The organism is Aliihoeflea sp. (assembly GCF_052435475.1).
Classification (GTDB): Bacteria; Pseudomonadota; Alphaproteobacteria; order Rhizobiales; family Rhizobiaceae; genus Aliihoeflea.
Genome location: NZ_JBQVMV010000004.1, coordinates 166,221 through 265,305 on the forward strand (window position 1 = coordinate 166,221; position 99,085 = coordinate 265,305).

General features: G+C 64.7%; 100 protein-coding genes, 2 tRNA genes and 3 pseudogenes. 51 read left to right on the forward strand and 54 right to left on the reverse strand.

Annotated elements, in window-relative coordinates; all coding sequences use genetic code 11:
• The first annotated feature begins 42 nt into the window (after positions 1-42).
• From ACT6QU_RS07725 to ACT6QU_RS07760, 8 genes are all read left to right on the forward strand, one after another.
• Positions 43-1,524 (forward strand): oligosaccharide flippase family protein, encoded by a 1,482-nt coding sequence (locus tag ACT6QU_RS07725; protein WP_444564007.1) that lies wholly within the window; start codon positions 43-45, stop codon positions 1,522-1,524.
• Positions 1,525-1,771: 247 nt separating this feature from the next.
• Positions 1,772-2,563 (forward strand): glycoside hydrolase family 16 protein, encoded by a 792-nt coding sequence (locus ACT6QU_RS07730; RefSeq protein WP_444564006.1) that lies wholly within the window; start codon positions 1,772-1,774, stop codon positions 2,561-2,563.
• Between the two features lie 7 nt (positions 2,564-2,570).
• Complete coding sequence (locus tag ACT6QU_RS07735) at positions 2,571-3,728, forward strand: glycosyl transferase family 1 (RefSeq protein ID WP_444564005.1); 1,158 nt, start codon at positions 2,571-2,573, stop codon at positions 3,726-3,728.
• Positions 3,729-3,754: 26 nt separating this feature from the next.
• The gene (locus ACT6QU_RS07740) at positions 3,755-4,759 is read left to right on the forward strand and encodes a glycosyltransferase family 2 protein (RefSeq protein WP_444564004.1); all 1,005 of its coding nucleotides are present in this window, start codon (positions 3,755-3,757) and stop codon (positions 4,757-4,759) included.
• On the forward strand, positions 4,756-5,700 hold the full coding sequence (locus ACT6QU_RS07745; protein WP_444564003.1) for a glycosyltransferase: 945 nt from the start codon (positions 4,756-4,758) through the stop codon (positions 5,698-5,700). Before ACT6QU_RS07740 ends, ACT6QU_RS07745 begins: the two co-directional genes overlap by 4 nt.
• Entirely contained in the window at positions 5,690-6,649 is a 960-nt protein-coding gene (locus tag ACT6QU_RS07750) for a glycosyltransferase family 2 protein (RefSeq protein ID WP_444564002.1), read from the forward strand. The genes ACT6QU_RS07745 and ACT6QU_RS07750 overlap by 11 nt, the downstream gene beginning before the upstream one ends.
• Before the next feature lie 56 nt (positions 6,650-6,705).
• A complete protein-coding gene (locus tag ACT6QU_RS07755; protein WP_444564001.1) occupies positions 6,706-7,614 on the forward strand; it encodes a UTP--glucose-1-phosphate uridylyltransferase in 909 nt (302 codons plus the stop codon).
• A gap of 41 nt (positions 7,615-7,655) precedes the next feature.
• On the forward strand, positions 7,656-9,956 hold the full coding sequence (locus ACT6QU_RS07760; protein WP_444564000.1) for a polysaccharide biosynthesis tyrosine autokinase: 2,301 nt from the start codon (positions 7,656-7,658) through the stop codon (positions 9,954-9,956).
• Here the strand turns inward: ACT6QU_RS07760 and ACT6QU_RS07765 are convergent.
• Positions 9,953-10,747 (reverse strand): metallophosphoesterase family protein, encoded by a 795-nt coding sequence (locus tag ACT6QU_RS07765; RefSeq protein WP_444563999.1) that lies wholly within the window; start codon positions 10,745-10,747, stop codon positions 9,953-9,955. The two genes, ACT6QU_RS07760 and ACT6QU_RS07765, sit on opposite strands and share 4 nt — an antisense overlap.
• 73 nt (positions 10,748-10,820) lie before the next feature.
• On the opposite strand from ACT6QU_RS07765, the gene ACT6QU_RS07770 reads away from it, so the two are divergent.
• Both ACT6QU_RS07770 and ACT6QU_RS07775 read left to right on the forward strand, forming a co-directional pair.
• Positions 10,821-11,969 carry an acyltransferase family protein gene (locus ACT6QU_RS07770; RefSeq protein WP_444563998.1) on the forward strand — a complete coding sequence of 383 codons (1,149 nt, stop codon included), beginning with the start codon at positions 10,821-10,823 and terminating at the stop codon, positions 11,967-11,969.
• A 25-nt stretch (positions 11,970-11,994) separates the two neighbouring features.
• Positions 11,995-12,357: a hypothetical protein gene (locus ACT6QU_RS07775; RefSeq protein ID WP_444563997.1), complete on the forward strand. Its 363-nt coding sequence runs from the start codon at positions 11,995-11,997 to the stop codon at positions 12,355-12,357.
• Between the two features lie 15 nt (positions 12,358-12,372).
• On the opposite strand, the gene ACT6QU_RS07780 is transcribed toward ACT6QU_RS07775, so the two are convergent.
• Positions 12,373-12,449: transfer RNA gene (locus ACT6QU_RS07780), tRNA-Arg, on the reverse strand.
• Positions 12,450-12,680: 231 nt separating this feature from the next.
• On the opposite strand from ACT6QU_RS07780, the gene ACT6QU_RS07785 reads away from it, so the two are divergent.
• The 7 genes from ACT6QU_RS07785 to rpiB all read left to right on the forward strand — a co-directional run bounded on the left by ACT6QU_RS07785 (position 12,681) and on the right by rpiB (position 18,480).
• On the forward strand, positions 12,681-13,220 hold the full coding sequence (locus ACT6QU_RS07785; RefSeq protein WP_444563996.1) for a cell wall hydrolase: 540 nt from the start codon (positions 12,681-12,683) through the stop codon (positions 13,218-13,220).
• 72 nt (positions 13,221-13,292) lie between these two features.
• Positions 13,293-14,375, forward strand: coding sequence for an FAD-dependent oxidoreductase (locus tag ACT6QU_RS07790; RefSeq protein ID WP_444563995.1), 1,083 nt, complete (start codon positions 13,293-13,295; stop codon positions 14,373-14,375).
• A gap of 75 nt (positions 14,376-14,450) precedes the next feature.
• Positions 14,451-15,203, forward strand: coding sequence for a FadR/GntR family transcriptional regulator (locus ACT6QU_RS07795; RefSeq protein WP_444563994.1), 753 nt, complete (start codon positions 14,451-14,453; stop codon positions 15,201-15,203).
• A 12-nt stretch (positions 15,204-15,215) separates the two neighbouring features.
• Positions 15,216-16,208, forward strand: coding sequence for a TRAP transporter substrate-binding protein (locus ACT6QU_RS07800; protein WP_444563993.1), 993 nt, complete (start codon positions 15,216-15,218; stop codon positions 16,206-16,208).
• Positions 16,209-16,273: 65 nt separating this feature from the next.
• Entirely contained in the window at positions 16,274-16,738 is a 465-nt protein-coding gene (locus ACT6QU_RS07805) for a TRAP transporter small permease (protein WP_444563992.1), read from the forward strand.
• Position 16,739: 1 nt separating this feature from the next.
• On the forward strand, positions 16,740-18,014 hold the full coding sequence (locus tag ACT6QU_RS07810; RefSeq protein WP_444563991.1) for a TRAP transporter large permease: 1,275 nt from the start codon (positions 16,740-16,742) through the stop codon (positions 18,012-18,014).
• 19 nt (positions 18,015-18,033) lie between these two features.
• A complete protein-coding gene (gene rpiB / locus ACT6QU_RS07815; protein WP_444563990.1) occupies positions 18,034-18,480 on the forward strand; it encodes a ribose 5-phosphate isomerase B in 447 nt (148 codons plus the stop codon).
• 94 nt (positions 18,481-18,574) lie between these two features.
• Here rpiB and ACT6QU_RS07820 read toward each other — a convergent pair whose 3' ends face one another.
• On the reverse strand, positions 18,575-19,486 hold the full coding sequence (locus tag ACT6QU_RS07820) for a D-alanyl-D-alanine carboxypeptidase family protein (protein WP_444563989.1): 912 nt from the start codon (positions 19,484-19,486) through the stop codon (positions 18,575-18,577).
• 78 nt (positions 19,487-19,564) lie between these two features.
• Positions 19,565-20,698, reverse strand: a complete 1,134-nt coding sequence (locus ACT6QU_RS07825) for a 5-methyltetrahydropteroyltriglutamate--homocysteine S-methyltransferase (RefSeq protein ID WP_444563988.1) — start codon at positions 20,696-20,698, stop codon at positions 19,565-19,567.
• A gap of 123 nt (positions 20,699-20,821) precedes the next feature.
• Here ACT6QU_RS07825 and ACT6QU_RS07830 point away from each other — a divergent pair, with 123 nt between their 5' ends.
• Positions 20,822-21,850, forward strand: a complete 1,029-nt coding sequence (locus ACT6QU_RS07830; RefSeq protein ID WP_024588006.1) for a TRAP transporter substrate-binding protein — start codon at positions 20,822-20,824, stop codon at positions 21,848-21,850.
• A 49-nt stretch (positions 21,851-21,899) separates the two neighbouring features.
• Here ACT6QU_RS07830 and ACT6QU_RS07835 read toward each other — a convergent pair whose 3' ends face one another.
• The 7 genes from ACT6QU_RS07835 to ureC are packed head-to-tail and all read right to left on the reverse strand — an operon-like array spanning position 21,900 to position 27,125.
• A complete protein-coding gene (locus ACT6QU_RS07835) occupies positions 21,900-22,670 on the reverse strand; it encodes a class II aldolase and adducin N-terminal domain-containing protein (protein ID WP_444563986.1) in 771 nt (256 codons plus the stop codon).
• 60 nt (positions 22,671-22,730) lie between these two features.
• Positions 22,731-23,363 carry an urease accessory protein UreG gene (ureG, locus tag ACT6QU_RS07840; RefSeq protein ID WP_444563985.1) on the reverse strand — a complete coding sequence of 211 codons (633 nt, stop codon included), beginning with the start codon at positions 23,361-23,363 and terminating at the stop codon, positions 22,731-22,733.
• On the reverse strand, positions 23,360-24,043 hold the full coding sequence (locus tag ACT6QU_RS07845; protein WP_444563984.1) for an urease accessory protein UreF: 684 nt from the start codon (positions 24,041-24,043) through the stop codon (positions 23,360-23,362). Before ACT6QU_RS07845 ends, ureG begins: the two co-directional genes overlap by 4 nt.
• Complete coding sequence (locus ACT6QU_RS07850; protein ID WP_444564037.1) at positions 24,000-24,482, reverse strand: urease accessory protein UreE; 483 nt, start codon at positions 24,480-24,482, stop codon at positions 24,000-24,002. The genes ACT6QU_RS07845 and ACT6QU_RS07850 overlap by 44 nt, the downstream gene beginning before the upstream one ends.
• Positions 24,482-25,090: a glutathione S-transferase family protein gene (locus ACT6QU_RS07855; protein WP_444563983.1), complete on the reverse strand. Its 609-nt coding sequence runs from the start codon at positions 25,088-25,090 to the stop codon at positions 24,482-24,484. The genes ACT6QU_RS07850 and ACT6QU_RS07855 overlap by 1 nt, the downstream gene beginning before the upstream one ends.
• Positions 25,090-25,386, reverse strand: a complete 297-nt coding sequence (locus ACT6QU_RS07860; RefSeq protein WP_024588000.1) for a putative quinol monooxygenase — start codon at positions 25,384-25,386, stop codon at positions 25,090-25,092. Before ACT6QU_RS07860 ends, ACT6QU_RS07855 begins: the two co-directional genes overlap by 1 nt.
• 26 nt (positions 25,387-25,412) lie before the next feature.
• On the reverse strand, positions 25,413-27,125 hold the full coding sequence (ureC, locus tag ACT6QU_RS07865; protein ID WP_444563982.1) for an urease subunit alpha: 1,713 nt from the start codon (positions 27,123-27,125) through the stop codon (positions 25,413-25,415).
• A gap of 214 nt (positions 27,126-27,339) precedes the next feature.
• Between ureC and ACT6QU_RS07870 the strand changes: the two genes are divergently transcribed.
• Entirely contained in the window at positions 27,340-27,897 is a 558-nt protein-coding gene (locus ACT6QU_RS07870; RefSeq protein ID WP_444563981.1) for a hypothetical protein, read from the forward strand.
• A 165-nt stretch (positions 27,898-28,062) separates the two neighbouring features.
• A complete protein-coding gene (locus ACT6QU_RS07875) occupies positions 28,063-28,608 on the forward strand; it encodes a hypothetical protein (RefSeq protein WP_444563980.1) in 546 nt (181 codons plus the stop codon).
• A gap of 10 nt (positions 28,609-28,618) precedes the next feature.
• Here ACT6QU_RS07875 and ACT6QU_RS07880 read toward each other — a convergent pair whose 3' ends face one another.
• The 8 genes from ACT6QU_RS07880 to ACT6QU_RS07915 all read right to left on the reverse strand — a co-directional run bounded on the left by ACT6QU_RS07880 (position 28,619) and on the right by ACT6QU_RS07915 (position 35,312).
• Positions 28,619-28,924, reverse strand: a complete 306-nt coding sequence (locus ACT6QU_RS07880) for an urease subunit beta (RefSeq protein ID WP_024587996.1) — start codon at positions 28,922-28,924, stop codon at positions 28,619-28,621.
• A gap of 9 nt (positions 28,925-28,933) precedes the next feature.
• The gene (locus ACT6QU_RS07885) at positions 28,934-29,518 is read right to left on the reverse strand and encodes a HupE/UreJ family protein (RefSeq protein ID WP_444563979.1); all 585 of its coding nucleotides are present in this window, start codon (positions 29,516-29,518) and stop codon (positions 28,934-28,936) included.
• Positions 29,519-29,546: 28 nt separating this feature from the next.
• A complete protein-coding gene (locus tag ACT6QU_RS07890; RefSeq protein WP_444563978.1) occupies positions 29,547-29,849 on the reverse strand; it encodes an urease subunit gamma in 303 nt (100 codons plus the stop codon).
• A gap of 10 nt (positions 29,850-29,859) precedes the next feature.
• The gene (locus tag ACT6QU_RS07895; RefSeq protein WP_444563977.1) at positions 29,860-30,693 is read right to left on the reverse strand and encodes an urease accessory protein UreD; all 834 of its coding nucleotides are present in this window, start codon (positions 30,691-30,693) and stop codon (positions 29,860-29,862) included.
• Positions 30,694-30,761: 68 nt separating this feature from the next.
• Positions 30,762-31,613 (reverse strand): ABC transporter permease, encoded by an 852-nt coding sequence (locus ACT6QU_RS07900; protein WP_444563976.1) that lies wholly within the window; start codon positions 31,611-31,613, stop codon positions 30,762-30,764.
• Between the two features lie 10 nt (positions 31,614-31,623).
• Positions 31,624-32,910 carry an ABC transporter permease gene (locus tag ACT6QU_RS07905; protein ID WP_444563975.1) on the reverse strand — a complete coding sequence of 429 codons (1,287 nt, stop codon included), beginning with the start codon at positions 32,908-32,910 and terminating at the stop codon, positions 31,624-31,626.
• Positions 32,911-32,996: 86 nt separating this feature from the next.
• Positions 32,997-34,103, reverse strand: a complete 1,107-nt coding sequence (locus ACT6QU_RS07910) for an ABC transporter substrate-binding protein (protein ID WP_024587990.1) — start codon at positions 34,101-34,103, stop codon at positions 32,997-32,999.
• Between the two features lie 105 nt (positions 34,104-34,208).
• Positions 34,209-35,312 carry an ABC transporter ATP-binding protein gene (locus ACT6QU_RS07915; protein WP_444563974.1) on the reverse strand — a complete coding sequence of 368 codons (1,104 nt, stop codon included), beginning with the start codon at positions 35,310-35,312 and terminating at the stop codon, positions 34,209-34,211.
• A 244-nt stretch (positions 35,313-35,556) separates the two neighbouring features.
• Here ACT6QU_RS07915 and ACT6QU_RS07920 point away from each other — a divergent pair, with 244 nt between their 5' ends.
• Together ACT6QU_RS07920 and ACT6QU_RS07925 are read left to right on the forward strand one after the other, a co-directional pair.
• The gene (locus ACT6QU_RS07920; RefSeq protein WP_444563973.1) at positions 35,557-36,996 is read left to right on the forward strand and encodes an aldehyde dehydrogenase family protein; all 1,440 of its coding nucleotides are present in this window, start codon (positions 35,557-35,559) and stop codon (positions 36,994-36,996) included.
• Positions 36,997-37,462: 466 nt separating this feature from the next.
• A complete protein-coding gene (locus ACT6QU_RS07925) occupies positions 37,463-38,002 on the forward strand; it encodes a transglutaminase-like cysteine peptidase (RefSeq protein ID WP_444563972.1) in 540 nt (179 codons plus the stop codon).
• A gap of 382 nt (positions 38,003-38,384) precedes the next feature.
• Here the strand turns inward: ACT6QU_RS07925 and ACT6QU_RS07930 are convergent.
• Positions 38,385-39,278 (reverse strand): annotated as a pseudogene (locus tag ACT6QU_RS07930) (YifB family Mg chelatase-like AAA ATPase); the annotation flags it as partial.
• Positions 39,279-39,509: 231 nt separating this feature from the next.
• Positions 39,510-39,815, reverse strand: coding sequence for an iron chaperone (locus ACT6QU_RS07935; RefSeq protein ID WP_444563971.1), 306 nt, complete (start codon positions 39,813-39,815; stop codon positions 39,510-39,512).
• Between the two features lie 525 nt (positions 39,816-40,340).
• Here ACT6QU_RS07935 and ACT6QU_RS07940 point away from each other — a divergent pair.
• Positions 40,341-41,429 carry a TRAP transporter substrate-binding protein gene (locus tag ACT6QU_RS07940; protein ID WP_444836867.1) on the forward strand — a complete coding sequence of 363 codons (1,089 nt, stop codon included), beginning with the start codon at positions 40,341-40,343 and terminating at the stop codon, positions 41,427-41,429.
• Here ACT6QU_RS07940 and ACT6QU_RS07945 read toward each other — a convergent pair.
• Positions 41,388-42,617: a winged helix-turn-helix domain-containing protein gene (locus ACT6QU_RS07945; protein WP_444563969.1), complete on the reverse strand. Its 1,230-nt coding sequence runs from the start codon at positions 42,615-42,617 to the stop codon at positions 41,388-41,390. The two genes, ACT6QU_RS07940 and ACT6QU_RS07945, sit on opposite strands and share 42 nt — an antisense overlap.
• 132 nt (positions 42,618-42,749) lie before the next feature.
• Between ACT6QU_RS07945 and ACT6QU_RS07950 the strand changes: the two genes are divergently transcribed.
• A complete protein-coding gene (locus tag ACT6QU_RS07950; protein WP_444563968.1) occupies positions 42,750-43,253 on the forward strand; it encodes a DUF6647 family protein in 504 nt (167 codons plus the stop codon).
• A gap of 320 nt (positions 43,254-43,573) precedes the next feature.
• Here ACT6QU_RS07950 and ACT6QU_RS07955 read toward each other — a convergent pair whose 3' ends face one another.
• Both ACT6QU_RS07955 and copM read right to left on the reverse strand, forming a co-directional pair.
• Positions 43,574-44,200 carry a class I SAM-dependent methyltransferase gene (locus ACT6QU_RS07955; protein ID WP_444563967.1) on the reverse strand — a complete coding sequence of 209 codons (627 nt, stop codon included), beginning with the start codon at positions 44,198-44,200 and terminating at the stop codon, positions 43,574-43,576.
• Positions 44,201-44,211: 11 nt separating this feature from the next.
• A complete protein-coding gene (gene copM, locus ACT6QU_RS07960) occupies positions 44,212-44,625 on the reverse strand; it encodes a CopM family metallochaperone (RefSeq protein WP_444563966.1) in 414 nt (137 codons plus the stop codon).
• Positions 44,626-44,811: 186 nt separating this feature from the next.
• Here copM and ACT6QU_RS07965 point away from each other — a divergent pair, with 186 nt between their 5' ends.
• From ACT6QU_RS07965 to ACT6QU_RS07980, 4 genes are all read left to right on the forward strand, one after another.
• A complete protein-coding gene (locus tag ACT6QU_RS07965; RefSeq protein WP_444563965.1) occupies positions 44,812-47,301 on the forward strand; it encodes a heavy metal translocating P-type ATPase in 2,490 nt (829 codons plus the stop codon).
• Between the two features lie 21 nt (positions 47,302-47,322).
• Positions 47,323-47,721 carry a Cu(I)-responsive transcriptional regulator gene (gene cueR, locus ACT6QU_RS07970; protein WP_444563964.1) on the forward strand — a complete coding sequence of 133 codons (399 nt, stop codon included), beginning with the start codon at positions 47,323-47,325 and terminating at the stop codon, positions 47,719-47,721.
• A 61-nt stretch (positions 47,722-47,782) separates the two neighbouring features.
• Positions 47,783-48,265 (forward strand): hypothetical protein, encoded by a 483-nt coding sequence (locus tag ACT6QU_RS07975; RefSeq protein ID WP_444563963.1) that lies wholly within the window; start codon positions 47,783-47,785, stop codon positions 48,263-48,265.
• Positions 48,266-48,390: 125 nt separating this feature from the next.
• Positions 48,391-48,846, forward strand: a complete 456-nt coding sequence (locus tag ACT6QU_RS07980; protein ID WP_444563962.1) for a DUF411 domain-containing protein — start codon at positions 48,391-48,393, stop codon at positions 48,844-48,846.
• A 37-nt stretch (positions 48,847-48,883) separates the two neighbouring features.
• Here ACT6QU_RS07980 and ACT6QU_RS07985 read toward each other — a convergent pair whose 3' ends face one another.
• Positions 48,884-49,018, reverse strand: coding sequence for a heavy-metal-associated domain-containing protein (locus tag ACT6QU_RS07985; protein WP_444836578.1), 135 nt, complete (start codon positions 49,016-49,018; stop codon positions 48,884-48,886).
• Between the two features lie 153 nt (positions 49,019-49,171).
• Between ACT6QU_RS07985 and ACT6QU_RS07990 the strand changes: the two genes are divergently transcribed.
• The 3 genes from ACT6QU_RS07990 to ACT6QU_RS08000 all read left to right on the forward strand — a co-directional run bounded on the left by ACT6QU_RS07990 (position 49,172) and on the right by ACT6QU_RS08000 (position 50,693).
• A complete protein-coding gene (locus tag ACT6QU_RS07990) occupies positions 49,172-49,366 on the forward strand; it encodes a heavy-metal-associated domain-containing protein (protein ID WP_444836579.1) in 195 nt (64 codons plus the stop codon).
• 66 nt (positions 49,367-49,432) lie between these two features.
• Positions 49,433-50,194: a glutaredoxin family protein gene (locus ACT6QU_RS07995; RefSeq protein WP_444563959.1), complete on the forward strand. Its 762-nt coding sequence runs from the start codon at positions 49,433-49,435 to the stop codon at positions 50,192-50,194.
• Position 50,195: 1 nt separating this feature from the next.
• The gene (locus tag ACT6QU_RS08000; RefSeq protein ID WP_444563958.1) at positions 50,196-50,693 is read left to right on the forward strand and encodes a DUF305 domain-containing protein; all 498 of its coding nucleotides are present in this window, start codon (positions 50,196-50,198) and stop codon (positions 50,691-50,693) included.
• A 741-nt stretch (positions 50,694-51,434) separates the two neighbouring features.
• On the opposite strand, the pseudogene ACT6QU_RS08005 reads toward ACT6QU_RS08000, so the two are convergent.
• A pseudogene (locus tag ACT6QU_RS08005) lies at positions 51,435-52,076 on the reverse strand (magnesium chelatase domain-containing protein); the annotation flags it as partial.
• 116 nt (positions 52,077-52,192) lie between these two features.
• Positions 52,193-53,134: a glutathione synthase gene (gshB, locus tag ACT6QU_RS08010; protein WP_444563957.1), complete on the reverse strand. Its 942-nt coding sequence runs from the start codon at positions 53,132-53,134 to the stop codon at positions 52,193-52,195.
• Between the two features lie 210 nt (positions 53,135-53,344).
• Here gshB and ACT6QU_RS08015 point away from each other — a divergent pair, with 210 nt between their 5' ends.
• A complete protein-coding gene (locus tag ACT6QU_RS08015; protein ID WP_444563956.1) occupies positions 53,345-54,643 on the forward strand; it encodes a putative bifunctional diguanylate cyclase/phosphodiesterase in 1,299 nt (432 codons plus the stop codon).
• Between the two features lie 9 nt (positions 54,644-54,652).
• Here ACT6QU_RS08015 and ACT6QU_RS08020 read toward each other — a convergent pair whose 3' ends face one another.
• The 3 genes from ACT6QU_RS08020 to ACT6QU_RS08030 form a co-directional block, all read right to left on the reverse strand.
• Positions 54,653-55,012 (reverse strand): septal ring lytic transglycosylase RlpA family protein, encoded by a 360-nt coding sequence (locus ACT6QU_RS08020; protein ID WP_024587983.1) that lies wholly within the window; start codon positions 55,010-55,012, stop codon positions 54,653-54,655.
• Between the two features lie 153 nt (positions 55,013-55,165).
• Positions 55,166-56,563 carry a M20 family metallopeptidase gene (locus tag ACT6QU_RS08025; RefSeq protein WP_444563955.1) on the reverse strand — a complete coding sequence of 466 codons (1,398 nt, stop codon included), beginning with the start codon at positions 56,561-56,563 and terminating at the stop codon, positions 55,166-55,168.
• Between the two features lie 5 nt (positions 56,564-56,568).
• Entirely contained in the window at positions 56,569-57,333 is a 765-nt protein-coding gene (locus ACT6QU_RS08030; protein WP_444563954.1) for an SDR family oxidoreductase, read from the reverse strand.
• An 89-nt stretch (positions 57,334-57,422) separates the two neighbouring features.
• On the opposite strand from ACT6QU_RS08030, the gene ACT6QU_RS08035 reads away from it, so the two are divergent.
• From ACT6QU_RS08035 to ACT6QU_RS08045, 3 genes are all read left to right on the forward strand, one after another.
• Positions 57,423-58,184 carry an HpcH/HpaI aldolase family protein gene (locus tag ACT6QU_RS08035; protein ID WP_444564036.1) on the forward strand — a complete coding sequence of 254 codons (762 nt, stop codon included), beginning with the start codon at positions 57,423-57,425 and terminating at the stop codon, positions 58,182-58,184.
• A 32-nt stretch (positions 58,185-58,216) separates the two neighbouring features.
• On the forward strand, positions 58,217-58,852 hold the full coding sequence (locus tag ACT6QU_RS08040; protein WP_024587980.1) for a glutathione S-transferase family protein: 636 nt from the start codon (positions 58,217-58,219) through the stop codon (positions 58,850-58,852).
• Between the two features lie 70 nt (positions 58,853-58,922).
• Positions 58,923-59,624, forward strand: coding sequence for a FadR/GntR family transcriptional regulator (locus ACT6QU_RS08045; RefSeq protein WP_444563953.1), 702 nt, complete (start codon positions 58,923-58,925; stop codon positions 59,622-59,624).
• On the opposite strand, the gene ACT6QU_RS08050 is transcribed toward ACT6QU_RS08045, so the two are convergent.
• The 7 genes from ACT6QU_RS08050 to ACT6QU_RS08080 all read right to left on the reverse strand — a co-directional run bounded on the left by ACT6QU_RS08050 (position 59,615) and on the right by ACT6QU_RS08080 (position 66,620).
• Positions 59,615-59,950, reverse strand: coding sequence for an NIPSNAP family protein (locus ACT6QU_RS08050; RefSeq protein ID WP_444563952.1), 336 nt, complete (start codon positions 59,948-59,950; stop codon positions 59,615-59,617). The two genes, ACT6QU_RS08045 and ACT6QU_RS08050, sit on opposite strands and share 10 nt — an antisense overlap.
• Entirely contained in the window at positions 59,947-61,914 is a 1,968-nt protein-coding gene (locus tag ACT6QU_RS08055) for a TRAP transporter permease (protein WP_444563951.1), read from the reverse strand. Before ACT6QU_RS08055 ends, ACT6QU_RS08050 begins: the two co-directional genes overlap by 4 nt.
• 90 nt (positions 61,915-62,004) lie before the next feature.
• Positions 62,005-62,949: a TAXI family TRAP transporter solute-binding subunit gene (locus tag ACT6QU_RS08060; protein ID WP_444563950.1), complete on the reverse strand. Its 945-nt coding sequence runs from the start codon at positions 62,947-62,949 to the stop codon at positions 62,005-62,007.
• 55 nt (positions 62,950-63,004) lie between these two features.
• Positions 63,005-64,078, reverse strand: a complete 1,074-nt coding sequence (locus tag ACT6QU_RS08065; protein ID WP_444563949.1) for an Ldh family oxidoreductase — start codon at positions 64,076-64,078, stop codon at positions 63,005-63,007.
• A gap of 137 nt (positions 64,079-64,215) precedes the next feature.
• A complete protein-coding gene (locus ACT6QU_RS08070) occupies positions 64,216-65,130 on the reverse strand; it encodes a dihydrodipicolinate synthase family protein (protein ID WP_444563948.1) in 915 nt (304 codons plus the stop codon).
• Positions 65,131-65,155: 25 nt separating this feature from the next.
• Entirely contained in the window at positions 65,156-65,842 is a 687-nt protein-coding gene (locus ACT6QU_RS08075) for a GntR family transcriptional regulator (RefSeq protein ID WP_444563947.1), read from the reverse strand.
• Between the two features lie 61 nt (positions 65,843-65,903).
• Entirely contained in the window at positions 65,904-66,620 is a 717-nt protein-coding gene (locus tag ACT6QU_RS08080) for a GntR family transcriptional regulator (RefSeq protein WP_444563946.1), read from the reverse strand.
• Between the two features lie 136 nt (positions 66,621-66,756).
• Between ACT6QU_RS08080 and araD the strand changes: the two genes are divergently transcribed.
• Entirely contained in the window at positions 66,757-68,493 is a 1,737-nt protein-coding gene (gene araD, locus ACT6QU_RS08085) for an L-arabinonate dehydratase (RefSeq protein ID WP_444563945.1), read from the forward strand.
• 10 nt (positions 68,494-68,503) lie between these two features.
• The gene (locus ACT6QU_RS08090) at positions 68,504-69,220 is read left to right on the forward strand and encodes a ribonuclease activity regulator RraA (protein ID WP_444563944.1); all 717 of its coding nucleotides are present in this window, start codon (positions 68,504-68,506) and stop codon (positions 69,218-69,220) included.
• Here ACT6QU_RS08090 and ACT6QU_RS08095 read toward each other — a convergent pair.
• The 4 genes from ACT6QU_RS08095 to ACT6QU_RS08110 form a co-directional block, all read right to left on the reverse strand.
• Positions 69,207-70,796, reverse strand: a complete 1,590-nt coding sequence (locus tag ACT6QU_RS08095) for a CRTAC1 family protein (RefSeq protein WP_444563943.1) — start codon at positions 70,794-70,796, stop codon at positions 69,207-69,209. The genes ACT6QU_RS08090 and ACT6QU_RS08095 overlap by 14 nt on opposite strands.
• A gap of 3 nt (positions 70,797-70,799) precedes the next feature.
• Positions 70,800-72,107, reverse strand: a complete 1,308-nt coding sequence (locus ACT6QU_RS08100) for a vanadium-dependent haloperoxidase (protein ID WP_444563942.1) — start codon at positions 72,105-72,107, stop codon at positions 70,800-70,802.
• A 191-nt stretch (positions 72,108-72,298) separates the two neighbouring features.
• Positions 72,299-72,374, reverse strand: a tRNA-Ala gene (locus tag ACT6QU_RS08105).
• A 103-nt stretch (positions 72,375-72,477) separates the two neighbouring features.
• Complete coding sequence (locus ACT6QU_RS08110) at positions 72,478-72,867, reverse strand: TIGR02300 family protein (RefSeq protein ID WP_444564035.1); 390 nt, start codon at positions 72,865-72,867, stop codon at positions 72,478-72,480.
• 251 nt (positions 72,868-73,118) lie between these two features.
• On the opposite strand from ACT6QU_RS08110, the gene aroA reads away from it, so the two are divergent.
• The 3 genes from aroA (at position 73,119) to rpsA (ending at position 76,996) form a co-directional block, all read left to right on the forward strand.
• Complete coding sequence (gene aroA, locus ACT6QU_RS08115) at positions 73,119-74,459, forward strand: 3-phosphoshikimate 1-carboxyvinyltransferase (RefSeq protein ID WP_444563941.1); 1,341 nt, start codon at positions 73,119-73,121, stop codon at positions 74,457-74,459.
• The gene (gene cmk / locus ACT6QU_RS08120) at positions 74,456-75,103 is read left to right on the forward strand and encodes a (d)CMP kinase (RefSeq protein WP_444563940.1); all 648 of its coding nucleotides are present in this window, start codon (positions 74,456-74,458) and stop codon (positions 75,101-75,103) included. Before aroA ends, cmk begins: the two co-directional genes overlap by 4 nt.
• Before the next feature lie 189 nt (positions 75,104-75,292).
• On the forward strand, positions 75,293-76,996 hold the full coding sequence (gene rpsA / locus ACT6QU_RS08125) for a 30S ribosomal protein S1 (RefSeq protein WP_024587963.1): 1,704 nt from the start codon (positions 75,293-75,295) through the stop codon (positions 76,994-76,996).
• A 58-nt stretch (positions 76,997-77,054) separates the two neighbouring features.
• Here rpsA and ACT6QU_RS08130 read toward each other — a convergent pair.
• Both ACT6QU_RS08130 and ACT6QU_RS08135 read right to left on the reverse strand, forming a co-directional pair.
• Positions 77,055-77,327 (reverse strand): annotated as a pseudogene (locus ACT6QU_RS08130) (type II toxin-antitoxin system RelE/ParE family toxin); the annotation flags it as partial.
• A gap of 29 nt (positions 77,328-77,356) precedes the next feature.
• Positions 77,357-77,617 carry a type II toxin-antitoxin system ParD family antitoxin gene (locus ACT6QU_RS08135; RefSeq protein ID WP_444563939.1) on the reverse strand — a complete coding sequence of 87 codons (261 nt, stop codon included), beginning with the start codon at positions 77,615-77,617 and terminating at the stop codon, positions 77,357-77,359.
• 156 nt (positions 77,618-77,773) lie between these two features.
• Between ACT6QU_RS08135 and ACT6QU_RS08140 the strand changes: the two genes are divergently transcribed.
• Together ACT6QU_RS08140 and ACT6QU_RS08145 are read left to right on the forward strand one after the other, a co-directional pair.
• A complete protein-coding gene (locus tag ACT6QU_RS08140; protein WP_024587960.1) occupies positions 77,774-77,971 on the forward strand; it encodes a CsbD family protein in 198 nt (65 codons plus the stop codon).
• Positions 77,972-78,134: 163 nt separating this feature from the next.
• The gene (locus tag ACT6QU_RS08145; protein ID WP_444563938.1) at positions 78,135-79,166 is read left to right on the forward strand and encodes a histone deacetylase family protein; all 1,032 of its coding nucleotides are present in this window, start codon (positions 78,135-78,137) and stop codon (positions 79,164-79,166) included.
• 37 nt (positions 79,167-79,203) lie between these two features.
• Here ACT6QU_RS08145 and ACT6QU_RS08150 read toward each other — a convergent pair whose 3' ends face one another.
• From ACT6QU_RS08150 to ACT6QU_RS08160, 3 genes are all read right to left on the reverse strand, one after another.
• Positions 79,204-80,322: a hypothetical protein gene (locus tag ACT6QU_RS08150; RefSeq protein ID WP_444563937.1), complete on the reverse strand. Its 1,119-nt coding sequence runs from the start codon at positions 80,320-80,322 to the stop codon at positions 79,204-79,206.
• A 46-nt stretch (positions 80,323-80,368) separates the two neighbouring features.
• Complete coding sequence (gene zigA, locus ACT6QU_RS08155) at positions 80,369-81,580, reverse strand: zinc metallochaperone GTPase ZigA (protein ID WP_444563936.1); 1,212 nt, start codon at positions 81,578-81,580, stop codon at positions 80,369-80,371.
• A gap of 84 nt (positions 81,581-81,664) precedes the next feature.
• The gene (locus ACT6QU_RS08160) at positions 81,665-82,762 is read right to left on the reverse strand and encodes a zinc ABC transporter substrate-binding protein (RefSeq protein WP_444563935.1); all 1,098 of its coding nucleotides are present in this window, start codon (positions 82,760-82,762) and stop codon (positions 81,665-81,667) included.
• Positions 82,763-82,867: 105 nt separating this feature from the next.
• Between ACT6QU_RS08160 and ACT6QU_RS08165 the strand changes: the two genes are divergently transcribed.
• From ACT6QU_RS08165 to ACT6QU_RS08175, 3 genes are read left to right on the forward strand one after another with little or no spacing between them, the layout of a single operon-like run.
• Positions 82,868-83,713, forward strand: coding sequence for an ATP-binding cassette domain-containing protein (locus tag ACT6QU_RS08165; protein WP_444563934.1), 846 nt, complete (start codon positions 82,868-82,870; stop codon positions 83,711-83,713).
• Positions 83,706-84,512 (forward strand): zinc ABC transporter permease subunit ZnuB, encoded by an 807-nt coding sequence (gene znuB, locus ACT6QU_RS08170; protein WP_444563933.1) that lies wholly within the window; start codon positions 83,706-83,708, stop codon positions 84,510-84,512. The genes ACT6QU_RS08165 and znuB overlap by 8 nt, the downstream gene beginning before the upstream one ends.
• Positions 84,509-84,904 (forward strand): Fur family transcriptional regulator, encoded by a 396-nt coding sequence (locus ACT6QU_RS08175; RefSeq protein ID WP_444563932.1) that lies wholly within the window; start codon positions 84,509-84,511, stop codon positions 84,902-84,904. The genes znuB and ACT6QU_RS08175 overlap by 4 nt, the downstream gene beginning before the upstream one ends.
• 87 nt (positions 84,905-84,991) lie before the next feature.
• Here the strand turns inward: ACT6QU_RS08175 and ACT6QU_RS08180 are convergent, their stop codons facing one another.
• The gene (locus ACT6QU_RS08180; protein WP_024587953.1) at positions 84,992-85,438 is read right to left on the reverse strand and encodes a Fur family transcriptional regulator; all 447 of its coding nucleotides are present in this window, start codon (positions 85,436-85,438) and stop codon (positions 84,992-84,994) included.
• Between the two features lie 143 nt (positions 85,439-85,581).
• On the opposite strand from ACT6QU_RS08180, the gene ACT6QU_RS08185 reads away from it, so the two are divergent.
• The 4 genes from ACT6QU_RS08185 to ACT6QU_RS08200 are packed head-to-tail and all read left to right on the forward strand — an operon-like array spanning position 85,582 to position 89,049.
• Positions 85,582-86,472 (forward strand): metal ABC transporter substrate-binding protein, encoded by an 891-nt coding sequence (locus tag ACT6QU_RS08185; RefSeq protein ID WP_444563931.1) that lies wholly within the window; start codon positions 85,582-85,584, stop codon positions 86,470-86,472.
• Positions 86,469-87,356, forward strand: coding sequence for a manganese/iron ABC transporter ATP-binding protein (locus tag ACT6QU_RS08190; RefSeq protein ID WP_444563930.1), 888 nt, complete (start codon positions 86,469-86,471; stop codon positions 87,354-87,356). The genes ACT6QU_RS08185 and ACT6QU_RS08190 overlap by 4 nt, the downstream gene beginning before the upstream one ends.
• Complete coding sequence (locus ACT6QU_RS08195; protein ID WP_444563929.1) at positions 87,353-88,213, forward strand: metal ABC transporter permease; 861 nt, start codon at positions 87,353-87,355, stop codon at positions 88,211-88,213. The genes ACT6QU_RS08190 and ACT6QU_RS08195 overlap by 4 nt, the downstream gene beginning before the upstream one ends.
• On the forward strand, positions 88,210-89,049 hold the full coding sequence (locus tag ACT6QU_RS08200; RefSeq protein WP_444563928.1) for a metal ABC transporter permease: 840 nt from the start codon (positions 88,210-88,212) through the stop codon (positions 89,047-89,049). Before ACT6QU_RS08195 ends, ACT6QU_RS08200 begins: the two co-directional genes overlap by 4 nt.
• A 162-nt stretch (positions 89,050-89,211) precedes the next feature.
• On the opposite strand, the gene bglA is transcribed toward ACT6QU_RS08200, so the two are convergent.
• The 4 genes from bglA to coxB form a co-directional block, all read right to left on the reverse strand.
• A complete protein-coding gene (bglA, locus tag ACT6QU_RS08205; RefSeq protein ID WP_444563927.1) occupies positions 89,212-90,891 on the reverse strand; it encodes a beta-galactosidase BglA in 1,680 nt (559 codons plus the stop codon).
• 92 nt (positions 90,892-90,983) lie between these two features.
• A complete protein-coding gene (locus tag ACT6QU_RS08210) occupies positions 90,984-91,349 on the reverse strand; it encodes a hypothetical protein (RefSeq protein WP_444563926.1) in 366 nt (121 codons plus the stop codon).
• Positions 91,346-93,868 (reverse strand): cytochrome c oxidase subunit I, encoded by a 2,523-nt coding sequence (gene ctaD, locus ACT6QU_RS08215; protein WP_444563925.1) that lies wholly within the window; start codon positions 93,866-93,868, stop codon positions 91,346-91,348. Before ctaD ends, ACT6QU_RS08210 begins: the two co-directional genes overlap by 4 nt.
• Positions 93,865-94,527 carry a cytochrome c oxidase subunit II gene (coxB, locus tag ACT6QU_RS08220; protein WP_444563924.1) on the reverse strand — a complete coding sequence of 221 codons (663 nt, stop codon included), beginning with the start codon at positions 94,525-94,527 and terminating at the stop codon, positions 93,865-93,867. The genes ctaD and coxB overlap by 4 nt, the downstream gene beginning before the upstream one ends.
• A 99-nt stretch (positions 94,528-94,626) precedes the next feature.
• On the opposite strand from coxB, the gene ACT6QU_RS08225 reads away from it, so the two are divergent.
• A complete protein-coding gene (locus tag ACT6QU_RS08225) occupies positions 94,627-95,127 on the forward strand; it encodes a DUF2231 domain-containing protein (protein ID WP_024587944.1) in 501 nt (166 codons plus the stop codon).
• On the opposite strand, the gene ACT6QU_RS08230 is transcribed toward ACT6QU_RS08225, so the two are convergent.
• From ACT6QU_RS08230 to ACT6QU_RS08240, 3 genes are all read right to left on the reverse strand, one after another.
• Positions 95,105-95,605 (reverse strand): CopD family protein, encoded by a 501-nt coding sequence (locus ACT6QU_RS08230; RefSeq protein ID WP_029660544.1) that lies wholly within the window; start codon positions 95,603-95,605, stop codon positions 95,105-95,107. The two genes, ACT6QU_RS08225 and ACT6QU_RS08230, sit on opposite strands and share 23 nt — an antisense overlap.
• Positions 95,605-96,354, reverse strand: a complete 750-nt coding sequence (locus tag ACT6QU_RS08235) for a cytochrome c oxidase assembly protein (RefSeq protein WP_444563923.1) — start codon at positions 96,352-96,354, stop codon at positions 95,605-95,607. Before ACT6QU_RS08235 ends, ACT6QU_RS08230 begins: the two co-directional genes overlap by 1 nt.
• Before the next feature lie 64 nt (positions 96,355-96,418).
• Complete coding sequence (locus ACT6QU_RS08240) at positions 96,419-98,887, reverse strand: vitamin K epoxide reductase family protein (RefSeq protein WP_444563922.1); 2,469 nt, start codon at positions 98,885-98,887, stop codon at positions 96,419-96,421.
• Between ACT6QU_RS08240 and ACT6QU_RS08245 the strand changes: the two genes are divergently transcribed.
• On the forward strand, positions 98,871-99,085 hold a 215-nt coding region (locus ACT6QU_RS08245; protein WP_444836868.1), incomplete at its 3' end, for a hypothetical protein. The two genes, ACT6QU_RS08240 and ACT6QU_RS08245, sit on opposite strands and share 17 nt — an antisense overlap.

Sequence of the window (99,085 nt, forward strand, 5' to 3'; positions counted from 1 at the left end):
TGCCTGACTGGTCCCACGACCAGTACGAAAGAGAAATTGCCGATGGCGCCAGTGATCTCGCTGCGAACGGTGACCAACAATGTCGGTTGGAGCATCCTCTCGAAGACCAGCACTTTCGGGCTGAAATTTGTCACGGTCCCGATCCTGGCCCGGCTCTTGAGCCCGGAGGAGTTTGGCATCGTTGCCGTCGCGCAGTTGGTCGTCCTGTTCCTGACCATGGTCGGCGGCGCCGGTCTGGCTGCCGCATTGGTGGTCGAGCGCACCCATGACGAAACGACGGTGCATTCGGTCTTCTGGACCAATTTCGCGATGGCGATTGCCATGGCGTTGGCGCTTTTCGTGTTCGCCGAACCGCTGGCGGCGATGATGGGCGCGCCGGGGGGCGGCGGTGTCGTCCAAATCATGGCGCTGATCATCCCGATCCTGCTTTGCGGCGACGTCGCCTATGCACTGCTCGCCCGTCGCATGGCCTTCGACAAGGATGCGTTCTGGAGCGTCCTGTCCGAATCTGCCGGGGCGCTGTGCGCCGTCGCGCTGGCGCTGGCGGGGTGGGGCATGTGGGCGCTGGTCGCTCAACTGTTCCTGTCGGCGATCCTGCGTCTCGGAGGTCTCTTCTACGCCACCGGCTACCGGCCGCGCCTCATCTTCTCGCTTGCCCGGGTTCGCGCCCTCTGGGGGTACAGTGCCGGCCTGATGGGGTCCGAAATCTTCAACCTCATCACGTTCCAGTCGCCGCTCGTGATCGTGTCGCGCTTTCTGGGCATCGCGGAAGCGGGGGCCTATTCGGCCGCAAACCGCTTTGCGAGCATTCCGAATCAGGTCGTCCTGGCAGCGCTGATGGGCGTGCTCTTCCCGACCTTCAGCCACATCGCCGACGACCGGGAACGGCGCACACGGGCGCTTTTCCTGTCGACGCAGGTCTGCAGCCTCGTCCTCGCGCCGATGATGTTCGGCATCTGGGCGATCGCGGAGCCGGGCATGTATGTGATCTTCGGCCAGCAATGGGCCTGGGCCTGGCCGGTGCTCGGCCTGCTGGCGCTGTCGAAAGGCATACTGGCGCCGTGCAGCACCTACATTCCCTATCTGAAGGGCGTCGGCAAAAGCCATGTGCTCTGGTGGGTCGCCGTCACCCGCGCCGTACTCGTCAGCGCGGCGGTGGCCTATGGTGCGATTTCGGGCGGGCTCGTCCATGCGATGATCTGGCTGTGCATCGCGAATGCCGCAACGCTCGTATTCTATTGCTGGACCGTGTTCCGGACCGACGACGTTCCTTTCCTGCGCAATTTTCTCGTGACATGCCGGCCGATGGCAAGCGCCCTCGTGATGGCCGTCGCTGTTCGGTTCCTCGTCGACCGATTGCGCGAATCGGATTTCGGACCCGTCGTCCAGATCGCGATCGGCGCCGGTGCCGGTGCTATGATCTATGCGGGGCTCATTCTCCTGACGGAACGGGCACTGCTTCGCGATTTATTCGGCATGGTCGCGAAATTCCGCAATCGGGCGCAACCCGACCCGGCATCCTGATTCACGTTACCGGACGCATGTCGCAGTGCAGCATGCAAATGCTGGATTCTCGCCGACAATGCGCGTGGCGGGCAGAGGGCGATACTAACGCGGCCTCACAATTCGTTATCCCGGCCGGCGCTGCTTTTGGGCGTGCAGCCACATTCTCATCCGTTCGCGAAGCTATTCGCATTGCAGCAAACGCTTCATCGGGAGGTTTCCGCAGCGGCCCTTGGGAGGGGGCGGCGAACGAAGAGGTAAAGGACCCATGGCTCACGAACCGACCCGGCTGCGCATCATCGCTGCTTCAACGATCATTTTCGCGCTCGCGTCAGGCACGACCATTGCCCATGCCGTCGAAGGTGGCGCCTCCTTCATCGAGGAATTCGACGATCTCGCCTCCGAACGCTGGTACGTTTCCGATGGCTGGTCGAACGGCGATCATCAGAACTGCACCTGGTCGAAAGATCAAGTTGCGGTGGAAGATGGCGTTCTGCGGCTCGGCTTCGCTGCCGAGCGTTACAAGGATCGCGAGAACGTCTGCGGAGAAGTGCAGACGAATGAACGTTTCGGCTACGGCACCTACGAGGTGCGGATGAAGGCGGTGGAGGGGTCGGGGCTCAATACCGGCTTCTTCACCTATATCGGTCCCATCCACGACCAGCCGCATGACGAGATCGACTTCGAGGTGCTCGGCAAGGACCCGTCGAAGGTTCAGGTGAACCAGTATGTCGACGGCGAGAATGTCGGCGACGAGAAACTGGTCGAAGTGACCGGCGGCGCGGCCGACGACTTCAACGACTACGCCTTCGTCTGGGAGGAAGGCCGCATCGCCTGGTACGTCAATGGCGAACTCGTCCACGAAGCGATCGATCCGGACAAGCTGCCCAGCCACGCGTCCAAGATCTATCTGAGCCTTTGGGGCTCGGACACGCTGACGTCCTGGATGGGTGCGTTCGAAGCGCCGGTCGAGCCGATCGCCGCGCAGTTCGATCGCGTCGCGTTCACCGCGCCCGGCGATGAATGCCAGTTCCCCGAATCCGTCGCCTGCGCGGACTGAAACCGGCATGCTTCACGTGCTCTATCTCGTTCATGATCTGACCGATCCTGCCGTCAGCCGACGCGTGGCGATGCTCGAGGCGGGCGGGGCGCGTGTGGCCGTCGCCGGGTTCCGGCGCGACGACCGCACGGCTCCGACGCGGCTTGGCGGGTCCGTCCCGATCGATCTCGGCGTCACGCGCGATGGCAAGTTCGCCCAGCGCTTAGCGGCCGTCGCCGCCGCTGCCTTGGCCTTGCGCGCAAGGCTCGCCGCCGTCGATCAGCCCGACATCATCATCGCCCGGCATCTGGAAATGCTGGCCTTGGCCGACCGTGCGAAAGGGCTTTTCCCCGCTCGCCCGGCCATCGTCTACGAAAGCCTCGACATTCACCGACTGCTATTGGCCGGCAATGCGGTCGGCCGTGCCATGCGCGCGGCCGAGCGTCGTTTCGCACGAAGCGCGCAACTACTCTTGACGAGTTCGCCGGCCTTCCTGCGCGACTATTTCGAGCCCAATGGCCAGCTCGACGCGCCGGCGATGCTGCTCGAAAACAAGGTCCTCGATCTGAACGGACTATCCCTGGCGCCAAAGCGCCCGGCCAGTGGCGAGCCTTGGAGGATCGGCTGGTTCGGCGCGCTGCGTTGCGCGCGGTCGCTCGACACGCTGATCGATCTGACGCGTCGTCTCGACGGCCGAGTCGAACTCTTCCTGCGCGGTCGTCCCGCCTATGACGCCATTCCCGATTTCGACGCTCTGGTCGAAGCCGCGCCTCATGTCGCCTTCCACGGCCCCTATCGAAACCCGGGCGATCTCGAGGCGATCTATGGCGAGGTTCACTTCAACTGGGCCATCGACTTCTTCGAGGAAGGCCTGAACTCCGAATGGCTCCTGCCGAACCGTCTTTATGAAGGTGGTCGCCACGGCGCGATTCCCATTGCACGCGCCGGCACCGAGACCGCCAGGTTTCTCGCAGATCGCGGCATCGGTATCGTGCTCGACACATGCTCCGCCGACGAACTGGTGCGCGTCTTCTCAAACCTCGACGCGGCCGGGTTTGCGGCTCACCGCGCACGCCTCGATGCCATCGATCGCGCAACTTGGACGGCGACGCGCAGCGACTGCGAAGCCCTCGTGTCGCGGCTGTCGAGTCTTCGCCCGCAACCGGAATTGAGAGCGGCGGCATGACCTTGCAGGAACTCGCACAGCGGGTCATGACCGATGAACTTGGCACCGAAATGCCGCGCACGATGGTGGTCATCCCGTGCCTCGACGAGGCCGCCCATATCGCCGACCTCATCGCAAGATTGATGCCGTCGGCCGAGCGCCTCGACATGCCGATCCTGGTGGTGGACGGTGGCAGCAGCGACGGCACGGTGAGCCTCGTCGAAGACCTTGCAGCGCGCAACCCGCGCGTCCGGCTGATCGACAATCCACGCCGCATCCAGAGCGCCGCCGTCAATCTGGCGGTAGCCGATCATGGCGAGACCTACGACTACTTCATCCGCATCGACGCCCATGGCGGCTACCCGGACGATTACTGCGACAGGCTCGTCGAGGAAGCGGTGCGTACCGGCGCCGATTCGGTCGTCGTGGCGATGAAGACGGCGGGCGAGGTGCCCTTCCAGCAGGCGACGGCGCTGGCGCAGAACTCACCGCTCGGCAATGGCGGCTCGAAGCACAGGGCGGGCGCGACGGGCCGCTGGATCGACCATGGCCACCACGCCTTGATGTCGGTCGCCGCGTTCCGCGCCGTCGGCGGCTATGACAAGAGTTTCAGCCACAATGAGGACGCCGAACTCGACCACCGGCTGAACGTCGCGGGCTTCCAGATCTGGATGACCGACCGCACCTTCATGACCTATTTTCCGCGCACGACGCCGGATGCGCTTTTCAGGCAGTATTTCGCTTATGGGCGCGGGCGGGCCCGAAACGTCCTGAAGCACCGATCCGTCCCGAAGATGCGCCAGATGATCCCGCTTATGGTGGCGCCGGCCGTCGCCGGGGCCTTGCTGGCCGTCGTCAGCCTTGCCGCCATTCTGCCGGCCTTCGTCTGGATCGCGGCATGCCTTGCCTATGGCGGCTGGCTCGCCCTGTTCCGCGGCGAGCGAAACGGGATGTTGGCAGGCGTGTCGGCCATGATCATGCATCTCGCCTGGTCTGCCGGCTTCTGGCTTCAACTCGTCTCGCCCGAACGCAAGCGATCGGGTGCCCGATGACCGAAACGTTGTGCATCGACATCGCGGTCTGCACCTACAGGCGCCCGCAGCTTGCCGACACGCTGCGCTCACTTGGCGCGCTTGTGGTTCCGGACGGTGTGACGCACCGGTTGATTGTCGTCGACAACGACATCGAGGCGAGCGCCAAGCGCATCGTCGACGAGATGGCTGGGCGCTTGCCGTTCCCGACCGTCTATGTTCACTGCCCGGCGTCCAACATTTCGCTCGCCCGAAATGCCTGCCTCGACCATTCGCAGGCGGAATGGCTGGCCTTCATCGACGATGACTGCAGCGCGTCGCCGGACTGGCTGGCTGCGCTCGTGACCAAGGCGCGCCAGACGGGGGCCGACGCTGTTCTGGGCCCGGTCGCGGCGATCTATGCCGACGCGGCACCCGCCTGGATGCGGCGCGGCGATTTTCATTCGACGAATCCCGTTTTCGTTCGCGGCGAACTGTTGACCGGCTACACCTGCAACGTCCTGATGAACGTCGCGGCTCCGTCGCTCGAGGGTCGACGGTTCGACCTGGCTCTGGGCCGTACCGGCGGCGAGGACACCGAATTCTTCACCAACATGGTGCGCGATGGCGGACGCCTCGCATTTGCCGAGGCGGCGCTGGCGAGCGAACCCGTCCCCGCCGACCGGGCGCAGTTCGGCTGGTTGGCAAAGCGACGCTTCCGCACCGGCCAGACGCACGGACGGCTGCTCGCGAAGACCAGCGGCAGCACGAGCGGCAAGGCCGTCGCGCTCGCCGCAGCCAAGGCTGCCTTCTGCGCCGGTGGCGCCGTCCTGACCGGGCTTCGGCCCGTCTCGCGCAATCGATACGCGCTGCGCTCGATCATGCATGGCGGCGTGGTCAGCGGCCTTCTTGGCGTGCGCGAAATCACCCTCTACGGCGACGCCTCCGCCGGCATCGAAAGGAAGCGCGACCATGCAGCCTGATGTCAGTTTCGTGATCGCGGCTTACAATGCGGAACAGACCATCGCGCGCGCGGTCGAAAGTGCGCTTGCACAGAAAAAGGTGTCGGTCGAAATCATCGTCGTCGACGACGCGTCGGCCGATGCCACGCTCGAGCGCGTTCGCGCGATCGCCGACCACCGGATCGTGCTCGTCGAAAAACGCGTCAATGGTGGACCCGGCGCCGCGCGCAATGCCGGCTTCGCGCTCGCAAGAGGCCGCTACCTTGCCGTGCTCGACGCGGACGATACCGTGGCGCCGGACCGCAGCGTACGTCTCCTTGCGCGCGCCGAAGATGCCGGGGCACAGATTGTCCTCGACGACCTGCTCGTCATCGACGAGCGCGGTGCGCAACCTTCGTCGCGCCCGATGTTCGGACGCGAACGCCTCGAGGCGCAGCCGCCCGTGACGCTCGCCTCTTTCATCGCCGGCAATCTGATGTTCGACGCCGAGTTTTCGCTCGGCTATCTCAAGCCGATCTTCGCGCGCGATTTCATGCGCGCGCATGCCATCGTCTATGACGAAGGGCTGAGGATCGGCGAGGACTACCTGCTCGTCGCCGACGCGCTCGCGCATGGGGCGCGCTGCGTCGTCGAGCCCGAGCCCGGCTACCGGTATCACCTCGTCGACGGTTCGGTCTCGCGCGTCTTGAAGCCGCACCACGTCGCCGCGATCCTCGAAGGCGACGAACGCTTCCTGTCGCGCCACACGCTGGACGACGAGGCCAAGGCCGCCCAGGCGCGCCGCACGCGCAGTCTTCGCGAGGCGGCCACGTTTCTCGACATCGTCGCCCATCTCAAGGCGCGCTCGGCGCATCGAGCGGTGCAGGCGGCCTTTTCCGATCCGGCCGCGATCCGCCTCCTGAAGATGCCGATCATGGCCCGGCTGCGCCGCCTTGCCGGGCGGCGTTCCGCCATGGCGGCGGACGGATAGGAGTTCGAGGGCGACGAAACGGGCGGGGTGCTCAAACCGATGGAATGGAAGACAAGATGAAAAAAGTCAGAAAAGCGGTGATCCCGGTTGCGGGCCTCGGCACGCGGTTCCTGCCCGCGACGAAGGCGATGCCGAAGGAGATGCTGACCGTCGTCGACCGTCCCGTCGTGCAATACGCCGTCGACGAGGCGCGCGAGGCGGGGATCGAGCACATCGTCTTCGTCACCGGCCGCAACAAGCACGTCATCGAGGATCACTTCGATATCCAGCCCGAACTCATCGAAACGCTGACCCGGGCCAACAAGAACGCCGAACTGGCCGCGATCGAAGCGCTTCAAGTCGATGCCGGCCGCGTCAGCTTCACGCGCCAACAGGCGCCGCACGGTCTCGGCCACGCGGTCTGGTGCGCGCGCGACCTGATCGGCGACGAGCCCTTCGCTCTCCTGCTGCCGGACATGGTCTCGTTCGGCGTTCGCAGATGCCTTGCGACGGCGATGCAGCTTTACCGCGAGGCAGGCGGCAACGTGCTGTCGGTCGAGCAGTGCAGTCCGCTCGAGACGGCCAAATACGGCATCGTCGGCAAGGGCGGTCCCGTCGGCGCCGGTTTCGCGATCACCGAAATGGTGGAAAAGCCCGAACCGTCGCAGGCGCCGTCGAACTTTTACATCAACGGCCGCTACATCCTGCAGCCGGAAATCTTCGATCTGCTGGAAACGCAGGAGCGCGGCGCGGGCAACGAAATCCAGTTGACCGACGCCATGGCGCGCCTTGCGCGCGTCCAGCCCTTCCATGCAGCGCCCTTCAGCGGGCGCATGTTCGACACCGGTTCCAAGGCAGGCTTCATCGAGGCCAATGTGGCAATGGCGCTTGCGCGCGACGACCTCCGCGATCAGGTTCTCGGGCCGATCGCGGAGCTCGTCGCCTCCCACGCCGGCGCTGCTTCCCGCATCAACCGCTCGGCCTGAGCCGGGCCAGAAAGCGAGACGCGCCGCAGGCGCGACCCCTTATGCACCACAGCAATACCCCCCTGGATACCCGCCGGCTGACAAGGCCGGCGGATTCCGACCAGTTCATCGATCTCGATCGTCTGCTTGCGATGGCGCGCCGACGCCTGTCCCTCGTCGCGCTTTGTGCGGTGCTGGGACTGGTGCTGGGGGGCGTGTTCCTGCTGGTGACACCGCCGACCTTCACGGCCGCGACCCGCATTCTGCTCGACGAGAACCTGACCAAATTCACCGAGGAACGGGAAGCCCGGCCTGCACCCAGCCAGGCCGATTCCATGGTCGCCAGCGAGGTCGAGATCCTGAAATCGGCACGGCTCGCCCGCGGGGTCGTCGAAACGCTCGACCTGCACGACAATCCCGCGTTTCTTGATCCGCCGCAGTCTCCGCAGGGCTGGCTGCGCAGTCAGGTCCGCTCGCTCGCACGCCTGCTTTCAGGCAGTGCAGGTGCCGGCGAACCGTCTGACGAGGCGCGCATCGGCCGAGCTGCCGCGATCCTCCAGCAGAACCTGGTCGCCGAACGCGTCGGGCGCAGCTTCGTCATCGAGGTCAAGTACAGCGCCAAGGATCGCGAGATCGCCGGATCCGTCGCGCGCGCCTATGCCGAACAATATCTGTCCGACCAGCTCGACGCGAATTTCGACGCAACGCAGCTTGCCGTCACCTGGCTCCAGGGGCGTCTCGATCAGTTGCGCACCGACTGGCTGTCCGCCTCAATGGCGGCCGAACAATTTCGTGCGGAAAACGGCCTGACAGCCGCCCGCGGCGAACTCGTTTCGGAACAGCAATTGTCCGACCTCAACAACCAGCTCGTCCTGGCGCAGGCTGAGACGGCCAATGCGCGCGCCCGCTACGACCAGTACAAGACGATCATCGACAGCGGCGAGGAGAACGCTGTCGACAACGCCATCATCCCCACGGACCAGGCGCAAGGTTCTGTCCTGACCGACCTGAAGACGCGCTACCTGTCGATCACCGAGCGTGCACAGGAGATCGAGGCGCGGTTCGGCGAGGATCATTCGCAGGCCGTCGCTCTGCGCAATCAGGGCGGCGAGCTCCGCCGCCAGATTTTCCAGGAGCTGCGGCAGGTCACGGAAAGCTACCGGACCGAATTTGAGGTGGCGCGCACGCGCGAGGCTTCGCTGCGCGAAAATGTCGGGACGATGAGCGGTGAGAGTTCGGCGACCGGCCAGTCGATGGTCAAGCTGCGCGAATTGGAGCAGCAATCCTCCGCGCTTGGAAAGCTCTATGAGACGTTCCTCGCCCGCTACGAGGAGGCCTCGCAGCAGCAATCCTTCCCCATCGCCGAGGCCCGCGTGATTTCGCAGGCGAACAACCCGGTTTCGCCCTCGAGCCCCAGCAAGACGCTCGCCCTCGGTCTCTTCGCGACGCTGGGCCTGATGGCCGGGGCTGGCATCGGCGGTTTGCTGGAATTCCGCGAACGCTTCCTGCGCACCGGCGACGACGTCCGCGACGGGCTTGGCCTCGATTTCCTCGGCTACCTGCCGCTGCTGGGCTCGACCCGATCGACGCGGGCGCAACCCAGCACGCCGACCGGCGAGCCGAGCGCGCTCGACCATACTGGTTCGAGCCTCTTGAGGATCGCCGTCTTTTCCCCCGCCTCGCTTTTCGCCGACACCCTGCGCAGCGCCAAGCTGGCAAGCGACGTCGTGCTGCATGACAAGCCCTCGAAGGTCATCGGCTTCGTGTCCGTCCTGCCGCGCGAGGGCAAGACGACGGCGGCCGCGAACTTCGCCGGGCTGCTGGCGGCCAATGGCGCTCGCACGGTCCTAATCGACGGCGATCTGCGCAATCCGGGCCTGAGCCGCCGGCTCGGATCGCAGCCAAAGGTGGGACTGGCGGAAGCGCTCGTCGGACGCGTTGCCTGGCAGAACGCGCTTCTCGCGGACCAGAAGACGGGCCTGTCGATTCTGCCGGCGGTCCTCCGCGGAAGGCTGTCCCATACCAGCGAACTGATCTCCGGCCAGGCGATGGGCACGATGCTCGAGGAGATGCGCAGTCATTTCGACTATATCGTCATCGACCTGCCACCGCTCGGTCCCGTGATCGACGCCCGCGCCTTCGCGCCGCTCGCCGACGGTTTCCTGTTCGTCACCGAATGGGGCGGGACCCCTCGCGCGCTCGTGCGGCAGACCCTGCAGGGCGAACCGCTGATCGCCGCCAGGACAATGGGCGTCATCTTGAACAAGACGGACATGAAGCGCCTGCCCAAATACGGATCGGTGGGTGGCGCGGAGCGCTACTTCCATCGCTATGCCGCCTATTATGGCGAGCAGAGCGGCTAGTGGCGGTTCGAAAGAAAGCGCCCGCGATTTTGCCAGATGCGCAGCGCGGTCAGCCGCCCGGTCCTGAATGCGCCGGTGTCGAGATTCATCCGCCGGCCGATGCGCTCGGCCGTGTCGACCGGCGTGTGGCCGTGGACGACATAGCGCGGCAGACGGTGCGACGCCTCGTGGAACGCCTTGCGGATGAAGAGCAAATCGTCGTCGCGCTGGTCCTCGAGAGCGACGCCGGGCCGGATGCCGGCATGGACGAACAGGAAATGGCCGGTGTCGATCAGGATCGGCATCGCACGCAAAAGGTCCGCGTGATGCTCCGGGACGACCGCCCGCACCCTGGCGGTGATGCGTGCGGGATCGGAGCCCAGCGCGCGCAAATCGCCGGCTTCGATGCCGTAGGAGGCAAGCGTCGGCAACCCGCCGACCGTCAGCCAGTCGGCGAGCGCAATGCGGTCGTCGAGGAAATCGAGCATGAACCGCTCATGGTTGCCCATCAGGCAGACGCGGTCGAAGCCGGGCGGCGGCGGCCGCGACAGATGCTCCATCACGTCGCGCGAGCGCGGGCCGCGATCCACATAGTCGCCGAGCATGATGATCAGCTTTTCGCCGGCAAGCCGCGATGCGTCATCGGCGATGACCGCCTCCAGCGCCAGCAATTCGTCGAGGCAGCCATGTACGTCGCCGACGGCGTAGACGACGAGCCCCTCGATATCGAGGCGAAGCCGCGCCGGACCGCGCCTTTGGTCCGTTTCGGAAGATCCGGAAGAGAACAGCCTTGGCAGCTTCCAGCCTGTCATGCCTTCAACTCGCGCCCGGACACGTCCGCATCAGCCTGAGGCGCGGCTGGCCCATGCAAGACCGGAGAAGTCGATGCTGCAGACCCATCCTGTACCTTACGCCGTTCCACCTGTTTCGAACTCCATGTCGCAGCGTGTCGCGATCGCGCGAACGCTGTGCATCGCTTTCATGACCTTCGTCCACATGCAGCCCGGCATAGCCGAGAACGTCTACGATCGCGAGGCCGGGTTTTTCGACATCGTCTATTTCGTCCTCACGCGGCTGATCGGCCTGAGTTCCGTCTCCCTGCTTGGCATCGTCTCGGGCTATTTCATCGTTTCCAGCCTGGTCAAGGCGGGCCCGGCCCGCGTCGTCGCCGCCAAGCTGCGCACCCTCGTCGTTCCGCTTCTTTCGTGGAACGTGCTGATGCTCGCGCTGCTCGTCGCCTATGGCGTGCTTTCGGACAATTGGCGCGACCTGCCACAGGCGACGCCGCTCGGCATCGCCAATGCCTTTCTCGCGCTGACCGAATGGCCACTGGTCGTCCCGCTCTGGTTCCTGCGCGACCTGTTCGTCTGCTGTCTCGTGTCGCCGCTTGTGCTGATCGGCCTGCGCGGCTCGGCGCCGGCGGTGTTCGTGATGCTGGCCGCCTATACGCTGTTCGGCACAGACTGGTATCTCATGCAGCGACCGCAATTGCTGCTGTTCTTCGCCATCGGCATGTGGCTGCGCCTGGCCGATATCGGCGAATGGTCGCTCGACCGCGCGCTGCGGCCGCTCCTGGCGGGTCTCGCCATCATGGTGGCGATCTTCCTCGCCTTGCGCATCGGGCGCGTGTCGATCGGGGAGATGAACGAGACGCTGCGCATCGTGCTGGACACGCTGCTGCGCGTGACCATGGCCGCCGGATGCTGGCTTCTGACGGACGTTCTGCGCCGCTCGCGCATCGGATCGCTTTTGATCCGGTTCGAGCCTTACGCGTTCTTCCTCTTCTGCAGCCACGCGATCCTGTTCACCTTTGGCGGCATCCTGTTGCGACGGGTCTTCGGAAATTACGGCTCCGATCTGTTTGCGATCTCGTTCTTCCTTCAGCCCGTCCTTGCCATCGTCGCCACCATCGTCGGCCTGCAGCTCGTCAGCCGTTTCGCGCCGGCGGCATTTCTCTTCAATGCCGGCAAGCGGCCAGCGAGTGTCGGCAGGCCTGCCGCAGACCGCAAATCGGTCGCTCCGCAGATACGATGATCTCGAAGCAAGAGGGAAAGTGCACATGAACCTGTTCAAACCCTTCCGTAGCCGATCCGCCTCGCGTGACGACGACACGGACAGGCAGCGCTTCGACCGGCTTTCGGCGGCGATCGCGTCCCTTCGCGAGGAAGTCGTGCAGGAACGTGACGGCCTGCGTCGCCGCTACGAGCAGCGCCGCGACGATGCAGCATTCGCATTCGACGCCTTGGACCGAAAACCTTCGAGCGCCAGACTGGCCGACGAACTGGATCGCCAGAGCGCGGCATTGCTGAGCTCGGAAAAGCGCCTGAAGACGCTCGACCGGCAGCGCGATTTTCTCGACAGGTTCGACGAACTTCTGGCCGAGCTACGCACCGGCAAAACGCCGACAACTCCGGACGACTGAACTAATTGGAAGAAATGGCGCACCCGACAGGATTCGAACCTGTGACCTTCGCCTTCGGAGGGCGACACTCTATCCAGCTGAGCTACGGGTGCCAGGCGGCGCGCGGGGCACCGTAGGACAGGTTGGTCATAGCCGAACCGGTCGCGCGCTTCAACAGATGATTGGCGGCCGAATTCGTCCACCGAACAGCGGATGTTGGGCGCCCGGCGCGTCGAAAAGCCGCGCGCACCTTCCGGTTCGTCACGTTTTCGTCACCTGGGGTTCGGATTGCGGACGCATTGGCCTGACAAAAGCGCCGCGTCATCAACAAAACCAGAGCGACCATGCACCGACCGTTCGCAGCGGCGATTCTCATCGCCATCGCCGCCTTTAGCGCCCTTGCGCGCGCCAACGCAGCCCCGCTGCCCGAAAAGCCTGAAATTGCCACCGAGGCCCCAACCTATCGAAGCTACAACAAGGAGATCGAATGCCTGACGGCGGCGATCTATTTCGAAGCGCGGGGCGAACCGGTCCGCGGCCAGAACATGGTGGCTCAGGTCGTCCTCAATCGCGTCGCGAGCAGCTTCTATCCCGATACGGTCTGCGATGTCGTCTACCAGAACGCCCATCGCAAGAATGCCTGCCAGTTCTCCTTCGCCTGCGATGATCTGGCCGATGAGTTCAACGAGCGTGCCGCGCACCGCATGGCACAAAAGATAGCGGTGTTCGCCTTCAACTGCGACGACGCCTGCAAGGCTTCGCGCGGCGACATTGCCCAGTCGACGCACTACCATGCCGACTATGTCGCGCCGTTCTGGTCGAAGAAGCTGCAGAAGACGGGCAAGGTCGGCAGCCACATCTTCTACTATACCGCCTCGATGTAATCGCCGGCACGCAAAGATGACTGGCCTTTGCCGGCCGCGTCGGCCACCCTGGCGCGGACGGCGGAGGCAGAATTGGCGGGACGGATCGTGCTGGTGGGAGGTGGGCATGCCCATCTCCATGTCGTGGAAGACCTTGGTCGGGCGTGCCCTCCCGGTTGGGAGATAGTGCTCGTCTCGCCCGAAACCCGGGTCGTTTATTCGGGAATGGTTCCGGGCATCATTGCGGGTCATTATCGCCGCGACGAGAGCGAAATCGATCTGCCGCGCCTGTGTGAAGCATATGGCGTCGGGTATCGCCGCGCACGTGCCGCCGGCATCGACCGGCGGCAAAAGCGGCTCATGCTCGACGATGGCACGTCGCTTCCCTACGATCTTCTATCGTTCGACGTCGGAAGCGTGCCGGCGCTGGGCGATATCGAAGGGGCACGCGACCATGCCTTGCCGGTCAAGCCGCTCGGCGCGTTCCTCGGGAATCTCGACAGGGCTGTCGACGCGGCTTCGCGGCGCATCGCAATCGTCGGCGGCGGCCCGGCGGGCGTCGAGATCGCGCTGGCGCTTCGACACCGGCAGGAGGCGACCGCGATTGCGCTCGTTTCCGGCGGCGACCTCCTCGAATCCCAACCATCTTCCGTGCGCAGGCAGGTTCGCGGCATCCTGGCGGCACGCAGCATCGTGCTGCACGAGAACGTCGAGGTCATCCGCATCGCTCCGGATCATGTCGGCATCGCCGGATGCCCGCCGATCGCCTCGAACCTGACGATCCTCGCGACCGGAGCCGCGGCACCATCCTGGCTTGCGACGACCGACCTTGCGCTGTCGAGCGGGTTCGTCGCCGTCCATGCGACCCTGCAGACCCTGACCGATCCGGACATCTTCGCCGCTGGCGACTGCGCCGACATCGAGGGTATATCCCGGCCGAAGGCAGGCGTCTTTGCCGTTCGTGCGGGGCCGCCTCTCGCGGCCAATCTGCGCGCCCGCGCGCTGGATCGGCCGCTTCGACCATGGTCGCCACAGGCAAAGCATCTCGCCGTTCTCGCCACCGGGCCCAAACACGCCGTCGCCACGCGCGGCAGGCTCCATGTGTCGGGCCGCTTTGTCTGGTGGCTGAAGGACCGGATCGACCGAAGCTGGGTGGAGCGATTCCGAAAGCCTTGAACCATGTCGCTTGACGGCAGCGAGCAATCGCGCGACAAGTGGTATGACCACTGTAAGGCCACTGGGAGGAACAAGGTGCTTTCGGAGGGAGCGGAGGAACTGCTCGGTACGGAAAAAGTGTTCGCCTATTTTCGCGAACAGCTTCTTTCCGGTGCGCTCAATGCCGGCGATCGCCTGCTCGGCGAGCGCGAACTGGCGCTGCGCCTCGGCGTCTCACGCCCCGTGCTTCGCGAGACTCTGCGCTCGCTCGCCATGCTCGGCTTCCTCGACATCCGGCACGGCAAGGGCGCTTATGTGCGCCATGCGGACGTGTCGGTGCTCACTGACTTCTTCACCTTCTGCCTCGCCCAGCAGCCCGACATCCTCGATGACGTGATGGAAGCGCGGGTGGCAATCGAATGCCAGGCGATCCGCCTCGCCTGCGATCGCGCCAGTGCCAGCGACATCGAGCGCATCGGCGGACTTTTGCAGACGCTACGCGAGACGCTCCACGATCCAGTCGCCGGGGCAGAGGCGGATTTTGCGTTCCACATGGCGCTGGTCGAGGCGGGCCGCAGCCCGGCGCTGATCATGCTCTACCAGTCGATTTCCGAACTCCTGCGCCGCAGCCACGTGCAGCGCCGCCGTCAGACGACGGTCGTGCCAGACATTCGCGATTCTTTGTTCGAGGCACACCGCGAGGTGTTTCTGTCGATCGTCGAGCGCGACGGCGATGCCGCCGACCGCCGCCTGCGCGATCACTTCGCCATCGGCGATGAGCTCCGCCGCAAGAGCTACATCGCTGCGTTCACGCACTCTGCGGCGACCAGTCGAGACAAGACCATCTAGGGAGGAAGTCCAATGTTCCATACGCGTATCCTGAAACTGCTTGCTGCGACCGCCGTCGCGGTCGGCGTGGCGGCATCCGCCCACGCCGCCGAACTGCGCTACGCCCATGTCGGCGCCGAAGGCGACATCCAGACCATCTTCGCCACCGAGGCGGCGACCGGAATTGCTGAGGCGACGAGCGATGCGGTCACCGTCCAGGTCTATCCCGCCAGCCAGCTCGGCGGTGTCGCCGAAATGGTCGACGGCGTGCGCATGGGTTCGATCTCCATGGGCCACCACGATTTCGCGTCGCTCGCGCGCATCGTGCCCGAGGTCGCCGCATTCAACGCGCCGTTCATCTATCGCGACGGCGCGCACGCGCTGGCGGCGACCGATCCCCAGACCTCGCCCGCCCTGCAGGCGATCAACGAGAAGCTGGTCGCCGAAGGCGGCGTCCGGATCATCGGCCGCATCTATCGCGGCGCGCGCCACATCTCGTCGAATTTCGAGGTCAAGTCGCCGGAGGATCTGGCCGGAAAGCCGTTCCGCGCCGTGCCGCTCGATCTTTGGGTGTCGATGGTCAAGGGATTCGGTGCGACGCCGACGCCGGTCGAGGTCGCCGAACTGCCGACTGCGCTCATGACGGGTCTGGTCGTCGGCCAGGAAAACCCGCTGACGATGATAACCGCGAACAAGCTCTATGAGGTGCAGTCGCACATCGCGATGACCGGCCACATGCAGGCCGTGCTCGCCGTTTTCGTGAACGAGGAAGTCTGGCAGGGGCTGGAAGAAGAGCAGCGCCAGGCCATCACCGAGGTTCTGGAGCGCGAGGCGCAGGAATCGCTCGTCATGGCGACCGAATCCGAGGTCGAACTGGTCGAAGAGGTGAAGGGACACGGAATGACCGTCATCACCGAAGCCGAAGGTCTCGATCTCGAAGCCTTCCGCACCCAGGTGCTGGAGCAGATCCGAGCCGATTTCCCGTCCTACGAGACGTATATCGAGCAGATCGCCGCCGTCGAGTAAGGCGCGCTTGAAGTCGTGCCGGCGGCGGCATCGATCGCCGCCGGCTCTTCGGGAGGATTCGGGAAATGGTCATCGTCAAACGCGCATTGGGCGCGTTCTGCGTGTTCGTGCTCGTCGCGCTGGTCGCCGTGCCGTTCACGCAGGTCATCATGCGCGACGTGTTCGGCGCGGCGATCATCGGCGCGGAGGAGTTCACGCGCTTCCTGCTGATCGTGCTCGTCTTCACCGCCTTTCCGCTGGTCGTGCTCGATCACGAGAACATCGTCATGGCCGAGTTCCTGGACGCGATGCCGACACTGCTGCGCAAGACGCTGACCTTCGTCATCACGGCGGTTGCCGTCGCTGCCGCCGCGTTCGTCGCCTATGTCGCCTGGCAGACCATCTTCCGCAATCTCAACAATGCGACGCCGACGCTCAAGATTCCCTTCTGGCTGTTCCTCGGCGCGACCTTCTTCGGCTTCGCAGCCGCGACGCTCGGCCATCTGATCGACCTGCGCCATCCGCCGCGCGAAGAAACCAAGGTGCTCTGACATGGGTCTTGCAGTCATCGGCGCCTTCCTCGTCCTGTTCATCGCCGGGTTTCCCGTCGTCTATGCCATTCTCATTCCCTCGATCGCCTATGTGCTGATCGAAGGCCTGCCTTACGGACTGCTCGTCCAGCGCATCACCTACGCGCTCGACTCCTTTCCGCTGGTCGCGGTCCCGATCTTCATTTTCGTCGGCAATCTGATGAATTCGGCCGGCATCACCGATCGAATCTTCCGCTTTGCCGACACCGCCGTCGGTCGCTTTCCAGGCGGTCTCGCGCAGGTCAACATCTTCTCCAGCCTCATCTTTTCGGGCATGTCGGGTGCGGCGCTGGCCGATGTCGGCGGGCTTGGCCGCATCGAGATCGCGGCGATGAAGAAGAAGGGTTTCACGGCGCCGTTCTCGGCAGCCGTCACCGGTGCGTCCGCCGTCGTCGGGCCGATCTTTCCGCCCTCGATTCCGCTGATCGTCTACGGATCGGTCACCAGCGTCTCGATCGTCCAGCTTCTTCTTGCGGGCATCGTCCCGGCACTGGTCTGCGTCGCGCTGCTGATGCTGACGACCGTATTCCTTTCCTACCGGTACAACCTGCCGCGCGCCGAACGCTGGCCCACCCTGCGCGAACTCGGCGGCGACCTGCTGCCCGCGCTGCCCGCTCTGCTGGCGCCCGTCCTGATGATCGCCGGCATGCTGCTCGGCCTGTTCACGCCGACCGAGGCCGCCGCTGTGACCGTCGTCTACGTGCTCGCGATCAGCGCGATTTTCTATCGCGACCTTACCTTGGAGCATCTCTGGCAGGCGTTGATTCTGACCGTGAAGAGCACCAGCGCGATCCTGATCATCGTCGCGGTGGCGGCATTGTTCGGCTGGATTCTTGCCGTCGAGCAGATCCCTCAGGATTTCGCCCGCTGGATTCTCCATTTCTCGACCGATCCGATCGTGCTTCTGATCGTCGCGAACCTGATCTTCTTCATCGCCGGCATGTTCCTCGATTCCACCACCGCGACGCTGCTCGTCGTGCCGGTCATCGCGCCGCCCATGGTTCTGGCCGGCATCGATCCGGTCCACCTCGGCATCATCACCATCTTCAATCTGATGTTCGGCCTGCTCACCCCGCCGATGGGTCTGTCGCTGTTCCTGTTGTCGAGCATCGCCAATGTCTCGCTCAGGCAATTGCTGCGCGCGCTGGTGCCGTTCTATGTCCCGCTTCTCGCCACGCTCGCCATCATCACCTTCTGGGAAGGCCTCGTCCTGTGGCTTCCCTCGATGCTTCGCTAAGATCAAAACTGGAGTTCACATGCGCATCGTTATCGGCTCGGACCACGCCGGCTTCCCGCTCAAGTCCACCATCGTGGAATATGTCAAATCGCTCGGCCACGAGGTCCAGGATGTCGGCTCGTTCGACCCGAATCCCGTCGACTTCCCGGACATCGCGCGGCAGGTGACGGACAGGATCAACGCCGGAGAGGCAGAGCGCGGGCTGATGGTTTGTGGAACCGGCGTCGGCGCATCGATCGCCGCCAACAAGGTCAAGGGCATTCGCGCGGCCGTCTGCCACGACGTCCATTCGGCGCACCAGTCGGTCGAGCATGACGACGTCAACGTCATGTGCATCGGCGCGCAGATCGTCGGACCCTGGCTCGCCAAGGATCTGGTCGAATCCTATCTGAAGGCCGAATTCTCGACCGACGAGGATTTCCGCCGCCGGGTCGCCAAGCTCGCCGAAATGGACGCCTCTCGCTGATCATCGGATCGAGCGTCCTCCCAAGGGAGGCGCTCCGTTGCGGCGGCGCGAATTGGGGCCGCGCCGCCGCAACGTGCCTTCAGGCCCAGATGGTTCAGCGCATGGGTGCGAGCAGCGCCTGCTGCGGCACAGGTCGCGGCGCCGCCGTGGTCGCGACCGACCCCGCCATCGGCATGTACTGCTCGATGAGCTTTTCCATGTGCGAGTTTCGGCTCTTCGCCGTCTCGCCGCCCATCACCACCGCGACAAGCCGCCGCCCGCCGCGTTCGACGGACGTGGCCAGGTTGAACCCCGAAGCCCGGATATAGCCCGTCTTCAGGCCATCGACGCCGGCCACGCGGCCAAGCAGGTCGTTGTGGCCGCGAATGGTCTTGCCCGCATAGCTGAATTCGCGATTGGCGAAATAGTGGTAGTGGTGCGGGAAGCGCTTGTTGAGCGCGATGGAGAGCAGCGCCATGTCGCGAGCCGTCGTCTGCTGGCCGGCATCGGGCAGGCCGGACGCATTGCGGAACGTGGTGGAATTCATGCCCATCTGGCGCGCTCGCTGGGTCATCAGCGCCGCGAAATTCGGTTCCGTCCCGCCAAGGAACTCTGCCGTCGCCACCGCGACGTCGTTGGCCGAACGGATCACAAGGGCGCGGATCGCGGTGTCCACATCGATCGCCTCGCCCTGACGAAAGCCGATCTTGGTCGGGACCTGGCCGCGCGCATTGTCGGAAACCGGGATCAGCGTCTGCTTGCCGATGCGCCCGGAATCCAGCGCCTCGAACAGCATGAAGACCGTCATCATCTTGGTCAGCGAGGCCGGGTAGCGAAGCTGATCGGCGTGGACGGAATAAAGCGAACGCCCCGAACTGACGTCGACGACGATGGCAGCGTATTTCTCGGAGGGGATCGGCGGCGGCGGTTCGGGCAGGACCGAGGTCGAGCAGGCGGAAACCATCACCGCCAGCGCGAGAAGCGCCGCCAAGGGCGACCCGAACGCACGCCTCAACAACCCGCCCATCAAAAACGCTCCCGCAAAACCATGTCCCCGTACCATCGTTCTGCACGAGGCATGGTTAAGCGGCAATGAAGAATGACGTTACTTCGCGACCCCACCCCAGATCGCCTCGGCGGTCTCGACGACGAGGTCGAGCTTGCGGCGCTGGTCGTCGAAGGAGATCGAATTGCCTTCCTCGGTCGAGGCGAAGCCGCATTGCGGCGCGATGCCGAGCTGTTCGAGATCGGCATATTTCGCCGCCTCGTCGAATTTGCGCTTCAGGTCGTCGACCTTCTCCATCTCGCCGGTCTTGGTCGTGATGAATCCGGGCAGCACGCGCTTCTTGCCCTTCGGCAACAGGCGCAGCGGCTCGAGTCCGCCCGCGCGCTCGCTGTCATATTCCATGAAATAGATGTCGACGCCGGTCTGGTTGAAGACGGCATCCGCAGCAGGATCGTAGGCGCCCTCGGCGGCATGCGTGGAGCGGAAGTTGCCGCGGCACATGTGCATGCCGATGACCATGTCGTCAGGCCGGTCCTTGATCGCGTCGTGCATCATCTTCGCATACTGCTCGATCAGCCAGTCGGGATCGGTGCCCTGTTCCTTCTGCGCCGCGCGGTGCTTCGGGTCGCACAGATAGGCGAAGAAGATGTCGTCCATCTGCAGGTAGCGACAACCGGCATCGTAAAAGGCCTTCACGGCCTTGGCGTAGGTCTTCGACAGGTCGGCGAAGAGCGCTTCGGGGTCGTCGCGATATTCTTTCGGAAGAATGTCGTCCTTGGCCGTGCGGAAATGGCAGCAGCTCGGGCCGGGGATCGAAATCTTCGGCATGACCTTCGTCTTCGATGCGACGTAGCGGAAATGGTCCAGCATCGGGTGATCGTCGGGGAAGTCCAGCTTGCCGGTGATCGTCGGGAAGACGGGCCTCAGCTTGACGCCGGCAAAGGCAACGCCCTTTTCGGGCGCACGCTCTTCCATGTCGAACCCTTCGAGCCCGCCCATGAAATCATAGTGCCAGAAGGAGCGGCGGATTTCGCCGTCGGTGACGGTCGGCAGGCCGGCCTCCTCCTGCATGCGGATCGCCTCGTCGATCGCGGCGTTCTCGATCTCCTCGAGTTCCTCGGCGGCGATCGCCTTGTCCTCGTAGAACCGCTTGCGCGCATCCTTGACCGCCTGGGGCCGCAAGAGGCTTCCCACGTGGTCGGCACGAAAGGGCGGGTTGGCTGTCGCAGTCATGGCAGTCCTCCAATTTCAAATCCTGGGCGCGCTTGGCTACCATGCGAAAGTGGTGTCGGCCAGCCGCTTCCATGGCGGAAAGTTCTATCGTATAACAATCATGGGACATGCAGGGAGGAACCCATGTTGAATTGGAAAGCACTGGCTGCCGGCGCCGTTGCCGTGGCAGCTTTTACCACCGTTGCCGCCGCGCAGGAGACGACGCTGCGCCTTCACCAGATGCTGCCGCCGCAGGCGACCATCCCGGCCGAGGCCCTGAAGCCCTGGGCCGCCAAAGTGATGGAGGAGTCCGGTGGACGCCTCAAGATCGAGCAGTATGACGCGATGCAGCTTGGCGGAACCCCGCCGCAGCTCGTCGATCAGGTCACCGACGGCGTCGTCGACATGATCTGGACCGTCATCGGCTATACGCCCGGCCGCTATCCGTCGACGGAAGCCTTCGAGCTTCCCTTCATGGTGACGACCGGCGAAGCGACGTCGAAGGCCTTCCACGAATATTGCGAGAAGTACTGCACCGAGGAATTCTCGGGCATGAAGGTCATCGCCTGGCACGCGCATGGTCCAGGTCTGATCCATTCGAAGAACCCGATCGCGACGCTCGAGGACATGCAGGGCGTCAAGATCCGCGGCGGCTCGCGCGTCATCAACCAGATGCTTGAAGCACTGGGCTCGACTCCGATCGGCATGCCGGTTCCGGCCGTCTCGGAATCGCTGTCGAAGGGCGTCATCGACGCCACGACCATTCCGTGGGAAGTGACGCCGTCGCTGCGCGTTTCCGAACTCGTCAAGAATCACACCGGTTTCACCGGCGACGAGGGCCTCTATACGCAAACCTTCGTCTTCGCGATGAATCAGGCCTCCTATGACGCGCTTCCTGACGACCTGAAGGCCGTCATCGACGCCAATTCGGGCATCGAGGCCGCCGCCATGTTCGGTCGTGTCATGGATTCGGGCGACGAGAAGGGCCTGAAGATCGCGCAGGACCTCGGCAACAACATCATCACCCTCGACGAGGCAGAGACCCAGCGCTGGAAGGACACCGCCGCGCCGCTCATCGACGCCTGGATCGAGGAGATGAACGGCAAGGGCATGGACGCCAACGCCATGGTCGACGACGCCCGCGCGATGATCGCCAAGCACCTCGGCTCCTGATCTCGTATTTCGACAAGAAACCGGCCGCGAGCAATCGCGGCCGGTTTTTTTAATTGCGGAAGTTCGATCCTTCCTCGTCGAGGATCGACTTCAGTTCTTCCAGATGGCGCTTCGCCGACGCGACCGGATAATTATCCATCTGCGTCGCGACGCGCTCGGCGATCTCGTCCGACAGATGGCGGATCTGCTGGCCGGTCCACAGCGCCTTGATGTAGGTCTCGCAGGCGCGCTCGAAATAATAGAGCCGGTCGAACGTGTCGCCCACCGTCTCGCCGATGATCATCACGCCGTGATTTCCCATCACCATCACCTTGGCCTTCGGGTCGGCGAAGAGCCGCGAGCAGCGCTCGCCCTCTTCCTCGAAGGCGAGCCCGCCATAATGAGCGTCGACCACCTGGCGGCCATGGAACATCGCCGAGTTCTGGTCGATCGCGGGCAACAGCGAATTCTCCAGCGAGGCGAGCACGGTCGCGTGCACCGAGTGGACATGCATGACGCAGCGCGCATGCGGCACGTTGCGGTGGATCGCGCCGTGCAGGCCCCACGCCGTCGGATCGGGCGCATCGGGCCGCTTCATCGTGTCGGGATCGTTGGCGTCGATCAAAAGCAGGTCGCTCGCCTTGATGCGCGAGAAATGCATCAGGTTCGGGTTGATTAGGATCTGCGTCCCGCCCTCATCGACGGCGAGCGAGAAATGGTTTGCCACCGCCTCGTGCATGTTGAGCCGCGCCGTCCAGCGGAAGGCCGCGGCGAGGTCGCAGCGCTCCTCGTAGAAGGGCAGGTTCGGGCGGCGCGTGTCGGCCAGTTGGGTGACGCTCATCGGGCGCTCTCCTAATTGTTCAGGCCACAGCATGTCGCGCCGGGCCGCAAGGCGCAACCGTCAGGACGCCTGCCGCAACTGGTCCAATCCACCATTCTCGACGAGAAAATCGACGATCTCGTCGACACCCTTGCTGCGCGAAAGATCGGTGAAGGCGAACGGCTTGCCGACCCGCGCGTTGATCGCGTCGCGCTCCATCTGTTCGAGGTCGACATTCACGTAAGGCGCGAGGTCGGCCTTGTTGACGACGAGGAAGTCCGACCGCGTGATGCCCGGTCCGCCCTTGCGCGGAATGTCACCGCCTTGGCAAACCGAAATGACGTAGAGCGTCAGGTCGGCTAGGTCGGGTGAGAATGTCGCCGCCAGATTGTCGCCGCCCGATTCGATGAAGACGATGTCGAGGCCGGGAATGCGCGCGGTGAGCTGGTCGATGGCCTGAAGGTTGATCGAGGCGTCCTCGCGTATGGCGGTGTGCGGGCACCCGCCCGTCTCCACGCCGACGATGCGGTCTTCGGACAGCGCCTGCAGGCTCACCAGCGCCATCGCGTCTTCCTTGGTGTAGATGTCGTTCGTCACGACTGCCACCGAGTAGCGCTCGCGCATCGCCTTGCACAATTTCTCGGTCAGCGTCGTCTTGCCGGAGCCCACCGGCCCGCCAATGCCGACCCGCAAGGGTCCGTTGGAAGAAGTCATGAGCGGAACAGCCTCGAATATTGCGTTTCGTGGTTCATGGCGGCGATTTCGGCGATGAAGGCCGAACCGCCGAGATCGTCGAGCGTGGACCCGGCCGCCCGCGCGGCGACATCGAGGATCGTCGTCTCCATCTCGCGTAAGAGCGTCACGCCGCGCTCCTGGCCGAGAATGGAAAGCCGGATTCCGGCTTGAATCTGATTGGAGACGAAGGCCTGCAGATAGGCCGCGATCGTCTCTTCGTGTGGCAGGTCGTTGAACCCAGCCGATGCACCGAAGACGACGGGGTAGGGTGAGGTCGCAGGCAGGGCGAGTCCTTCCGTCCACCCCGCAACTGCCTTCGCGAAAGCCTGCCCCTGCGCCATCGTCTCCAGATGCCGCTCGGCCGAGCCCGCCATCGCCTCGGCAAGTTCGGCCAACTCGCCAAGATCGCCGCCGTCGCGCCCGCGCCGCCACGCCTCGGCCACCAACACCGCGTCGTTCCAGCCGGTGCCGTGCCGCATCAGCCCGTCGAGCCATGCGGCGAAATCGCCGACATGCCCGTCCGCAACCGCCCGCTCCAGCCCATGGCTGTAGCTGAAAGAGCCGACTGGAAAGGCTGGCGACAGCCAAGCCATCAGCCGTAGCGCGTGCGCCGCCTCAGCCATGGTCGTGGCCATGTGAATGCTGGTGGTCGTGCCCATGCGCCTTGCCGGAATAGGCGCCGCGCACCGGCTCGAAGCCTGTGCGAACAGGCGCGATGGTCGCGCCCAACCCTTCTAGCATCGCCTCGATCACATGGTCGCGCAGGATGAGGATACGGTCCGCGTCGATCTGCGCCGCCAGATGGCGGTTGCCGATATGCCAGGCGAGTTCGACGAGATGCAGCCGGTCGCGCGGGCGGATCTCGATCAGGTCCTCGTCAGCGGCCGTCACTTCGGCAAGCGCGCCATTGTCGAGCAGCAGGCAGTCGCCGGCATGAAGCGCTACAGGCTGCGGCAGGTCGACCAGCACACGTGCGCCGTTCTGAAGGATCAGAAGCTTGCGTCGCAGATGCCGCTCGTCATGGGCGAGCGCGACCGTGCCGACCACGTTTCGGTCGCCACGCGCTTTCGCCTCCACCACGCCGTTCGCCCGATACATCATGTAGCCGCCACCTCCTTTTCACGGGCCTGCGCGCGGGCCAGCGCCGGTCGGGCCAGAACGCGGTCGAAATAGGCGTTGACCCGTTCCGAATCAACTACGAACTTCGCCCCGCGCGCCCATTGCCCGCAATGGCCGAGGATGATGTCGGCAGCCGTGAAGCGGTCGCCGAGCGCGAATGCGCGGTCGCCGAGGCGCTTGTCGAAATTGCCGATTTCCGTCGCGAATTCCGCCTTGCACCAGGGGCCGACCTCGGCGCGCAACTCGTCGGCCAGCCGGAAGGCGTGCTTCAGCCGGTTCCAGAGCGGCGCTTCGAGTTCGGCCTGCGCAAAGAACATCCACGAGGCGATCTCTGCGCGCTCCGCCGGCGTGGTGCCGCCCATACCCTGATCGGCGTGCTTGTCAGCCAGATAGAAGACGATCGCGGCCGAATCCGTTACGACCACCTCTCCATCGGCCAGAGCCGGCATCTTGCCGCTCGGATTGTAGCGCAGCATCGTCTCGGTATGCATCTTCGCCATGACGATCTCGTAAGGCTGGCCGAGTTCTTCCAGCATCCATGTGACCCGCGTCAGCCGCGAGCCGGGCGATCCAACAGCCTGATACATCAATGGTTCTCCACCTTTTCCGGGTGGACGATCTCGATCTTCCGCTCGATCAGATGCGGCGCGCTCGCTTCCCGCCAGGCGGCGACATGCGCGCTTTTGGCATGAACCGAAAGCGCCTCGCGCGTCTCCCATTTCTCCACGAAGACGAGCCGCTCGGGGTTGGCGATGTCGGCGTGGAGGTCGTAGGCGATGCAGCCATCCTCCTTCAGCGTCGCCTCGCGGCAGGCGCGCGCCGGCGCGCGCAGATGGTCGAGCGCGCCGGGTTTTATGGTGAGCGTGGCGAAGACGTAGATCATGATACCTCCCTTGTTCGACCGGGAAGCTAGAACAGAAAGTACCGCTGCGCCATCGGCAGCACGGTCGCCGGCTCGCAGGTCAAGAGTTCGCCATCGGCGCGCACTTCGTAAGTCTCCGGATCGACGTCGATATGCGGCGTCGCATCGTTGAGGATCATCGAGCGCTTGCCGATCCCGCCGCGCGTGTTCTCGACGGCGACCATTTGCTTCTCGACGCCCAGCCGTTCCCGAAGACCAATGTCGAGCGCCGCCTTCGAGACGAAGGTAACGGAGGAATTGGTGATCGCCTTGCCGAAGGCGCCGAACATCGGCCGATAGTGCACAGGCTGCGGCGTCGGGATCGAGGCGTTGGGATCGCCCATCGGCGCCGCCGCGATCGTCCCGCCGACCAGCACCATGTCCGGCTTCACGCCGAAGAAGGCCGGGTTCCAGAGCACGAGGTCCGCGCGCTTGCCGATTTCGATCGAACCGATCTCCTTCGACAGCCCATGCGCGATTGCCGGGTTGATCGTGTATTTGGCGATGTAGCGGCGCACGCGGAAATTGTCGTTGTCGCCCGCCTCCTCCTTCAGCCGTCCGCGTTGACGCTTCATCTTGTCGGCCGTCTGCCAGGTGCGGATCGGCACCTCGCCGACGCGGCCCATGGCCTGTGAGTCCGACGAGATGATCGAGAACGCGCCCATGTCGTGCAGGATGTCCTCGGCCGCAATGGTTTCCTTGCGGATGCGGCTTTCGGCAAAGGCGACGTCCTCGGGGATCGACGGCGACAGGTGGTGGCAGACCATCAGCATGTCGAGATGCTCGGCGATCGTATTCACCGTATAGGGCCGCGTCGGGTTGGTGGAGGAGGGGATGAAATTGTCGAACCCGCACACCTTGATGATGTCCGGCGCATGGCCCCCGCCTGCGCCTTCGGTATGGAAGGCGTGAATCGTCCGCCCCTTGATCGCGTCGATCGTGTTTTCGACGAACCCGCTTTCGTTCAGCGTATCTGTGTGGATCATCACCTGGATGTCGTGATCGTCGGCGACCGTCAGGCAGCAGTCGATCGCCGCCGGCGTCGTGCCCCAGTCCTCGTGCAGCTTCAGCGCGCAGGCCCCGCCCAGCACCATCTCCTCCAGCGCCTTCGGCCGCGAGGCGTTGCCCTTGCCCGAAAGGCCGATATTCATCGGGAACGCGTCGAAGCTTTGGATCATCCGCGCCATGTGCCACGGTCCTGGCGTGCATGTGGTGGCGAGCGTGCCGTGCGCGGGTCCGGTGCCGCCGCCCAGCATCGTGGTTATGCCCGCCGTCAGCGCTTCCTCGATCTGCTGCGGGCAGATGAAGTGGATATGCGCGTCGAAGCCGCCCGCCGTGACGATCTTGCCCTCGCCGGCAATCGCTTCCGTTCCGGGGCCGACGATGATCGTCACCCCGTCCTGCGTGTCGGGATTTCCCGCCTTGCCGATCGAATGGATGCGCCCGTCCTTGAGCCCGATATCGGCCTTGTAGATGCCCGTATGATCGACGATCAGCGCATTGGTGATGACCGTATCGACCGCGCCTTCGCTACGCGCGAGCTGGCTCTGGCCCATGCCGTCGCGGATCACCTTGCCGCCGCCGAACTTCACCTCTTCCCCATAGACGGTGAAATCGCGCTCCACCTCGATGAAGAGTTCGGTGTCGGCGAGCCGAACCTTGTCGCCGGTTGTCGGTCCGAACATGCGGGCATAGGCGGCGCGCGAGAGGCGGCTAGGCATGGATGGCTCCTGCGAATTCAATGATGCCAAGGGCTTGGTCAGGCCGGGACATGCTCGCGTCACATTGCGCACGGTCTCGCCACGAAATGACCAGCGAATGACCCCGTTCGGTGCGCAACCGAGCGGCCGGTTCGACATTTCCCTTCCAGCCGCCTGAGAGCGGCGATCGTGAGCAAGGGACAGATTTCAAATCGAACCGAAAAGGACTTTCACGATGAAACGGATTATTGGACTGACGACCGCTGCCCTGATGGGCGCTTCGATGATGGTCGCTCCCGCGCTTGCCCAGACGAGCGTCGGCGGCGGCGCAACGGGCGGTGTCAATGCCGAGACCGGCGTTACCGGCGGCGTCGGTGGTGCCGGAGCGGATGTCGATGCCGGTGCCAGCGGCAGCGCGGGTGCCGATACGACTACCGGCACGATGACCGACACCGAAACCGATGCCGGCACGACCGCCGCGATCGGCGCTGATGCGACCTTCGACGGCGCCCTGGCGGCGATCGAGGGCAACGCGACCAGCACCGCCGCAATCGACACGATGACGGAAGTCGGAACTGTCGAGGTGGTCAAGATCGGCGAGCTGGAAGGTGCGGACATGACCGCGCTGGAAACCGCTACGACCGAGCGTGAGGCCGAGATCACCGAGCTTCAGGCTGCTCTCGAAGCCAACACGGCCGTCTCTGCGGCGCTCGAAGCCGAGGACGTTTCGGCCAATGAGGTCGTTGCGGCCCAGATGGGTGCCGGTGGAGAACTCGTGATTTACGTCGAGTAACGCGTATTTCGAGTAGCGACAAAGCGGCGCGGGCTTGGACCCGCGCCGTTTTTTTGTGCTAGGGAGAACGCGCTTCGCAGTTGCGGTAGAGGCTCTGGCAAGCCAAATTCCCGCAGTAACCCGATTCCGACCCTGATCCGCAGCCAGACCAAAGGACCGTTCAAGATGGCTCAGATGTTCCGCAATTCCAGGCCTCTGGCGCTCGTTCTGGCCGGCGCGTTCGGACTGGCGGCCCTCCCGGCCCTGGCGCAGGGCCTCGACAGCGAGGGCGCCATCGATACGATCGTCGGCAGCGATGTGAAGACCGGCGAAAAGAGCGCCGTCGACGAATCCGAGCGCGTCATCGCCGCCATCGAGGCGACGATGGACAATGCGCAGCTCGTGCGCCGTGCGTTCAACATCGACGAGGTCGAGATCGTTTTCCTTCCCGAGGTCGGCGAGGGCGACAGCGGCATCACCGAAAAGCGCGAGGAATTCGCCGACCAGATCGTCGAGCTTCAGCAGTCGATCGAAGGCAGCGCCATTTTCTACCATGCGGTCGATTCCCGCCAGATTCTCGTGCGCGACATCGTCGCCGTCGAGTTTGGCGACGAAAACCGCACGGTGACGATCTTTGTCGCAGGCGCCGCTCCGGCCGGCGCGGCGCCCGAAGGGGACACCCTGGAAGACGAAGCGGTCCCCTCGGAAGCCGACAACGACGCCGCAGACTGAAGTCGGCCCATTACAGCTCGCCCATGATCTTCTGCTGGAAGCCGAAAATGCGTCGGCTCCCGCCGATCGGAACGAGCATCACGTCGCGCTCCTGCCCCGGCTCGAACCGCACTGCCGTTCCGGCGGCGATATCGAGCCGCATGCCTCGCGCGGCTTGGCGGTCGAAGACCAGACCTTCGTTGACTTCATGAAAATGGTAGTGACTGCCGACCTGGATCGGCCGGTCGCCTGTGTTGGCGACCTTAATGACGATCGCTTGCCTGCCTGAATTGAGCTCGATCTCGCCTGCGGCCGGGATGATTTCTCCGGGGATCATGGAGCGCTCCTAGCCGGCGACGAATACGAGGGCGCCGGTAAAGGCGGTGACGGCGCCGAGGGCACGGACGGGCAGGTCGCGCTGGTCGAGCCGAGACAGGGCAGAGGCGAGCCGGATGCCGGCGGCGTGCAGCGCGATCGTCGCGATCAGGAACCCGGCACCATAGGTCAAGGCGCTCGCTTCGCCCATTTCCGAACCATGCGCATGGCCGTGGAAGGTCGCGAACAGGCCGACGAGAAGGGCTGCCGGCACAGCGGGCAGGCGGATCGCGGCGGCGACGAGGAGGCCGAGAACGACCACGGAACCGAGGATCATCGGCTCGACATAGGGAAGCGGCACGCCTGCGACCGCCAGCGCAAAACCGGCGGCCATGAAGCCGGCGAATCCGGCGGGAACCAGCAGGATCGAACGCCCGCCGAGCGAAGCCGCCCAGAGCCCCACGGCCACCATGGCCAATATGTGGTCGAGCCCGGTGATCGGATGCAGAAGGCCTGAAAGGAATGAGTGGTCGGCTTCGGATGCGTGGCCCGGATGGGCGAGCGCCGGTGTGGCTGCGGCCATGAAAACCAGGGTGGCGAAAAAGCGTGTCGGCATCGGCCGTCGTCCTTGTTGCATCGTCGGTTCAGCGGATCGGCTCGTGAACCGTCACGAGCTTGGTTCCATCGGGAAAGGTCGCCTCGACCTGCACGTCGTGGATCATCTCGGCGATGCCTTCCATGACTTGCTCTCGCGTGATCACGTGGGCGCCGGCCTCCATCAGGTCGGCGACGGAACGCCCGTCGCGCGCGCCCTCGACCACGAAGTCGCAGATGAGTGCGATGGCCTCCGGGTGATTGAGCTTGACGCCCCTCTCAAGACGCTTGCGAGCCACGATCGCAGCCATGGCGATCAACAGCTTGTCCTTCTCGCGGGGTGTCAAATTCATCGCGTCGCTTTCAACTTGTCCAAATCTTGGGCAGGCCTGCCTGTCCATTAAGCAGACCGACGAGCGGCATCAGCCGCGCCCTCAGGGCGTAGCCGTCGGTCGCGACAAGTCTGGCAAGAAGCTTGCCAGTCGACCCGATCCGCCAGTGGCTCGCCCCACCATGTTCGCCGATGATCGCGCGTGCCGGTTCGAGCATCCGCTCCGCCCCATCGCCGATCATCAGGAGAGTCGCGACGGCCCGTCCGCCGCCAGCCACCGCCGGGCCCGCAAGTTGTGTCGCAATGGCGGGGCCGATCCGGAAATCCTCGGCATGGATTAGAGAGCCCTCGACGCGCACCCGCCAGCGATCGGAAAACATTGCCGTTTCGACATGTTCGCCCATGGCCGCGCGACCGAAGATGGTGGCTTCGAGAAGAAGGATGCCGGCCCCCGGCGCAAGATCGACATTGAGCCTGCGCCGGAGCGCCGAGCGATCGAACAGGATCGTCTCCTGCGGCAGCCAGGCGATCCGGGCATCCGCGCCGGCCTTCAGTGACACAGAGATTTCGGCGTGTCCGCCCGCAGCCCGATAGACTTTTTCACAGGCCTGCGTGGTGAGCGTCAGACGGGTTCCGGTTGCCGCGTTGATGGTCCAGTCGACGGTATCGCCCCCGGTCAGCCCGCCGGCAGTGTTGATGAGTACCGCCTCGATCGCCGGGCTTTCCGGCGCAGGAAAGCGGATTTTCGCCGCGCCTTCCTGAAACAGCCTGTCGATCCGCGTCCGGCCATCGGAATGCTTGACCGAAAGCCGCCCGGTCGCGCGCACGCGCTGGAGGGCCGGATGGTCGGTGCGGATCGTGGTCAAGTCGCGCGCTCGCGGCAGGAGTGGCTGGTCGCCATCGGCCGAGCAACCTGCATGCCAATTTCGCGCCGTCAGTGCGGCGTCATCCCCCGCATCCGCTCGGAGCGTCGGCGCAGGAGTTCGATCGTCGTCAGGAGCGCGATCGAGAACAGCACCAGCACGGTCGCGACGGCGAGGATCGTGGGGCTGATCTGCTCGCGGATGCCCGACCACATCTCCCGCGGGATGGTGCGCTGCTCGACACCGGCGAGGAAGAGCACGATGACGATCTCGTCGAACGAGGTGATGAAGGCGAAGAGCGCGCCGGAGATCACGCCGGGCAGGATCAGCGGCATGGTGATCTTGCGAAACGCCGTCGCCGGCGAGGCGCCGAGACTGGCGGCCGCGCGCGTCAGCGAATGGTCGAAGCCGACGAGCGTCGCGGTCACGGTGATGATGACGAAGGGCGTGCCGAGCGCGGCGTGGGCCATGATCACGCCCGGCAGCGTTCCGGCAAGGCCAATGCGCGAATAGAAGAAAAACATGCCCGCCGCCGAAATGATCAGCGGCACGATCATCGGCGAGATCAATAGCCCCATGATCAGTCCGCGGAACGGCATTTCCCGGCGCGACAGGCCAAGCGCGGCGAGCGTGCCGAGCACCGTCGCGATCAGCGTCGCGAAAACGCCGATGATCAGCGAATTGCGGATCGCCGTCATCCACGCCGCGGAATTCCAGAAGGCGTTGTACCAGCGCAGCGAATAGCCGGCCGGGTCGAGCGTCAGCATCTCGCGCGTGTAGGTGAAGTAGGGCTGCACGTTGAAGGAAAGCGGGATGATCACGAGGATCGGCGCCATCAGGAAGAAGAAGATCAGCCCGCAGAAGATGCGGAACGCGTAGTACCAGGTGCGTTCGAGCGGGCCGGCATAGGTGGGAAGCGCCATCGTCTCGTCCTCAGCCCAGCTTCACGTTGTCGATGCCGACGATGCGATTGTAGACCCAGTAGAGGATCAGGACGCCGGTGAGAAGGATCGTGCCGAGCGCGGCGGCGAGGCCCCAGTTGAGCGAATTCTGCATGTGGAAGGCGATCAGGTTCGAGATCATCTGGCCGCTCTGCCCGCCCACCAGCGCCGGGGTGATGTAGTAGCCGATCGAGATGATGAAGACGAGGATCGCGCCCGCGCCGATGCCCGGAACCGTCAGCGGCACATAGACCTTCCAGAACGCCGTCCAGTTGTTCGCGCCGAGCGAGCGTGCCGCGCGCACGTAGGAGGGCGAGATGCCCTTCATCACGCTGTAGAGCGGCAGCACCATGAACGGCAACAGCACATGCGTCATGGCGATGATCGTCCCGACCGCATTATGGATCATCGGCAACCGGCCGCTGCTGGAAATGATGCCGGACCAGACCAGCAATTCGTTGATGACACCCTGCTGCTGCAGGAGAACGATCCAGGCCGTCGTCCGCACAAGGAGCGAGGTCCAGAATGGCAGGAGGACGAAGATCATCAGGAGGTTCGACGTACGCATCGGCAGCGACGCCAGCAGGAACGCGATCGGGTAGCCGAGCAGCAGCGTCGTGCAGGTGATCGCGACGGACAGTGCCAGCGTGCGCAGGAAGAGTTGCACGTAGACGCGCTGCGTTGACGGCTGCCTGACGAGTTCGCCTTCGGCATTGTACTGCATGTCGATGGCCGAGACGTAGTGGGCGGTCGTGTAGGGCCGGCCCTCACGCTTCAGGATGGTCCAGATCTGCATCTCGCCCCAGCGGCGATTGTCATCGATCACGGCCTCGCGAAACGGGGCCTCGAGTTCGTCCGCGCCCCGCGCGAGGCCGGCGACCAGACTGCGCGCGCCCGAAAGTTCGTAGTTCAGCCGGATCGCGAGCTGGCCGACCGAACGGTTTTCCTGCGCGGTCGCAAGATCGGCGACGAGCGCGGCATAGGTTTCCTCGCCGGGCAGGTCCTCGCCGTCCCAGTCGGAGAGCGTTTCCATGGTCTGCGGCAGGACGGCGACGATCACCGGATTGTCGACGCTGCGCCACATCATCTGGCCGATCGGGATGATGAAGGTGATGACGATGAATGCGAGCAGCGGCGCCACGAGCAGGAAGGCGGTGATCTTGCGGCGCCGTTCGGCGCGCTTCAGCGACGTCTTCAGCGGCACGCCATCGGCCGTCACCATGTCCCGCGCCATCGGGTCGGGGGAAGAGGCGGCCGGAGCGAGCGCTGCCTGTGCCATCGGAATGCAACTCCTCGCGGCGACAAGCCGCGTCATTCGTCGGAAGGGAGGCGGGCGGGCACCGAAGCGCCCGCCCGCTGGTTCGTCTACTGCAGCATCCAGCTCGCGTAACGCTCGCGCAGCTCGTCGCCGTAGTCGGTCCAGAAGTCGTTGTTGAGCACGATCGGAGCCGTGTAGTTGTCCGGGTTGGTCGGCATGTGCGGCGCCATGTCGATGCCCAGATCCTCATGCTGGCCGACGAGCGGCGCGGACGAGGCGCGGGCCGGGCCGTACGAGATGTACTTGGCCTGATCGGCAAGGCGCTGCGTGTCGGTCGCCCAGAACAGGAACTCCTTCACCGCTTCGACATTGCTGGTGCCGGCCGGCACGACCCAACCGTCCCACTCGACGAGCTGGCCGTCCCAGATGATCTCGAAGGGCTGGTTCTCGGTCTCGGCGGCAGCGAAGAGACGGCCGTTATAGCTCGTCGCGAACGCGGCTTCCTTGTCGGCGAGAAGCTGCGGGCCCTGCGCGCCCTCGGTCCAGAAGATCAGGTCCGACTTGATCGTGTCGAGCTTGGCGAAGGCGCGGTCCACGCCTTCCGGCGTCTCGAGCGTCTCGTAGATTTCGTCGAGCGGCACGCCGTCGGCATAGAGCGCCCATTCGAGATTGCCGGCCGGGCGGTCCTGGATGGCCCGCTTGCCGGGGAACTCTTCGGGATTGAAGAAGTCGGCGATCGTCGAGGGCTCCTTGCCTTCGTCGAACATTTCCGTGTTGTAGCCGATCACGGTCGAATAGACGATCTGCGGGATGAAGCAGTCGCCGAGCGAACCGGGCAGGAAGTCTTCCGAAGCGGGCGTGCCATCCGGGGCCGGCGCCAGCCATTCGTCGGCATCGATTTCCATGATGATGCCCTCGTCGCAGGCAAGCTGCGCGTCCGACGGCAGCATGTCGACGAGATCCCAGGTGACGTTGTTGGCCTGCGACTGGGCGCGCAGCGAGGCGAGCGCGTTGGCCGATCCGTCATCGTTGAGGAAGCGGATGCTGGGGTTTTCTTCCATGTAGGGGTCGAGATAGGCGCGCTGCTGGCTCTCCGAATAGGCGCCGCCCCACGAGACGACGGTGAGCGAAGTCGGGTCCTGCGCGTAGGCGCCGAGCGCGAGCAGGCTGACCGCCGCTCCCGCGCCGACGACCTTGAAACGTAGATGCTTCATGACGTTCTCCTCTGGTTTCGCCGATGGTTCCTGCATCGGCTTCGTGCTCTTCCACGCCGTTTGAAACGGCGATTCTTGTCCACGCCGCAAAGACGGCGTTTCTTGTCAGGCGTCGAGCGCCCGGCAATCTTCCGCGGCCCAACCCACGCGAACCGTCTCGCCCGTGGCGAGTTGGTCGTTGCGCGCGGCGTTGGGCACCTTGATGATGAAATCGGGATTGCCGCACACGCTGACGCGCGTGCGGATATGGTCGCCCAGATAGATGAGTTCCTCGACCCGCGCGTCGAAGCTGTTGGCGAGGCCTTCGGGCGGGGCGATGCGAACGCGTTCGGGACGCAGCGACAAGGTGGTCTTCTCGCCGGTGCCCGCGACGTTGACGGGCAGCGCCTGCACCAGCGAACCATCCGTCAGGCGCACCGCGCAGCTCTTGCCATTCATCGCCTCGACCTTGCCGGCCAGCTTGTTGTTTTCGCCGATGAAGGAGGCGACGAAGGCGTTGTCGGGCCGCTCATAGAGATCGGCCGGCGCCGCGAGCTGCTGGATCACGCCGTCCTCGAAGACCGCGATGCGGTTCGACATCGTCAGCGCTTCGGATTGGTCGTGCGTCACGTAGACGACGGTGACGCCCAGATCGTCGTGGATATGCTTGATCTCGTACTGCATCTGCTCGCGCAGATTCTTGTCGAGCGCGCCGAGCGGCTCGTCCATCAGCACCAGCGTCGGCTCGAAGACGAGGGCGCGCGCCACCGCGACGCGCTGCTGCTGCCCGCCCGAAAGCTGCGCCGGCATCCGGTTGCCGAGCTGCCCGAGCTTGACCATGTCGAGCGCGCGCTTGACCCGCGCCGTGATCTCGGCCTTCGGCTTGGAGCGTACCTTGAGTGGAAAGGCGAGGTTCTCGGCCACCGTCATGTGGGGAAACAGCGCATAGTTCTGGAAGACCATGCCGATGTCGCGCTTGTGTGGCGGCACGTTGTCGATGCGTTCGCCCTTGAGTCGGATTTCGCCGTGGGTGGCGCTCTCGAAGCCGGCGAGCATCATCAGGCAAGTCGTCTTGCCCGAGCCCGATGGCCCGAGCATGGTCAGGAATTCGCCCTGCGCGATGTCGAGGTTCAAATTCTTGACAACCAGAACTTCGCCATCATAGCTCTTCTGGACGTTTTGGAAGCGAACGAATCCGGGCTCGTCCGCGCCATTGCTGACGCTTACCATGAACTCAACTGTTCCCCTGTTGTCCTTGGCCTCATGACCGGACAGTCTTTGCTTTGGCCCTAGGATCACCATATCCGGGCAAATTGCAACAGTGGCCAGCACTGCTTGGTCCAGTTTGCCTGTTTGCGTCGCGCGCTGGTCTTTTCGCGCTGCAATATACATCGCAACAATTCGATTTGCGGCTATCGCCGGTGCGCGCCCTCGCGCTATCTGGAGCACACGAAAGCGATCGAAGGAGACGAAGATGATCGAGAAGACCGAATTCTACATCGATGGACGCTGGGTCGCGCCGAGCGCGCCGAAGACCCTCGACGTGATCAATCCCGCCGACGAGCAGCCTTTCGCCATCATCTCGCTCGGCTCGGCCGCCGATGTCGACAAGGCCGTCGACGCCGCGCGCCGCGCCTTCCCGTCCTGGAGCGCGACGACAAAGAAAGAGCGCGTCGCCGCGCTGGAGCGTCTGCTCGAAGCCTACAAGGCCCGCGTCGCGGACATAGCTAAGGCGATCTCCGACGAGATGGGCGCGCCGATGAAGCTTGCGATGGAAAGCCAGGCGGCCGTCGGCGTCAGCCACATCAAGACCTTCATCCGCACGCTGAAGAACTTCGAGTTCGAGCACGCACTCGACGAGCGCAATCCACAGGAGCGCATCGTTCATGAGCCGATCGGCGTCTGCGGCCTGATCACGCCGTGGAACTGGCCGATGAACCAAGTCACGCTGAAGGTCGTGCCGGCGATCGCCGCCGGCTGCACGGTCGTCCTGAAGCCCTCCGAGGTCGCGCCGCTCTCCTCCATCGTCTTTGCCGAGATCATGGATGCCGCAGGCTTCCCCGCCGGCGTGTTCAACATGGTCAATGGCGACGGACCGACGGTCGGCGAGGCGATGTCGCGTCATCCGGGCATCGACATGATGTCCTTCACCGGTTCCACCCGCGCCGGCATCGCGGTCACCAAGGCGGCGGCCGACACGGTCAAGCGCGTGACGCTGGAACTGGGCGGCAAGTCGCCCAACATCGTCTTCGCCGACAGCGACCTCGAAGCCGCCATCGTGCGCGGGCTCGATCACTGTTTCGAGAACACCGGCCAGTCCTGCAACGCGCCGACCCGCATGCTCGTCGAGCGCTCGGTCTATGACCGCGCCGTGGAGCTGGCCGGCGAACATGCGAAGACCGTCAAGGTCGGCAGTCCGGCCGAGGATGGCGACCATATCGGCCCGCTCGTCTCGCAGGCGCAGTTCGACAAGGTGCAGGGACTGATCGACGTCGCGATCAAGGAAGGCGCGAAAATCGTCGCCGGCGGCGCGGGCCGTCCCGAGGGCTTCAACCGCGGCTACTATGTCCGCCCGACCATCTTTGCCGACGTCACCAACGAGATGACCATCGCCCGCGAGGAGGTCTTCGGCCCGGTCCTGGCGATGATCCCGTTCGAGGGCGAAGACGAAGCGGTCGCCATCGCCAACGACACGCCCTACGGCCTGTCGAGCTACGTGCAGACCGGCGACGCCGAACGCGCCCGCCGCGTCTCGCGGCAGTTGCGCGCCGGAATGGTGCAGGTCAACGGCACAAGCCGCGCTCCCGGCTCGCCCTTCGGCGGATACAAGCAGTCGGGGCTCGGCCGCGAAGGCGGCAAGTTCGGGCTGGAAGACTTCCTTGAAGTCAAGGCCGTCGCCGGCTGGCCGCAATAGGACCGTAACCTCTGCCGGACCCGGTAGGGGTAGCAGGCAATTGGCCACGAATCAGAAGCCGCGTCCGATAAGGGCGCGGCTTTTTTGCCATTCGGTTTCGGCCAACCTAGCGGCCCGTTCCGCCGCTAGGGTCAAGTGTGCTCAGCCGGCCATCGTCGGATGGCATTTGTCCGCGACCGTTCGAGCACGCAATCATCTCATATGGTTAACGGCCCTTAACCCGCGGCAATGCCCGGTTTGCAGGCAATATTGTGTGTGCGGATTGTCACAGCGGGCCAGTCCCGGATGTGGGTAATGCGCGCGTCGATTGACAGCATCGATCACCCGACCTTAACCTTTTGTTAACGACACGAAAAACGTGCGCAATCGGGGTTTTGGGCGAATGGGTGGATCTTCGAGATCACTGCGATTGCTTGCGGTCGCGATTCTGGCAGGCGCTCTCGCGCCGGCCCTGCCGGCATCAGCGATGCCTGGCTCGGGCGCCGCGATGCAGGTCGGCGGCCTCACCTCGCAGCCGATCGGCCATTACGATCTGTGCCAGCGCAGCCCCGGCGAGTGCTCGATCCGTCCGATCGATCGCGGACCCTTGCCGGTCGACAATGCGCTGTGGCGCAAGATCGACCACATCAACCGCTCGGTCAACGAAGCCGTTTCGCCGCGTAGCGACCTCGAAATCTACGGGCGCGACGAATGGTGGGCCTATCCGGTCAACGGCGTCGGCGACTGCGAAGACTACGCGCTCGAAAAGCGCAAGCGTCTGGCCGAAGCCGGCGTCTCCTTGTCCAACATCCTCCTGACCGTCGTGCGCAAGCCCGACGGCGAAGGCCATGCCGTCCTGACCGTGCGCACCGATCGCGGCGATTTCATCCTCGACAATCTGAACAATGACCTGCGCCCCTGGTACTCGACGGGTTACAAGTTCCTGAAGCGCCAGGCGTCGAACCATACCGGTCACTGGGTCACGCTGCGCGAAGACCGCAACATGCTGGTCGGCGCGCTGCAATAGGGGCCCATCCGGGATGGCTTCCAGCGCGATCCGACGAAGCGGGCATCCGATCCGGGTAACCGTCCTGATCGACCGCACAACGCGAACCCCGTCCGGTTCGCGCCCTTGTTCTGAACCGGCATCTGCCGATAGGGCATCGCGTTGCGGCACATCCGCCAAACACGACACCCGCCGCCCGCTTCGCGCTCTGTGACCGATGCGCATTTTCCGGAGGAAACAGCCGCAGACGGTCGTCACCGGCCGCGCGGCTGGGTGAGCCAGATAGCGCTGTCAAAGACAACTGTCGCGCAGCGCTACCCCACCCTGGCGGGCTCCGAGCGGGTGCCTATCAGCGTGACCTGTTAGGTTCCTCCCTTCGTCAACACCGCGCCGCCACGGCCAACTACGCCGCAGCCGCCAGCCTTTCTCCGGCCATCCGGTAGGAAATCGCTTCTGCCAGATGGATGCGCGCGACCGTCTCGGCGCCGTCGAGATCGGCCAGTGTGCGCGCGACCTTGAGCACGCGATGATAGGCGCGCGCTGAAAGGTTGAGCTTCTCACTCGCGTCTCGCAACAGCGCGGCGCCGGCTGCGTCAGGCGCGGCGACGCTCTCGATCAAGCCGGCGCTGCAATGTGCGTTCGTCGTCGCCGACGGGAGCCCGAGCGCGGCGTAGCGCTCCGCCTGCAATCGGCGCGCGGCAGCGACGCGCGTCCTGACCGCTTCGCTCTTCTCGGCCCGCCCGGGCGCGATCAGGTCGGAGGCACTGACGGCCGGTACGTCGATCCTCAAATCGATGCGGTCGAGGAGAGGTCCGGAAATCCGCGCCTGATAGTCGGATTGGCATCGCGGCCCGCGGGCGCAACGATGGCCCGGCTCGCCCGCCATGCCGCACCGGCAGGGGTTCATCGCCGCGACGAGCTGGATGCGCGCAGGATAGGAGACGCGGTGATTGGCGCGCGCAATGACGCTTTCGCCGTTCTCGATCGGCTGGCGCAGCGAATCGAGCACCACCGGCTGGAATTCCGGAAATTCGTCGAGGAAGAGAACGCCATTATGCGCCAACGAGACCTCGCCGGGCCGCGCTCGCAATCCGCCGCCGACCATCGCCGCCATCGAGGCCGAATGATGCGGGCTGCGAAAGGGCCGCCGATCCGAGAGCTTGCCGCCGGCCAGTTCCCCGGCGATCGATGCGATCATCGAGACCTCCAGCAGTTCCTTCGGCGCCAGCGGCGGCAGGATCGATGGCAGGCGCTGCGCCAGCATCGACTTGCCCGAGCCGGGCGGCCCGATCATCAGCATGCTTCGCCTGCCCGCGCCACCTGGGTCGCATGGCGTCATCGCATCGAGTTTGGGGGTATCCGACTCAAGGGCACGTCGCTGCGGAAGTCCAATCGCTGCCGGAATGGCCGCTTTGTAGCTCCGCCACCCAGAAGCGGTCAGGCAGGAAATCACCCCGAAGACGCCGGTTCTAAGGAGAGCTAGACCGCAAGGTCTTGCCGCGACGCTATGGCCAGCGCTGATACCAGCTCATTGGGGATAGGTTTCGTAGGTGAGAACGTCACCGGTCTTCGATGCTTTGAGGCCTGCCGCAGCTATTTTCTCGCGATGACCGGCAATAGCGCCTTTCGTAACGTAGAGACCGCACTGTTTGCTGAACGCACCATAGCCCGCGATGATCCTGTTCCCGGAACTGAAGCCAGGCATCCCATACTGAATGACTTCTTCAGCGTCCGGAAGAGTACGCTTCAACTCCCCGCGAACGTGCGCAAGCTGTGATCGGAGAGCTTCCGGGGCAGCGGCGATGTAGGCATCGTGGTCAAGAAATTCGGTCATGCCTGATCCTCCGCGAAGGGTCGCGCTGTCGCAAGCCCGGCGGTGTTTGCTTTGGCGCATATGCCTTCCAGGACCCGCCAGTCCGCTGCCCACCACGGTCTTGCCGTTGGCGCCTCACGGTCGTCGGTCTAGGAAATGATTTTCTAAGGCCCGTACGGGGCCGACTACGGACGGTCCGTTTCTGGTCGAGGGGAACGCCGACAATCGGTCTATAACCCTATTGTTGCCGTTTCGGCCGCTAGCTATGGCAGGAAGCGGCCCGCGGGGAGAAATAGTAAAATTCTCTTTGAGGGTTAGAAGAGCTCTTGAACGCGCACTCCTGCCGACTGCTCCAGACGGACACGCCAGAAGGCGTGAAGTCTGGTATTTTGCGATGATCTGGTACGCCGTTCGCCCGTTTCTAAGAGATGGTCTTTGTGTATCCGCTCCAAAAAGGGATGGTCTGCTGTACGCTCGGGCTCTGAGCTTTCGATGAGGCTGCTGCCGAGGCCGTTACTGACTTGTGGGATGTTTGCCGTGATGAAAATGTCTAGCCGCATCCGCGCTGCTTTGGGCGGTGTCGCGCTCACCTACTGCATCTTCGCAGCGGCGCCAGCTGCCACCCAGGATGACGTCGTGCATTGGCGCATGAACAGCCTGCTCTATCCGAAGCTTTTCGGCGAGGCGGGAGAACGCTTCGCGGAGATAGTGCGGCGTCTGTCAGGCGGCAGCTTCGTCATTGAGGTGCACGACCGTCTCGTGCTCGATCAGGACACGTTCGATGCATTGGAGGCGGGCCTGGTTGATGCGGCGTGGGGATCAGCCGGCCATCACGGCCGCGAAGACTCGGCGCTGACGATTTTCACCGGATTCCCCTTCGGCCCTGATCCCGCAGGCTTTACGGCCTGGATGCAGATCGGAGGCGGCGCCGAGGCGCTCCAGGCCATCTATGATCGCCACGGCATGAAGAGCCTCTATTGCGGAATCCTTCCGGCGGAAGGCGGTGGCTGGTTCCTCGCTCCGATCGAAAGCGTCGATGATCTTGGCGGACTGTCGATACGCAGCTTCGGCTATGGTGCGCGCGTGCTGCAAAGGCTCGGTGTTGTGCCGTATGAGCTGCCAGCGCAGGAAATCCGGCAGGCATTCGAGACCGGTCTGATCGATGCCGCAGAGTTCTCCCTACCATCGATCGACGCGGACCTCGGCATCGCGGAGGTTGCGAAACACCTTTACTTTCCAGGCTGGCAGCAGCCTGTCACCTCGCTGGAGATCCTGATGCCAGAGCGGCGGTGGGAAGTGCTTTCGGATCGTCACCAGGCGGTGATCGAGGCCGCCTGCGGCGACATGCTGTCCTGGACGGCACCGGCGGCGGTGGAGAAGCAGATCGAGGCTCTCCAGCAATTTCGCCAGATGGGTGTCGAGTTCCACCAGTGGCCGGACGATGTACTCGTGGAAATGCGCGAGGCCTGGGAGGACATCATCGCGGAGGATGTTGAAGGCGACCCGCTGCTGGCCGGTGCGTGGAGCGACTATCTGGACTTCCGCGAGCGCTATGGCGACTGGCAGTCGCGCTCCTCGACGGGCTGGACCGGCTCAGCCCGGCATGCCAGCAAGCCTCAGCCCCTCAAGGACTAGGTCAAGACCCGCCTCTTCGGCGAAACCGTCGAAGGATTGCGCCACAGCGGCCAGGCTCTGTTCGGGACGATGGCGGTGGGCGGCTCTTACCACCCCGGTGGCCTCCTCGATCCGGCCAGCGTGGGCAAGGCTTGCGGCAAAAAGCCAACCCGACCACCAGCGCGCATGGGCAAACGTCCCGGCCCCGTGAAGAGGACCCAGCATTTCTGCCGCAAGAGCCGCCTGGCCTGACAACAAATAGCTGAGCCCCGCAACCTGGCGGTGCCATTCTGGGGGATTTGCCGTCAGGCGCAAGGCCTGCTCCACCGTGGCTACCGCCTCCTTCGGTCGTCCCGTCAACGCCAGCGCCTGGGCCAGAACCGCGAGATTGTCAGGGTTGGCAGGGTTGATGGTTACGGCCGCCCGCGCGTTCGCAAGCGCATCGATCGGTGATCGCAGCTCCTGGAAGGGTGCCAGCAGCCGCATCTCCGCCAGCAGACGATGGGAGCGGTCGCTTCCGCCCAAGGCGACAGAGCGCTCCACGAGTTCGAGAGCCCGCACCATCTCCCGGCGTCCACCTCCCCAGGCCAGATGCTGAACTTCAAGCCAGTAGGTGAGACCGAGGCTAGCGAGCGCGTTCGGCTTGGCGGGATCCTCCGCCACCGCCTGCTCGAGTATCCGTCTTGCCTGCTCATTGTCAGCGCGTCGCCGCCAGTCGCGTGCCGCGAGCAAGGCCTCTGCCTGTTCGAGAAGCGGAACGGCCCCGGGTCCTGCATCGGGTACATGACGATGGGCAGCCCCCCACACACCTGCGGCGGCTACGAGCAATCCCGCCGCCAATCCACCCGCGAGCAATTTCCAGGCTCGCTTGGAAGGCGGCGCCGATGACGTCCGCGCTTTTTCCGGAGCAATTAGAATGTAGCCTCGTCGCGGCACCGTGCGCAGCAGCCGCGGCCCTTCCGCTCCGAGCGCACGCCGGATGTCCGTCACGCAATGTGCAAGCGAGTCATCGGAAACAAAGACGCCTGGCCACGCCTTTTGGACAAGCTCATCCTTGGTGACCAGCTCGCCAGGACGCTCGCACAAAAGTTCCAGCACCCGATAGGACTTCGGCCGGAGGAAGTGCTCAGCCCCCGCCTCGTCCTCCAAGCAGCCGCGCCTGCGGTTCAGAACAAATCCTCCGAAGCGCGTCTTTACGCTATCAATCATGTCGGCCTCCAAGGCCGTTCACATGACGAATTGTAGCACATTTTCAGCCATCATTCAGGGTTCTGTCATGACTTGATGCACCGCTCGGCAGACGCTCCTCGATCAACACAGTAAACAGTCGAGGATGCCGCCGTGCGCATTGTTGCCGCCATACCCGTCGTCGCCGCTTTGTGGTTCGCCACCACCGCACACGTCACAAGCGCCGAGGTCAAACTACCGCCTTCATTGCTCCACGTCATCGAGATGTGGCTTTCCGCAAATTTCGACCTCCCACCTGCGGCGAACGCTCCTGGCCTCGCAACGCTTCCGGCCTCCAAGCTCGTAGAAATCCGCTACGGTCTTGCCAGCGGCGTTGCACCCGGCGATGTGGTCGCTGCTTATGATGACGCCAGCCGCACGATCTTTTTCCAGGACGGCTGGAGCGGCTACAGTCCTGAAGAGCTGTCCGCGCTCGTCCACGAGATGGTCCACCATTTGCAGGCATCGGCCGACATGGTTTTCGCCTGCCCTGGTGAGAGGGAAGTGCTGGCCTACCGGGCACAGGACGCATGGCTCCGACTCTTCGGCACTGATCTTGAGAGCGCCTACAGCATCGATCGGGGAACCGTGCTCGTTGCCACCGCTTGCACGCATTGAGACGGTGCGAACCACCAAATCTTACTTTGCAAGGCGACGAGCGATAAGTATTCAGCGTCTAAGCACGTCTATTTGCTTACCCAGCTTCATTAACTCTGCAGGCACAGCTGCGCAGTGATTGCCGTACAGCCGCGAGCCCATGGCAACGACCAAGGCATCGTCCGCCTTAGGATTTCGGGCGGAGAGGACGGGCCCACCACAAGCCAAGAGCGACGGCGACCGTCGAGACCGCAGCAATCAATGCGACGGCGCGGAGCCTCATTCGATGCATCCAGGATCGCTCGTGCTCCAGGTTGCAGCGCTTTTCTGGCCCGAACAGGTCAAGCCGCCCTCGCCAGCACGCTGAACTGGAACGCCTGCATCAACCCCGAAGGGGTCTGATGCTCATGACGCACACCGTTCACGAGCCTGAACCATGGCCCCAGCGTCTCGACAAGGGTCTCAGGGCTGTAGCGCTGCACTGGCAGCCCGCTGCAACGTTTCGGGCCGTCAAGGGCGAAGGTCGCGATGATGGCGTGTCCGGTATCTGAAAGAGCGGCGTCGAGCGTCTCGACATAGGCGGCGCGGTCCGCCTTGTCGGTGAGGAAGTGGAAGGCTGCGCGGTCATGCCAGACGTCATATCGCCGTCCGGGCTCCCAGGTCGTTACATCGGCAACGATCCACTCGACGCGATCGGCCTCGCGGCCCATCGCAGCCTGGGACCGGACAATCGCCTCGGCAGAAAGGTCAAGGACAGCGACGTGCCCGAATCCCAGCCGAAGAGCATGGGCGGCGAGGCGTGCCGCCCCGCCACCCACGTCGATCAATGAATCCTTCGGTCCCGGCAAGACCTTGATCAGATCCAGCGAGACCGTCGGTGTCTCCTCGAACCAGCTGACGCCGGCCTCGCCCTTTTGGACATAGGCGTCGTCCCAATGGTGGCGGTCGATGGGATCGCCGGCGTTCACACCAAGTCCTCCTAATTGCCGTTCTTCTCCAGCCAAGCCTGCATTTCCGCGATCTCGCGTTCCTGCGCGCCGATGATCGCCTCGGCCAGAGCCTTCGTTTCCGGGTCGGTGCCATGTTCGAGCGCGACCTTCGCCATATCGATCGCACCCTGGTGATGGGGGATCATCTTGAGGCGGAAGTCGACGTCGGCATTGCCCGTGTATTCGACGGCCATGCCCTGCATCATGTCCATATCGGCCTGCTTGTAGGCTTTGGTGGATTCGGAGTCGTCCTCGGCGGGCATCATCGATTCCATCATGGACTGCATCTGGTCCATGTTCATCATCATGCCGCCCCCATGGGCACCGTGGTTCATCTGCGCCCAGGCGACTGCTGCCACCGTGGTCAGCGCGGCTGCCGCCGCGATCGTCTTCAACGTCTTCATGGTAGTCTCCTTCGACATCCTGCCGGGGACCGTCGGCGATACGCGCGGGCGGGCCTGGACTCCGTCCGGGGGACGGCATGTGACCAATGTCCGCCTTCCAGCAAGTGGAAGGTCAAGCCCGAGATAGTGCTTGACCTTCCAGTGACTGGAGGCGCGAACGTACGCCAACTGGAACCGGAGGCAACGATGATGCCCTCTCACGGCCACCATGCCCATCACGCAGCTGCGCCGCACGCCGAAGGAGAGATCGTGCGCGATCCGGTCTGCGGGATGACCGTCGACTCGGCCGCCGGCAAGCCGAGCGCCGAGCACGGCGGACGCATGTTTCACTTCTGCAGCGCTGGCTGCCGCACCAAGTTCATGGCCGAACCTGACGCCTATCTGACTGCTACCGATCCGGTCTGCGGCATTGACTGGGATCGCGCGTCCGCCAGACATTTCCATCGCCACGACGGGGACAAGTTCTATTTCTGCTCGGCAGGCTGCAAGGGCAAGTTCGAGGCCGAGCCGGCGCAGTATCTCGGTGATCGGCCCGCCCCGGTGCCGATGCAAAAGGGCACGCAGTACACCTGCCCGATGCACCCGGAGATCGTACGCGACAAACCCGGCTCCTGCCCGATCTGCGGCATGGCGCTCGAGCCGATGGGCGTGCCGACGGGCGACGAGGATCCGAACCCGGAACTCATCGATTTCACGCGCAGGTTCTGGGTCTCCGCTGTCCTGTCGCTGCCATTGCTCGTCATCGCCATGGGGCCCATGATTGGCCTCGCTGTGCGCGACTGGATCGGCGAGCCGCTGGCCGCATGGCTGGAGTTCGCGCTTGCCACGCCCGTCGTGCTGTGGGCCGCCATACCCTTCTTCCACCGTGGCTACGAGTCCTTCATCAACCGCAGCCCGAATATGTGGACGCTGATCTCGATCGGCGTCGGCACCGCCTATCTCTACAGCGTAGTCGCGACGTTCTTCCCGGACCTCTTCCCGCACCAGTTCCGCGGGCATGGCGGCTCAGTGCCGGTCTATTTCGAGGCGGCTGCCGTCATCGTCGCGCTCGTCTTCCTCGGACAGGTCCTGGAGTTGCGGGCACGCGAGCGGACCGGGTCGGCGATCCGCGCCCTGCTCGACCTCGCGCCGAAGACCGCGCGCCGGATCGCCGCTGACGGGTCCGAATCCGACGTTCCGCTGGACGAGGTCAAGCAGGGAGACCGCCTGCGCGTGCGGCCTGGCGACAGCGTTCCCATCGACGGCAAGGTCGTCGAGGGCCGCACGTCGATCGACGAATCCATGATCACGGGCGAACCGGTGCCCGTCGAGAAGACACCAGGCGACGCGGTGACCGGAGGAACGCTCAATCGCAACGGCACGCTCGTCATCACCGCCGAGCGTGTCGGGTCCGAGACCATGCTGTCGCGGATCGTCGAGATGGTCGCCAAGGCGCAGCGCTCGCGTGCGCCGATCCAGGGGCTCGCCGATCGTGTTTCCTACTATTTCGTCCCCACCGTGGTACTCGTCGCCATCCTCGCCTTCGTGGTGTGGGCACTGTTCGGTCCCGAGCCCAGCATGGTGTTCGCTATCGTGTCGGCGGTGTCCGTCCTCATCATTGCCTGTCCCTGCGCGCTCGGTCTTGCCACCCCGATGTCGATCATGACCGCGACCGGGCGCGGCGCTCAGACGGGCGTGCTGATCAAGGACGCGGAGGCGCTGGAACGCTTCGCGAGCGTCGACACGCTCATCGTCGACAAGACGGGCACGCTGACAGAAGGCCGCCCGAAGCTGACGGACGTCGTTGTGGCCGAAGGATTCGATGCAGGCCAGCTTCTCTCGCTTGCCGCCTCGCTCGAGCGCGGTTCGGAGCACCCGTTGGCCGAAGCCATTGTTGAAGGCGCGTCGGAGCGCGGTGCTGTGGTATGTTCGGCATCCGACTTCGAGGCGGTCACGGGCAAGGGCGTCAGCGGCACGGTCGAGGGTCGGAAGGTGGCGCTTGGGAATGCTGCCATGATGGCGGAGCTTGGCGTCGGCATCGACAGCCTCGCCGAGCAAGCCGATGCCATGCGCGCCGAGGGCAAGACGGCGATGTTTGTCGCAGTCGACGGCACGGCCGCCGGCTTCGTCTCGGTAGCCGATCCGGTCAAGGCAACGACCGTGGAAGCGATCCGTGCGCTGCACGACACGGGCCTCCGCATCATCATGGCCACCGGCGACAATGAGCGAACCGCAAGGGCCGTCGCATCGAAGCTCGGCATCGACGAGGTGCGCGCCGACATGCTGCCGGACGGCAAGCAGCAACTGATCGAGGAGCTACGGGCAAAAGGTGCGAAGGTCGCAATGGCGGGAGACGGCGTGAACGATGCGCCCGCGCTGGCAGCCGCAGACGTTGGCATTGCCATGGGCACGGGCGCAGACGTCGCGGTCGAAAGCGCGGGCATTACTCTCGTGAAGGGCGACCTCAACGGCATCGTACGGGCGCGTACGCTTGCCCAGGCGACGATCCGCAACATCAAGCAGAACCTCTTCTTCGCCTTCGTCTACAACGCGCTCGGCGTGCCTGTCGCGGCGGGCATCCTCTATCCCGTCTTCGGCACACTGCTCTCGCCCATGATCGCGGCGGCCGCGATGAGCCTCTCGTCCGTATCCGTCATCGCCAACGCGCTCAGGCTGCGCACCGTGCGGCTCGGCTGAACCCATCAAGGAGAACCCGCCATGAACATCGGCACCGTCTCGGTAAAGTCCGGCCTCCCGGCGAAGACGATCCGCTACTACGAAGACATCGGGCTGATCACGCCGGATCGCCGCGACAACGGCTATCGCGACTATTGCATGGAGGACGTGCATCGCCTGCGCTTCCTTCAGCGCTCGCGCAGCTTGGGCTTCTCGGTGGAAGAATGCCGCCAGCTTCTATCCCTCTACGGCGACGGTGAACGTGAGAGCGCTGAGGTGAAAGCCATCGCCACGACCAAGCTCGGCGAGATCGAACGGAAGATCGCCGAGCTTCAGGGCTTGCACGACATGCTGCAGCACCTCGTGGCCACCTGCTACGGCGATCACCGGCCCGAATGCCCAATCATCGACGGCCTGTCGGGCCGGGCTCATGCTCACTAGCCGTCGCACTGGTGAGAGGTAAGGCACAATGATGCACCAACAGGACGGGAGCCAGTCTGCAGTGAACAGGCGTCGCTCGCTCTCGAACACCCCGGAGCTCCCAGCGGCGACGTTCTCCTTCCTGTTGCACTTCGTCTGGGAGTTCCTGCAGGTGCCGACCTATGCGGGCATGGCGGAGATGGCGCACTGGCAGGGCGTCAAGCTCTGCACGTCCGCGACCATCGGCGACGTCGGTTTTGCCCTGACAGCATTCTGGACTACCAGTCTCGTCGCGAGGACACGTCACTGGATGGGCAACCAGGTCGTGCTTCCGGCTCTCGTCTTCCTTGGGACGGGGATCGCGCTGACCGTCGGCTTCGAGTTCTACTATACCCAGGTCACCCAGCGCTGGATCTATTCGGACCTGATGCCGCTCGTTCCGCCATTCGGGACGGGCCTGAGCCCGCTCCTCCAGTGGATCGTGATACCGCCGGTGGTCTTGTGGCTCAGTCAACGATACCTGGCGGGCGGCGCTGCACCCCCGATCCGAGGAGGGACCCGATGATGGAAAACGGCATGAATGGCAGCATGATGTGGGGCATGGGACTGTGGGGCCTCGTCGGCCTCGTGGTCGTCGCGCTCGTGATCGCCGCCCTCGTGAAATACGTGTTCTTCAGATAGGAGACGACGATGAAGACATTCAACAGACTTGTCCGCGCCGCGGCCTTCACAGCCCTGGCGCTGATCAGCCAAGCGGCCTTGGCAGCGGGATCGATCGAGGTCCTGAAGTCCGCCTCTTGCGGATGCTGCGTGGCGTGGGGCAATCATATGAGGGAAGCGGGGTTCACGGTCACCGAGCGCGACCTGCCGCTGGCGGACCTCAATGCCGCAAAGGTGGAAGCTGGACTGAAGCCCGGCCAGACGTCCTGTCATACGGGTATGATCAACGGCTACGTCATTGAGGGCCATGTGCCCGCGCGCGACGTCAAGCGCCTGCTCGAAGAGCGCCCGGATTCGATCGGGCTGACGGTTCCCGACATGCCTTTCGGTTCGCCGGGTATGGGCGACATGGCCGATGCCGATCCGTACGACGTGCTCCTTCTCAAGCGGGACGGCTCCACGGAAATCTATGCCAGTTATCGCTGAGGCGGTAGCGACGCCGCTCCCGCCCAGCGGGCATAGCCTAAGCCTCAGCGCATTCCCCAGCAGCAAGCGCCCGTTCGACCCTGCGGATGCAGGACGCGCAGGTCATGCCGTCGATTGCGATGGTGTGCACTCTGGCGTTCTCGGTCAGGTGAAGCGGCGCGTTCATCGGCATTCCTTTCCGGTCGGATTCCTTGGTCACCGTGACAGATGGGCTTGCCAGCCCGCTGGAGGGACAAGGTCAAGACGATGAAAAATCATGCTTGACCTTCCAGAGACTGGAAGGCGGATGAAGGGCGCATCTGCTCAAGCCATGAAGGAGACCGAGATGCGATTCCACATCGAGAACATGACCTGCGGCGGCTGCGCCCGGAGCGTCACGAAGGCCGTCGAGAGCGTCGACCCGAAGGTGAGGGTCGACGCCGATCCCGTCACGAAGACGGTGACAGTCGAATCCTCTGCCTCGACCCACGCCATCTCCAGGGCGCTCGCCGACGCCGGCTACCCCGCGTCAGCGGCGTGAAAGCCAGTTCCGTCCCGTCCGGAACTATCTCCGCGGACGGTTTTTCCCGAACGAAAGGATACCTGAATGTCATCCGCTGCCGCACGCAAGGTCGAACTCTACCGGATGGTCACTCCCGAGCACACCTGCCCATGGGGCCTCAAGGCCCTCGACCTCCTGAAGCGGGAAGGATTCGCGGTCGAGGACCATCACCTGACGTCCCGCGCCGAGACCGACGCCTTCAAGGCCGAGTACAAGGTGGACACCACGCCCCAGACCTTCATCGGGGGTCGCCGCGTCGGAGGCTACGACGATCTGCGGGCTTGGCTCGGCAAGGAGGTGAAGGACAAGGACGCTGTCACCTATACGCCCGTCATTGCGCTCTTCGGCATGGCGTTTGCCATGGCCCTGGCAGCCAGTTGGTCGGCATACGGCAGCTTCGTGACCGTGGCTGCCGCCGAGTGGTTCGTGGCCTTCGCCATGTGTCTGCTCGCACTCCAGAAGCTGAAGGACGTCGACGGGTTCGCGACGATGTTCCTCAACTACGACCTGCTTGCGCAGCGCTGGGTTCCCTACGGACGGGTCTACCCTTTCGCCGAGGGGCTTGCAGGCGTGCTCATGGTCTCCGGCGCGCTGATGTGGGTATCGGTCCCGGTCGCGCTCTTCATCGGCGGCATCGGCGCGGTGTCGGTCTTCAAGGCCGTCTATGTCGACAAGCGCGAACTGAAGTGCGCTTGCGTCGGCGGCGACAGCAACGTTCCCCTCGGGTTCGTGTCGCTGACCGAAAACCTGATGATGGTCGGCATGGCCATCTGGATGATCCTCAAGCCCGCGGGTCTGGCGCACTGACATGGAGAAGACCGAAATGGAGCAAGATCACCGGAAACACGAAGACCGCGGCCACGGCCGCCCGTACCTCATGTTCTGGGTGAACATGATCCTCGGGCTCGTCGTCATGTACGTCGTGATGTTCACGATGATCGACGGCACGGGCGACTTCAGGAACAACCTGAACATGTTCTACATGGCGGTGACCATGTGGGCGCCGATGGGCATCTTCATGCTGGCGACCATGCCAGGCATGTTCCCGAACCGACAGGCGAACGTAGCGCTTTATGTCGCCTTCGCGCTTTTGACAGTTGGCTCCTTCGGGGCGACGCGCTCGCAGGCATTGATCGACGACCACCGGTTCATCGCCTCAATGATCCCGCATCATTCTGGCGCGATCCTGATGTGCCGGGAGGCCAGCCTTTCTGATCCGGAACTCGTGACACTCTGCGACGAGATCACGAAGGCGCAGCGCGAAGAGATCGACCAGATGGAGGCGATCGCATCGCGGCTGCGCTGAGCTCTTCCCGCGCAGCGCCGGGCGGCCGACTGGAGCTGACAGACTACGTTTAGCTGTCCGAGGTAGGGGGTCTATGCCGCCCGTTGTTGATAACGGTCCAGCGTCCCTTCTTGGGTAAAGCACTTGCTTGTGGGCGCGTCCCGCCTTCGGGACGCGCCCCTGGCCGCCACGTGCACCGCACCAACGAAATGGGGCGCATACCGTTGGAACTCGTTGATCCTCAGGGTCGCTTTCCCAACATAGATGCCAGAACCTGTCAGTTCGTTTTCCAACCCGCCATGACGCGGCGGCGAGCAAGCGGACTGGCAGCTTTTGGAAACTCGACAAAGCCACTTCAACGGCGGGAATGTGGGCGCCTTGCGGACATCGGCTTGGCCTGTGATATTTTAGAAAATCATTTCCCACAGGGCATAGCAGCAAACCGTTTCGCTGAAATGAGATGGCGCATATGAGTAGCATTTGGACTAGTCGCATTTGACGAGCCAACCCTCGTATCGCCTTGGATCGGGTACTCACGACGGTTGCCCCTTCGACCGATCAATCTTTTCGCCACTCCGTCAGACGATGCAGCTAGGCACGCTTATAGATGCTCGCGTCCAACGTGGTGCAACATTGAAAAACGGCGTTGGCGTCCCGCATCGACCTCGACAACGAATGACTTGCTGTCCGCCCAAAGACGAGCGGAGAACATTGCCTTAAGTGCGCAAACCGAGATCGATCACGATTAATGTAGCACAACGTCAGGAGGTTGTGCCCGCCCGCCGCGGCGACTTCGAGCGCGCGCTTGGCGCTTTCCTGCCCCTTGATGTCGGCGAGATCGGGCAGGTTGCCGGATTGCGGCTCGATCATCGCCTCGGGCCGGCCGAGCACCTGCGTGCCGCGAAAATGATTGGCCATCGCGATCAGGCTGCGCGGCGCGAGAATGTCGATCTCGGCTCCCGCCCAGGCCGCCTCCGATCCGCAGGCCGATGGGCAGATCAGCCCGCGTCCCATGGCGTTCGCGCCCATCGCCGCGGGCAGCACGCCGGCGACCGGCGCGATAGTCCCGTCGAGCGCGAGTTCGCCGAGCACCACATAGGCTTCCAGCGCGTCGGACGGGATCGCCCCTAGCGCCGCCATCAGCCCGAGCGCGATCGGAAGATCGTAGTGACTGCCCTCCTTGGGCAGGTCCGCCGGCGCCAGGTTGATCGTCACCTTCTTGGCCGGCATCGAGAGGCCGGAGGCGTGCAGCGCAGCCTGCACTCGCTCGCGACTTTCAGCGACCGCCTTGTCACCGAGCCCGACGATGTTCATGCCGACCTTGCCCGGCGCGACCATCACCTGGACATCGACGGCCACCGTTTCGATGCCTTGGAACGCGATCGTGCGGACCCGTGAAACCATGTCTTGCTCTCCTTGCGGAAACACAAGCATGGTTTCGAGATCAAATCAAGAACATGAAGCGAACAAAAAGGAGCATAAGTTGTGGTCGGGTTGTGCCGGGTTGTGCAGGCGGAACATCAGCCCCGCTTGGCTTCCGCCGCATCCCAGAACAGCGCGGCGATATCGGCTCCGCCGAACTTCTTCACCTCGCGCACGCCGGTCGGCGAGGTGACGTTGATTTCGGTCATGTAGTCGCCGATCACGTCGATGCCGACGAGGATGAAGCCGCGCTCCTTCAGCGACGGCCCGATGCGCGCGCAGATTTCGCGCTCGCGCGTTGTGAGTTCTGTCTTTTCGGCCCGGCCGCCGACATGCATGTTCGAGCGGGAATCGTGCTCCGCCGGGACGCGGTTGATCGCGCCGACCGGCTCGCCATCGATCAGGATGATGCGCTTGTCGCCCTTGCGCACGTCCTTGAGATATCGCTGGACGATATAGGGCTCGCGGAACATCTGGCCGAACATTTCGAGCAGCGAGGCGAGGTTCCGGTCCGCCTCGTGCAGGTGGAAGATGCCCGCGCCGCCATTGCCGTAGAGCGGCTTGACGATGATGTCGCCGGCCTCGCGACGGAAATCGGCGACTTCCTGCGGGTCCTTGGTGATCAGCGTTTCGGGCATCAGATCGGCAAATTCGGTGACGAAGATCTTTTCGGGCGAATTGCGCACCCAGGCCGGGTCGTTGACCACCAGCGTCTTCGGATGGATGCGTTCGAGCAGATGCGTCGTCGTGATGTAGTTCATGTCGAAGGGCGGGTCCTGGCGCAAAAGCACCACGTCCATCTCGGCAAGGTTCACGCGCTGCAGTTCGCCGAGCATGAAATGCGCGCCCTTGACGTCGTCCACCCGCATCGTCTCCACGCGGGCCGTCACGTCGCCATTGCGCATGGAAAGCCGGTCCGGCGTGTAGTGGAAGAGCTCGTGACCGCGCCGCTGCGCCTCGAGCGCCAGCGCGAATGTGGTGTCCCCCGCAATCGAAACGGTCGAGACGTGGTCCATCTGGAAGGCGATCTTCAGGCTCATGGAAGGCTCCGGTCGGGGGCGCTGCAGGCGGGCTGGTCCTTGCATCTAGTCGCTTCGCGCTGCCTTGCCAATCGGCCCGGCGACAAAGGGCGGGCATGATACCTTTCCGAAAGCTTTTCCGTGGCAGTTTCCCGCACGACGACAAGACAAGTGGGGGAAACGGCGACCGTGTTGGCGGACAGGGCGGAAACCACGCGATCGACCGGACAGATGACCGATCGGCTCACGGGCCTCGGCACACGCGCGCGTCTGGAGGACAAGATCGCACGCCTGATCGCCGAGCGTGAAGAGGACCCCGCACCCTTTGCCATCGCCATCATCGACCTCGACGGCTTCAAGCCGATCAACGACCTGTACGGCCGCACCGCAGGAGACGGCATCCTGAAGCAGGCAGCGCTTCGACTGCGCGCCGCCATCGACGATTCCTCGATGGTCGTGCGGCTCGGTGCCGACGAGTTCGCCGTTCTGGCGCCGCTGGTCTTCAGCGCGGCCGCTGCCCGGCATCTCGCCTCCACGCTGATCGAGGTTCTGTCGGCGCCCTACGATATCGGTGCGCGGTCCGTCCGGCTCACTGCATCGGTCGGATCGTCGATATACGAGCATGCGGACGAGACGACGGAAGCGCTGATCGGGAAGGCCGAGACGGCGCTCTACGAGGCGCGCCGCACGGGGCGCAACCGCGTCGTCTTCTATTCGCCCGAACTGGTGGAGGCGACGCATTCGGTCACCCGCATCGAGCAGGCGCTGCGCCGCGCCGTGTCGAATGGCGAAGTCGAGCCCCATTTCCAGCCCATCGTCGCGCTCGACAGCGGCCATCTTCTGGGATTCGAGGCGCTTGCCCGCTGGACCGACCACGATCTCGGGCCGGTCTCCCCCGGCCTGTTCATCCCGCTCGCCGAAGAGCGCGGCATCATGCCCGATCTGTCGCGTCTGGTTCTGGAAAAGGCGGCCGATGCGGCGCGCAACTGGCCGCGCCATCTCTTCCTCGCCTTCAACCTGTCCCCCGAGCAGCTCGTCGACCAGTCCACCGCGCGCGAGGTTCTGGAGATTTCGGCCCGCTCCGGGCTCGACCCGCGCCGGCTCGAAGTCGAGATCACCGAAACCGGCCTGATGTCACAGCCCGAGACTGCGGCAGCGATCATCGGCGAATTCAAGCGCGCCGGCGCCCGGATCGCGCTCGACGATTTCGGCACCGGCCAGTCGTCGCTCGGGCGGCTGCGCGATTTCCCCTTCGACAAGCTCAAGATCGACCGCAGCTTCATCGCCTCGATCATGGAGGATCGCGCGTCGGAACACATCGTCAGGGCGATCCTGGCCATGTGCACCGGGCTTGGCATGGGGGCCGTCGCCGAAGGCATCGAGGAGCGGGCGCAGGCAAGGCGCCTCGCCGAACTCGGCTGCCGCATGGGGCAGGGGTTTCTTTATGGTCGCGCCGAGCCGGCCCTCGCCACGGCCGAATTCATCCATTTGCGGGAAAGCCGCAGGCTCGCCTCGCTGAAGCGGACCTGACCGAACGTCTCAGCCGACGTCTTCCAGGCAGATCTTGGTATGGCCGGCATTGATGAAGCCGAGCTTGTTGGCCGCGCCGCGCGACAGGTCGAGCACGCGTCCCTTGGTGAACGGCCCGCGATCGTTGACGCGCACCACCACTTCCTTGCCGTTGCGCTGGTTGATCACCTTGATCTTGGTGCCGAAAGGCAGGCTGCGATGCGCCGCGGTCATTCCGTCAGGGTTCATCCGCTCGCCCGAGGCCGTCTTGGAGGTCAGCGCATACCAGGAAGCGCTGCCGCACTGGGCATTGGCGATGCCGGCCGAAAGGCCAAGAGCGATCGTGCCAGCCAGCGCAATGCCGGAGGAGCGGAGGAAGCGAGCCGTCATGTCGGTGGTCCATACCCGTTGAAGATATTATGGCGGGTAGGAGGCGAATGGGGCGCCGATGGGGTAGCACAACCCTCGCGCGAACACTTTTGGAGTCCCGGCGAAACATTGCCCGCCGAGCCGCTGCGGCAATGCACCTTGCGGTTGCCGCTTTTAGGCGCGGGTCAGAGCGGGCGTCTCGCCGGAGCCGATGTCCCAGTAGAGCCCGGCCATCATCTCCAGTCCTTCGCGCAGGAGATGCGGCGGCAGATGTTCGTCCGGGGCGTGCTGGGAGCAGCCGGCATAGGAATGCGGCACCCAGATCGTCCGCAGGCCCAGAATGTCGGCAAAGGCGTCGTTGGGCAGAGATCCGCCGAGATTGGGCAGGATCGCCGGGCGTTGCCCCGTCGTCCGCTCGATCGAGCGCGCCGCAAAGCCCACCCAGGGATCGGCAGGGTCGAGCCGCGTCGCTCGGAACATCTCCTCGTCTGCGACCGTGACCTCGACATGGCCGAAACCGGCTGCTTCGAGATGGCGTCTGACCGCCGGTACGACGCCTTCGGGATCGACGCCGACGACGAAGCGCAGTTGCAGACGTGCGAAGGCATGGCCCGGAATGGCGTTGACCGGCGCACGGGGCTCGCCCGCCTCGAAGGCGAGGATTTCGAGCGCGCACCAGCCGAACACCTTTTCGGCCGCCGAAAGCCCCGGCTCCCCCCAGTCCGGGTCGATGCGCGGGCCGCCGGCGGCGTCGACGACCGGGCAGTCGGCCAGCGCTTGGCGCACGCTGGCGGGCAGTTCGGTCGGCTTCAGCTCCGGCACCAGAATGCGGCCCTCCGGTCCGATCAGCGCTGCGATGGCATGCGCAAGCTGCACGGCGGGGTTCGACAGAAGCCCGCCCCAATTGCCCGAATGATGCGCGCCCTCGCGCGCCTTGATCCTGAGGTCGAACGAGATGCCGCCGCGCGAGCCGAGGAAGAGCGTCGGCCGGTCCGCCGAGAGGCGCGGCCCGTCGGACGCGATCATCAGGTCTGCGCGCAGTGCCTGCTTCTCCGCCGCGCAAAGCTCCCGCAGTCCCGGCGAGCCGATCTCCTCGCCCATCTCGATCAGGTACTTGGCGTTGAATCCGAGCGTCCCGCGCGTCTCGAGAACGGCGCGCAAGGCAGCGATGTTGATCGTATGCTGCCCCTTGTTGTCGGCGATGCCGCGCCCGTACCAGCGGCCGTCCCGCTCGGTCAGCGCCCAGGGCGACAGCCCGTCCCGCCAGCGTTCCGCCTGCCCGCGTGTCACGTCGCCATGGCCGTAGCCGAGGACGGTCGGCAGCCCCCGGTCCTCGATCCGTTCGGCGATCAGGAGCGGTCCCCGCGCACGCTCGTGCCGGACCGTGCGGCACGAAAAGCCGAGCGCTTCGAGCTCCGGACCGACTTCCTCGGCGATGTAGCGATCAAGCTCGCCGGCGGCATCGGGTTCCTGGCTTTCGGTTGCGATGGCAACGCGCCGCGCCAGCACATCGCGGAAGGTTCCGCCGTCGAAATGCGCCCGCGCCCGGGCAATGGCGTCTTCGCGGCTCATGAACGCTAACCCCTGCCGACGAACGGCATGTTCGTTGCCATCACGTTGAGGAAAAGGATGTTCGCCTCCGGCGGCAGCGTGGCCATGTGGACCACCGCGTCGGCGACGTGCCGCACGTCCATGCGCGGCTCGGCCATGCGCCGTCCATCGGCTTGCAGCACCCCGCCGGTCATGCGCTGCGTCATGTCGGTTGCCGCATTGCCGACGTCGAACTGGCCGCAGGCAATGCCGAATTCGCGTCCATCGAGCGCCGTCGCCTTGGTCAGCCCGGTGATCGCGTGCTTGGTCGCCGTATAGGGCGCGGAGTGCGGCCGTGGCGTCGTCGCGGAGAGCGACCCGTTGTTGAGGATGCGCCCGCCGCGCGGGTCCTGCCGCTTCATGATGCGGAATGCCGCTTGCGTACAGAGGAAGGCCCCGGTGAGATTGGCGCCGACCACCGCGTTCCACTGGTCGACGGTGAGATCCTCGATGGGGACGGCCGGCGTATTGGTGCCGGCATTGTTGACGAGCAGGTCGAGCCGCCCGAACTGCGCCTCCACGGTATCGAACAGGCGGGTCACGGCGGCGGCGTCGCCGATATCGGTTGGCACCGCGAGAACCTGGCCCGGATCGCCGCCCATTTCGCGCGCCGCCGCTTCCAGCACGTCGGCCCGACGCCCGGCGATCGCGACCTTGAACCCGGCCTGCACAAGGCCGGCGGCGATCGCCTTGCCGATTCCCGTCCCCGCGCCCGTCACGATGGCGGTCCTGTCTTCGGCTTTCATAGGCATTCCTTTCGATGGCGGGGATTTGGACGTGCCGCGTGCAATCTGTCAACTTTCTTGATAACTATGCGAAATTCGATGCGGAGGAGAATGTGGTGCAGATGCAGGAAAACCGCTTCAAGGCGGCGCTGGCGGCCGGCCGGCCGCAAATCGGTCTCTGGTGCAGCCTGACCAGCAACGTAGCCATCGAGCCTCTGGCGGGCGCAGGCTTCGACTGGCTCCTGATCGACACCGAGCACGCACCCAACGAATTGCCGACGGTCCACGCGCAGCTTCAGGCAGTGTCGCATTCGACAGCGAGCGCGATCGTTCGCCCCGCCTGGAACGACCCGGTCGCCATCAAGCGCTTCCTCGACATCGGGGCGCAGACCCTACTCGTCCCCTTCGTCCAGAACGCCGACGAGGCCCGCCAGGCGGTCGCGGCCATGCGCTACCCCCCGCACGGAATCCGGGGCGTTTCGGTCAGCACGCGCGCCAACGGTTTCGGCCGGGTGCCGGATTATTTCGCCCGCGCGAACGACGAGGTCTGCCTGCTCGTCCAGATCGAGACACGCGTCGCGCTCGACAACATCGAGGAGATCGCAGCGGTCGATGGGGTCGACGGCATCTTCATCGGCCCGTCGGATCTTGCAGCCGATCTCGGCCATCTCGGCAATTCGGGACATGATACGGTCCGCACGGCGATTTCGCAGGCGATTGGCCGTATCCGCGCGGCCGGCAAGGCCGCCGGCATCCTCGCGCCCGTCGAGGTCGACGCGAAACGCTGGCTCGACGAAGGGTGCCTCTTCGTCGCCGTCGGCAGCGATCTCGGCCTTCTCGCGCGCGGCAGCGACGCCCTTCGCGCCCGCTTCGCCTGATCCGCCATCCATTCGAAATTCGGAGACATTTGATGATCGATCTCTACACCTGGACGACGCCGAACGGCCGCAAGGTCTCGATCGCGCTCGAGGAAATGGCGCTGCCTTACGAGGTCCATTCCATCGATATCGGCAAGGACGAACAATTCGCGCCGGACTTCCTGAAAATCTCGCCCAACAACAAGATCCCCGCGATCGTCGACCGGGAGACCGGCCAGTCGGTCTTCGAATCCGGCGCCATCCTGATCTACCTCGCCGAAAAGACCGGCCGCTTCCTGCCGACCGAGGCGAAGGCGCGGATGAAGGTGCTGGAATGGCTGATGTGGCAGATGGGGGGCTTCGGTCCGATGCTCGGCCAGGCCCACCAATATCTGAAGTTCAATCGCGGCAAGGCGCCCTTCGCCGAAGAGCGGTTCACCAAGGAGGTCCGCCGCCTCTACGGCGTTCTCGACGGCCAGCTCGGACGCGAAGCGCATGTTGCCGGCCCCGACTATACGATCGCCGACATGGCAATCTGGCCCTGGGCGTCCCGCCACGAATGGCAGGATGTCGACCTCGAGGATTTCCCGAACGTAAAGCGCTGGTATGTCGAACTTGCCGGCCGCGAGGCGGTTCAAAAGGGCTATCATGTGCCCAAATATACGCAGGACATTCCGATCCCGGCGTGACGATGGCCGCGCAGGTCGAGGAGGAGCGACATGACAGGAAAAGGAACCGCGCCCGGAGTTATTGCGATCCATGAAGATTGAGATCACACCGGCCCGCCGCGAAAAACTCGCCGACAATCTTTACGGCCAGCTTCTCGAGCAGATCATGCTGGGGCGGCTGAAGGAAGGCGAGCGCCTGCCTTCCGAATCGGAAATCTGCCGCGCTTTCAAGGTGTCGCGGCCGGTCGTGCGCGAGGCGTTGATGCGCCTCCAGGCCGATGGCCTCGTCTATGCACGGCGCGGCTCGGGCTCCTTCGTCAAGCAGCGCCCGCCCGCCCGTCTGACCGATTTTGCGGCCGTGTCGGACGTCGCCAGGCTGCTGCGCGGCTACGAGGCGCGCATGGCGCTCGAACCGCAGATCGCAGAACTGGCCGCCGAGCGCGCCACGGAGGACCATCTCGAAAAGATCGCCTCCGCGCTGGCCGCGCTGGAGGCCAGCGAGAACGACCGCGACGAGGATTTCGCTTTTCATCGCGCCATCGCCGAGGCGACCGGCAATGACATCTTTCCCGCGCTCCTCGAATCGATGCGCGAACTGATGCTGGGCGGCATCGACGTCGCCGTCAGCCTGACCCGCGTCGGCTCGCAGGCGCGTCGGGAGCGCGTCCTCGCCGAACACCGGCAGATCTTCGACGCGATCGCCTCGCGCGACCGTTCGGGTGCGGGCATCCTGATGCACTATCACCTGATGCAGGCGCGCAGCCGCACGACGGACTACCAGCGTCACCCCTGACGCGGATCAGCCTCGATGAAGTCGAGCGGCCCAGACAGGAGAGTGTTTTCCTGGGCGACGAGATAGCCCGCCTCGCGGCTCATTTTCCGATAGGCGACCCAGTCCGGGTCCTTTTCCATCGCCGCGCGTCGCGCCTCCCGGTCGGCGGCATTCTCGAACGACCAGAGATGGACGTATGAGTTGAGCTTGCCCGTCTCGGTCACCGCATAGACCAGCGGCGTTCCGAGATGCCGCTTTTGCACCGGATATCCATGCTGGCCATAGAGCTCGAGATGGCTTTTCAGCGTGCCGGCGCGACACGTATAGGTGCGCAGGTCGTAGATCATGCGCGTCCCTGTTCGATAGGGTCCTTGGGGGCGTGGGCAGGCACTTCGAGCATGTCGCCCGGCGCGACCGGCGAATGATCCGGCGCCTCGACATGCCCGATGCTCTGCTTTTGCGTGCGCGGCGGCAGTTCGGCCGCCGGCCATTTCAAATTGACGGCGATGCCGGCAGCCGCAAGCGCCAGCCCGATCGCGTCGGTCACGAAGCCGGTCTTGATCAGCGACAGGGCGGCGGCGAAGAACAGAAGCCGCGTGATCCAGCTTGCCGGCTTGATGAAATAGCCGGTCAGCGCTCCGGCCAGAAGCGTGACGCCGATGGTTGCCGAGATTGCGGCGAGCACGATGTCGGGCCAGTCGCCGATCATCAGAAGCGCCGGGCCGAACACGAACATGAACGGGATGATGTAGCCGGTGAGGCCGAGCTTGACCGCGTCCCAGCTCGTTTCCCAGATGCCGCCGCGACTAAGGCCCGCCGCCGCATAGACCGCGATGGCGACCGGCGGCGTGATGGCCGACAGGATGGCGAAGTAGAAGACGAACATGTGCGCGGCCTCGACCGGAACACCGAGCCTGACCAGCGCCGGCACCAGAAGCGCCACCTGCACGATATAGGCGGGCGTCGTCGGCATGCCCATGCCGAGGATGATGCCCGCGACCATGGTCAGGAGCAGCGCCGGCAGGAGCATGTTCTGCGCCGCGGCGCGTACGATGCCCGTGAAGGTGAGACCGAGCCCGGTCTGGGCGATGACGCCGATGACGATGCCGGCCGCCGCGCAGGCGAGCGCGACGATCACGGCGTTGATCGCACCCGATTCGAGGCCGTCGACGAGCTTCTGGATCGAGAACTCCGCCCGCGTCGTCTTGCGCAGCAGCACGACCGGGACGATGGAGAGGATGCCCATCAGAGCCGAGAATTGCGCCGACCGTCCGATCATCAGCGCGCCGATGATGAAGAACAGCGGCAGGAAAAGGTGCCCGCGTTCGCTGAGCACGGTCCAGACGCGGGGAAGATCTGCCTTGGGAAGGCCTTTGAGCCCCTGCTTCTTGGCCTCGAAATGGACGGCGAGGAAGACCGCGAGATAATAAAGGAAGGCCGGCAGCAGCGCGTAGGTCGCGACCGTCAGATAACTGACGCCCATGAATTCGGCCATGACGAAGGCGGCCGCGCCCATGATCGGCGGCATGATCTGCCCGCCGGTCGAGGCCACTGCCTCGACCGCGCCCGAAAACGATTTCGGATAGCCGATGCGCTTCATCAAGGGGATGGTGAACGTGCCGGTGGTCATGACATTGGCGACGGCCGATCCCGAGACCGATCCGAACAGGCCCGACGTAACCACCGCCACCTTGGCGGGACCGCCGGCCGTGTGACCCGTCAGCGCGAGGGCGAAGTCGGTGAAGAGTTTGCCGATGCCCATCCGCTCGGCCAGCGCGCCGAAGATGACGAAAAGGACCACATAGGTCGCCGAAACCTGGGCGGGAATGCCGAACAGGGCATCCGTCGTCATGTATTGATATTCGAGCAGCCGCAGGATGCGGGTGTTGGTGAAGAACACCTGGTAGCCGAGGAACAGGAGCGCCGTGATCGGCAGGATCGGTCCCATCGCGCGGCGGGCGGCTTCCAGCACGACCAGGATCATCAGGATCGCCATGGCCTGGTCGGTCGTCGAGACCGGGCCGACATAGGCCATCCGCGTGTTGAAGTATTGCTGGTAGAAGATCGGATAGGCGCACGCGACGATGGCGCCGATCACGAACAGCCAGTCGAGCGGACCCGGCGCCTTGCCGGCATTGCGGCTGAACAGCGGCAGCGACAGATAGGCCAGCACCAGTGCGAATCCGAAATGGGTCGCGCGCAGGGTGAATGCGTTCGGCGGTCCCGCATAGGCGACATAGAGGTGAAACAGGCTCATCGACACCGCCACGAATGTCACGAGCTTCTTCATCAGCGATTCGTAGCGCATCATGGCACCCTCCTCGGTGTCGTCGGCCTGTCTCGAAACTGCACGTGCAACCGGGCGGACACGGTTCGGCCGCGTCCGCCCGTCAGTCGCGATTTACTGGGCGACGCCGTTCGCCTCGTAGAAGGCGGTCGCGCCTTCATGCATGGGAACGCCGATATCCTGCGCCATTTCTTCCAGCGACAGGTCGGCCATCACCGAGGCGATGGCGGCGAGATCCTGCCGGTTTTCCCACATCTGGGTCAAAAGCCCCTCGACGATCTCGGCCTCGAGGTCGCAGCGCGCGACGATATGGGTGGCGTAGCCGACCGCGTTCACATCCTCGTCCTGCCCGGGATAGGTGCCGGCCGGGATGGTGAGGCTCGTGTAACCGGGATTGATCTCCGCGCGCATCCTCTCGACGAAGGCCTCGTCGAGCGGGATCACCGTCAGGTCGGCGCTGTTGGCCAGATCCATCACCGCCGAGGAGGGGATGGTGGTGCCCAGCGCCAGAATGTCCGAATTGTTGTCCTGAACGAGCGAGACGCCGTCCGAATAGGAGACGAAGTCGACGGCGGACATGTCGTCATAGCTGAGGCCGGCGGTCTGAAGCACCGCGCGCACCACCTGCTCGGCCGTGTTGCCGACGGGCTGGGTGTTGAGGCGCTTGCCCGCGAAGTCTTCGACCGTCGCGATACCGCTCGCCTGCGTCGCCACCATCTGGAAATACTGCGGATAGAGCGTCGCGACGTTGCAGACATTGTCGGCTTCGGCCTCAAAGGGCTCGCGGCCTTCGATCGCGTCGACGGTCGAGATCGAATTGCCGAAGCCGAGATCGGCATCGCCGTTCTGGACGCCCTGGACATTGGCGATGCCGCCGCCCGGCAGGACCTGGATCGAGGCGAGGCCCGCATCGCTGGCCATCGCCTGCATGGCGCCGCCGAGCGGATACCACGCGCCGCCCTGCGGCCCGGTCATCAGGTTCAGTTGCTGCGCCTGCGCCGGTGCGGCGACGGCCGCCACTGCAAGCACGGTGAGTGCAGTCAGCATTTGGGTCTTCATCGTCGGTCTTCCTCCCTGTTGGACCTGTCGAATCTGTTAGGGCGCCTGCGAAGCGTCAGCCCGGCACCGCCTCCTCTTCCAGTCGGAACGCGATGTCCGCGCGCCTGCAGATGTCGCGCAACTGCTGCCCGAGCTTGTGCGGCAGCGGAATTCCGTTGGCGCGTCGTTCGTCCTCGCAGCGATATTCGGGGTCGCCCGCGACCATGACGGGCGCATCGGCATCGCTCGGTGGCGTTTCGCGAAGGCCCTCGACCATGCGCGCCATGTCGGCGGCGAATTCCTCCCGCGATCCCCGCAAAAGTGCGGGGTCGAGCGCCATGACGAAATGGCCGACATCGTGATGGCCCGCCGGCGATCCGCGCAACGGTGTCATGGCTGCACCTGACAGCGTGCTTGACAGGATTTCGACCATGGTGGCGAGCCCGTAGCCCTTGTGGCCGCCGAGCGGCACGAGAAGCGTGTCGCGCAGCGCTTGGGCCGGATCGAGCAGCGGTGCGCCCTGCCGGTCCAGCGCCCAGCCGGCCGGTATCGGCTTCTCCGCCCGTTCCGCGAGCTTCAGCTTGCCGATCGCCGCCGTCGATGTTGCCATGTCGAGAAGAAACGGACGCTGCCCGGCGCATGGGGCGGCAAATGCGATCGGATTGGTGCCGAGCCGCGGCTCCAGCCCGCCCGTCGGAACGATGGCCGAACGCCAGACCGACGAGGTCGACAGTCCGATGAGACCACGCTCGGCCAGCCTGCGTGCATAGATGCCGGCGGCCCCGTAATGATTTGAATTGCGGATCGCAACGGCCGCGATGCCGAACTTCTCCGCCCGTTCGGCCGCCATCTCGACGGCCATTGCCGATGGCACCTGCCCGAAGCCGCCATCCGCGTCGATGAGCGCGACGGCCGCGTGGTCGTGGACGATTTCGATGACGGGCCGCGGATTGGCGCCGCCTTCATCGATCTGGCGTTCGTAGAGCGCGAGCATGGCGACGCCGTGGGATTCGATGCCCATCAAATCGGCTTCGGTCAGGATGTCCGCCGTCGTGGCGGCGTGGTCCGCGCTCAGGCCCCAAGCCGACAGGATGTCGGCCGCCTGGCGACGCCAGATCGCCGCGGGGACGTTCGACCCCGGTTGCGTCACGCTCTTCCTCCCAGATGCAGCCCCCGGTTTCGTGCCTCCCGAGGTTGTCGCTTTGGACCGGAGCGCACCATGAAGCTCAACCAGTTGTCAAGACACTTTACAGCCTCGCCGCGTTTCACCATCACGGCCGGCATCCTTCAGGACGCCTTTCGAACGCTCAGCCCCGCCCGCTCCAGAAATGCCTCGAGACGCTTGTGCTGAACCGCCGTCAGCGGCCAGGCGGATGGCGGGCGGCATGGGCCGCAATCGTTTCCGGTCAGCGCCAGCGCTGCCTTGACGCCAGTGACGTTGGTGCCGTTCATCTCTTCTGCGCGAACGGCCTCGAATTCCCGCATACCGGCGATGAGATCGCGGGCGCGCGCATAATCGGATGCTTCCAGTGCCTCGAAGATCGCCATCGAGCGCTGCGGCCAGACATTGATGAGGCCCGAGGTGAAGCCGCGCGCGCCGACGGCGTAGAAGACCGGCGCCCAGACCTCGGCCAGCCCGCCGACCCAGACGATATGGTCGGGCGCCGCATCCATCGCCTCGGCAAGACGCATCGGATTGGGGGTTGCCCATTTGACGCCGACGACGCCTTCGATGCTGCAAAGCTCTGCAATCGCGGCCGTGCCGATCGTGTCGTTGCGCAGATAGATGACGATCGGCAGGTCGGCCGCGTCACGCACGCGCTTGACATAGTCGCTCACGCCGCGCGGCGCCGCGAACGGATCTGGCGGCTGGTGGATCATCAACCCGGCCGCTCCTGCTTCGGCGGACGTCCTCGCCAGCCGCTCGGCGTCCTTGACCGACCGGCCGATCCCGGCCAGCAGCGGCACGCGTCCGTCGATCTTCTGCGCCGCCATCCGCACGAAATCCTCGGCCTCTTCCGGCGCCAGCCCGTAGAACTCACCCGTGTTTCCGTTCGCGACCAAAACATGGATTCCGGCCGTGACGGCGCGGTCGACGATCGGCCCAAGCGGCCTGGCGTCCAGCCTGTCCTCACGGTCGAAGGGGGCGACGAGAATGCCGGAGATTCCTGTGATCGCGCGGGCGAGGGGGTTGGGATTCATTGTGCGTCTCCGCTTTCGGGCGGTTTCAGGAAGGGCCGGGCACGAAATAGTCCGGCCGGGAACGGCTGAGTTCCTTTGCGATGGTGATCGACTGCGAGAGGTGAAACGCCATCGCGGCATCGGCGCGGTCCGGCGCTCCGGCCGCAATCGCCTCGATGATCGCGCGATGCTCGTCGAGAATCCGCTTCGTCTTGTCGCCCATCGGCAGATGCAGGGCGCGCAGGCGATCGATATGGACGCTCTCGCGGCGGATGACTCCGTGCAGCCGCATCAGGCCTGCCGCGTCGAAGAGCGTGCGATGAAATGTCAGGTCGAGGCTCGCGAAACCGGCGAGATCGTTCGCGGCTTCGCAATCGATTTGCAGGGCGGTGATATGTTCGAGCTTGCGAACGAGCTCGCCATTCCGTTCGCTTGCCAGCCGCCGCACGATGCTCTGTTCGACCGAACTTCGCAGGAAATGCGCTTCGCGCGCGTGGCCGAGATCGATCCGGCTGACGAGGGTCCGCGATTGCGGGTAGATATCGACAAGCCCCTCCTCCTGAAGCCGCAGCAGCGCGTCACGCACCGGCGTGGAGCTCAGCCCATAGGCTGCCTGCAATTCGCTCCGCGACAACTGGCTTCCGGGCGGCAGGTCGAGTGACAGAATGCGCGCGCGCAGGTCGCCATAAACGTCCGTCGCACTTTCCGCGCCGGTTGGGGCCGTCGCTCGCATCGATCCCATTCCTCCGAAGGCGCCGCGTGCTGATACATTAGTGCAGCATGGGCGCCCACGGTCAACCCGGTTCGTGAGCGCGGAACACAGCCTCGCCCGGCGTCGTCCGTGGCTGGAAAGCGTCCGGCTCCAAGAGGAGCTGCTGTTCCATGAAGATCACCGCCCCGGCCACGTGCCGGCGCAGCATTGCCTCGCCCGCGGCCGCGTCCTGTGCGGCGATTGCGTCCAGGATCGCCTTGTGGTCCTGAACCAGCATCGGAACCTTTCCGCCCTGCGGCGCCTGCAGGAAGCGAATTCGGTCGAGCTGCGCCTTGCGCGAATGGATGACCGACCAGATTTCGCGCAGGCCGCCGAGCTCGAACAGCGACTGATGGAAGAGATCGTCGAGCGGCATGAAGGAGGCGAACTCCGTATCCGCCATCATGACCTGCTGTTCGACGAGGATCGCGCGCGGCCGCGACAGGTCGAGGCCCGGCGTGGCGCAAAGCTGGCGGATCAGCGGGATCTCGAGATTGCTGCGCAGGAAATGCGCCTGCCTTACCGCGCGCACGTCGATGCCTGAAACGAAGGTCGCGTGCTGCGGGGCAATCTCGACCAGCCCGTGATCGGCCAGTCGCAGGATCGCTTCGCGCACCGGCGTGCGACTGACCGCGAACCGGTCGCACAATTCCTTCTCCACCAGGGTTTCTCCCGGCTTCAGCTCGAGCGTTACGATCATGCGGCGAAGCTGATCGTAGATCTCGTCGGCGAGCGAACGGCGGCGCACTGGTTGCAGCATATGGGACCCCTTGCAACCGGTATAGCGCTCCACGCGACATGTTCCAATCCGGGACACTCGCGATTCGGCGGTTGCACACCGCTTTCAAATATACTAGCGCAAGAGGCAATGTGAGTGGTCATTGTGGAGGACGATGATGACGAAACGGAAGAGCCTAGGCGAATTGCGCAGCGCGCGCTGGTTCGCGCCGGACGATCTGCGCAGTTTCGGCCATCGCTCGCGCATGATGCAGATGGGCTTTGCCAATGAGGAGATGGCCGGCCGGCCCATCATCGGCATCATCAACACCTGGTCCGACCTCAATCCCTGTCACGCACATTTCCGCCAGCGCGCCGAAGACGTGAAGCGCGGCGTCCTGCAGGCCGGCGGCTTCCCGGTCGAGCTTCCGGCGCTGTCGCTGTCGGAAAGCAACGTCAAGCCTACGACGATGCTCTATCGCAACCTCCTCGCCATGGATGTCGAGGAACTGATCCGCTCGCACCCGCTTGATGGCGTCGTCTTGATGGGCGGCTGCGACAAGACAACGCCGGCATTGCTCCTCGGCGCAACGAGCGCGAACCTGCCGGCCGTTTTCGTCCCCGCCGGCCCGATGCTGCGCGGCAACTGGAAGGGTCGCGTGCTGGGCTCCGGTTCGGATGCCTGGAAATACTGGGACGAGCGCCGCGCCGGCAACATCACCGATGCCGACTGGCAGGGGCTCGAAGGCGGCATCGCCCGCTCCTACGGCACCTGCATGACCATGGGCACGGCATCGACCATGACCGGCATCGTCGAGGCGATCGGCATGACGCTGCCCGGCGCATCCTCCATCCCCGCCGCCGATTCCAACCATATCCGCATGGCATCGGCTTCCGGCCGCCGTGCCGTCGAGATGGTGTGGGAGGATCTGAAGCCCTCCGACATCCAGACGCGCGGGGCGTTCGAGAACGGCATCGCGGTCGCGATGGCGATGGGCTGCTCCACCAACGCCATCATCCACCTGATCGCGATGGCTCGACGCGCCGGCGCCGATATCGGGCTCGACGATTTCGACCGCGCCAGCCGTACCGTTCCGGTCATCGCCAACATTCGCCCGAGTGGCGAAAAATACCTGATGGAGGACTTTTTCTATGCCGGCGGCATGCCGGCGATGATGGCGCAGCTCGGCGATCATCTCCATTCCGATTGCATCACCGTCACCGGCCGCACGCTGGGCGAAAACATCGCCGGGGCCGAAGTCCACGATGCGGACGTCATCCGACCGCTCGACGACCCGATCTACAGCGAAGGCGCGCTCGCGGTCCTGAAAGGCAACCTCGCGCCCGAGGGCTGCATCATCAAGCCGAGCGCCTGCGAGCCGCGCTTCCAGCGCCACATCGGCTCGGCACTCGTCTTCGACGACTATCCCTCGATGAAGGCGGTGATCGACAGCGACGATCTCGACGTCACCGCCGACCATGTGCTGATCCTCAGGAATGCCGGTCCGCTCGGCGGGCCGGGCATGCCCGAATGGGGCATGTTGCCGATCCCGAAGAAGCTCGTGCGTAAGGGCGTGCGCGACATGGTCCGCATTTCGGACGCGCGCATGAGCGGCACCAGCTACGGCGCCTGCATCCTCCACGTTTCGCCCGAATCCTTCGTTGGCGGTCCGCTCGCGCTGGTCAGGACAGGCGACCTGATAAGCCTCGACATTCCCGCCCGCTCGATCCGCCTCGAAGTCGACGACGCGGAACTGGCATCCCGCAAGGTGGCATGGAAAGCGCCGGAGCCACGCTACGAGCGCGGCTATGGCTGGATGTTCTCCAAGCACATCCGCCAGGCCCATGAAGGCTGCGACTTCGACTTCCTGGAAACCGAATTCGGCCGTCCGGTGGACGAGCCCGCGATCTACTGAGGAGCATCCCATGGCCCTGTCGACCGAAACCCGCGACAAGCTAAAGACCGTCTCGACGGCGACGCTCTGCACGGCGCTCTACAAGCGCGGCCTGCGCAACCAGTTCATTCAGGACGTCCATCCGCTCGATCCGTCGAAGCCCACCATGGTCGGCGAAGCCTTCACGCTGCGTTACATGCCCGCCCGCGAGGATCTGAACGGGCTGGAAGTCTTCCGAAACCGCGCCCATCCGCAGCGCAAGGCGATCGAGGATTGCCCGCCCGGCGCGGTAATGGTCATCGACAGCCGCAAGAACCCCCGCGCCGCGTCCGCCGGAGGCATTCTGGTCACCCGGCTGATGGTGCGCGGCGTCGCCGGCATCGTCACCGATGGCGGCTTTCGCGATTCTGCCGAGATCGCCGACCTCGCCATCCCCGCCTATCACACCCGCCCCTCGGCCCCGACCAACCTGACTCTGCATCAGGCGATCGACATCAACGTGCCGATCGGCTGCGGCGACACGCCGGTCTTCCCCGGCGACGTCGTGGTTGGCGACAGCGACGGCGTCGTCGTGCTCCCCTCCCATCTCGCCGACGAACTCGCGACAGAAGCGGTCGAGATGACTGCTTTCGAGGATTTCGTCACCGAAGAGGTGCAGAATGGCCGCTCGATCCTCGGCCTCTACCCCGCGACCGAGGACAAGACGCTGACAGACTTCGCCGCCTGGCGGAAAATCAGCGGCCGCTAGGCGCCCACGCGACCGGCTCCGCATCGCGCGCCAGCACGTAGAAGCCGTCAGCCGAAACGCGCGCCCAGTCGCCTTCCGAACCATCCGGCCAGATGACGCGGATTTCGGCCTCGTCCAGATCGCCGAGCCCGAAATGCCACCAGCCGGTTTGCCCGCTGACGTGCCCGCCGCCGGACGTCGCCTCGCGCCGCATGGTAACGTCACCGCGCCTGACCTCGATCCACGCGCCGATCGCGTCTCGATTCGGGCCGGGTTGCTCGATCTTCACCTGCACCCAGCGCCCGGCATCCGGGCTCGCATTGCGCCAGATCTGCATCTTGTCGTGCCGGTTGACGACGACCAGATCGACTAGCCCGTCGAGGTTGAAATCGGCCAGCGCAGCTCCCCGGCCCGTCGACATGCTGGCAACGCCGGCCGTGTCGCCCGCCTCGAGGAACGTGCCGTCCGGCTTCTGGATCAGGAGATTGTTCGGGTCCTTTTGCGCGAAATCCGGCATCTCCCAGACATTGCCCTTGGCGACGAACAGATCGATCAGCCCGTCATTGTTGACGTCCTCGAATTGTGCGTGCCAGGCCGTGCTCGGCTGGATCTCGCCGCCGACATACGGCCGGTGCGCCGTTACGCCCTTGGCGAAGGCGATATCGTCATAGCGCGGCAGCAACTCGCCCGTCTCGGGCCGCACGAGCCGCTGCAGCTTGTTGTCGGCCATGCTCGTCAGGAAATAGTCCGGATAGCCGTCGAAGCCGAGATCGTAGGAGGCGATCCCCATGCCCCAGATGCGCAGCCGCTGCCAGCCTTCCTCGGCCGTGTAGAGCGCCGGCGCCTCGCCAGGCGCAACATGCCAGAGCTGCTCCTGCCCGCCCTTGTAGTATTCGCGGTCGTTCGAAACCCGCAGGCTCGGCGTGCCCGATCGGTTCCAGTCGGTGAACAGCATCGAGAGCGTGCAGTAGCTTGGCGTCAGCGGAAGTGGCGCGGCGAAACGGCGCTCGCCCACCGCAGGCCGGTGCAGCCAGTTGTCGGTACAAGATCCCCAAGGAAACATCTGCTCGTTCCGGTCGACATAGTTGCCGATGGCAAGTGTCGGAAAATCCGCGCCTCTTTCCCATGTCGCCGCGAATGCGGTCGACCAGCCATCGCCGCCGTCGAAACCCCAATCCTCATTGGCGCGCTCGAACCGGCATTCGCCAAGCCCGCGCAGGACGACGTTCTCGCCGACGCGCAGGAGAACGATGTCGGTGATCCCATCGCCATCGATGTCCAGCGGATAGGCGCCTGCGACCGCGTCGAGCTCCGCCCCGCTCTCCGTCGCCTCGAACCGCAGCGCGCCGCCGACCTCGCTGACGTTGCGATAGAATTTCGCCGGTGCCGAGCCGCCCGCCAAAAGCATGTCGGGAAACCCGTCATTGCTGCAGTCGAACACGGCGACCCCGCCGCCGACCATGTACTCCCACTCACCCTGAAAGACGCTGTCGATCCCTGCCGCGTCGGTTTCCTCGACGAAGCTCGGAATCTCCTGCGCATGTGCGCCCGCGACGCTGGCGGAAAGCGCGACCGAAAGCGCGATGGCCAAGCGCATGGCCTACTTCACCGTCTTCAGCGCGGTCGCGTGGGCGCCGATGCAGCGACCCTGGTCGAGCCCGCGCTCGATCGCGGCGCGAAAATGGATGCCGCCGTAAAGCCGCGACATCGCCGCCTCCTCCGCCGCCGCCCAGAAGTCGGGAAACGCGCGTATCGCGAGCCCCTCGTCTTCGTGGGTCGCATCCTTGAAGGCGAAGCCCACGCCGAAATGCGCCGTCAGCACCTCTGCTGCCGCGCCGGACTGCGTCGAATGCCCGCTCGGATATTCGGGGAAGGGCGGCGTGATCAGGATCGGCTGCCAGTTCGGGTCGATGAAGCGGCGGATATACGTGACCGGGCGGATCAGGTCGTATTCGTATTTCGCATGCCAGCAGCCGATGAAGGAATCGGCCAGCGCCACGCCGAGCCGGGTGAGAAGATCGGCGCGCTCCGCGACGTCCGCCTTCTTCTCCTGCAGGATTTCCATCGCGATGAAAATCCAGTGGCCGGGCGGCGTCGGCGACAGCATTGGATCGTCCGACCAGAACCGCGCGATCGCCGTCTGTTCCGGCGTCAGCGCCTTCGAGGTCTCGTAGACCTCCAGCGCCTCGGCATGGAAGTCGGAACCCGCCTCCTCGCTGTAGGAAGGCGGCGGGGGCAGGGGGCAGGAGGCGCCGGTCGGCATGGCGAATGCCCGGTTTTCTCCCCATTTCGGCAAAAGCGGCGCCTGCTGCTGCACGACAAGGCTCGTCGGTGCCCAGGCGCCCGGCCGGTCGGTCAGTGCATGTTCGAAGGGAAAGCCCATATTCTCGACAACGGCGCCGCCATCTTCCATCGACCAGTCAAGGACATGCGCACCCACCGCCTCGCCATAGGCGATGCTTCGCGCAACGACGTCTTCGGGCAGCCCGGCAGCCGCAAGTATCGAAAGTTGCGCCTCCATCGCCTTCATCGCACGCTGCCCGGTCGGACCGGTATTTCCGAAGAAATTGCGCACGCCGAACGCCATCGCCGCCTGCATGACGACCGCTTCGTCGTAAAGCGCACCCGACTCGCGTTCGGGTGCAGGCGTCAGTGCGTTCAACTGTCCCGCAAGCGAAGCAAGCCCGCCGCCGCTCGCGGTGGCCTCGTAGGCGGTGACGCCGAGATAGGCGAAGGCGCGACTGGCAACCGGCGGCGAATAGGTCGGCGTATGCCGAACCAGTTCCAGCACCATGTGGTACCAGTTGTGCAGCACCTGGTCGGCCCCCGGCTTCTCCTGCGCGAATGCGCCGGTCGCGGGCGCCGCGAGCAAAATTAGAACAGCCAGAATCTGACGAAATCGGTTCACGCGAGCCTCGACTTACGATGCGGATGATCAGTAAGCATGGAGGCTCAATCGCCTGCAAGCCATCTCGACGGACGGAGGGGGACAAGAGCGAACATGAAGATTTCACGGCGATATCAGGCCGCGACTGCGGCCCGGGCTTTCGCCCGCCCCATCGGAGGCGTGAGCGAAGCGAACTGCCGTGAGATAGAAATTGGTGGAGCCAAGCGGGATCGAACCGCTGACCTCCTGCATGCCATGCAGGCGCTCTCCCAGCTGAGCTATGGCCCCAAACCGACGGTATCTGCCGGTGCGAGGCGGCTTCTAGCGCCGCCTCGGATCGATTGCAAGCCCAAAAGCGCGGGAAAGAATGCTTCGGGCAGGCGACCTGACGTCAGTGGTCTTCGTCGTCGTCGCCGACGCCGATGATGTCGTCGAGGCCGTCATCGTCCTCGTCCTCGTCGTCGGCGAGGAACGTGTCGTCGTCATCGTCGTCGAGTTCGACGTCGTCGTCATCTTCGTCGACGTCGGGAGAGTCGGAACCGCCCTTGGTTTCCTCGTCGGCTTCCTCGAGCGAAACCGTGTCGGCATCGCCCTCCTCGACCTCGTCGACTTCCTTCTCTTCGACCTCTTCCTCTTCCTCGACCGGCGAGCCGCTCTCGAAATAGGATCGCGGATAGGACTGTCCGGTATAGGGCGAGACGACCGGGTCCTTGTTTAGGTCATAGAACTTACGGCCCGTCTCGGGGCAGATTCGCTTGGTGCCAAGTTCGGGTTTAGCCACGGTGAGCCTCATCGTGTCTTCGGGCTTCGACGCCGCCCGCATGGTCCCGGTCGACGGGATGGGGCAAGACGGTCGCGTTCGGATGAAAAAGTGCGGTCCCCATAACTACTGAATGACCGACTGTCAAAGCCTATGTCAACGGGCAATCGCCGCGTCGGGCCGCACAGGGATGACCGGCGCGAAAACGCGTGTTAGGAAGCCGCCATCCCATCTGTCCGGCTTCCCGCCCCACCTGTCTCGAAGAGTCACGAATGTCCGCACCAAGCCAGCCCAGCCCAGCGACCGCCCGTGCCGGCCATCCGCTTGCCGGAACTGTCCGCGTGCCCGGCGACAAGTCGATTTCGCACCGCTCCTTGATGTTCGGCGGCCTTGCGGCCGGCGAAACGCGCATCACCGGCCTGCTCGAAGGCGAAGACGTGCTGCGCACCGGCGAGGCGATGAAGGCGATGGGCGCCGCGATAACGAGGACCGGAAGCGAGTGGATCGTCCGGGGCACCGGCAATGGCGCGCTTCTCGAGGCCGAGGCCCCGCTCGATTTCGGCAATGCCGGCACCGGCTCGCGCCTCACCATGGGCCTCGTCGGCACCTACGACATGGAGACGACCTTCATCGGCGACGAGAGCCTGTCCAGGCGACCGATGAAGCGCGTGCTCGACCCGCTGCGCGAGTTCGGTACGCAGATCGTCTCCTCCGCCGAGGGCGATCGCATGCCGCTGACGCTTCGTGGTCCCCGCCGCGCCGCGCCGATCACCTACCGCGTCCCGATGGCCTCGGCGCAGGTCAAGTCCGCCGTGCTTCTCGCCGGCCTCAACACGCCCGGCATCACCACGGTCATCGAGCCGATCATGACCCGCGACCACACGGAAAAGATGCTGAAAGGCTTCGGCGCCGAGCTCGACGTCGAGACGGATTCGCAAGGCGTCCGCCACATCCGTCTGGTCGGCGAAGGCAAGCTGACGGGCCGCACCATCGCCGTCCCGGGCGATCCCTCGTCAGCCGCGTTCCCGCTTGTGGCGGCGCTCATCGTGCCGGGTTCGGACATCACCATCGAGAACGTCCTGATGAACCCGACGCGCACCGGGCTGATCGACACGCTGCTCGAAATGGGCGCCTCGATCGAGCTTCTGAACCGCCGCGATGCCGGCGGTGAGGACGTCGCCGACCTGCGCGTGCGCTATTCCGAACTGAAGGGCGTCACCGTGCCGCCCGCCCGCGCACCATTCATGATCGACGAATATCCCGTCCTCGCCGTCGCCGCCTCGTTCGCCGAGGGCGAGACCGTGATGGAAGGCGTCGACGAATTGCGCGTCAAGGAAAGCGACCGCCTGACGGCGACCGCCGACGGTCTCAAGGTCAATGGCGTGACCTGCGTCGAAGGCCACGATTTCCTGCGCGTCACCGGCCGTCCGGGCGGCAAGGGCCTCGGCGGCGGCATCGTCAAGACCCATCTCGACCACCGCATCGCCATGGCTTTCCTGATCTTGGGCCTTGCCGCCGAAAAGTCGGTGACCGTCGACGACCGCGCGATGATCGCGACGAGTTTCCCCGAATTCATGGATTTGATGGCGTCGCTGGGCGCGGAAATCGAATGACCGGCCCGACCGACCTGCTCGTCATCGCCATCGACGGCCCCGCCGCGTCCGGCAAGGGCACGCTCGCGCGTCGTCTCGCCGACCATTACGGCCTCCCGCATCTCGATACCGGGCTGACCTATCGCGCCGTCGCCCGCGCGCTGTTGATGGAAGACCTCTCCCTCGACGACGAGAACCTGGCCGAGCAGGTTGCTGCGGCGCTCGACCTGTCGGCGCTCGACCGCGATCAGCTTTCCGAATACGGCGTCGGCGAGGCGGCTTCGCGCGTTGCGGTCATGCCGACCGTGCGCCGTGCGCTCGTCGCCAAGCAGCGCGATTTCGCCTCGACCCCGCCCGGCGCCGTGCTCGACGGGCGCGATATCGGCACGGTCGTCTGCCCGGATGCCGACGTGAAGCTCTACGTGACGGCGTCTCCGGAGGCCCGCGCGCTGCGCCGCCATCAGGATGCGCCGGAGGTCTCCTACGACGACGTTCTGGCCGATATCGCACGTCGCGACGCCCGCGACATGGGCCGGACGGATTCGCCGCTTCGCCCCGCCGACGACGCGCACTTGCTCGACACGACGCAAATGGATATAGAAGCGGCCTTCCAGGCTGCGAAAATCCTGATCGATGATCGGCTCGCAGCCCGGGCGAAGTCCTGAAGATCGGACGGCCTGCCTCGCGACCCTCCAAAAGGTCGTGACCGTGGGCATTCCGCTTTTCGCGTAAAGAACCGGCCCCGTCGCATCCTGCGCCGAACTTTCGATCCTGAGGGATCGATGCGACAGCGGGCCTTGTCAACACCAACCCCGGCGCCGCTCGTGGCGATGCCCGAGCTTCCAGGAGCTTAAATGTCAAACGCAAACCCATCCCGTGACGATTTCGCCAGCCTTCTCGAGGAGTCCTTCTCCGAGAACCATTCGGCTGAAGGGTCCGTCGTCAAGGGCATCGTCACGGCCATCGAAAAAGACATGGCCATCATCGACGTCGGCCTGAAGGTCGAAGGTCGTGTCCCGCTGAAGGAATTCGGCGCCAAGGCCAAGGACGGCCAGCTCAAGGTCGGCGACGAAGTCGAAGTCTATGTTGAGCGCATCGAAAACGCGCTGGGCGAAGCCATGCTGTCGCGCGACAAGGCGCGCCGCGAGGAAAGCTGGGTTAAGCTCGAAGCCAAGTTCGAGGCCGGCGAGCGCGTCGAAGGCATCATCTTCAATCAGGTCAAGGGCGGTTTCACGGTCGATCTCGACGGCGCCGTGGCGTTCCTGCCGCGCTCCCAGGTTGACATCCGTCCGATCCGCGACGTCACCCCGCTGATGCACAACCCGCAGCCCTTCGAAATCCTCAAGATGGACAAGCGCCGCGGCAACATCGTCGTTTCGCGCCGTACGGTCCTCGAAGAGAGCCGTGCAGAGCAGCGTTCCGAGATCGTCCAGAACCTCGAAGAGGGTCAGGTCGTTGAAGGAGTTGTCAAGAACATCACCGACTATGGCGCGTTCGTGGATCTCGGCGGCATCGACGGCCTGCTGCACGTCACCGACATGGCTTGGCGCCGCGTCAACCACCCGACGGAAATCCTGTCGATCGGCCAGACCGTCAAGGTCCAGATCATCCGCATCAACCAGGAAACCCACCGCATCTCGCTCGGCATGAAGCAGCTCGAGGCGGACCCGTGGGAAGGCATCGGCACGCGTTACCCGATCGGCAAGCGCGTTACCGGCAAGGTCACGAACATCACCGACTACGGCGCGTTCGTCGAGCTGGAGCCCGGCATCGAAGGCCTCATCCACGTCTCCGAGATGTCCTGGACCAAGAAGAACGTCCACCCCGGCAAGATCCTGTCGACGACTCAGGAAGTCGACGTTGTCGTGCTCGAAGTGGACCCGCAGAAGCGCCGCATTTCGCTCGGCCTCAAGCAGACGCTCGAGAATCCGTGGGAAGTGTTCGCCCGTACCTATCCGTCCGGCTCAATCGTCGAGGGCGAGGTCAAGAACAAGACCGAATTCGGCCTGTTCATCGGTCTCGAAGGCGATGTCGACGGCATGGTTCACCTCTCCGACCTCGACTGGACGCGTCCGGGCGAGCAGGTCATCGAGGAGTACAACCGCGGCGACATGGTGCAGGCGCAGGTTCTCGACGTCGACATCGAGAAGGAGCGCATCTCGCTCGGCATCAAGCAGCTCGGCAAGGATGCGATCGGCGACGCCGCCGCTTCCGGCGAACTGCGCAAGGGCGCGATCGTCACCTGTGAAGTCACGGCCATCAAGGACGGCGGCATCGAGGTCAACCTCGTCGACCACGACATCGAGAGCTTCGTGAAGCGCTCGGATCTGTCGCGCGACCGCGACGAGCAGCGCCCCGAGCGTTTCTCGGTCGGCCAGAAGGTTGATGCCCGCGTCACCCAGTTCGACAAGAAGACCCGTCGTCTGTCCGTTTCCATCAAGGCGCTCGAAATCGCCGAAGAGAAGGAAGCGGTCGCACAGTACGGTTCGACGGACTCCGGCGCTTCGCTCGGCGACATTCTTGGCGCCGCGCTGAAGAAGCAGAACACCGACAACTAAGCCGCAAGGCTCCGTTGAACGGACAAAAGACCCCGCCGGAGCGATCCGGCGGGGTTTTTCATGTCAGGGAATCGTCGTCGAGGAGTTGCCGGTAGTCCGTCGCGCCGTGGATCACGCGAACCACGTGAACATGCGCGGCATGAACTTTGTAGAGAATGAGATAATTGCCGTGGACCCGCCGGCGGATGCCCTGCCGCTCATAGCGAGGCACGAGTTGGAACCGTGCGGCAAGTTTCGCCAATCCGAGGCAGGCCGTTCGTCGTTCTGCAACGAAACTGAGCGACCGGGCCGGATTTGTCCGCGCGATCCAGAGACCGATCTGCCGGATATCCGCTCTTGCTGCCGACTAGACGACGGCCTTCACGAACGGGCCGCGGCCATTGCCCGAATTTCAGCTTCCAGTTCGTCAAATACGTCCTCTGCGGCATGAACGCGACCGGCATCGATATCCGCCAACCCCTCTGCGACCATCGCGTCCAGAACCGCCAGCTTCGCCTCGCGCTCCTCCAGCAAACGCAAGCCGTCGCGCAAGACTTCGCTTTTCGAGTTGTAGCGTCCGGACGTCACCAGCTTGGCGACAAACTGCTCCAGATGCGGCCCAAGTTCGGCGCTGATCGCCATGGCGAACACTCCATCCAATAATAGTTATTGAATGTGCGCCGCCATCGATCCGAATTCAAGTCCGCCATCGCGAGGAACATCACCGGCTCTTCCACGTTAGCCATGCAGGACGGCAACGACCCGTCACCAAGGTGCAGAACGAGGAAGGAATACGCCATGAATTGGAATCAGATCGAAGGCAATTGGGAACAGTTCAAGGGCAAGGCCCAGCAGCAGTGGGGCAAGCTCACCAATGACGATCTCGATGTGATCAAGGGCAACCGCAAGGAGCTCGCAGGCAAGCTGCAGGCTCATTACGGCAAGTCGCAGGAAGAAGCCGAGCGCGAAATCGACGACTGGTCGGCTCGCCACTGACCGGTTCTCCCGGACGACGACTGGCCCGCTCGCGTAACTGAGCGGACCCGGTCCGGCAGAAGGCCTCGCTTTCGAGCGGGGCCTTTTTCTTTGGCCGCTCTAGGCTGGCAGAGGCGCGGTTGAGCCGCTACGTTCGGCGCAGACCACCTATGCAAGGCTCTCGATGAAAACAATCTTCTCTCCCCGCCACGCAGGCCATTCCGGCAATCTCGAACTGATCGACGGAGCAATCGTGCCTGCCTTCGAAATGCCGTCGCGGGCCGAGTTCATTAAGGCGCGTATCGAAGAGGTCGGCCTCGGCCCGATTTCCGAACCTACCGAGCACGATCTGACGACGGCGAAGAAGGTTCACAAGCCGGCCTTCATCGACTTCCTGCCGCAGGTCTATCCAGAATGGGAAAAGACCGGCCGCACCGGCACCGCGATGCCCTTCACCTGGCCGACCCGCGGCCTGCGCGGCGATGTCGAGCCGAAGACGATCGATGCCCGCCTCGGCTTTTATTCCTTCGACGGCGGCGCAACATTCGTCAAAGGCACATGGGACGCGATCAAGTCCTCGCACGACACCGCGCTCACCGCCGCCTGCCTCGTCCAGGCCGGCGAACGTGCAGCCTTCGCGCTCTGCCGCCCCCCCGGCCACCACGCCGGCTCGAGTTTCATGGGCGGATACTGCTTCATCAACAACGCCGCCGTCGCCGCGCAATGGTTCCTCGACAATGGTGCGAAGCGGGTCGCGATCCTCGACGTCGACTATCATCACGGCAACGGCACGCAGGAAATCTTCTATGCCCGCGTCGACGTGCAGGTCATCAACCTCCACGCCGATCCGATGGTCGAGTACCCGTTCTTCCTCGGCCATGCCGACGAGACCGGCGACGGCGCCGGCGAAGGTTGCAACCACAACTTTCCCATGCCCTTCGGCACGACTTACGACCAGTGGGCCGAGGCGCTCGAGGAAGGCTGCCGCCGCCTAGCCGCCTATGCGCCGGACGTCGTTGTGGTCTCGCTCGGCGTCGATACGTTCGGAGAAGACCCGATCTCGAAGTTCAAATTGACCACCGACGACTACCCCAGGATCGGCCACCGCATCGCGGCACTCGGCCTGCCGACGCTCTTCGTCATGGAAGGCGGCTACGCCGTCGCCGAAATCGCGGTCAACGCCGTCGGCGTCCTGCAAGGGTTCGAGGACGCCTGAAATTGCGGGAGGCGGTATCCGCCTCCCGCTTTCGCTTCTATCGCGTCGTGAACTCGAACCCCTTGGTCAGGCGCAGCCCGACCACATGCGCTTCGATGTCGTCGGCGCGGGCATAGGCGTAGCCGAGACTGACGTCGAACCCGTTGTCGAACGCATATCCGGCCGAAACCTGCGCCAGGAGGTCGGACTGATTACCTCCATCGCCAAAGTCGAGGCGACGGATGGTTCCGGCCAGTTCACCGTGCCAGGGTCCGTTTTGAAGGGACACGCCGGATGTCAGGTAAAGCGCGTCGTCCGCCGAGCCGAATGCGCTGTGGAGGAACGCCGCTTCGCCGTTGATGCCGAGCGTCATGCCGTTCGCCAGTTCCGTTTCGCGCGCGAGTCCCGCGACGAAACCGTTCTCGTCGTGATCGTCGCCGAAGCCGGCGCTCAAGTGGCGATAGCCCAGATGGTAGGAAACGCCGTCAAGCCCCGGCATGTCGGAGCCGTCAAACGTGATCGAAAAATTGTCGAGCCGGCCCGTATTCCCCGCACCCCCGTCGAAGCGGGACAATCGCCCGCGATTGGTGAAGGCCGATTCCGACAGGACCGAAGTGTCGGCGGTGAACACGTTCGCGCCGAGCGTGTGTGTGCCGAACCCCGTCGCGAACGCATGCAAAAGCCCGAAGCCGAGTTGTTCGGAAAGTTCATAGTCCTCGGCAAAATCCGTTCCGTAGACGCCGGGCGTCACGTCCCACGCCGTGCCGAAGCCGGGTCCGAACTTGCCCGCCAGAAATGTCGTCGTGCCGTTCGAAAGCTCGAGATTGAGCGTATCGACATAAAGCCCGATGTCGCCGAACGCGCGATCTTCGAACGGCGCCGGGTCCTCGACGGACTCGGCGGTGATCCCGAAATTGATCGCTGCCAGCGGCGTCAGGAACACTTTCAGCCCAAGCTCGCCCTCGAAGAAGAGGTCGTTGACCTCGCCGGCCGGATCGTCGGACGAGACGACGAAATCATCGCCGATCGTGATCTCGCCGGCCCCTTCGACATAGGGATAGGCGGCCGGCTCGGCTTGGCTCTCGGCAAAGTCGGCGGCCGTCGCCGCTGACGTTGCGGCCAACATCGCTGCGATCGCTGCCGTCCCTGCGGCCCGTTTGGGGGCGGTTCGTTTCATGCCTGTGCTCCAGTATTGCGTTTGAGATTATCTTGTCGACCGGCCGTCAAGCCGCCGGCCGCGTCCAGCTTGGAAACGGATCGGGCAGGCCCTTCCACAGATCCGGCATGAAGATCGGCGCATCGACCAGACACGCGTCGAGTTCGGCCCGGATGCGCACCTCGTTCATCGGGTGCGTGCCGATGAAGACGATCTCCTGCCGGCGGTCGCCCCAGACGGGGTCGAGATAGTCCGCCATCGCCGCATGCCATTCCGGGTCCTGCGGCCAGCGCGCTTTTGGCACCGCGGCCCACCACCAGCCACGCTTCTGCGTGCGCACCAACGCTCCGGCCTGGCTGATTTCGCCGACGAAATCCGGCCGCGTCGCGAGCCAGAAAAACCCCTTGGCGCGGATCACGCCCGGCCACTCCCGGTTGACGAATGCCTGCAGCTTCGCCGGCTGGAAGGGTCGCCGGGCCCGATAGACGAAGGAGCGCACGCCATATTCCTCCGTCTCCGGCACATGGTCGGCAAAGCCGTTAAGTTCCTTGAACCACAGCGGATGCGTTTCGGCCTTGGCGAAGTCAAACCGTCCGGTATCGAGGATGTCGCCAAGGTTGACACGGCCGAAATCCGTTTCGATCACATGTGCGTCCGGGTTCAGCGCGCGGATGATGCTGCGCGCCATGTCGCGTTCGCCCGCCCGTGCGCTGCCGACCTTGTTGAGAACGATCGTGTCGGCGAACTCGATCTGCTCGACCAGAAGGTCGACCAGCGCCCGTTCGTCGCCGTCGCCCGCCGTCTCGCCCCGGTCGCGCAGGAAGTCGGCCGACGAATAGTCCTTCAGGAGATTGGCCGCGTCGACCACGGTCACCATCGTGTCAAGCCTGGCGATGTCTGAGAGGCTCTTTCCGGCCTCGTCACGGAATTCGAATGTGGCGGCGACTGGAAGCGGCTCGGAGATTCCGGTCGATTCGATCAGCAGGTAATCGAAGCGACCTTCGGCTGCCAGCCGGCCGACCTCGGCCAGAAGGTCGTCGCGAAGGGTGCAGCAGATGCAGCCATTGGTCATCTCGACCAGCTTTTCCTCGGTGCGCGAAAGGTCCGATCCGCCGTCACGCACCAAAGCCGCGTCGATGTTCACCTCGCTCATGTCGTTGACGATGACGGCGACGCGTCTGCCCTCGCGATTGTTGAGGACATGGTTCAGGAGCGTCGTCTTGCCGGCACCGAGGAAGCCGGAAAGTACGGTGACGGGAAGGCGGGGATCGTGCGCCATGAAGGCTCCTTGTTATAACATAACATCAATGGGCAAAAAAGGGGGCGGGCCATCGGTCCGCCCCCACGCGCAGGGACGTCTGCCTCAGCCTTCGCTAAGACAGGTCGTCAGGGAGGTGGTGAGGTTGCCGATCAGCTCGAAATAGAGCTCGGGCCCGTCTTCGATGTCGGCCCCCAGCGGATCGAGAACACCGGCCTTCGCCTCGGTTCCTTCGGTGATGACGGAGACGAGGCGCGGTTCGAACTGCGGTTCTGAGAAGACGCAGGCCGCGCCGAGTTCTTCTACGCGCGCCTTGATCTCGGTCAGTCGCTGCGCCCCGGGCATCACGTCCGGGCTGACGGTGATGGACCCGGCCGCCTCGATGCCGAACCGGTTCTCGTAATACTGGTAAGCGTCGTGGAAGACGACGAAGCCGCGATTATCGATGACGTCGACGGCATCCTGCGTTTCGGAGAGCAGCGCGTCGAGCCGTTCGGTCGTGGCGGCAGCGTTCGTTGCATAGGCTCCCGCATTGTCCGGGTCGGCGGCGCTCAACGCGGTTTCGATCCCGCGCACCATGATCTTGGCGTTCTCCGGGTCGAGCCAGAAATGCATGTCGTGGGCGCCATGCGCGTCGCCGTCATGCTCTGCTTCGTGGTCGTGCGCGTGATCGTGTCCGGCCTCGGCATCCGCGTCCGCATGGCTGTCGTCGTCATGATCATGCGCATGGTCGTGCGAATGATCGTCCTCGTCCGACGCCTCTTCATGTTCGTGCGCGTGCTCGTCGCCGGTGTCGTCTGCTGCAGCACTGGCCTCGTGGTCATGTTCGTGGTTCTCGAATGGGCCGCCCTCGCGATAGGAAAGCCGCGTCAGCCCGTCCGCCTCGCCAAGCTCGACGACCGTCGCATTGCCTGCGAGCGTTTCGAGCGGGCCGTCGAGGAACATTTCGAGGTCGTGCCCGACCCAGAAGATCACGGACGCGCTTTCGAGCATCTGCGCCTCCGAGGGGCGCATCGAATAGGTGTGCGGCGATCCCGCGCCGGAGACGAGCAAGGACGGCTCGCCGACATCGCCCATCACCGCCGCAACCAGCGAATGCACCGGCTTGATCGAGGCCACCACGCCATCGAATGCGCTTGCCGGTCCGGCCGGGCAGGCGGCGAGGGCCGTTCCGGCCAGAAGCGTGGCTTGAAATCTCGTCATCAGGGTCTCCGCAGATGTTACGATATTACATTCATTGCGTTACGCTATAACGTGCGATATACCGGCCTGGCAACCCGTTTCGAAACGAATGCCGAACACGATCCCATGCTGAACACGATCGACAGGACGAGCGAGCCGCTCGTGCGGCTGGCCGGCGCCGGCGTCCAGCGCGCCGGGCGCTGGCTGGTGCGCGGCGTCGACATGGACATCCGCCCCGGCGAGATCGTCACCCTGATCGGCCCCAACGGTTCCGGCAAAAGCACGACCGCGAAGACCGCGATCGGCCTCATGAAGCCGCAGGAGGGGACGGTCACGCGCAGGCCCGACCTCAGGGTCGGCTACGTGCCGCAAAAACTCGCCATCGACTGGACGCTTCCCCTGACGGTCGAGCGCCTGATGAAGCTCACTGGCACGCCCTCGCCATCCGAGATCGCCGAGGCGCTGGAGGCGACAGGCGTTGCCCATCTCGCCGGCGCCGAAGTGCAGGCTCTATCCGGCGGCGAGTTCCAGCGCGCCCTGCTCGCCCGCGCCATGGTGCGCAAGCCCGATCTCCTGGTCCTCGACGAGCCCGTCCAGGGCGTCGATTTCACCGGCGAAGTGGCGCTTTACGAGCTGATCCGGAACATCCGCAACCGCACGGGATGCGGCATCCTCCTTATCTCGCATGATCTGCACGTCGTCATGGCCGACACGGACACGGTCATCTGCCTCAACGGCCATGTCTGCTGCCGCGGCACGCCGCAGAACGTCGTCGCGAGCCCGGAATATCTGAGGCTCTTCGGCGCGCGCGCCGCCGAGACATTGGCGATCTACCGTCACCGGCACGACCACACCCATCTGGCGGACGGCCGCGTCCAGCACGAGGACGGCACAGTGACGGATCACTGCCACCCGTCCGACGGCCATCACGATCACGCCCACGACCATCATCACGGCCACCCCCATGCTTGACGGCTTCTTCACCCGTGCACTCGTCGCCGGCATCGGGCTTGCGCTCACGGTCGGCCCGCTCGGCTGCTTCATCGTCTGGCGGCGCATGGCCTATTTCGGCGATACGATGGCCCATTCGGCGCTGCTCGGCGTCGCGCTCGCCTTCCTGTTCCAGATCAACCTGATGGCGGGCGTCTTCCTCGTCGCCTCGCTGGTCTCCGTCGCGCTCCTGCTGCTGCAACGGCGCGGCGCGCTGTCCACCGACGCGCTGCTGGGCATCCTGTCGCATTCCACGCTCGCGCTCGGCCTCGTCATGGTGGCCTTCATGAGCTGGGTCCGCGTCGATTTGATGGGCTTCCTCTTCGGCGACATCCTTGCCGTTTCGCGCACCGACATCGCGCTCGTCTATGGCGGCGGCGCGATCATTCTGGGCCTCATGGCGTGGCTCTGGAAGCCGCTTCTAGCCGCCACCGTCAACGAGGAACTGGCCGAGGCCGAAGGCATGGCGCCCGAGCGTTCGCGCTTCGTCTTCATGCTCCTGATGGCGCTCGTCATTGCGATCGCGATGAAGGTCGTCGGCATCCTGCTCATCACCTCACTGCTCATCATTCCCGCCGCGACCGCGCGGCGCTTTTCCACGACGCCTGAGCAGATGGCGGTCCTCGCCTCGCTCATCGGCGTCGTCGCGGTCGTCGGTGGTCTCTACGGCTCGCTCCACTTCGACACGCCATCGGGGCCATCGATCGTGGTGGCCGCGCTGGTTCTTTTCCTGCTAAGCCTCTTCTCCTTCACCCGGCGTCCGGCGGGAGCCCTGCAATGACCACGCACGACCTGACCAAGAACCAGGAAATGGTGCTCGGCGCGCTGTCGGCAGCCGATGGCCCGCTTTCCGCTTACACGATCCTCGATCGCCTCCGCGACCGCGGCTTCCGCGCGCCCCTGCAGGTCTACCGCGCACTCGAGAAGCTTCTCGACTACGGCCTCGTCCACCGGCTTGAATCGATCAACGCCTTCGTCGCCTGCGCCCACCCGCATTGCCACGGCCACGGCAGCATCGCCTTCGCGATCTGCGAGAAATGCGGTCAGGTCGAAGAATTTTCCGACGCCACCGTCCAGTCCCGCCTCGGCGACTGGTCGCGCGACCACGGCTTCAAGCCCTCCAAGACCGCCATCGAAATCCGCGGCACCTGCGCCACCTGCCTGGCGGCTTGATCGAAGACGTCGGCGTCATCCCGGAAGCCGCATTGAGCGAAGCGAAAGGCGGCTATCCGGGACCCATTCCGTGACGCCGAAAAATATTCACCCGCCCCGCGAAACCTTCCCCCGCCGCCTGCGCCCATAAAGCTCCAGCCGGTGGTGCACGATGTCGTAGCCGAGTTCGCGCGCGATCTCCTGCTGCAATTCCTCGATCCGCTCGGAGTGGAATTCGATCACGTCGCCCGTATCGAGGTCGATCAGGTGGTCGTGATGCTCCACCCCCGCCGGCTCGAAGCGTGACGGCCCGCCCTCGAACGCATGCCGATGGATCGCGCCGACGCCTTCGAGCAGCTTCATCGTTCGGTAGACCGTCGACAGCGAAATCCCCGAATCGATCTCCACCGCGCGCTTGAAGATCTCCAGCGCGTCCGGGTGGTCGCCCGCATCCGCCAGGATCGACAGGATCACCTTGCGCGGCCGCGTGATCCGCACCCCCGCCTTGCGCAGTTCGCCTTCATAATCGGGTCGGATCGGGGTCGTCTGGTTCATGCCGTCAATTATGCGTCAGTTGGGAATGCGATGCAAAGACGGGTTCGCAACTAAACATTTCAGTTGCAAACGATTTGCAATTGCATTGACGTCCGAGCCTGCTGACGCTACGTATGACCCAAAGCAATCTCTCGGAGTCTCTTATGACCCTCCTGCGCCGCCTCGTCCTTGCCGTCGGCCTCGTCGTCGCTGCGGCCCCCGCACAAGCGCAGGACGACCAGTTCAAGGTCGTGACGACCTTCACCGTCATCGCAGACATGGCGCGCAACGTCGCTGGCGATGCCGCCATCGTGGAATCGATCACCCGCCCCGGCGCCGAGATCCACGAATACCAGCCGACGCCGCGCGATCTCGTCCGCGCGCAGGACGCCGACCTCATCCTCTGGAACGGCCTTAATCTCGAGCTCTGGTTCGAGCGCTTCTTCGCAAACCTGTCCGACGTCCCCAGCGCGGTCGTGACCGACGGCATCGAGCCGTTGGGCATCGGCGAGGGCCCCTACGAGGGCCAGCCCAACCCTCATGCCTGGATGTCGCACGACGCCGCTCTGATCTACATCGACAACATCGCCGCCGCCTTTTCCGAGCACGATCCGGACAATGCCGCGACCTACGAAGCGAATGCCGAGGACTACAAGGCAAAGATCGATGCCATGGTCGCACCGATGCGCGAGGCGCTGGCCGAAATCCCCGAGGAACGCCGCTGGCTCGTCACCAGCGAGGGCGCGTTTTCCTATCTCGCCCGCGATCTCGGCCTGAAGGAGCTCTATCTCTGGCCGATCAACGCGGACGCCCAGGGAACGCCACAGCAGATGCGCCGCGTCATCGATGCGATGCGCGAAAATTCCATCCCCGCGATCTTCTCCGAAAGCACCGTCTCGTCCGCCCCGGCCGAGCAGGTCGCGCGAGAAACCGGCGCGGCCTATGGCGGCGTCCTCTATGTCGATTCCCTGTCGGAGGAGGGGGGCCCGGTGCCGACCTATCTCGACCTGCTGCGCGTCACCACCGAAACCATCGTCGAGGGCTTGTCGGAATGAACGTCGAAGGCCGAAAACCCGTCGCCGCCGCACCGGACGGGCTCACAGTCTCCGGCGTGACGGTCACCTACCGCAACGGCCAGACGGCCCTGCGCGACGCGTCCTTCGCCATCCCGCGCGGCACCATCACCGCGCTGGTCGGTGTCAACGGCTCCGGCAAGTCGACGCTCTTCAAGGCCATCATGGGCTTCGTCCCATCCGGGCCTGGCAGCGTCACCATCATGGGCGAGCCGGCCGGCCGTGCGCTCAAGCGCAACATCGTCGCCTATGTCCCGCAGGCCGAGGAGGTCGACTGGAACTTCCCCGTCCTCGTCGAGGACGTCGTCATGATGGGCCGCTACGGCCATATGGGCTTCCTGCGCATCGCCTCTAGCGAAGACCGGCGCATGGTCGACGCCGCGCTCGCGCGCGTCGGCATGTCGTCCTACCGCAAGCGCCAGATCGGCGAACTCTCCGGCGGCCAGAAGAAGCGCGTCTTCCTCGCCCGCGCGCTGGCGCAGGAGGGCCAGGTCATCCTGCTCGACGAGCCCTTCACCGGCGTCGACGTCACTACCGAGGAAGCGATCATCAAGCTCCTGCAGGAATTGCGTGCCGAGGGCCGCATCATGCTGGTCTCGACCCACAATCTCGGCTCCGTGCCCGAATTCTGCGACCGCGCGGTGCTCCTGAACAAGACCGTCCTCGCCGCCGGCCCGACCGAGGAGGTCTTCACCCACGAGAATCTGCAAAAGGCTTTCGGCGGCGTGCTGCGTCATTTCACGCTCGGCGGCTCGGACCTACACGACGATGCCGACGCGCGCAGCGTGACCGTCCTCACCGACGACGAGCGCCCCTTCGTGCTCTACGGCGACGAGGCGAAGAAGATGCGCGGGCAGGGCGAATGATCGAGGCCATCTTCGAGCCCTTCACCTATTCCTACATCTTCAATGCGATGTGGGTGAGCGCGCTGGTCGGCGGCACCTGCGCCTTTCTCTCGGCCTATCTCATGCTGAAAGGCTGGTCGCTCATCGGCGACGCGCTCTCCCATGCCATCGTTCCGGGCGTCGCCGGCGCCTACATGCTCGGCCTGCCCTTTGCGGCGGGCGCGTTCCTGTCGGGCGGGCTCGCCGCCGGCGCCATGCTGTTCCTCTCGGCTCAGACCAAGCTCAGGCAGGACGCGGTGATCGGGCTCATCTTCACCTCCTTCTTCGGCCTCGGCCTCTTCATGATTTCGCTGTCGCCGGCCTCGGTCTCGATCCAGACCATCGTCCTCGGCAACATCCTCGCCATAACCCCGGCCGACACGCTCCAACTCGTCCTCATCTCCGGCATCTCGCTCGCGATCCTCATCGCCAAATGGCGCGACCTGATGGTCGTCTTCTTCGATGAGAACCACGCCCGCTCGATCGGCTTGCGCCCGAACGTGCTGAAAACAGTGTTTTTCACGCTGCTCGCCGCCTCCACGGTCGCCGCGCTCCAGACGGTCGGCGCCTTCCTCGTCATCGCCATGGTCGTGACGCCGGGCGCGACCGCCTACCTCCTGACCGACCGCTTCCCGCGCCTCATCGTCATCGCCGTCGCCATAGGCTCGCTGACGAGCTTCGTCGGCGCCTATGCGAGCTTCCATCTCGATGGCGCGACGGGCGGCGTCATCGTCGTCCTCCAGATGCTCGTCTTCATCGCCGCCTTCCTGTTCGCGCCGAAACACGGCCTCGTCGCCGGTCGCCACGCCGCGCGTATCGAACGCGAGGCGGCGCGATGATCGACACGCTCCTGATGCCGTTCCAGTTCCCCTTCATGGTTCAGGCGATGCTGATCGCGGTGCTCGTCGCCCTGCCGATGGGCCTTCTATCGCCCTATCTCGTGCTCAAGGGCTGGTCGCTGATGGGCGACGCCATCAGCCATGCCGTCCTGCCGGGCATCGTGCTCGCCTACATCGCCGGCCTGCCGCTGGCCCTCGGCGCCTTCGCCGCCGGCCTCTTCTGCGCCATCGCCACCGGCTTCCTGAAGGACAATTCGCGCATCAAGGAAGACACTGCCATGGGAGTCGTGTTCTCCGGCATGTTCGGCCTCGGCCTCGTCATGTTCGTCGCGGTCGAGACGAGCGTCCACCTGAACCACATCCTCTTCGGCGACGTCCTCGGCACCACCTGGCGCGACATCGCCGAAACCGGCGCCATCGCAGGTGCGACCGTCCTCGCGCTGGTGATCTTCGGCCGCGATCTGATGCTGTTCTCCTTCGACCCCGGACACGCCCGCACGGTCGGCCTCAAGGTCCGTCTCCTGCATTACGGCCTCCTGACGATGCTCTCGCTCACCATCGTCGGCGGCCTCCAAGCAGTCGGCATCATCCTCGCCATCGCCTTCCTCATCGCGCCGGGTGCGACCGCGTTTCTCTTGACGCGCACGTTCCGCTCGATGGTCGTCGCCAGCGCCATCATCGCCGTCCTCTCCGCCGCGACCGGCATCTACCTCTCCTTCTTCATCGACTCCGCCCCGGCTCCGACGATTGTGCTGGTCATGTCGACGGTCTTCGTCATGGCGTTTGCGTGGTCGCAGGTGCGGGACGCCGGGGCGTGGCGATCGTCGTTGGGCTGAAAGAGGGTTTTCCGAAGAGGACCCCCACCCTCTATCCCTCCCACAAGGGAGAGGGAGACGTGACCATCGAGTTGATCCTTCAGTGCGACATCAAGCAAGTCGGGCGCAACGCTGGCGAACTCCCTCCCCCTTGTGGGGAGGGATAAAGGGTGGGGGTCCCCACTAAGACTCGATCAACGCAAAAAACGCCCCATAAGGCCCAAGCCTGATCTCGCCTCTCTCGTAATCCCCGGCGAACCCATGCTCATCGAGCACGGAAAGCCTCAAATCCTCCACCGCCAACGACACCCAGCCCGAACCGAGATTGAATGCGCACAGCATCCGCTCTTCCGCGTCGCGCCGCTCGAACACCAGCGCATCCCCTTCCGCGACGAGAAAAGTGATCGACCCCTTCACCAGCGCCTTGTGCTGGCGACGGAACGCCAGAAACCGGCGATAGTGCTCCAGCACCGAATCCGGCCGCCCGACCTGCGCCGAGACCGACAGCGGCCCATGCGCGGGTGAGACCGGCAGCCACGGCACGGCTTCCGAGAACCCGGACGCATGGTCGCCTTCTTCCCAGACCATCGGCGTCCGGCAGCCGTCGCGGCCGCGATATTCGGGCCAGAAGCGGATGCCATAGGGGTCGCGTAGGTCCTCGAACGCGAGTTCGGATTCGGGAAGGCCGAGTTCCTCGCCCTGATAGAGGCAGACCGAGCCGCGCAGCGAGAATAGGAGCGCCGAGACGATCTTGTTGTAGGCGACCGGATCGGCCTCGCCTTCGCCCCAGCGCGAGGCGTGCCGCGTCACGTCATGGTTCGAAAACGCCCAGCACGACCAGCCGGTCCGCGCCACTGTCTCGAACTCCTCCAGCACGCGCCGCACGTTCGGCGCGGTGATCTTCATCGGCTGCAGGAAGTCGAAAGCGTAGCACATGTGCACGCGCTCGTTGCCCGCCGTATAGGCCGCGACGATGTCGAGCCCGCGCTGCGCATCCCCCACTTCGCCCACCGCGGTCGTCCCCGGATATTCGTCCAGCAGCGCCCGGAACCGCCGCAGGAAGTCGAGGTTCTCCGGCTGGCTCTTGTCGTAGAGATGGTCCTGGTAGTTGTAGGGGTTCACCGACGGCGCGATGGAATCGTTGCGATGATCCTCGTGCAGCGGCGGATTGTCCTCCAGCCCCTTGGAGTGGAAGTAGAAGTTGATGACATCGAGCCGGAAACCATCGACGCCGCGCTCCAGCCAGAACCGCACGATGTCGAGCAGTTCCTCCTGCACTTCCGGGTTGTGGAAGTTCAAATCCGGCTGCTCGGCGAGGAAATTGTGCAAATAGTACTGCCGCCGCGGCGAGTCGAACTGCCAGGCCGAACCGCCGAACATCGACAGCCAATTGTTCGGCGGCGTGCCGTCCGGCTTCGGGTCGGCCCAGACGAACCAGTCCGCCTTGGGGTTGGTCTTGTTGACCCGGCTTTCCAGAAACCAGGGGTGCTCAAGCGCGGTGTGCGACATGACGAGGTCGATCATCACCCTCATGCCCAGCCGGTGCGCCTCGGCGATCAGTGCGTCGAAATCGTCGAGCGTGCCGAACATCGGGTCGACGTCGCGATAGTCCGAGATGTCGTAGCCGAAATCGCGCATCGGCGACTTGAAGAACGGCGAAATCCAGATCGCGTCGACGCCGAGCGAGGCGACATGCGGCAGGCGGCGCACGATGCCGGCAAGGTCGCCGATCCCGTCGCCGTTCGAATCCTGAAACGAGCGCGGATAAATCTGGTAGATCACCGCGCCGCGCCACCAGTCGGCATCCGGAAGGTCGGTTTGCGCGGGCGAAGGGTGAGCGAGGTTCGCTCTCACATCATCCATCTCGGGTTCCGTTGGTTGGGACAGGGCGACTGCCCGAATGGGCGCGTTTGCGCAGCAGAGCTAACAAATGTGAAGTTTTGATAGCAACCCGCTCAATGGCAGGCGGTGAGGAAAAGAACCGGCCCCAGCGAGAACAGCGTCGATGCCAGGGCGGCCCATGCCGCCATCCACGCCGCCGTCTCGATGAAGGGGCGAAGGACGAGGCCCGTTCCGCCCGCCGCCCGCCGCCGCTCCGCCGCGATCCGCACAACCCACCATCCTGCGATGAGCGAGATGACGAGCAGCCCGACCAGCACCGCTCGCTGGACCGAAATCGGGCCGAGAAAGGCCTCGTCCCAGCCGAACGCGCAGCCGATCGAGAGCATCGAATAAAGCGCGACGAACGCCGCCGACCAGACGATGAAGCCGGCAAGCAGCCACATGATCCGGCTCGCAGGCACACGTTCCGAAACGATCATTGCCCGCCTCCCTGGATAGCGACGATGAGCGGCATGACGAGAATGAGCGCGATGCCCGCGACCCCCGTCAGCGCCGTATAATCGTGCCACAGCTTGCCGATCCTCAAGTCGAGGCTGCGCCGCGCGGAAACGAATCCGTTCATGATCCGCCATGCGCCGTAAAGCGCGAAGACGATGCCGAGCGCCGAATGGATCGCCGTATAGGCGAGCGTCACGAACGCGGTCGCCGCATAGGCATGGCTGGTCGGCTCGGGCAGCGCCGTGTTGATGAGGTAGAGCAGCAGCCCGACCGTGACGACATGCGCGCCGGCGGCACACAAGAGCAAAGGCAGCGCCCCGCCCCCTCCGGCATTGGCCGCCACCGCCATGCGCGAGAGCAGCGCCGCTCCGACGACGGCGATCACGGTCATCAGCGGCAGGATCAGGCCCGTCTCGACCAGTTCGGCCGGCGGCCAGCCCGGCGCAACGAGCCAGAGGAAGAACACCGCGAAGATCAGCGAGGCATAGAGCGTCCCGTTGCAGGCGAGCAGGAACACCATCCCCCACCAGGAAGGCGGACCATCTGCCTCGTAATGCGGTGGCACACTGATGCCGTTGCCGATGTCGAGTTCGCCATGGTCGTGGCGCAGCCCCGTCACGTTGGTCCAGGCAAGGCAGAGCACGAGCGTCACCGCCAACGGGACGAGCGACAGCCAGTAGAACTTGAACAAAAGGCACAGCACGAAAAGGCCGATGGCGATCGCCGTATAGAGCGGCAGGAAAGTCCGGTTCGGCAGCACGATCGTCTGGTCCGGCCGGCCCGTCGTCATGTCGACGCCCAGCGTCTCCTGCCAGCCGTTGCGCGCAAAGCCGAGATAGCCTTTGCCGGCCGCAAGATCGTTGCCGATCGCGTGCGGGTCGAGCGTGTCCGCCCGTCGGTCGACCAGCGGCAGCGAGGCGAAATTGTAGCTCGGCGGCGGGTTCGGCTGTGCCCATTCCAGCGTCCGCGCGCCCCATGGGTTGCGCCGATACGGCTTGCCGAAGCGAAATTGCAGGATGATGTCGACCAGGATCAGCGCGAAGCCCATCGTCAGGATGAAGCCGCCGATCGAGGACAAGAGGTTCAGCCAGTCCCAGCCGACGCCCGACGGATAGGTGTGAACCCGCCGCGGCATCCCGCGCAGGCCCGTCAGGTGCATCATGAAGAAGGTCATGTTGAAGCCGACGAAGATCAGCCAGAAGGCCGGCACCGAGATCTTGTGCATCGTCAGCCGCCCGGTCACGTGCGGCAGCCAGTAATAGGCGGCCGCCAGCATCGGAAAGACGAACCCGCCGACGAGTACGTAGTGCAGATGTGCGACGACGAAATAGCTGTCGTGGACCTGCCAGTTGAACGGCACCATAGCCAGCATCACCCCGGTCAAACCGCCCAGCACGAAGACGAACAGGAAGCCGAAGATATAGAGCATCGGAACGTCGAAGCGCGGCCTGCCATGCGCCAGCGTCGCCAGCCACGCGAAGATCTGAACCGCGGTCGGTATCGCCACCAGCGCGCTCGCCGCCGAGAAGAAAGCCAGCGCCAGATGCGGGATGCCGACGGTGAACATGTGGTGCACCCACAGCCCGAATGAGAGGAACGCCACGGCGACGATCGCGACGATCACGGCCCGGTAGCCCATCAGTTCACGCCGCGCGAAGACCGGGATGATGGTCGAGACCGCACCCGCTGCCGGCAGGAAGATGATGTAGACCTCAGGGTGTCCGAACAGCCAGAACAGATGCTGCCACAAAAGCGAATCCCCGCCCCGCGTCGGGTCGAAGAAAGGCAGGTCGAAAGCGCGCTCGAGTTCGAGCAGGATCGAGCCGAGGATCAGCGGCGGAAAGCCAATCAGCATCATCCCGGCGGTCACCAGCAGATACCAGGCGAAGATCGGCATCCGGTCGAGCGACATGCCCGGCGCGCGCATCTTCAGGATCGTGACGGTGATCTCGACCGCTGCCGCGATGGCCGAAATCTCGACGAAGGTGATCCCGAGCAGCCAGACATCGGCATTGATGCCCGGCGTGTAGGTCGACGACGACAGCGGCGTGTACATGAACCAGCCCGAATCCGGCGCCACGCCGGCAAGCATGGCGACGATCAGGATCGAGCCGCCGAAAATGTAGCAGTAGAAGCCGAGCGCGGTCAGCCGCGGGAAGGCGAGGTCGCGCGCGCCGAGAAGCTTGGGCAGGAGATAGATCGCGAACCCCTCGAACATCGGGATCGCGAACAGGAACATCATCACCGTGCCGTGCATGGTGAAGATCTGGTTGTAGACCTCGGGCCCGACGAAGGCCGTGTTCGGCGTCGCCAGTTGCGCCCGGATCAGCATCGACAATATGCCGCCGATGGAGAAGAACACGAAGGCGGCGATGATGAACCGGCGGCCGAGGATCGTGTGGTTGACGGCGGCGAGCCGCTGCAGCCCGCGCGGCGTGTGCCAGATTTCGTCGAGTTCGCGGTGCAGCCGCACGGCGTCGGTCTTGCGCGTCTCGCTCATCGGCCGGCCTCCGCAAGCGCGGTCTCGCGCGCATTGTCGTAGTCTTCGGCCGCGTGCGCGACGACGGTAAAACGCATGGTCGTGTGCCCGTTGCCGCAAAATTCCGCGCAGATGCCGCGATAGCTTCCCGGCCGGTCGGCCTCGATCCGCAGCACGTTCTCGTGGCCGGGTATGGCGTCGATCTTGCCGGCAAGGCGCGGCACCCAGAAGGAGTGGATGACGTCTTGCGTCGTCACCACGACATCGACGGGTTGCCCGGCCGGAATGTGGAGTTCGCTCGTCGTCGCATCGCTGTCGTCATAGCCGAAGCGCCAGTCCCACTGGTAGGCCTGGGCGTAGACTCTCAGCGGCGGGTCCTCCAGCGGCCGCGGGATCATGCGTTCGCCGAGCACGAACGCGGCGGCGACGAGCCCGACGAGGACGACGCTCGGCATCACCAGCCCCCCGCCGACGAGCCACTGGCTGACCGAAAAGCGTGCGAGCAGCGCCGGCCGATACCAGGCGAGCGCATAAAGCGCCCCGACCATCACGAAGAGTGCCGCCGCGCCCCAGAACATGATCCACCAGAGCGTCGCCACCGCATTCGCCGCCGGCCCGGCCGGATCGAGCGTCGAAAGCGGCCCGGAACAAGCGGCCAGAAGCGGCAGGGGCGCAAGCACTGCAAGGCGCCACTCGACAGCGCGTCGCCGCGCGCTAGAATCGGTCTGTGCGGAACGGGGCAGGGTCGTCTCCGTTGGGGATGAAACCGAGGGCTGGGCATGAACGAGACGCGCGACCGGGGCAATCCCGTCATCGAGGAAGTGGTCGAGGAGGAGATTACCTCTACCGTCGCCATTGCCGGCCATCCGATCCACGCGATGAGCGTTCACTTCCCCATCGCACTCGTCTTCGGCGTTCTGGGCTGCGACGTGTTCTACTGGTGGACGGGTGATCCGTTCTGGGTGCGCGTCGGCATCTGGGCGGCCGGATTCGCCTTCTTCACCGGCATTGCCGCCGGCATCGTCGGCACGCTCGAACTCCTGCTCGTCGCCGGCATCCGCATGCGCGTGGCAAGCTGGACACACGCGGTCGCCGCGATGACGCTCATCGCCATCGCCGGCACGAACTGGGGCCTTCGGCTGGTCGATGAAGGCGCGATCCTGCCGCACGGCATCCTGCTTTCGGCACTCGCGGCCTTCTTCACCGGGCTCGCCGGCTGGCATGGCGGGAAACTGGTTTTCGATCACGGTGTCGGCCTCATCGTGACAGCCAGGGAATGAAGTCGCCGACGATGTCGCGCAGCGCGCCCGGGCGCATCCATTCGGCGGGCACCCAGTCGAAGTGAAGCGGCGGCTTTGCCAGAACGACGGCAAGGATGGCGAAAACGACCAGCGTCGTGACGATGGTGACGGCGACGAACCGCCAGGCCGGGTACATCTCGCCCTTTTCGAACAGGCGGATGATGACGAGCCCGGTCAGGATGTGGATCACGACCAGCACCCCGACGAACGCCATCTTCAGCGAGAACCATTCGACGAAGGTCGATTGCAGGAAGATGAGGGCGATGCCGGAAGCGACCGCGACGAAGGCCGCCGGCGAGATCAGCGACACATAGGCGAAGCGCACCAGTCCCTGCAGGCGGTAGAGCGCATCGTCGTTCTCGACGGTGTGGCGCTGCGCGTAGAGCCCGGGCAGGCAGATCAGCCCGGCACACCAGATCGAGATCGCGGCCAGATGGACGAATTTCAGCCAGACCATCAGCGCGTCTTCGGCGAGCTGAACGGCTCGGCGCGCCCGAAGAGCTGCCACGCGATGACGAGCGCCACCGCCAGATAGGGAAGAGCTGCCGGCACCCACATCATGAGCCCGGCAAGCTGCTGGTCGCCGAGCGGCGTCAGCCCGTAGGGCAGGGTGGTCGTCGCATGCGCCTCATAGAGCGGCCGCGTCGCGAACGTCAAAAGCGCGCCGAGCATGCCCATCTGCACGATCGAGCCGAGCAGGGCGGAGAGCGCTGGTCCGGCTCGTGCTGCAAGAATCCCCTGCCACATCGCGAAGGCCGAGAAGAACAGCGACACTTCCATCAGCCAGTAGACGGGCACGGAAGACAGCGCCCATTGATAGGGGATCGGCGCATGCCAGACCCACATCACGAGCGTATGCGCAAGGAATGTCGCCGAAAGCGGCAGCCGCGCGAACCGCGTCGGCAGAGCCAGCGCCAACAGGGGAGCTGCGGCCGCGACGAGCAGGAGGTGGTGGACGATGCGGGCGGAAAACAGCGCCGAAGCGAGCGCACAGATCGGCGAAACGAAGGCGATCAGCAGAACCAGCAGGGCGAGCATGCCATAAGGCGACCGTGCCGCCTCGGCCGCGCTCTTGCGCGACATGGCGAGCGCGCCCGCAGCCATCACCGCGAAGACGGCGATCAGCAGCTGGTCGAAATTCCAGCTCGACCAGAGGTCGGCGGGCAACGGCGCCGGCCCGCAATAGGGTATCTGCGTCGGTTGCAATCTGGTCTCCCCGGTCGTCCCACCGCTTCACTGTATCGAATTTCCCGGCCGGCGACAGCCGCCCTCAGACGATCAGCTTCTGATAAAGCCCCCAGCGCCGCGTGATCTTTCCCCTCGGCAAGGCGAGCGCGACCAGCAGCAGCCCGGCAACGATTGCCGACGCGATCTCCGCCCCGCTCGCCTCGACGAAGATCAGCGAACCGATCAGGATCGCGCCGAGAGCGACATTGACGTAGCGCGCCGGCCGCCCCGTTTCCGCCAGTGCGATCACCGCGAAGGTCAGTGCCAGCGCGCCGATCACATGGTTCACGTTCGCCATGCCGCCTTCCGAGCCAAGCGTCAGCGGCGTGAACATCAGCCACAGCGCAACCAGCATCGACAGGCCCAGCGTCCACGGAAAGCCCATCCCGCCGCCGAAGAACGACGAGACGACCTCGTTCGGCGCCAGTTCGAACGTGCGTCGCCCGGCAGGCTTCGCCTCGCCTTCGTCCGTATCGCCGGTGAAGAAGATGCGGATGACCGGTTCGCCCTTCTTCCACTTGCGGTAGAGGAACTCCGACGTCGCGACGAGTTCGTCGAGCGAATAGGGAATCTGCAGGAGCATCGCCGCCGCGCCGATCAGGCACAGCGTGCAGAACGTGCCGATGACGATCGGCTGGATGATGATGAAGCCGATCGAGACGATGCCGAGCGGCACGATCAATATGCCGAAGGCGATCGTCACCCAGGGCATCGTGCGCCAGCGTCGCTGCGAGCCAACGAGCCCGATGACGATCTCGATCAAATAGACCGCCGCGCCCATGCCCGCATCGGGGATCGGGAACGCTTCCGATACGGTCGAGGTGACGACGTCCTCGCTGCCGTTCAGCCCCTCGCGCGTCCCGCCGAAGAACGGGTCCCACGCCGCGTCGATATGGCCGAGTTGGTAGGCGGCGAGATAGCGCGAGAAATAGAGCCCGACGAAGGCGAGCAGGATGATCGGCATCCGCTGCAGCCAGCTCGACGGATTGTAGGTCCAGCCGGGCGGCACGTCCGGCCCGGTCATCTGCGCGATCGGGCTGACGCCCGGTTCGGGCCTGACGCACAGCGCCAGCGCCATGACGAGCGTGCCGACCAGCGTCCCGTTGAGATAGCCTGCCGCCGAAGGCGTCCAGAAGACGAGCGGCGCGAACAAGATCCAAAGACCGACCGCCGCCGTAGCGAACCGCACCATCGACAATCGCCACGAAAGCGACAGCAGCCCGAGCGCGAACAGCGCGACGCCCGACGCCATGTCGCTCCAGCCGAGCCAGCTATCCGCATAGCCCATCGTCGCCGGCGAAAAGATCATCCACGTGCCGAGCGCCGCATTGGCGAAATGCGCCCAGATGAAGCGCGCATGCTCGTCGCGCACCGTCTCCTCGTGCCGCGAGCGGATGTCCTCGGGGTCTTCGCCGCGCGCGTCGGCCGTCTTCAGCCAGTCCGGCGGCGTCAGCCCGTTCTTCTCGTACCAGACGGCCGGGTCGCCCTTCAGCTTCGCGACGATGGTCGACAGCGACGTGCGGATCGAATGGCGCGGCTCCCAGTCGAGCTGTTCCTTGGCCCGGGAAATGTCGAGCGCGTAGTGGTCTTCCGCCATGTCGATCATGAACGGGCGGATGAACGGCTTTTCACCCTTGTCGATGTCGTCGGGAATGAGCGGCTCGGCCTTCACCTCGGCGAAGGCGCCGATCTTGGCGATCGGCTTGGGCACCGAAAAGGTCTCCCACTCCTCCTCGCCATGGATCAGCCGCCCGATCAGCGCCTGAAGCTCGTCATAGGGCACCGCATCGGCTTCGCCGGCGAGGATCACGCACTCTTCGGGCAGCGCGTTGCGCTTGTCGACCGCGAGCTTGAACAGCGCCATCATGTCGTCGCGATGGATGAAGGACTGCCCCGCCTTGACGTCGCCGGAATATAGATGCGCCTTCATGTCGCGCTCGTAAATCCGCGCGATCTGGTGCGCGAGCGTCGGCACGGAACTCTCTTCGTCGTAAAGCCCGGCGAGATGCAGCAGCAGGATCGGCATCGTCCCGCGCTCCTGCCGGATGACCTCTTCCGCCTTAGCCTTCGATTTCGGGTACGCCCATTTCGGCGCGATCGGCGTCTCCTCGTCGATCGTCTCACCAGCTTCGCCTGCTTGGTGCACCAGCATTGTGCCGGAATAGATGAAGCGCTCGACCGAAACATCGCGCAGCGCCCGCATCAGGTGGCGCGTGCCGTCGATATTGACCTTCTGATAAAGCGGATGTTCCTCTCCGGAAAAATCGAAATAGGCGGCGAGATGGATGACGGCTGCAAGGCTGTCACCAAATTCCTCGGTCACCTGGGCGATTGCCTGACGCGTCGAGTCTTCCGACGTCAGATCGACCTCGAAAAGCGGACACTCCGCCGTCTTGCCTTCGACGTCGAGCCCGACGACCCTATACGAATCCGCAAGTTCATCAGCCAGCGCCCCGCCGAGATTTCCCGCTGCACCGGTGATCAGGACGACGGGCTTGTTTTCAGTCGACATGAACGCGCGTTTCCCCCTGGCCATTCACTTCGTGAACGCCAGCCCGCGCGCCATGTTCCATGCGAATTTGCTGAAATGTGGAGAGGTCGCAGCACCCCCACCCTTTATCCCTTGTAACTTCCCTGCTGCCGCATCGTGTATTGTTTTCGATGCGGTGGCGGATGTGAGATCGATATTCCCGAGGGACGCCAAGCCCGT

Excerpts from the sequence above, each read along its gene's own strand:
- ACT6QU_RS07725 (WP_444564007.1), top strand. The coding sequence starts at position 43 with ATGGCGCCAGTGATCTCGCTGCGAACGGTGACCAACAATGTCGGTTGG.
- ACT6QU_RS07730 (WP_444564006.1), top strand. The coding sequence starts at position 1,772 with ATGGCTCACGAACCGACCCGGCTGCGCATCATCGCTGCTTCAACGATC.
- ACT6QU_RS07735 (WP_444564005.1), top strand. The coding sequence starts at position 2,571 with ATGCTTCACGTGCTCTATCTCGTTCATGATCTGACCGATCCTGCCGTC.
- ACT6QU_RS07740 (WP_444564004.1), top strand. The coding sequence starts at position 3,755 with ATGACCGATGAACTTGGCACCGAAATGCCGCGCACGATGGTGGTCATC.
- ACT6QU_RS07745 (WP_444564003.1), top strand. The coding sequence starts at position 4,756 with ATGACCGAAACGTTGTGCATCGACATCGCGGTCTGCACCTACAGGCGC.
- ACT6QU_RS07750 (WP_444564002.1), top strand. The coding sequence starts at position 5,690 with ATGCAGCCTGATGTCAGTTTCGTGATCGCGGCTTACAATGCGGAACAG.
- ACT6QU_RS07755 (WP_444564001.1), top strand. The coding sequence starts at position 6,706 with ATGAAAAAAGTCAGAAAAGCGGTGATCCCGGTTGCGGGCCTCGGCACG.
- ACT6QU_RS07760 (WP_444564000.1), top strand. The coding sequence starts at position 7,656 with ATGCACCACAGCAATACCCCCCTGGATACCCGCCGGCTGACAAGGCCG.
- ACT6QU_RS07765 (WP_444563999.1), bottom strand. The coding sequence starts at position 10,747 with ATGACAGGCTGGAAGCTGCCAAGGCTGTTCTCTTCCGGATCTTCCGAA.
- ACT6QU_RS07770 (WP_444563998.1), top strand. The coding sequence starts at position 10,821 with ATGCTGCAGACCCATCCTGTACCTTACGCCGTTCCACCTGTTTCGAAC.
- ACT6QU_RS07775 (WP_444563997.1), top strand. The coding sequence starts at position 11,995 with ATGAACCTGTTCAAACCCTTCCGTAGCCGATCCGCCTCGCGTGACGAC.
- ACT6QU_RS07785 (WP_444563996.1), top strand. The coding sequence starts at position 12,681 with ATGCACCGACCGTTCGCAGCGGCGATTCTCATCGCCATCGCCGCCTTT.
- ACT6QU_RS07800 (WP_444563993.1), top strand. The coding sequence starts at position 15,216 with ATGTTCCATACGCGTATCCTGAAACTGCTTGCTGCGACCGCCGTCGCG.
- ACT6QU_RS07805 (WP_444563992.1), top strand. The coding sequence starts at position 16,274 with ATGGTCATCGTCAAACGCGCATTGGGCGCGTTCTGCGTGTTCGTGCTC.
- ACT6QU_RS07810 (WP_444563991.1), top strand. The coding sequence starts at position 16,740 with ATGGGTCTTGCAGTCATCGGCGCCTTCCTCGTCCTGTTCATCGCCGGG.
- rpiB (WP_444563990.1), top strand. The coding sequence starts at position 18,034 with ATGCGCATCGTTATCGGCTCGGACCACGCCGGCTTCCCGCTCAAGTCC.
- ACT6QU_RS07820 (WP_444563989.1), bottom strand. The coding sequence starts at position 19,486 with ATGGGCGGGTTGTTGAGGCGTGCGTTCGGGTCGCCCTTGGCGGCGCTT.
- ACT6QU_RS07825 (WP_444563988.1), bottom strand. The coding sequence starts at position 20,698 with ATGACTGCGACAGCCAACCCGCCCTTTCGTGCCGACCACGTGGGAAGC.
- ACT6QU_RS07830 (WP_024588006.1), top strand. The coding sequence starts at position 20,822 with ATGTTGAATTGGAAAGCACTGGCTGCCGGCGCCGTTGCCGTGGCAGCT.
- ACT6QU_RS07835 (WP_444563986.1), bottom strand. The coding sequence starts at position 22,670 with ATGAGCGTCACCCAACTGGCCGACACGCGCCGCCCGAACCTGCCCTTC.
- ureG (WP_444563985.1), bottom strand. The coding sequence starts at position 23,363 with ATGACTTCTTCCAACGGACCCTTGCGGGTCGGCATTGGCGGGCCGGTG.
- ACT6QU_RS07845 (WP_444563984.1), bottom strand. The coding sequence starts at position 24,043 with ATGGGCACGACCACCAGCATTCACATGGCCACGACCATGGCTGAGGCG.
- ACT6QU_RS07850 (WP_444564037.1), bottom strand. The coding sequence starts at position 24,482 with ATGTATCGGGCGAACGGCGTGGTGGAGGCGAAAGCGCGTGGCGACCGA.
- ACT6QU_RS07855 (WP_444563983.1), bottom strand. The coding sequence starts at position 25,090 with ATGTATCAGGCTGTTGGATCGCCCGGCTCGCGGCTGACGCGGGTCACA.
- ACT6QU_RS07860 (WP_024588000.1), bottom strand. The coding sequence starts at position 25,386 with ATGATCTACGTCTTCGCCACGCTCACCATAAAACCCGGCGCGCTCGAC.
- ureC (WP_444563982.1), bottom strand. The coding sequence starts at position 27,125 with ATGCCTAGCCGCCTCTCGCGCGCCGCCTATGCCCGCATGTTCGGACCG.
- ACT6QU_RS07870 (WP_444563981.1), top strand. The coding sequence starts at position 27,340 with ATGAAACGGATTATTGGACTGACGACCGCTGCCCTGATGGGCGCTTCG.
- ACT6QU_RS07875 (WP_444563980.1), top strand. The coding sequence starts at position 28,063 with ATGGCTCAGATGTTCCGCAATTCCAGGCCTCTGGCGCTCGTTCTGGCC.
- ACT6QU_RS07880 (WP_024587996.1), bottom strand. The coding sequence starts at position 28,924 with ATGATCCCCGGAGAAATCATCCCGGCCGCAGGCGAGATCGAGCTCAAT.
- ACT6QU_RS07885 (WP_444563979.1), bottom strand. The coding sequence starts at position 29,518 with ATGCCGACACGCTTTTTCGCCACCCTGGTTTTCATGGCCGCAGCCACA.
- ACT6QU_RS07890 (WP_444563978.1), bottom strand. The coding sequence starts at position 29,849 with ATGAATTTGACACCCCGCGAGAAGGACAAGCTGTTGATCGCCATGGCT.
- ACT6QU_RS07900 (WP_444563976.1), bottom strand. The coding sequence starts at position 31,613 with ATGGCGCTTCCCACCTATGCCGGCCCGCTCGAACGCACCTGGTACTAC.
- ACT6QU_RS07905 (WP_444563975.1), bottom strand. The coding sequence starts at position 32,910 with ATGGCACAGGCAGCGCTCGCTCCGGCCGCCTCTTCCCCCGACCCGATG.
- ACT6QU_RS07910 (WP_024587990.1), bottom strand. The coding sequence starts at position 34,103 with ATGAAGCATCTACGTTTCAAGGTCGTCGGCGCGGGAGCGGCGGTCAGC.
- ACT6QU_RS07915 (WP_444563974.1), bottom strand. The coding sequence starts at position 35,312 with ATGGTAAGCGTCAGCAATGGCGCGGACGAGCCCGGATTCGTTCGCTTC.
- ACT6QU_RS07920 (WP_444563973.1), top strand. The coding sequence starts at position 35,557 with ATGATCGAGAAGACCGAATTCTACATCGATGGACGCTGGGTCGCGCCG.
- ACT6QU_RS07925 (WP_444563972.1), top strand. The coding sequence starts at position 37,463 with ATGCCTGGCTCGGGCGCCGCGATGCAGGTCGGCGGCCTCACCTCGCAG.
- ACT6QU_RS07935 (WP_444563971.1), bottom strand. The coding sequence starts at position 39,815 with ATGACCGAATTTCTTGACCACGATGCCTACATCGCCGCTGCCCCGGAA.
- ACT6QU_RS07940 (WP_444836867.1), top strand. The coding sequence starts at position 40,341 with ATGTCTAGCCGCATCCGCGCTGCTTTGGGCGGTGTCGCGCTCACCTAC.
- ACT6QU_RS07945 (WP_444563969.1), bottom strand. The coding sequence starts at position 42,617 with ATGATTGATAGCGTAAAGACGCGCTTCGGAGGATTTGTTCTGAACCGC.
- copM (WP_444563966.1), bottom strand. The coding sequence starts at position 44,625 with ATGAAGACGTTGAAGACGATCGCGGCGGCAGCCGCGCTGACCACGGTG.
- ACT6QU_RS07965 (WP_444563965.1), top strand. The coding sequence starts at position 44,812 with ATGATGCCCTCTCACGGCCACCATGCCCATCACGCAGCTGCGCCGCAC.
- cueR (WP_444563964.1), top strand. The coding sequence starts at position 47,323 with ATGAACATCGGCACCGTCTCGGTAAAGTCCGGCCTCCCGGCGAAGACG.
- ACT6QU_RS07980 (WP_444563962.1), top strand. The coding sequence starts at position 48,391 with ATGAAGACATTCAACAGACTTGTCCGCGCCGCGGCCTTCACAGCCCTG.
- ACT6QU_RS07985 (WP_444836578.1), bottom strand. The coding sequence starts at position 49,018 with ATGCCGATGAACGCGCCGCTTCACCTGACCGAGAACGCCAGAGTGCAC.
- ACT6QU_RS07990 (WP_444836579.1), top strand. The coding sequence starts at position 49,172 with ATGCGATTCCACATCGAGAACATGACCTGCGGCGGCTGCGCCCGGAGC.
- ACT6QU_RS07995 (WP_444563959.1), top strand. The coding sequence starts at position 49,433 with ATGTCATCCGCTGCCGCACGCAAGGTCGAACTCTACCGGATGGTCACT.
- ACT6QU_RS08000 (WP_444563958.1), top strand. The coding sequence starts at position 50,196 with ATGGAGAAGACCGAAATGGAGCAAGATCACCGGAAACACGAAGACCGC.
- gshB (WP_444563957.1), bottom strand. The coding sequence starts at position 53,134 with ATGAGCCTGAAGATCGCCTTCCAGATGGACCACGTCTCGACCGTTTCG.
- ACT6QU_RS08015 (WP_444563956.1), top strand. The coding sequence starts at position 53,345 with ATGACCGATCGGCTCACGGGCCTCGGCACACGCGCGCGTCTGGAGGAC.
- ACT6QU_RS08020 (WP_024587983.1), bottom strand. The coding sequence starts at position 55,012 with ATGACGGCTCGCTTCCTCCGCTCCTCCGGCATTGCGCTGGCTGGCACG.
- ACT6QU_RS08025 (WP_444563955.1), bottom strand. The coding sequence starts at position 56,563 with ATGAGCCGCGAAGACGCCATTGCCCGGGCGCGGGCGCATTTCGACGGC.
- ACT6QU_RS08030 (WP_444563954.1), bottom strand. The coding sequence starts at position 57,333 with ATGCCTATGAAAGCCGAAGACAGGACCGCCATCGTGACGGGCGCGGGG.
- ACT6QU_RS08040 (WP_024587980.1), top strand. The coding sequence starts at position 58,217 with ATGATCGATCTCTACACCTGGACGACGCCGAACGGCCGCAAGGTCTCG.
- ACT6QU_RS08045 (WP_444563953.1), top strand. The coding sequence starts at position 58,923 with ATGAAGATTGAGATCACACCGGCCCGCCGCGAAAAACTCGCCGACAAT.
- ACT6QU_RS08050 (WP_444563952.1), bottom strand. The coding sequence starts at position 59,950 with ATGATCTACGACCTGCGCACCTATACGTGTCGCGCCGGCACGCTGAAA.
- ACT6QU_RS08055 (WP_444563951.1), bottom strand. The coding sequence starts at position 61,914 with ATGATGCGCTACGAATCGCTGATGAAGAAGCTCGTGACATTCGTGGCG.
- ACT6QU_RS08060 (WP_444563950.1), bottom strand. The coding sequence starts at position 62,949 with ATGAAGACCCAAATGCTGACTGCACTCACCGTGCTTGCAGTGGCGGCC.
- ACT6QU_RS08070 (WP_444563948.1), bottom strand. The coding sequence starts at position 65,130 with ATGAATCCCAACCCCCTCGCCCGCGCGATCACAGGAATCTCCGGCATT.
- ACT6QU_RS08075 (WP_444563947.1), bottom strand. The coding sequence starts at position 65,842 with ATGCGAGCGACGGCCCCAACCGGCGCGGAAAGTGCGACGGACGTTTAT.
- ACT6QU_RS08080 (WP_444563946.1), bottom strand. The coding sequence starts at position 66,620 with ATGCTGCAACCAGTGCGCCGCCGTTCGCTCGCCGACGAGATCTACGAT.
- araD (WP_444563945.1), top strand. The coding sequence starts at position 66,757 with ATGACGAAACGGAAGAGCCTAGGCGAATTGCGCAGCGCGCGCTGGTTC.
- ACT6QU_RS08090 (WP_444563944.1), top strand. The coding sequence starts at position 68,504 with ATGGCCCTGTCGACCGAAACCCGCGACAAGCTAAAGACCGTCTCGACG.
- ACT6QU_RS08095 (WP_444563943.1), bottom strand. The coding sequence starts at position 70,796 with ATGCGCTTGGCCATCGCGCTTTCGGTCGCGCTTTCCGCCAGCGTCGCG.
- aroA (WP_444563941.1), top strand. The coding sequence starts at position 73,119 with ATGTCCGCACCAAGCCAGCCCAGCCCAGCGACCGCCCGTGCCGGCCAT.
- cmk (WP_444563940.1), top strand. The coding sequence starts at position 74,456 with ATGACCGGCCCGACCGACCTGCTCGTCATCGCCATCGACGGCCCCGCC.
- rpsA (WP_024587963.1), top strand. The coding sequence starts at position 75,293 with ATGTCAAACGCAAACCCATCCCGTGACGATTTCGCCAGCCTTCTCGAG.
- ACT6QU_RS08135 (WP_444563939.1), bottom strand. The coding sequence starts at position 77,617 with ATGGCGATCAGCGCCGAACTTGGGCCGCATCTGGAGCAGTTTGTCGCC.
- ACT6QU_RS08140 (WP_024587960.1), top strand. The coding sequence starts at position 77,774 with ATGAATTGGAATCAGATCGAAGGCAATTGGGAACAGTTCAAGGGCAAG.
- ACT6QU_RS08145 (WP_444563938.1), top strand. The coding sequence starts at position 78,135 with ATGAAAACAATCTTCTCTCCCCGCCACGCAGGCCATTCCGGCAATCTC.
- ACT6QU_RS08150 (WP_444563937.1), bottom strand. The coding sequence starts at position 80,322 with ATGAAACGAACCGCCCCCAAACGGGCCGCAGGGACGGCAGCGATCGCA.
- zigA (WP_444563936.1), bottom strand. The coding sequence starts at position 81,580 with ATGGCGCACGATCCCCGCCTTCCCGTCACCGTACTTTCCGGCTTCCTC.
- ACT6QU_RS08160 (WP_444563935.1), bottom strand. The coding sequence starts at position 82,762 with ATGACGAGATTTCAAGCCACGCTTCTGGCCGGAACGGCCCTCGCCGCC.
- ACT6QU_RS08165 (WP_444563934.1), top strand. The coding sequence starts at position 82,868 with ATGCTGAACACGATCGACAGGACGAGCGAGCCGCTCGTGCGGCTGGCC.
- znuB (WP_444563933.1), top strand. The coding sequence starts at position 83,706 with ATGCTTGACGGCTTCTTCACCCGTGCACTCGTCGCCGGCATCGGGCTT.
- ACT6QU_RS08175 (WP_444563932.1), top strand. The coding sequence starts at position 84,509 with ATGACCACGCACGACCTGACCAAGAACCAGGAAATGGTGCTCGGCGCG.
- ACT6QU_RS08180 (WP_024587953.1), bottom strand. The coding sequence starts at position 85,438 with ATGAACCAGACGACCCCGATCCGACCCGATTATGAAGGCGAACTGCGC.
- ACT6QU_RS08185 (WP_444563931.1), top strand. The coding sequence starts at position 85,582 with ATGACCCTCCTGCGCCGCCTCGTCCTTGCCGTCGGCCTCGTCGTCGCT.
- ACT6QU_RS08190 (WP_444563930.1), top strand. The coding sequence starts at position 86,469 with ATGAACGTCGAAGGCCGAAAACCCGTCGCCGCCGCACCGGACGGGCTC.
- ACT6QU_RS08195 (WP_444563929.1), top strand. The coding sequence starts at position 87,353 with ATGATCGAGGCCATCTTCGAGCCCTTCACCTATTCCTACATCTTCAAT.
- ACT6QU_RS08200 (WP_444563928.1), top strand. The coding sequence starts at position 88,210 with ATGATCGACACGCTCCTGATGCCGTTCCAGTTCCCCTTCATGGTTCAG.
- bglA (WP_444563927.1), bottom strand. The coding sequence starts at position 90,891 with ATGGATGATGTGAGAGCGAACCTCGCTCACCCTTCGCCCGCGCAAACC.
- ACT6QU_RS08210 (WP_444563926.1), bottom strand. The coding sequence starts at position 91,349 with ATGATCGTTTCGGAACGTGTGCCTGCGAGCCGGATCATGTGGCTGCTT.
- ctaD (WP_444563925.1), bottom strand. The coding sequence starts at position 93,868 with ATGAGCGAGACGCGCAAGACCGACGCCGTGCGGCTGCACCGCGAACTC.
- ACT6QU_RS08225 (WP_024587944.1), top strand. The coding sequence starts at position 94,627 with ATGAACGAGACGCGCGACCGGGGCAATCCCGTCATCGAGGAAGTGGTC.
- ACT6QU_RS08230 (WP_029660544.1), bottom strand. The coding sequence starts at position 95,605 with ATGGTCTGGCTGAAATTCGTCCATCTGGCCGCGATCTCGATCTGGTGT.
- ACT6QU_RS08240 (WP_444563922.1), bottom strand. The coding sequence starts at position 98,887 with ATGTCGACTGAAAACAAGCCCGTCGTCCTGATCACCGGTGCAGCGGGA.